107 protein-coding genes, 2 tRNA genes and 1 pseudogene (1 of these 110 cut by a window edge) are annotated in these 110,019 nt (G+C 66.3%); 45 read left to right on the plus strand and 65 right to left on the minus strand.

The features are described from left to right. Nucleotides 1-384: 384 nt before the first annotated feature. Both F3I16_RS13550 and F3I16_RS13555 read left to right on the plus strand, forming a co-directional pair. Nucleotides 385-600 (plus strand): excisionase family protein, encoded by a 216-nt coding sequence (locus tag F3I16_RS13550; protein ID WP_160494117.1) that lies wholly within the window; start codon nucleotides 385-387, stop codon nucleotides 598-600. 2 nt (nucleotides 601-602) lie between these two features. Further along, a complete protein-coding gene (locus F3I16_RS13555; RefSeq protein WP_160494118.1) occupies nucleotides 603-1,823 on the plus strand; it encodes an Arm DNA-binding domain-containing protein in 1,221 nt (406 codons plus the stop codon). A gap of 112 nt (nucleotides 1,824-1,935) precedes the next feature. Here the strand turns inward: F3I16_RS13555 and F3I16_RS13560 are convergent. The 4 genes from F3I16_RS13560 to dapA form a co-directional block, all read right to left on the minus strand. Next, nucleotides 1,936-2,025, minus strand: a tRNA-Ser gene (locus tag F3I16_RS13560). 215 nt (nucleotides 2,026-2,240) lie between these two features. Beyond that, on the minus strand, nucleotides 2,241-3,110 hold the full coding sequence (locus F3I16_RS13565) for a phosphoribosylaminoimidazolesuccinocarboxamide synthase (RefSeq protein WP_160494119.1): 870 nt from the start codon (nucleotides 3,108-3,110) through the stop codon (nucleotides 2,241-2,243). Between the two features lie 100 nt (nucleotides 3,111-3,210). Further along, on the minus strand, nucleotides 3,211-4,326 hold the full coding sequence (bamC, locus tag F3I16_RS13570; protein WP_160488456.1) for an outer membrane protein assembly factor BamC: 1,116 nt from the start codon (nucleotides 4,324-4,326) through the stop codon (nucleotides 3,211-3,213). Nucleotides 4,327-4,343: 17 nt separating this feature from the next. Then, complete coding sequence (gene dapA, locus F3I16_RS13575) at nucleotides 4,344-5,222, minus strand: 4-hydroxy-tetrahydrodipicolinate synthase (protein WP_160079004.1); 879 nt, start codon at nucleotides 5,220-5,222, stop codon at nucleotides 4,344-4,346. A 214-nt stretch (nucleotides 5,223-5,436) separates the two neighbouring features. On the opposite strand from dapA, the gene F3I16_RS13580 reads away from it, so the two are divergent. Both F3I16_RS13580 and F3I16_RS13585 read left to right on the plus strand, forming a co-directional pair. Then, on the plus strand, nucleotides 5,437-5,994 hold the full coding sequence (locus F3I16_RS13580) for a glycine cleavage system protein R (RefSeq protein ID WP_160494120.1): 558 nt from the start codon (nucleotides 5,437-5,439) through the stop codon (nucleotides 5,992-5,994). A gap of 10 nt (nucleotides 5,995-6,004) precedes the next feature. Then, a complete protein-coding gene (locus F3I16_RS13585; protein WP_160494121.1) occupies nucleotides 6,005-6,478 on the plus strand; it encodes a peroxiredoxin in 474 nt (157 codons plus the stop codon). Nucleotides 6,479-6,529: 51 nt separating this feature from the next. Here the strand turns inward: F3I16_RS13585 and F3I16_RS13590 are convergent, their stop codons facing one another. Continuing rightward, the gene (locus tag F3I16_RS13590) at nucleotides 6,530-6,769 is read right to left on the minus strand and encodes a sulfurtransferase TusA family protein (RefSeq protein ID WP_160494122.1); all 240 of its coding nucleotides are present in this window, start codon (nucleotides 6,767-6,769) and stop codon (nucleotides 6,530-6,532) included. Between the two features lie 106 nt (nucleotides 6,770-6,875). Between F3I16_RS13590 and F3I16_RS13595 the strand changes: the two genes are divergently transcribed. After that, nucleotides 6,876-8,309 carry a M48 family metalloprotease gene (locus F3I16_RS13595; protein ID WP_160494123.1) on the plus strand — a complete coding sequence of 478 codons (1,434 nt, stop codon included), beginning with the start codon at nucleotides 6,876-6,878 and terminating at the stop codon, nucleotides 8,307-8,309. 52 nt (nucleotides 8,310-8,361) lie between these two features. Here F3I16_RS13595 and nadA read toward each other — a convergent pair whose 3' ends face one another. The 16 genes from nadA to aspS form a co-directional block, all read right to left on the minus strand. Then, the gene (gene nadA, locus F3I16_RS13600; RefSeq protein ID WP_160078999.1) at nucleotides 8,362-9,420 is read right to left on the minus strand and encodes a quinolinate synthase NadA; all 1,059 of its coding nucleotides are present in this window, start codon (nucleotides 9,418-9,420) and stop codon (nucleotides 8,362-8,364) included. A gap of 173 nt (nucleotides 9,421-9,593) precedes the next feature. Beyond that, nucleotides 9,594-9,669 (minus strand) — tRNA-Lys (locus tag F3I16_RS13605). 58 nt (nucleotides 9,670-9,727) lie between these two features. Further along, the gene (gene queC / locus F3I16_RS13610; protein ID WP_160494124.1) at nucleotides 9,728-10,402 is read right to left on the minus strand and encodes a 7-cyano-7-deazaguanine synthase QueC; all 675 of its coding nucleotides are present in this window, start codon (nucleotides 10,400-10,402) and stop codon (nucleotides 9,728-9,730) included. Nucleotides 10,403-10,417: 15 nt separating this feature from the next. Further along, complete coding sequence (gene queE, locus F3I16_RS13615; protein ID WP_160494125.1) at nucleotides 10,418-11,065, minus strand: 7-carboxy-7-deazaguanine synthase QueE; 648 nt, start codon at nucleotides 11,063-11,065, stop codon at nucleotides 10,418-10,420. A 193-nt stretch (nucleotides 11,066-11,258) separates the two neighbouring features. Then, nucleotides 11,259-12,086: a tol-pal system protein YbgF gene (gene ybgF / locus F3I16_RS13620; protein ID WP_160494126.1), complete on the minus strand. Its 828-nt coding sequence runs from the start codon at nucleotides 12,084-12,086 to the stop codon at nucleotides 11,259-11,261. 6 nt (nucleotides 12,087-12,092) lie between these two features. Next, a complete protein-coding gene (gene pal, locus F3I16_RS13625) occupies nucleotides 12,093-12,590 on the minus strand; it encodes a peptidoglycan-associated lipoprotein Pal (protein ID WP_160494127.1) in 498 nt (165 codons plus the stop codon). A 55-nt stretch (nucleotides 12,591-12,645) separates the two neighbouring features. After that, nucleotides 12,646-13,947 carry a Tol-Pal system beta propeller repeat protein TolB gene (gene tolB / locus F3I16_RS13630; protein WP_160494128.1) on the minus strand — a complete coding sequence of 434 codons (1,302 nt, stop codon included), beginning with the start codon at nucleotides 13,945-13,947 and terminating at the stop codon, nucleotides 12,646-12,648. Continuing rightward, the gene (tolA, locus tag F3I16_RS13635; protein ID WP_160494330.1) at nucleotides 13,944-14,891 is read right to left on the minus strand and encodes a cell envelope integrity protein TolA; all 948 of its coding nucleotides are present in this window, start codon (nucleotides 14,889-14,891) and stop codon (nucleotides 13,944-13,946) included. Before tolA ends, tolB begins: the two co-directional genes overlap by 4 nt. Next, nucleotides 14,888-15,346, minus strand: coding sequence for a protein TolR (gene tolR, locus F3I16_RS13640; RefSeq protein ID WP_160078992.1), 459 nt, complete (start codon nucleotides 15,344-15,346; stop codon nucleotides 14,888-14,890). The genes tolA and tolR overlap by 4 nt, the downstream gene beginning before the upstream one ends. 8 nt (nucleotides 15,347-15,354) lie before the next feature. Beyond that, a complete protein-coding gene (gene tolQ / locus F3I16_RS13645; protein WP_160078991.1) occupies nucleotides 15,355-16,053 on the minus strand; it encodes a protein TolQ in 699 nt (232 codons plus the stop codon). Nucleotides 16,054-16,055: 2 nt separating this feature from the next. Next, on the minus strand, nucleotides 16,056-16,502 hold the full coding sequence (gene ybgC / locus F3I16_RS13650) for a tol-pal system-associated acyl-CoA thioesterase (RefSeq protein ID WP_160494129.1): 447 nt from the start codon (nucleotides 16,500-16,502) through the stop codon (nucleotides 16,056-16,058). Between the two features lie 52 nt (nucleotides 16,503-16,554). Then, nucleotides 16,555-17,607: a Holliday junction branch migration DNA helicase RuvB gene (ruvB, locus tag F3I16_RS13655; RefSeq protein ID WP_160494130.1), complete on the minus strand. Its 1,053-nt coding sequence runs from the start codon at nucleotides 17,605-17,607 to the stop codon at nucleotides 16,555-16,557. A 3-nt stretch (nucleotides 17,608-17,610) separates the two neighbouring features. After that, nucleotides 17,611-18,216 carry a Holliday junction branch migration protein RuvA gene (gene ruvA, locus F3I16_RS13660; protein ID WP_160494131.1) on the minus strand — a complete coding sequence of 202 codons (606 nt, stop codon included), beginning with the start codon at nucleotides 18,214-18,216 and terminating at the stop codon, nucleotides 17,611-17,613. Between the two features lie 21 nt (nucleotides 18,217-18,237). Beyond that, nucleotides 18,238-18,762 (minus strand): crossover junction endodeoxyribonuclease RuvC, encoded by a 525-nt coding sequence (gene ruvC, locus F3I16_RS13665; RefSeq protein ID WP_160078987.1) that lies wholly within the window; start codon nucleotides 18,760-18,762, stop codon nucleotides 18,238-18,240. A 158-nt stretch (nucleotides 18,763-18,920) separates the two neighbouring features. Beyond that, a complete protein-coding gene (locus F3I16_RS13670; RefSeq protein ID WP_160494132.1) occupies nucleotides 18,921-19,670 on the minus strand; it encodes a YebC/PmpR family DNA-binding transcriptional regulator in 750 nt (249 codons plus the stop codon). Between the two features lie 94 nt (nucleotides 19,671-19,764). Continuing rightward, nucleotides 19,765-21,540: an aspartate--tRNA ligase gene (gene aspS / locus F3I16_RS13675; protein WP_160494133.1), complete on the minus strand. Its 1,776-nt coding sequence runs from the start codon at nucleotides 21,538-21,540 to the stop codon at nucleotides 19,765-19,767. Nucleotides 21,541-21,845: 305 nt separating this feature from the next. On the opposite strand from aspS, the gene F3I16_RS13680 reads away from it, so the two are divergent. From F3I16_RS13680 to F3I16_RS21390, 4 genes are all read left to right on the plus strand, one after another. Beyond that, complete coding sequence (locus F3I16_RS13680; RefSeq protein ID WP_160494134.1) at nucleotides 21,846-22,964, plus strand: HD-GYP domain-containing protein; 1,119 nt, start codon at nucleotides 21,846-21,848, stop codon at nucleotides 22,962-22,964. Nucleotides 22,965-23,108: 144 nt separating this feature from the next. Continuing rightward, nucleotides 23,109-23,579 (plus strand): Dps family protein, encoded by a 471-nt coding sequence (locus F3I16_RS13685; RefSeq protein ID WP_160494135.1) that lies wholly within the window; start codon nucleotides 23,109-23,111, stop codon nucleotides 23,577-23,579. A gap of 109 nt (nucleotides 23,580-23,688) precedes the next feature. Then, nucleotides 23,689-24,756: a GGDEF domain-containing protein gene (locus tag F3I16_RS13690; protein ID WP_160494136.1), complete on the plus strand. Its 1,068-nt coding sequence runs from the start codon at nucleotides 23,689-23,691 to the stop codon at nucleotides 24,754-24,756. 170 nt (nucleotides 24,757-24,926) lie between these two features. Then, nucleotides 24,927-25,532, plus strand: coding sequence for a cold-shock protein (locus F3I16_RS21390; RefSeq protein ID WP_160494137.1), 606 nt, complete (start codon nucleotides 24,927-24,929; stop codon nucleotides 25,530-25,532). Between the two features lie 48 nt (nucleotides 25,533-25,580). Here the strand turns inward: F3I16_RS21390 and F3I16_RS13700 are convergent, their stop codons facing one another. Together F3I16_RS13700 and F3I16_RS13705 are read right to left on the minus strand one after the other, a co-directional pair. Then, on the minus strand, nucleotides 25,581-25,787 hold the full coding sequence (locus F3I16_RS13700) for a SlyX family protein (protein WP_160494138.1): 207 nt from the start codon (nucleotides 25,785-25,787) through the stop codon (nucleotides 25,581-25,583). Nucleotides 25,788-25,790: 3 nt separating this feature from the next. Further along, a complete protein-coding gene (locus F3I16_RS13705; protein WP_160494139.1) occupies nucleotides 25,791-26,216 on the minus strand; it encodes an HIT domain-containing protein in 426 nt (141 codons plus the stop codon). A gap of 838 nt (nucleotides 26,217-27,054) precedes the next feature. On the opposite strand from F3I16_RS13705, the gene F3I16_RS13710 reads away from it, so the two are divergent. After that, a complete protein-coding gene (locus F3I16_RS13710) occupies nucleotides 27,055-28,353 on the plus strand; it encodes an OprD family porin (protein WP_160494140.1) in 1,299 nt (432 codons plus the stop codon). Between the two features lie 65 nt (nucleotides 28,354-28,418). Here F3I16_RS13710 and F3I16_RS13715 read toward each other — a convergent pair whose 3' ends face one another. Next, nucleotides 28,419-28,826 carry a PaaI family thioesterase gene (locus F3I16_RS13715; protein WP_160494331.1) on the minus strand — a complete coding sequence of 136 codons (408 nt, stop codon included), beginning with the start codon at nucleotides 28,824-28,826 and terminating at the stop codon, nucleotides 28,419-28,421. Nucleotides 28,827-28,928: 102 nt separating this feature from the next. Between F3I16_RS13715 and F3I16_RS13720 the strand changes: the two genes are divergently transcribed. Next, nucleotides 28,929-30,644, plus strand: coding sequence for a proline--tRNA ligase (locus tag F3I16_RS13720; protein ID WP_160494141.1), 1,716 nt, complete (start codon nucleotides 28,929-28,931; stop codon nucleotides 30,642-30,644). A gap of 25 nt (nucleotides 30,645-30,669) precedes the next feature. Beyond that, entirely contained in the window at nucleotides 30,670-31,620 is a 951-nt protein-coding gene (locus tag F3I16_RS13725) for a hypothetical protein (RefSeq protein ID WP_160494142.1), read from the plus strand. Between the two features lie 190 nt (nucleotides 31,621-31,810). Here F3I16_RS13725 and F3I16_RS13730 read toward each other — a convergent pair whose 3' ends face one another. Continuing rightward, nucleotides 31,811-32,086: an acylphosphatase gene (locus tag F3I16_RS13730; protein WP_160494143.1), complete on the minus strand. Its 276-nt coding sequence runs from the start codon at nucleotides 32,084-32,086 to the stop codon at nucleotides 31,811-31,813. A gap of 4 nt (nucleotides 32,087-32,090) precedes the next feature. Then, complete coding sequence (locus F3I16_RS13735; RefSeq protein WP_372239634.1) at nucleotides 32,091-32,558, minus strand: TlpA disulfide reductase family protein; 468 nt, start codon at nucleotides 32,556-32,558, stop codon at nucleotides 32,091-32,093. A 30-nt stretch (nucleotides 32,559-32,588) separates the two neighbouring features. Here F3I16_RS13735 and F3I16_RS13740 point away from each other — a divergent pair, with 30 nt between their 5' ends. After that, a complete protein-coding gene (locus tag F3I16_RS13740) occupies nucleotides 32,589-33,998 on the plus strand; it encodes a PilZ domain-containing protein (RefSeq protein WP_160494144.1) in 1,410 nt (469 codons plus the stop codon). Between the two features lie 112 nt (nucleotides 33,999-34,110). Continuing rightward, nucleotides 34,111-34,503: a hypothetical protein gene (locus F3I16_RS13745; RefSeq protein WP_160078629.1), complete on the plus strand. Its 393-nt coding sequence runs from the start codon at nucleotides 34,111-34,113 to the stop codon at nucleotides 34,501-34,503. Between the two features lie 55 nt (nucleotides 34,504-34,558). On the opposite strand, the gene F3I16_RS13750 is transcribed toward F3I16_RS13745, so the two are convergent. After that, nucleotides 34,559-34,756, minus strand: a complete 198-nt coding sequence (locus F3I16_RS13750) for a hypothetical protein (RefSeq protein ID WP_160494145.1) — start codon at nucleotides 34,754-34,756, stop codon at nucleotides 34,559-34,561. Between the two features lie 428 nt (nucleotides 34,757-35,184). On the opposite strand from F3I16_RS13750, the gene F3I16_RS13755 reads away from it, so the two are divergent. Further along, the gene (locus tag F3I16_RS13755) at nucleotides 35,185-35,472 is read left to right on the plus strand and encodes a hypothetical protein (protein ID WP_160494146.1); all 288 of its coding nucleotides are present in this window, start codon (nucleotides 35,185-35,187) and stop codon (nucleotides 35,470-35,472) included. Between the two features lie 30 nt (nucleotides 35,473-35,502). On the opposite strand, the gene F3I16_RS13760 is transcribed toward F3I16_RS13755, so the two are convergent. Next, complete coding sequence (locus F3I16_RS13760) at nucleotides 35,503-36,138, minus strand: response regulator transcription factor (RefSeq protein ID WP_160494147.1); 636 nt, start codon at nucleotides 36,136-36,138, stop codon at nucleotides 35,503-35,505. 4 nt (nucleotides 36,139-36,142) lie between these two features. Beyond that, on the minus strand, nucleotides 36,143-38,419 hold the full coding sequence (locus F3I16_RS13765; RefSeq protein WP_160494148.1) for a PAS domain S-box protein: 2,277 nt from the start codon (nucleotides 38,417-38,419) through the stop codon (nucleotides 36,143-36,145). Nucleotides 38,420-38,649: 230 nt separating this feature from the next. Between F3I16_RS13765 and F3I16_RS13770 the strand changes: the two genes are divergently transcribed. The 7 genes from F3I16_RS13770 (at nucleotide 38,650) to F3I16_RS13800 (ending at nucleotide 48,857) form a co-directional block, all read left to right on the plus strand. After that, on the plus strand, nucleotides 38,650-40,272 hold the full coding sequence (locus F3I16_RS13770) for an acyl-CoA synthetase (RefSeq protein WP_160494149.1): 1,623 nt from the start codon (nucleotides 38,650-38,652) through the stop codon (nucleotides 40,270-40,272). A gap of 120 nt (nucleotides 40,273-40,392) precedes the next feature. Further along, the gene (locus F3I16_RS13775) at nucleotides 40,393-40,719 is read left to right on the plus strand and encodes a DUF485 domain-containing protein (protein ID WP_160494150.1); all 327 of its coding nucleotides are present in this window, start codon (nucleotides 40,393-40,395) and stop codon (nucleotides 40,717-40,719) included. Nucleotides 40,720-40,757: 38 nt separating this feature from the next. Next, on the plus strand, nucleotides 40,758-42,395 hold the full coding sequence (locus F3I16_RS13780; protein ID WP_160494333.1) for a cation acetate symporter: 1,638 nt from the start codon (nucleotides 40,758-40,760) through the stop codon (nucleotides 42,393-42,395). A gap of 123 nt (nucleotides 42,396-42,518) precedes the next feature. Then, a complete protein-coding gene (locus tag F3I16_RS13785; protein WP_160494151.1) occupies nucleotides 42,519-44,291 on the plus strand; it encodes an acyl-CoA dehydrogenase C-terminal domain-containing protein in 1,773 nt (590 codons plus the stop codon). Between the two features lie 328 nt (nucleotides 44,292-44,619). Continuing rightward, entirely contained in the window at nucleotides 44,620-45,486 is an 867-nt protein-coding gene (locus F3I16_RS13790; RefSeq protein ID WP_160494152.1) for an MBL fold metallo-hydrolase, read from the plus strand. Nucleotides 45,487-45,562: 76 nt separating this feature from the next. Continuing rightward, the gene (locus F3I16_RS13795; RefSeq protein ID WP_160494153.1) at nucleotides 45,563-48,136 is read left to right on the plus strand and encodes an EAL domain-containing protein; all 2,574 of its coding nucleotides are present in this window, start codon (nucleotides 45,563-45,565) and stop codon (nucleotides 48,134-48,136) included. A gap of 103 nt (nucleotides 48,137-48,239) precedes the next feature. After that, complete coding sequence (locus F3I16_RS13800; RefSeq protein WP_160494154.1) at nucleotides 48,240-48,857, plus strand: hemolysin III family protein; 618 nt, start codon at nucleotides 48,240-48,242, stop codon at nucleotides 48,855-48,857. Between the two features lie 340 nt (nucleotides 48,858-49,197). Here the strand turns inward: F3I16_RS13800 and ftsH are convergent, their stop codons facing one another. The 5 genes from ftsH to F3I16_RS13825 all read right to left on the minus strand — a co-directional run bounded on the left by ftsH (nucleotide 49,198) and on the right by F3I16_RS13825 (nucleotide 55,242). Beyond that, a complete protein-coding gene (ftsH, locus tag F3I16_RS13805) occupies nucleotides 49,198-51,015 on the minus strand; it encodes an ATP-dependent zinc metalloprotease FtsH (RefSeq protein WP_160494155.1) in 1,818 nt (605 codons plus the stop codon). A gap of 353 nt (nucleotides 51,016-51,368) precedes the next feature. Next, the gene (locus tag F3I16_RS13810) at nucleotides 51,369-52,526 is read right to left on the minus strand and encodes a phosphatidylserine/phosphatidylglycerophosphate/cardiolipin synthase family protein (protein WP_160494156.1); all 1,158 of its coding nucleotides are present in this window, start codon (nucleotides 52,524-52,526) and stop codon (nucleotides 51,369-51,371) included. Next, nucleotides 52,523-53,098 carry a YceI family protein gene (locus F3I16_RS13815; RefSeq protein WP_160494157.1) on the minus strand — a complete coding sequence of 192 codons (576 nt, stop codon included), beginning with the start codon at nucleotides 53,096-53,098 and terminating at the stop codon, nucleotides 52,523-52,525. Before F3I16_RS13815 ends, F3I16_RS13810 begins: the two co-directional genes overlap by 4 nt. Nucleotides 53,099-53,282: 184 nt before the next feature. Further along, nucleotides 53,283-54,068, minus strand: a complete 786-nt coding sequence (locus F3I16_RS13820) for an MBL fold metallo-hydrolase (protein WP_160494158.1) — start codon at nucleotides 54,066-54,068, stop codon at nucleotides 53,283-53,285. Nucleotides 54,069-54,363: 295 nt separating this feature from the next. Further along, a complete protein-coding gene (locus F3I16_RS13825; protein ID WP_160494159.1) occupies nucleotides 54,364-55,242 on the minus strand; it encodes an acyl-CoA dehydrogenase in 879 nt (292 codons plus the stop codon). Between the two features lie 172 nt (nucleotides 55,243-55,414). On the opposite strand from F3I16_RS13825, the gene olsB reads away from it, so the two are divergent. Together olsB and F3I16_RS13835 are read left to right on the plus strand one after the other, a co-directional pair. Beyond that, complete coding sequence (gene olsB / locus F3I16_RS13830; RefSeq protein WP_160083186.1) at nucleotides 55,415-56,170, plus strand: L-ornithine N(alpha)-acyltransferase; 756 nt, start codon at nucleotides 55,415-55,417, stop codon at nucleotides 56,168-56,170. A gap of 326 nt (nucleotides 56,171-56,496) precedes the next feature. After that, nucleotides 56,497-57,270, plus strand: coding sequence for a lysophospholipid acyltransferase family protein (locus tag F3I16_RS13835; protein WP_160494160.1), 774 nt, complete (start codon nucleotides 56,497-56,499; stop codon nucleotides 57,268-57,270). An 82-nt stretch (nucleotides 57,271-57,352) separates the two neighbouring features. On the opposite strand, the gene F3I16_RS13840 is transcribed toward F3I16_RS13835, so the two are convergent. Continuing rightward, nucleotides 57,353-57,949 (minus strand): ACP phosphodiesterase, encoded by a 597-nt coding sequence (locus F3I16_RS13840; protein ID WP_160494161.1) that lies wholly within the window; start codon nucleotides 57,947-57,949, stop codon nucleotides 57,353-57,355. Further along, nucleotides 57,946-58,986, minus strand: coding sequence for an AraC family transcriptional regulator (locus F3I16_RS13845; RefSeq protein ID WP_160494162.1), 1,041 nt, complete (start codon nucleotides 58,984-58,986; stop codon nucleotides 57,946-57,948). Before F3I16_RS13845 ends, F3I16_RS13840 begins: the two co-directional genes overlap by 4 nt. A gap of 124 nt (nucleotides 58,987-59,110) precedes the next feature. Between F3I16_RS13845 and F3I16_RS13850 the strand changes: the two genes are divergently transcribed. From F3I16_RS13850 to F3I16_RS13870, 5 genes are all read left to right on the plus strand, one after another. Further along, entirely contained in the window at nucleotides 59,111-60,292 is a 1,182-nt protein-coding gene (locus F3I16_RS13850; RefSeq protein WP_160494163.1) for an alkane 1-monooxygenase, read from the plus strand. After that, nucleotides 60,289-60,456, plus strand: a complete 168-nt coding sequence (locus tag F3I16_RS13855) for a rubredoxin (protein ID WP_160494164.1) — start codon at nucleotides 60,289-60,291, stop codon at nucleotides 60,454-60,456. Before F3I16_RS13850 ends, F3I16_RS13855 begins: the two co-directional genes overlap by 4 nt. A 178-nt stretch (nucleotides 60,457-60,634) precedes the next feature. Then, entirely contained in the window at nucleotides 60,635-60,940 is a 306-nt protein-coding gene (locus F3I16_RS13860) for a helix-turn-helix transcriptional regulator (protein WP_160494165.1), read from the plus strand. A 57-nt stretch (nucleotides 60,941-60,997) separates the two neighbouring features. Further along, nucleotides 60,998-62,167: an MFS transporter gene (locus tag F3I16_RS13865; RefSeq protein ID WP_160494166.1), complete on the plus strand. Its 1,170-nt coding sequence runs from the start codon at nucleotides 60,998-61,000 to the stop codon at nucleotides 62,165-62,167. A gap of 22 nt (nucleotides 62,168-62,189) precedes the next feature. Continuing rightward, nucleotides 62,190-63,239 (plus strand): alkene reductase, encoded by a 1,050-nt coding sequence (locus tag F3I16_RS13870; RefSeq protein WP_160494167.1) that lies wholly within the window; start codon nucleotides 62,190-62,192, stop codon nucleotides 63,237-63,239. 58 nt (nucleotides 63,240-63,297) lie between these two features. On the opposite strand, the gene F3I16_RS13875 is transcribed toward F3I16_RS13870, so the two are convergent. Continuing rightward, on the minus strand, nucleotides 63,298-64,122 hold the full coding sequence (locus F3I16_RS13875) for an ATPase (protein WP_160494168.1): 825 nt from the start codon (nucleotides 64,120-64,122) through the stop codon (nucleotides 63,298-63,300). A gap of 261 nt (nucleotides 64,123-64,383) precedes the next feature. Here F3I16_RS13875 and F3I16_RS13880 point away from each other — a divergent pair, with 261 nt between their 5' ends. Together F3I16_RS13880 and F3I16_RS13885 are read left to right on the plus strand one after the other, a co-directional pair. Then, entirely contained in the window at nucleotides 64,384-64,713 is a 330-nt protein-coding gene (locus F3I16_RS13880; protein ID WP_160494169.1) for a hypothetical protein, read from the plus strand. Between the two features lie 86 nt (nucleotides 64,714-64,799). Further along, nucleotides 64,800-65,603: a SirB1 family protein gene (locus F3I16_RS13885; RefSeq protein ID WP_160494170.1), complete on the plus strand. Its 804-nt coding sequence runs from the start codon at nucleotides 64,800-64,802 to the stop codon at nucleotides 65,601-65,603. A gap of 194 nt (nucleotides 65,604-65,797) precedes the next feature. On the opposite strand, the gene F3I16_RS13890 is transcribed toward F3I16_RS13885, so the two are convergent. From F3I16_RS13890 to F3I16_RS13915, 6 genes are all read right to left on the minus strand, one after another. Next, nucleotides 65,798-66,709: an SDR family oxidoreductase gene (locus F3I16_RS13890; RefSeq protein ID WP_160494171.1), complete on the minus strand. Its 912-nt coding sequence runs from the start codon at nucleotides 66,707-66,709 to the stop codon at nucleotides 65,798-65,800. A gap of 125 nt (nucleotides 66,710-66,834) precedes the next feature. Next, a complete protein-coding gene (locus F3I16_RS13895; RefSeq protein ID WP_160494172.1) occupies nucleotides 66,835-67,377 on the minus strand; it encodes a DUF1569 domain-containing protein in 543 nt (180 codons plus the stop codon). Beyond that, nucleotides 67,356-68,267, minus strand: a complete 912-nt coding sequence (locus F3I16_RS13900) for an alpha/beta fold hydrolase (protein WP_160494173.1) — start codon at nucleotides 68,265-68,267, stop codon at nucleotides 67,356-67,358. Before F3I16_RS13900 ends, F3I16_RS13895 begins: the two co-directional genes overlap by 22 nt. Next, nucleotides 68,264-69,046 carry a class II aldolase/adducin family protein gene (locus F3I16_RS13905; protein ID WP_160494174.1) on the minus strand — a complete coding sequence of 261 codons (783 nt, stop codon included), beginning with the start codon at nucleotides 69,044-69,046 and terminating at the stop codon, nucleotides 68,264-68,266. The genes F3I16_RS13900 and F3I16_RS13905 overlap by 4 nt, the downstream gene beginning before the upstream one ends. 237 nt (nucleotides 69,047-69,283) lie before the next feature. Then, entirely contained in the window at nucleotides 69,284-69,751 is a 468-nt protein-coding gene (locus tag F3I16_RS13910) for a cupin domain-containing protein (protein ID WP_160494175.1), read from the minus strand. Beyond that, nucleotides 69,751-70,200 carry a flavodoxin gene (locus F3I16_RS13915; RefSeq protein ID WP_160078972.1) on the minus strand — a complete coding sequence of 150 codons (450 nt, stop codon included), beginning with the start codon at nucleotides 70,198-70,200 and terminating at the stop codon, nucleotides 69,751-69,753. Before F3I16_RS13915 ends, F3I16_RS13910 begins: the two co-directional genes overlap by 1 nt. A gap of 104 nt (nucleotides 70,201-70,304) precedes the next feature. On the opposite strand from F3I16_RS13915, the gene F3I16_RS13920 reads away from it, so the two are divergent. From F3I16_RS13920 to F3I16_RS13940, 5 genes are all read left to right on the plus strand, one after another. Continuing rightward, nucleotides 70,305-70,757 (plus strand): PAS domain-containing protein, encoded by a 453-nt coding sequence (locus F3I16_RS13920; protein ID WP_160494176.1) that lies wholly within the window; start codon nucleotides 70,305-70,307, stop codon nucleotides 70,755-70,757. A gap of 131 nt (nucleotides 70,758-70,888) precedes the next feature. Further along, a complete protein-coding gene (locus F3I16_RS13925; protein ID WP_160494177.1) occupies nucleotides 70,889-71,500 on the plus strand; it encodes a PilZ domain-containing protein in 612 nt (203 codons plus the stop codon). A 177-nt stretch (nucleotides 71,501-71,677) separates the two neighbouring features. Next, the gene (gene ahpC / locus F3I16_RS13930; RefSeq protein ID WP_160494178.1) at nucleotides 71,678-72,241 is read left to right on the plus strand and encodes an alkyl hydroperoxide reductase subunit C; all 564 of its coding nucleotides are present in this window, start codon (nucleotides 71,678-71,680) and stop codon (nucleotides 72,239-72,241) included. A 138-nt stretch (nucleotides 72,242-72,379) separates the two neighbouring features. Then, a complete protein-coding gene (ahpF, locus tag F3I16_RS13935) occupies nucleotides 72,380-73,936 on the plus strand; it encodes an alkyl hydroperoxide reductase subunit F (protein ID WP_160494179.1) in 1,557 nt (518 codons plus the stop codon). 95 nt (nucleotides 73,937-74,031) lie between these two features. Beyond that, nucleotides 74,032-74,250: a DUF3820 family protein gene (locus F3I16_RS13940; protein WP_160078967.1), complete on the plus strand. Its 219-nt coding sequence runs from the start codon at nucleotides 74,032-74,034 to the stop codon at nucleotides 74,248-74,250. A gap of 120 nt (nucleotides 74,251-74,370) precedes the next feature. On the opposite strand, the gene F3I16_RS13945 is transcribed toward F3I16_RS13940, so the two are convergent. Both F3I16_RS13945 and F3I16_RS13950 read right to left on the minus strand, forming a co-directional pair. Beyond that, nucleotides 74,371-75,114 carry a polysaccharide lyase family 7 protein gene (locus F3I16_RS13945; protein WP_160494180.1) on the minus strand — a complete coding sequence of 248 codons (744 nt, stop codon included), beginning with the start codon at nucleotides 75,112-75,114 and terminating at the stop codon, nucleotides 74,371-74,373. Nucleotides 75,115-75,597: 483 nt separating this feature from the next. After that, nucleotides 75,598-76,128 carry a hypothetical protein gene (locus F3I16_RS13950; protein ID WP_160494181.1) on the minus strand — a complete coding sequence of 177 codons (531 nt, stop codon included), beginning with the start codon at nucleotides 76,126-76,128 and terminating at the stop codon, nucleotides 75,598-75,600. 315 nt (nucleotides 76,129-76,443) lie between these two features. Between F3I16_RS13950 and F3I16_RS13955 the strand changes: the two genes are divergently transcribed. Next, on the plus strand, nucleotides 76,444-78,930 hold the full coding sequence (locus tag F3I16_RS13955) for an EAL domain-containing protein (protein ID WP_218573253.1): 2,487 nt from the start codon (nucleotides 76,444-76,446) through the stop codon (nucleotides 78,928-78,930). A 120-nt stretch (nucleotides 78,931-79,050) separates the two neighbouring features. On the opposite strand, the gene F3I16_RS13960 is transcribed toward F3I16_RS13955, so the two are convergent. The 3 genes and pseudogenes from F3I16_RS13960 to ycaC all read right to left on the minus strand — a co-directional run bounded on the left by F3I16_RS13960 (nucleotide 79,051) and on the right by ycaC (nucleotide 81,737). Beyond that, nucleotides 79,051-80,364, minus strand: a complete 1,314-nt coding sequence (locus tag F3I16_RS13960; protein ID WP_160494182.1) for an FAD-binding oxidoreductase — start codon at nucleotides 80,362-80,364, stop codon at nucleotides 79,051-79,053. 60 nt (nucleotides 80,365-80,424) lie between these two features. Then, nucleotides 80,425-80,544: pseudogene (locus F3I16_RS21095) on the minus strand (hypothetical protein); the annotation flags it as partial. 566 nt (nucleotides 80,545-81,110) lie between these two features. Further along, nucleotides 81,111-81,737: an isochorismate family cysteine hydrolase YcaC gene (gene ycaC, locus F3I16_RS13965; protein ID WP_160494183.1), complete on the minus strand. Its 627-nt coding sequence runs from the start codon at nucleotides 81,735-81,737 to the stop codon at nucleotides 81,111-81,113. A gap of 353 nt (nucleotides 81,738-82,090) precedes the next feature. Here ycaC and katG point away from each other — a divergent pair, with 353 nt between their 5' ends. After that, nucleotides 82,091-84,301 (plus strand): catalase/peroxidase HPI, encoded by a 2,211-nt coding sequence (gene katG / locus F3I16_RS13970; RefSeq protein WP_160494184.1) that lies wholly within the window; start codon nucleotides 82,091-82,093, stop codon nucleotides 84,299-84,301. 139 nt (nucleotides 84,302-84,440) lie between these two features. On the opposite strand, the gene F3I16_RS13975 is transcribed toward katG, so the two are convergent. Beyond that, nucleotides 84,441-84,881: a hotdog fold domain-containing protein gene (locus tag F3I16_RS13975; RefSeq protein WP_160494185.1), complete on the minus strand. Its 441-nt coding sequence runs from the start codon at nucleotides 84,879-84,881 to the stop codon at nucleotides 84,441-84,443. A gap of 150 nt (nucleotides 84,882-85,031) precedes the next feature. Between F3I16_RS13975 and F3I16_RS13980 the strand changes: the two genes are divergently transcribed. Next, nucleotides 85,032-85,649 (plus strand): TetR/AcrR family transcriptional regulator, encoded by a 618-nt coding sequence (locus F3I16_RS13980; RefSeq protein WP_160494186.1) that lies wholly within the window; start codon nucleotides 85,032-85,034, stop codon nucleotides 85,647-85,649. A 36-nt stretch (nucleotides 85,650-85,685) separates the two neighbouring features. Here F3I16_RS13980 and F3I16_RS13985 read toward each other — a convergent pair whose 3' ends face one another. Together F3I16_RS13985 and F3I16_RS13990 are read right to left on the minus strand one after the other, a co-directional pair. After that, nucleotides 85,686-86,546: a CAP domain-containing protein gene (locus F3I16_RS13985; RefSeq protein ID WP_160494187.1), complete on the minus strand. Its 861-nt coding sequence runs from the start codon at nucleotides 86,544-86,546 to the stop codon at nucleotides 85,686-85,688. 175 nt (nucleotides 86,547-86,721) lie between these two features. Next, entirely contained in the window at nucleotides 86,722-87,075 is a 354-nt protein-coding gene (locus tag F3I16_RS13990; protein WP_160494188.1) for a YMGG-like glycine zipper-containing protein, read from the minus strand. A 149-nt stretch (nucleotides 87,076-87,224) separates the two neighbouring features. On the opposite strand from F3I16_RS13990, the gene norR reads away from it, so the two are divergent. After that, on the plus strand, nucleotides 87,225-88,772 hold the full coding sequence (gene norR / locus F3I16_RS13995) for a nitric oxide reductase transcriptional regulator NorR (RefSeq protein ID WP_160494189.1): 1,548 nt from the start codon (nucleotides 87,225-87,227) through the stop codon (nucleotides 88,770-88,772). 219 nt (nucleotides 88,773-88,991) lie between these two features. On the opposite strand, the gene F3I16_RS14000 is transcribed toward norR, so the two are convergent. The 3 genes from F3I16_RS14000 to F3I16_RS14010 form a co-directional block, all read right to left on the minus strand. Then, nucleotides 88,992-89,684, minus strand: a complete 693-nt coding sequence (locus F3I16_RS14000) for a B3/4 domain-containing protein (RefSeq protein WP_160494190.1) — start codon at nucleotides 89,682-89,684, stop codon at nucleotides 88,992-88,994. 342 nt (nucleotides 89,685-90,026) lie between these two features. Beyond that, nucleotides 90,027-90,440 (minus strand): HPF/RaiA family ribosome-associated protein, encoded by a 414-nt coding sequence (locus F3I16_RS14005; protein WP_160494191.1) that lies wholly within the window; start codon nucleotides 90,438-90,440, stop codon nucleotides 90,027-90,029. A gap of 304 nt (nucleotides 90,441-90,744) precedes the next feature. Further along, on the minus strand, nucleotides 90,745-91,161 hold the full coding sequence (locus tag F3I16_RS14010; RefSeq protein ID WP_160494192.1) for a MerR family transcriptional regulator: 417 nt from the start codon (nucleotides 91,159-91,161) through the stop codon (nucleotides 90,745-90,747). Nucleotides 91,162-91,238: 77 nt separating this feature from the next. Here F3I16_RS14010 and F3I16_RS14015 point away from each other — a divergent pair, with 77 nt between their 5' ends. After that, complete coding sequence (locus F3I16_RS14015) at nucleotides 91,239-92,468, plus strand: NADH:flavin oxidoreductase/NADH oxidase family protein (RefSeq protein ID WP_160494193.1); 1,230 nt, start codon at nucleotides 91,239-91,241, stop codon at nucleotides 92,466-92,468. A 140-nt stretch (nucleotides 92,469-92,608) separates the two neighbouring features. On the opposite strand, the gene F3I16_RS14020 is transcribed toward F3I16_RS14015, so the two are convergent. The 6 genes from F3I16_RS14020 to F3I16_RS14045 all read right to left on the minus strand — a co-directional run bounded on the left by F3I16_RS14020 (nucleotide 92,609) and on the right by F3I16_RS14045 (nucleotide 99,250). Further along, a complete protein-coding gene (locus tag F3I16_RS14020) occupies nucleotides 92,609-93,265 on the minus strand; it encodes a cupin domain-containing protein (protein ID WP_160494194.1) in 657 nt (218 codons plus the stop codon). Between the two features lie 216 nt (nucleotides 93,266-93,481). Further along, on the minus strand, nucleotides 93,482-94,582 hold the full coding sequence (locus F3I16_RS14025; RefSeq protein ID WP_160494195.1) for an NADH:flavin oxidoreductase/NADH oxidase: 1,101 nt from the start codon (nucleotides 94,580-94,582) through the stop codon (nucleotides 93,482-93,484). Between the two features lie 42 nt (nucleotides 94,583-94,624). Beyond that, nucleotides 94,625-94,933: a putative quinol monooxygenase gene (locus tag F3I16_RS14030; protein WP_160494196.1), complete on the minus strand. Its 309-nt coding sequence runs from the start codon at nucleotides 94,931-94,933 to the stop codon at nucleotides 94,625-94,627. Nucleotides 94,934-95,056: 123 nt separating this feature from the next. Beyond that, the gene (locus F3I16_RS14035; protein ID WP_160494197.1) at nucleotides 95,057-96,127 is read right to left on the minus strand and encodes a lipocalin-like domain-containing protein; all 1,071 of its coding nucleotides are present in this window, start codon (nucleotides 96,125-96,127) and stop codon (nucleotides 95,057-95,059) included. Further along, on the minus strand, nucleotides 96,117-98,585 hold the full coding sequence (locus F3I16_RS14040; protein WP_160494198.1) for an FtsX-like permease family protein: 2,469 nt from the start codon (nucleotides 98,583-98,585) through the stop codon (nucleotides 96,117-96,119). The genes F3I16_RS14035 and F3I16_RS14040 overlap by 11 nt, the downstream gene beginning before the upstream one ends. Further along, on the minus strand, nucleotides 98,585-99,250 hold the full coding sequence (locus F3I16_RS14045; protein WP_160494199.1) for an ABC transporter ATP-binding protein: 666 nt from the start codon (nucleotides 99,248-99,250) through the stop codon (nucleotides 98,585-98,587). The genes F3I16_RS14040 and F3I16_RS14045 overlap by 1 nt, the downstream gene beginning before the upstream one ends. Before the next feature lie 290 nt (nucleotides 99,251-99,540). Here F3I16_RS14045 and F3I16_RS14050 point away from each other — a divergent pair, with 290 nt between their 5' ends. Both F3I16_RS14050 and F3I16_RS14055 read left to right on the plus strand, forming a co-directional pair. After that, nucleotides 99,541-99,885, plus strand: a complete 345-nt coding sequence (locus F3I16_RS14050) for an I78 family peptidase inhibitor (protein ID WP_160494200.1) — start codon at nucleotides 99,541-99,543, stop codon at nucleotides 99,883-99,885. A gap of 436 nt (nucleotides 99,886-100,321) precedes the next feature. After that, nucleotides 100,322-101,068 carry a transporter substrate-binding domain-containing protein gene (locus tag F3I16_RS14055; protein WP_160494201.1) on the plus strand — a complete coding sequence of 249 codons (747 nt, stop codon included), beginning with the start codon at nucleotides 100,322-100,324 and terminating at the stop codon, nucleotides 101,066-101,068. Nucleotides 101,069-101,076: 8 nt separating this feature from the next. On the opposite strand, the gene F3I16_RS14060 is transcribed toward F3I16_RS14055, so the two are convergent. Then, nucleotides 101,077-101,967, minus strand: coding sequence for an RluA family pseudouridine synthase (locus F3I16_RS14060; RefSeq protein WP_160494202.1), 891 nt, complete (start codon nucleotides 101,965-101,967; stop codon nucleotides 101,077-101,079). A 176-nt stretch (nucleotides 101,968-102,143) separates the two neighbouring features. On the opposite strand from F3I16_RS14060, the gene F3I16_RS14065 reads away from it, so the two are divergent. Continuing rightward, complete coding sequence (locus tag F3I16_RS14065; RefSeq protein ID WP_160494203.1) at nucleotides 102,144-102,857, plus strand: aspartate/glutamate racemase family protein; 714 nt, start codon at nucleotides 102,144-102,146, stop codon at nucleotides 102,855-102,857. Here the strand turns inward: F3I16_RS14065 and F3I16_RS14070 are convergent. Both F3I16_RS14070 and chrA read right to left on the minus strand, forming a co-directional pair. After that, the gene (locus tag F3I16_RS14070) at nucleotides 102,854-104,431 is read right to left on the minus strand and encodes a sensor domain-containing diguanylate cyclase (protein ID WP_160494204.1); all 1,578 of its coding nucleotides are present in this window, start codon (nucleotides 104,429-104,431) and stop codon (nucleotides 102,854-102,856) included. The genes F3I16_RS14065 and F3I16_RS14070 overlap by 4 nt on opposite strands. A gap of 62 nt (nucleotides 104,432-104,493) precedes the next feature. Further along, nucleotides 104,494-105,858, minus strand: a complete 1,365-nt coding sequence (chrA, locus tag F3I16_RS14075; RefSeq protein WP_160494205.1) for a chromate efflux transporter — start codon at nucleotides 105,856-105,858, stop codon at nucleotides 104,494-104,496. 171 nt (nucleotides 105,859-106,029) lie between these two features. Here chrA and F3I16_RS14080 point away from each other — a divergent pair, with 171 nt between their 5' ends. Beyond that, a complete protein-coding gene (locus F3I16_RS14080; protein ID WP_160494206.1) occupies nucleotides 106,030-107,289 on the plus strand; it encodes an NAD(P)/FAD-dependent oxidoreductase in 1,260 nt (419 codons plus the stop codon). A 73-nt stretch (nucleotides 107,290-107,362) separates the two neighbouring features. On the opposite strand, the gene F3I16_RS14085 is transcribed toward F3I16_RS14080, so the two are convergent. Further along, a complete protein-coding gene (locus F3I16_RS14085) occupies nucleotides 107,363-109,879 on the minus strand; it encodes an HlyD family secretion protein (RefSeq protein ID WP_160494207.1) in 2,517 nt (838 codons plus the stop codon). After that, nucleotides 109,876-110,019: the 3' end of a hypothetical protein gene (locus F3I16_RS14090; RefSeq protein ID WP_160494208.1), read on the minus strand. 1,371 nt of this gene lie beyond the right edge of the window; the window shows 144 of its 1,515 coding nt (coding positions 1,372-1,515); its start codon lies off the right edge, out of view — the gene reads right to left on this strand; its stop codon occupies nucleotides 109,876-109,878. Before F3I16_RS14090 ends, F3I16_RS14085 begins: the two co-directional genes overlap by 4 nt.

A 110,019-nucleotide genomic window follows, 5' to 3' on the forward strand; every position in this document is an offset into this window, starting at 1 on the left:
CATGAAAGGTGCTTTCCAGGCCCGCACACCTCCGCCGAGGCTGTTGCCAGGCATGCCCAGTGCATCACCCAATCCGAAAAGAACATTCGTGCCGAGCACTCCACATCCCCGAAGGCCGTCTGGCACGAGCAACCAGGATACTGAACTCGCCGCACTGCGAATCGCCGACACCGCACAGCAACCGCAAAGCTTGCATTTCCTGAATGCCCTTCAAGCTGTGTGCGAAGCATCAGTAACCTGAAGGGTATCGATTCAATGGAAAGTATCCTCTGCAGTGATCACAGCAATTTTCCATGCCCTCAAAAGGGTACGAACTGGCCGCAATTGGAACGAAATTCCTCTCAGCATAGGAGTCTGGAAAAGCCTGAGAGGAAGCCCCACGCGATGAGTAAATTGGAAAAAAATCTGCTGTTAACCGCGCCCGGTGACTGGTTCCGGCAGGATTTACTGATGTCGGTATTTGGTATCAGTACCGAGGCAGCAAGGAAATATCGCTCTAGCGGACTTTGGCTGGAAGGGCAGCATTGGCGCTGGGATCCAGCGCGCAGAGTCGTCTACAGCCGTAAAGCAATCGAAGCATGGATGGAGGGTAGGCTGTGAGCATGAAACTGCCCAAAGGGGTTGAGATCAACGGTAAGCAGTTACGCATAGCGTTTACATTCAAGGGAAAGAGGTATCGCGAACCTCTGCCCTCCGTCGCGGCAATTAATAAAGCCAGCATCGCGTACGCCGCTAACAAACGTCGCGCGATACAGGTCGAGATAAAGGAAGGGAAATTCGATTTTGTAAGCCATTTTCCCGACTCTCCGCGCGCCGCACTATTCTTAGGTCTAAGCGGTGCGGATAACACGCGCACTGTCACTGAAGGCATTGAGCGCTGGATGATGGTTCAGCGCGCGACCAAAGCAGCAAGCACAGTGACGAATTACGCGTGCAAAGCTAGGCACGTGGAAAGCCGGCTCGGTAAACGTCGCATTATCGACACAAGCAAGAGTGACTTAGAGCTGTTCCGCGCAGCGCTTCTTCGAGAAGGACTTTCCGCGAAAACCGTAAACGATGTTTTCACTGTGATACGGGGAATCTGGGCTGACGCATTTGAAGATGGGGTTTTGAAATTCAACCCCCTCGATCGAATCCGAAACATTGAAGCTGATAATCCGCCGGAAAATGCCTTTCCCTTCACAAGGGAGGAAATTGCAAAGATCGAATCCGCCGATCAAGAGCATCCAAGCAGCGTCAGAATGATCCTTTTCAACTGCTGGACAGGCCTGTCCATATCGGAACTGATCGCCCTCGCGGTAGAGGACGTGGATATGGTGGCTGGTGGAGTTCATGTAAAAAGAGCCCACGTCTCCGGCCAGTACAAGGTTCCGAAAGAACGTTCGCGCCAGCGGTACGTTGAACTGATCTCGCCAGCAAAGCAGCTCATGCAACAAATTTTGATTGATGCGGCAGCATCGGCAAGCATTGATGTGAAGGTAATTCAGCGGGACAACATCAGCGCCAAAATCGAACGGATAACGCCCCTGTTCAGAAATCCCGCCAGAGGTACCCCGTGGGATGCCAAGTCACTGCACAAGTGGTTCACAGCACATCTAAAAAAGGCCACGGTGCAACATCGAGGGGTTAACCAGTGCCGCCATACTTTCGCCAGCCAAGCCCTAAGCTCCTTTGTCCCTGTCGAGTGGGTCGCGCGCCAACTGGGTCATACCGATACAACCATGGTCAAGAAACACTATGGTCGCTGGATGCCATCGGATACTAAGAGCATGGCGGACCTGGTATCGAAGATGATGGGGGTTGATCGGGGAGAAGCGGACTAGAGCGGTATGGAACGTCGATGGTTTGCCCTAAAAATGCCCTAAACCTTTTCCTCCCCAAACGAAAAAGCCCCTGATTCATTAATGAATTCAGGGGCTTAATCGGTATCGAGTATGGCGGGAAGATAGGGATTCGAACCCTAGGTGCACTTGCGTACACAACGGATTTCGAATCCGTCCCGTTCGGCCACTCCGGCATCTTCCCACGGCGGCGCGCATGATAGCAGCTCCAGTCGCTTTGGCGAACCCCGTTCGGCGTTTTTTTCGCGTGCTTTCAGATGCTTGCGTCATCTGCCCGGTTGCCGGGCCTTGCCGGCGGGGAAATCCGGTCGCGCGGCTGCGCTCGGTTCGCGGCGCACGGCCCGCCATAAATGCAGAAGGGGAGCCCAGGCTCCCCTTCTGCCGACAGCGCTTTACTCGTCAACGGGTCAGGCGGGTCAGCGCCTCGCGGTACTTGTCCGCGGTCTTCTGCGCCACCTCGGCCGGTACGGCCGGAGCCGGCGGCTCCTTGTTCCAGCCGGTGGATTCCAGCCAGTCGCGCACGAACTGCTTGTCGAAGCTCGGCGGGTTGCTGCCTTCGGCGTAGCTGTCGGCCGGCCAGAAACGGCTGGAGTCCGGGGTCAGCGCCTCGTCCATCAGGGTCAGGGTGCCGTCTTCGTCCAGGCCGAATTCGAACTTGGTGTCGGCGATGATGATGCCGCGGGTGGCCGCGTATTCCACTGCGGCGCTGTACAGGGCAATCGCCGTGTCGCGCACCTTGGCCGCCAGCTCGGCGCCGATGATGGCCTCGCACTGCTCGAAGCTGATGTTCTCGTCATGGTCGCCGACGGCGGCCTTGGTCGAGGGGGTGAAGATCGGCTGCGGTAGCTTGGCCGCTTCCTGCAGCCCGGCCGGCAGCTGGATGCCGCAGACGGTGCCGCTCTTCTGGTATTCCTTCCAGCCGGAGCCGACGATGTAGCCACGCACGATGGCTTCCACGGCCACCGGCTTGAGGCGCTTGGCCACCACGGCCCGGCCTTCGACCAACGGCAGCTCGGCGGCCGGTACCACGTCCTCGACCTTGTCGCCGGTGAAGTGGTTGGGCACCAAATGCTTGAGCTTGTCGAACCAGAAATTGGAGATGGCGGTGAGGATCTTGCCCTTCTCCGGGATCGGCTCGTCGAGGATCACGTCGAAGGCCGACAGGCGATCGGTGGCGACCATCAGCATGCGCTTGGCGTCGATTTCGTAGAGGTCGCGGACCTTGCCCGAATATATTTTCTTCAGGCTCAGGGAGGTGGGAGTGGTCATGTCGGAATTTCCGCCTTGATCAAACGAAACAGGCGAAACCCACCGGGTTTCGCCTATCGATTCACTGCGTGGCCGCTCCAGTGGAACGGCTGCGCCTGGTTTAGCCGAGGTTTTCCCGGATCAGCTGCAGCACGCGACGCGCCACGTCTTCCGGCGCCACGGTGTTGAGGTCCTTCTCCACGGAGACCTGCACATCGCCGCCGGCGGCGCTGGTCAGGCGAACCTGGTAACGCTCGGCGCGGGCATCGATCTCTTCCTGGCTCGGCTCGCTGCCGAACAGGCCGCTGATGAAGCCCTTCTCTTCTTCCGGCTGGCGGGCGCCTTCGGCCAGGTTGACGTAGTACACGCCCAGGCTGCGGTTGATGTCGTCGACGCGCACGTCGGCCAGTTCGAGGGCGCGGCCGACACTGGACCAGGCACGGTCGAAGTCGGTGCTGAGGTTGAGTACCGGGTTGCCGTTGCCGTCCTGGGACAGGCTCACGCGGCTCGGCGCATCGAAATCGCGGGCGGCCAGCAGCGACACCGAGCCGTGCTCGGCGGTGCTGCTCAGGTCAGCCAGCATGCCGTCGAGCAGCGAGGCTTCCAGCGGCGCATTGCCGGTACGGGCCGGGAAGGCCACGTCGGCAGTGCTGCCTTCGTCACGTTCGGCGCTGACCACGAACACTTCGCTGGTGTTGCGCACCACGCCCGGTTCGATGCGCACACGTACGCGCACTTCGTTGTCGCTGTCGTTCAGCAGGCTGCCCAGGCGACGGGCCATGGACGGCGCCAGCTCCTCGGCCGGCTGCCAGGCGCTGCTGAATTCGCCGGTCTGTGGGCGTTCTTCGGCAATGCGGAAACCGTTGTTCTCGAAATACTGGCGCGCCACCGGCCAGACTTCCGCCGGGCTGCGCTGGGCCACCAGCCAGCGCGACTCGCCGCTCTTCTGCAGGCTGAACTCGCTGGCTTCGCTGCCGAGGGCCAGCGCCTGCGGGCGCGGCACTTCGAACTTGTCCGGGGTTGCGGTGCTGTCGGCGACGTTCATCGGCACCGGCAGCAGCGGGTCGATGCGCTTGGCGTCGACGTTGGCCGGCATCTGCATCGAGGCGGTCTGCCGGGCTTCGAGGTAGTCGGTGCTGCGGTCACGGAAATAACCGTCGTCACCCCACAGCCAACCACAACCACTGGTGCTGGAGATGATCGCGGCAAGGGCGGATAGGCCGGCCAATCGCTTCATGCGTAATGCTTCCTAGGTTAAACCAGTACGCCGGACTGGCGCAGGGCCTGACGCAGCGGTTCGTGACAGCGCGCGCTGAGCCAGGTCAGGGGCAGGCGGATGCCTTCCTGCAGCATGCCCATTTCATGCAGCGCCCACTTCACCGGAATCGGGTTGGATTCGATGAACAGGTTCTTGTGCAGCGGCATGAGGCGCTCGTTGATGGCACGGGCGGTAGCGGCATCGCCGGCCATGGCGGCGGCGCACAGCTCGGCCATGGCGCGCGGGGCGACGTTGGCGGTCACGGAAATGTTGCCCTTGCCGCCCATCAGCATCAGCTCGACGGCGGTGGCGTCGTCACCGGAGTAGACCAGGAAATCCTTGCTGACCCGGTCCAGGACTTCCTGGCCGCGCTGCAGGTCGCCGGTGGCTTCCTTGATGCCGATGATGTTGGCCACCTTCGACAGGCGCTCGACGGTCTCCGGCAGCATGTCGCAGACGGTACGGCCGGGCACGTTGTAGAGGATCTGCGGGATGGCCACCGCTTCGGCGATGTGGCGGAAGTGCTGGTACAGGCCTTCCTGGGTCGGCTTGTTGTAGTACGGGGTCACCAGCAGGCAGGCATCGGCGCCGACGCTCTTGGCGTTCTGGGTCAGCTCGACCGCCTCGCGGGTGCTGTTGGCACCGGTGCCGGCGATCACCGGGATGCGCCCGTTGACCTGGTCGACCACGCGGCGGATGACCTCGACGTGCTCGTGGACATCCAGGGTGGCGGACTCACCCGTGGTGCCGACGGCGACGATGGCGTTGGTGCCCTCTTGCAGGTGGAAGTCCACCAGCTTGCTCAGGCTGTCCCAATCCAGACCACCCTGTGCGTCCATGGGCGTGACCAGTGCCACCATACTGCCCGAAATCATGCAACCGCTCCTGCCGAAAAAAGAGAGCCGTAATGGTACTGACGCCACCAGGGTTGTACAAGCAAAGGACGGCGCCAGCCGACCGTTAAACGGAATGAGGTGCCGGCCGCGCCGTACGCCGCACCGGCATTCCCCTCGGCGGTGCTTTTCGCTACCCTTCCTCCTTTGTTCGCCACGTCATGTGCCGATCACTCTTTTGCTTTAGGAATGCTGCATGTCCACCCCCCAGGTTCGCGAACAATTCCTCGTCATCAGCGCCCTCGGCGCCAACCCCATGGAGCTGACCAGCGTCCTGTGCCGCGCCAGCCAGGAGAACCGCTGCGCCATCGTCAGCACGCGCCTGACCCGCCACGGCGAGTTCAGCGCGCTGATCCTGCAGGTCAGCGGCAGCTGGGACGCCCTGGCGCGCCTGGAAGTGGCCCTGCCGGCACTGGCCAAGAAGCACAGCTTCAGCGTCAACATGACCCGCAGCGGCGCCCTGGAGAACCGCCCCCAGGCCCTGCCCTACGTGGCCTATGTCAGCTGCGTGTATCGTCCGGACATCCTCAACGAGCTGTGCCAGTTCTTCAGCGACCACCGCGTCGAGCTGGAAAACATCACCTGCGACACCTACCAGGCCCCGCAGACCGGCGGCACCCTGCTCAACGCCACCATCACCGTGACCCTGCCGGCCGGTACCCAGATCAGCTGGCTGCGCGACCAGTTCCTCGATTTCGCCGACTCGCTCAACCTCGACGCGCTGATCGAACCCTGGCGCCCGCAGAACCCGTAAGGAGCCGCACATGGCCGTTACCCTCGACCAGCCGGTCGCCGACTTCAGCGCCGCCGCCACCAGCGGCGTACAGGTCTCCCTGAGCGCCCTCAAGGGCCAGCACCTGGTGCTCTACTTCTACCCGAAGGACAGCACCCCGGGCTGCACCACCGAAGGCCAGGGTTTTCGCGACCACTACCCGGCTTTCCAGGCGGCCAATACCCTGGTGTTCGGCGTCTCCCGCGACGGCCTGAAGTCCCACGAGAACTTCAAGTGCAAGCAGGCCTTCCCCTTCGAGCTGATCTCGGACAAGGACGAGGCGCTCTGCCAGCTGTTCGACGTGATCAAGCTGAAGAAGCTCTACGGCAAGGAATACCTGGGCGTCGATCGCAGCACTTTCCTCATCGACAAGAGCGGCGTGCTGCGCCAGGAATGGCGTGGGGTGAAGGTGCCGGGGCATGTTGAGGCCGTACTGGCCGCTGCCCAGGCACTCAACCAGGACTGAAACAACACCAAATGATAAGGCCGCAAACGCGGCCTTTTTTGTGTCCGGGACTCAGGCCTTGCGCAGCCAGTAGCGGAACACCCCGCCCTGCTCTTCCTCGCGCACCAGCTCATGCCCGGCCAGGCGGGCGAAGGCGCGAAAGTCACGCTGCGAGCCGGCATCGGTGGCCGTCACCTTGAGCACCGCCCCACTGGGCAATCGGTTCAACTCCAGCTTGGCCTTGAGCAAGGGTAACGGACAGTTCAGGCCGCTGGCGTCCAGTTCGGCATCGCAGGCAACAACATCGGTCATCGGGGCTCTCCACAAGTTCGGCAAGCATACCCAAGGCCGCGCAACCCTGGCCAGTTGACCGCTCGGCCGGCTACAGTAAGGCCTTTGTTCGCCATGAGCCCTGTGCATGAAGCTTCTGCGCCCTTCCCTGCTCGCCCTCGCCTGCCTGCTCGCCTACCCGGCCACTGCCGATGACCTGCCGTCGCTGGGCGATGCCAGCTCGTCGATCGTTTCGCCGGAACAGGAACACCAGCTCGGCCGTGCCTGGCTGAGCATCCTGCGCGGCCAGGTCGACCAGCTGTCCGACCCGCAGCTCAAGGATTACGTGGAAACCGGTGTCTACCGCCTGGCCGAAACCAGCCAGCTGCAGGACCGGCGCCTGGAGTTCGTCCTGCTCAACAGCCCGCAGCTCAACGCCTTCGCCGCGCCGGGCGGGATCATCGGGGTCAACGGCGGCCTGTTCCTCTATGCGCAGACCGAGGCCGAATATGCCTCGGTGCTGGCTCACGAACTGGCGCACCTGTCGCAGCGCCACTTCGCCCGCGGCATCGAGGCCCAGCAGCGCATGCAGGTGCCGGTGATGGCCGCCATGCTCGCCGGCATCGTCGCCGCCGCCGCCGGCGCCGGTGACGCCGGCATCGCCACCATCATGGGCGCCCAGGCCGCCGCCATCCAGGAACAGCGGCGCTTCTCCCGGCAGAACGAACAGGAAGCCGACCGCATCGGCCTGCTCAACCTGGAACAGGCCGGCTACGACCCGCGCGCCATGCCGAGCATGTTTGAGCGCCTGATGCGCCAGTACCGCTACGACCGCAAGCCGCCGGAATTCCTCCTCACCCACCCGGTATCGGAATCGCGCATCGCCGACACCCGCAACCGCGCCGAGCAATACCAGGCCGGCGGCGTCGAGGACAGCCTGCGCTACCAGCTGATGCGCGCCCGCGTGCAGCTGATCTTCGAGGAAACCCCGGGCATCGCCGCCAAGCGCTTTCGCGCCATGCTCGAGGAGAATCCGCAGCTGGATGCCGCGCGCTATGGCCTGGCCATCGCCCAGACCAAGGGCGGCCAGCTCAACGAGGCGCGCAAGGCCCTGGAGCAGCTGCTGGCCAAGAGCCCCAACGACATCACCTACAACCTGGCGATGGTCGACCTGGACATCACCAACAACCGCCTGAGCGACGCCCGCCAGCGTGTCGAGCGCCTGCGCGGGCTATATCCGAACAACTATCCCCTGGATCAGGCGCGCATCGACCTGATGCTCAAGCAGAACCAGGCCAAGGAAGCCGGACAGGCGATCAACGAGCTGCTCAAGGCGCGCCCGCACGACCCGGATGTCTGGTACCAGGTCGCCGAGATACGCGGCCTGGCCGGCAACATCATCGGCCTGCACCAGGCCCGCGCCGAGTTCTTCGCCCTGGTCGGCGACTACGACCAGGCCCTGTCGCAGCTGGACCTGGCCAAGCGCCGCGCCAGCAGCAACTTCCCCCTGGCTTCGCGCATCGATGCGCGCCAGCAGGAGCTGATGGAAGAGAAGCGCGCGATCGACAAGATGCTGCGCTGATCCAGCGCACAGAAAAAAGCCCGGCAGTGCCGGGCTTTTTTACGTCTGCAATTCAGGCATTACCGGAGAGCTTCAGGCGCGCCGCCTGGGTGAAGTCGAGCATGCGCTTGAGCGGTTTGATCGCCCGAGGGATAAGCGCCGGCTCGACCAGTATCTCGTTGCTGCCCTCGCGCAGGCACTGCAGGGTGCGCTGCAGGGTGTTCATGGCCATCCACGGGCAATGCGCGCAGCTGCGGCAGGCGGCGCCATTGCCGGCGGTCGGCGCCTCGATGAAGACCTTGTCCGGGCACAGCTGCTGCATCTTGTAGAAGATGCCGCGATCGGTGGCGACGATGAAGGTCTGGTTCGGCAGGGTCTGTGCGGCCTTGATCAGCTGGCTGGTGGAGCCCACCGCATCGGCCAGTTCGATCACCGCCTCCGGCGACTCCGGGTGCACCAGCACGGCGGCATCCGGATACAGCGCCTTCATGTCGTGCAGCTGCTTGGCCTTGAACTCCTCGTGGACGATGCAGGCACCGTCCCACAGCAGCATGTCGGCGCCAGTCTCGCGCTGGATGTAGCGGCCCAGGTGCTGGTCCGGTGCCCAGAGGATGGTTTCGCCGTTATCCATCAGGCTTTCGACGATTTCCAGGGCGCAACTGGAGGTCACCACCCAGTCGGCGCGCGCCTTCACCGCCGCCGAGGTGTTGGCATAGACCACCACGGTACGCTCCGGATGCTGGTCGCAGAAGGCCGAGAACTCGTCCACCGGGCAACCCAGGTCGAGCGAGCAGGTGGCCTCCAGGGTCGGCATCAGCACGCGCTTTTCCGGATTGAGGATCTTCGCCGTCTCGCCCATGAACTTGACCCCCGCCACCACCACGGTCTGCGCCGGGTGCTGGTTGCCGAAGCGGGCCATTTCCAGGGAGTCGGAGACGCAGCCGCCGGTTTCCTCGGCCAGGGCCTGGATCACCGGATCGCAGTAGTAGTGCGCCACCAGCACGGCATTCTGCTTCTTCAGCTCGGCGGCAATCTCGCTGCGGTAGAAGGCTTCCTGCTCGGGCGTCAGCGGTACGGGCTGCTTGGCATCGAGATGCGCTTGAACCAAAAGGCGTTCGGAAATGTGCGTCATAGTGATCAAACCTGCGGGCGCTGGTACGCGAGCGGCCAGTATACCATTCACCCTGGAGGCCCTAGAACGGCAGACAGCCGGCGACGGGGGCAACTCCAGGAGCGGCGAAAGCGCCCGGAACATTTTGCCCAGGCATAAAAAAAGCCAGTCTTGCGACTGGCTCTTTTGCAGTTTGGTGGGTCGTGTAGGATTCGAACCTACGACCAATTGGTTAAAAGCCAACTGCTCTACCAACTGAGCTAACGACCCGATGCGGAGCGCATGATACTGATTTAATTCAGGAAATCAACACCTTCGCGAAAAAACTTTAGCGATAACGGGTCGGGTCGGCCACACCGGCGGCGCTGAAGCCCGCGGCGCGCAGCCGGCAGCTGTCGCATTTGCCACAGGCGCGCCCTTCGTCATCGGCCTGATAGCAGGACACCGTCAGCCCGTAATCGACGCCGAGCTGCATGCCGATCGCCACTATCTGCGCCTTGCTCAGGGCCTGCAGCGGCGCCTGGATACGGAAGCCCTCGCCCTCCACGCCTTCACGGGTCGCCAGGTTGGCCACCCGCTCGAACGCGGCGATGAACTCGGGACGGCAATCCGGGTAACCGGAATAGTCGACCGCATTGACCCCGATGAAGATGTCGTGCGCCCCTAGCACCTCGGCCCAGCCCAGGGCCAGGGCCAGGAACACGGTGTTGCGTGCCGGCACATAGGTCACCGGAATGCCTTCGGTGGGGCCTTCCGGCACCGCAATCGAGCTGTCGGTCAGGGCCGAGCCGCCGATGCCGTTGAGATTGAGGCCGACCACCTTGTGCTCGACCACGCCCAGCTGCGCCGCCACCCGCTCGGCCGCCTGCAGCTCGGCGCGGTGGCGCTGGCCATAGTCGAAACTCATGCTGTAGCAGGCAAAGCCCGCGGCCTTGGCCTGGGCCAGGATGGTGGCGGAATCGAGGCCACCGGACAGCAGCACCACGGCTTTCTTGTCGGTCATATCAGTATCCTCGAATCAGTGGCCGGGCTCGTCGTTCCACAACAGCTTGTGCAGCTGCAACTGGAAGCGTACTGGCAGGTTATCGGCGACTATCCACTGCGCCAACTCACGGGCACTGACCTGCTGGTGGCTGGGCGAGAACAGTACTTCGCCGGCACGCTGGTCGAGGCGGTATTCGATCAGCTTGGACACAGCCCAGTCGTAGTCCTCGCGCGAGCAGATGACGAACTTGACCTGATCGTTGCCGGTCAGCTGATCCAGGTTGCTGTAGAGATTGCGCGAGACTTCCGCCGAGCCCGGAGTCTTCAGGTCGACCACGCGGCTGACGCGCGGGTCGGTAGCGGAGATATCCAGGGCGCCGCTGGTCTCCAGCGACACCTGGTAGCCGGCATCGCACAGGCGCCGGAGCAGCGGGATGCAATTGGGCTGGGCCAGCGGCTCGCCACCGGTCACGCAGACGTAGCGCGGCTTGTAGCTGGCGACCTGGGCACAGATGGCGTCCAGGCTGATGATCTCGCCGCCACTGAAGGCGTAGGCAGTGTCGCAGTACTGGCAGCGCAGCGGGCAGCCGGTCAGGCGAACGAACACAGTGGGCAGGCCACTGGTGCGCGTTTCGCCCTGCAACGAGTAGAAAATCTCGGTAATGCGCAGGGTTTCTTGCATATCGGCACCGGGCGTGACGGCGAAACAGGCCATCCGCCTCCGTTGCGGGAAAGGGGGCAGCGATTCTAAACGAAAAAATTCCGGGAGACATTTTTAACGTCGCGCAGGCGACGGCCGCTGGGGGCTGCCACGGAGGGCAAGACATAAAAAACCCGCGGCAAGCGCGGGTTTTCTGATCAACACATCGCTTCGATCAGGGCAGGCGCTGCAGGTCGCGCTGGGCCAGCTGCGCAGCCGAGGAGCCGGGGAACTGCGCGATCAGCTGGCGCAGGATGCCCTTGGCTTTTTCGGTATTGCCCAGGCGCTGCTCGACATCGGCCAGCTTGAACAGCGAATCCGGTACCTTGGCATGGGTCGGATAGGTCACGCTGACCTGGGCGAAGGCCTTACCGGCGCCCTGCAGGTCGCCCTTGGCCAGGTTGACCTCGCCCAGCCAGTACTGGGCGTTGCCGGCGTACTGGCTGTTCGGGTACTTGCGCAGGAAGGCGCCGAAGGCCTGGCTGGCCTTGTCGAAATCCTTGGCCTTGATCAGGTCGAAGGCAGCGTCGTAATACAGCTTTTCCTTCGCCGGGTCGGCCGGTTCATTGCTGGCAGGTGCAGCAGGAGCCTGCTGCGCCGGAGCCGTTGGAGCAGCGCCGGCGTTGATCGCGCCTGCGGCTGGAGAATTCTGGGTAGGAGCTGCGGCGCCTGCGGCACCACCAGCCAGACGGCTGTCCAGGTCCTGATAACGCGACAAGCTTTCCTGCTTGAGGCGCTCGATCTGGTTCTGCTGCTCTTCAACCATGCCACGCAGCTGGGCAATTTCCTGCTGCATCTGTTGCAGTTGCATGAACAGCTCACCCTGCGCCGAGGCCGGGGCAGCTGCCCCGCCCCCGGCGTAGGCGCCATTCGTGCCATAACCCACCGGCGGATAACTGCTAGTACCGTAGCCGGCACTACTATCCACCACGGGAACCTCGGCCACTGCCGCGAGCGGCAGGGCGAGAGCCAGAGAGGTCACGACACGAAGGCACTTGCGCATGGCGAATTACTTACGCAGTTCGACGCGACGGTTTTGCGCCCAGGACTGCTCTTCGCTGCCAGTGGCAACCGGACGCTCTTCGCCGTAGGAAACCAGTTCCAGCTGAGCCGGGGAAACGCCCTGCAGAACCAGGTAGCGCTGAACGGCATTGGCGCGACGCTCGCCCAGAGCCATGTTGTACTCACGGGTGCCGCGCTCGTCGGTGTGGCCTTCCAGAACGACGCGAGCGCCGTTGCCTTTCAGGTCCTTGGCGTGTACGTCGAGGGCGCGCATGGCTTCCGGCTTCAGGTCGGAGCTGTCGTATTCGAAGTAGAAGGTGGTGATGGCGCGCAGAGCGGCTTCTTCGCTCAGGGAACCGTCAACGCCGTTACCGTTGGCGTTGTAGCCGGCGTTCGGGTCAACGGCGCCTTCGCCAGCGTTGTCGCCGCCTTTGGACGAGCAACCAACAGCCACGGCCAGAGCCAGGCCCAGAGCGGCAAACTTGCCAAATTTCAGCATTTCCATGGTGTAACTCCTAATGATTTCTAGGTGTGTTTAAAGCGAAAGTGTTGTGACCGCATCAGTTCAGGTAAGGAGACCAGGACGGTTCCCGGACATCACCTTGTGCGGTGGGAATCGGGAGCCTGACACGCCCGTTGGTAGACACGAGCATCAGTACTCCACGGCCCTGCTGGCGGGTGGCGTAGATTAACATGGTGCCATTGGGCGCGACAGTGGGCGAATCGTCCAGGCTGGTTTCCGAAAGGATGCGCAAGCGGCTGGTTACCAGGTCCTGGGCCGCCACCTTGAAGTTGGTGAAGCCATCCTGACGGTGGATCATCACCAGGGTCTTTTCGTCCGCCGAGAGTTTCGGGTTAGCGTTGTAGTTGCCGGTGAAGGTCACGCGCTGCGCCTCGCCGCCGGCGATGCTCTGCTTGTAGATCTGCGGCTTGCCGGCACGGTCCGAGGTGAAGAACAGGGTCTGGCCGTCCTTGCCCCAGAAGGGTTCGGTATCGATGGCGTAGTGATTGGTCACGCGCTGCAGCTGACGGCTGCCGAGGTTCATCACGTAGATTTCCGGGTTGCCGTCCTTGGACAGCACGAACGCCAGGCGATTGCCGTCCGGCGACCAGGCCGGCGCGCCGTTCAGCCCCTGGAAGTTGGTGATCTGCTCGCGGCGACCGGTGTCGATGTGCTGGATGAAGATGCGCGGACGACGCTGCTCGAACGACACGTAGGCGATGCGCCGACCATCCGGCGCATAGCGCGGCGACAGGATCGGCTCGCGCGACTGCAGCAGGGTCACGCCGCGGGCGCCGTCGTAGTCGGAACGCTGCAGGGTGTAACGGGTGTTGTTGACCGAGAAGCGCTCGGCGGTGACGTAGAGCATCTTGGTCGAATAGGCGCCCTTGATGCCGGTCAGCTTCTCGAACGACTGGTCGGCCACGTGGTGGGCCATGTCGCGCAGCTGGTCCGGGGTACCGCCAACGGTGCCGGCGACGATCTGCTGCTGGGTCGCCACGTTGAACAGGGCGAACTGCACCTGCAGGCGACCACCGGCCGGCGCGATGCTGCCGACCAGGATGTACTGGGCGCCCAGGGCCTGCCAGTCGCGGTAGATGATCTCGCCGGCCTGGGTCGGCAGGCTGATCATGTTCTGCCGCGGAATCGGCTCGTACATGCCGGAGTTGCGCAGGTCATTGCCGATGATGGTGGCCATGTCCTCGGGCAGCACGGTGCCACCGGTCCAGCCGAACGGCACCACGGCAATCGGGATGGCCCGGTCGGAGCCGGTGGTAATCCGGATGTTCTTCTCCTCGGCCACGGCCAGACCGGCCACGCAGCAGAGAACAACGAGCAAGCCTCGAAGGATAGTGATCACAGGTCCAGATCCTCTGGTGTAAAGGTCATCTTAAACGAACGATAGGGAGCGAAGTCCGCCGGACTTACACCCTGCATTTCCACGATACGACCGACGTTGCGCACGGCAGTTACCGCCGAATTGTCAAACGCCGTATCACCACTGGACTTGGCCACCGTCGCATTGGTAATGGTGCCATCGGGCAGCATGTTGATCTGTACCACTACGCTCATCCCGTTACGGGCAGTCGGTGGCCGACTCCAGTTCTGCGAAACCAGCTGGCGAATCAGATCATCGAAGTTACCCGCGACCTGATCACCGACCTCGTCGGCCAGCGCCTGCTGGCGCTCGGTGGTGTCGGACAACAGCTCGGCCAGGGCCTGCGCCTTCTTCTCGTCTGCGGACTTGCGCGCCGCTTCCTGGGCCTTTTTCTTGGCCGCTTCGGCAGCCGCCTTCTTCTTGGCCTCTTCCGCAGCTTTCTTCTTCGCCGCCTCGGCTGCCTTTTTCTTGGCTTCCTCGGCCGCTTTCTTCTTCTCTTCCTCGGATTTCTTCTTGGCGATATCGGCGAGCTTCTTCTGCTCGGCCTTCTTGGCTTCCTCAGCCTTCTTCGCCTCGGCCTTCTTCTCGGCCACTTCCGCCTGTTTGGCCGCATCGGCTTTCTTTTGTTCCGCGGCTTCCTGTTTCTTCTGTTCCTGCTTCTTCGCCTCGAGCTGCTCGACCTCGTACTGACGCGCCGCGGTCTTCTTGGCTTCGCCGGCGATCTTCTGGTTGGTCTGGGTGGTGGCCTGGCTCTGCGACTTCAGCTGATACAGGGTCGCCTGGACGATCGGCTTGGCCGGCGGCAGCTCGGGGGCAAACTGAAAACTGACGAACAGCATGGCAAACATCAGGACGTGCAGAGCCACGGCCCAGATGGTCGGCCAGAAATAGCTTTCCGAGGAGGAGCGAGCGCTCTGCTGCATCAGGGCGCCTCGGTGATCAGCCCGACGTTACCCACGCCGGCCTGCTGCAAGCCACCCATCACGGCCATCACCGAGCCGTAGTCGACCGCCTTGTCGCCACGCACGAAGACCTGCACCTTCTTACCCTGGCGGCTGTTCTCGGCCATGATCCCGGTGGTCGCGGCCACCAGCTGTTCCAGGGTGGACGCGGTCTCGCTGTCCTTGCCCTGGTCCGGATCGACCTCCGAACCCATGGTCCAGTAGTAGGTCTTGTCGGCCTTGATGGAAATGGTCAGCACGCGGGCATCGTTGTCCTGCGGCAGGGCCTCGCTGGAAACCTTGGGCAGGTCGACCTTGACCCCCTGATTGAGCATCGGCGCGGTCACCATGAAGATCACCAGCAGCACCAGCATCACGTCGATATAGGGCACGACGTTCATCTCGGAGACCGGCTTGCGTCTGTTGCGAATTCTGGCCATGGGAAGCCTCAGTCCTCGCTGGTATGCACTTTGCGGTGCAGGATCGCCTGGAACTCGTCAGCGAAGGTGTAGTAACGACTGATCAGGCGGTCGCCACCGGCGGAGAAACGGTTGTAGGCGATCACCGCCGGAATGGCGGCGAACAGGCCGATGGCGGTGGCGATCAGCGCCTCGGCGATACCCGGAGCCACGGTGGCCAGGGTGGCTTGCTGCACCTGGGCCAGGCCACGGAAGGAGTTCATGATGCCCCACACGGTACCGAACAGGCCGATGTACGGGCTGGTCGAGCCGACAGTGGCGAGGAACGGCAGGCTCTGCTCGAGCTTCTCTTCCTCGCGCGAGATGGCCACGCGCATGGCCCGCGCCACACCGTCCATCACCGCATCCGGATCGACGCCGGACTGCTGGCGCAGGCGGGAGAACTCCTTGAAACCGGCACGGAAGATCTGCTCCACACCGCAGTCCGGGTCCGGATTGCTGCCGGCCTGGCGATACAGCTTGGACAGGTCGATGCCCGACCAGAAGCGCTCCTCGAACACTTCCAGCGACTTCTTCGCGGCACGCAGCATGGTGCTGCGCTGGAAGATCATGATCCACGACGTGACCGAGGCGGCCACCAGAACGAGCATGACCAACTGCACCACGAAACTGGCGTTGCTGATCAGGCTCCACATGGACATATGGTCTACGGCGGCGTTAGCTTCCACGCTTACTCTCCTGCAGGGGATAGACCCGCGACACCGGCGAAGGCCGCACGCAGCGCTTCGGGGATGGCCCGGGGTTTCAAACTGTCGGCGCGCACACAGGCCACCACGAACTGCCCTTCACAGAGCAGCGCCTTGTCCGTGACCCGCCTGACCTGTTGACGAAAACGCAGGCTGGCACGGTTCAACTCGATTACATCGGCCGTCACAAAAAGTTCGTCGTCCAGCTTGGCCGGGGCAAAGTAACGCGCCTCGGCCGAATGCACGACGAACAGCAGGTCTTCCGCCACCAGCGTCGACTGGGCAAAACCCAGTTCACGCAGGCGCTCGGTGCGAGCCCGCTCCATGAATTTGAGGTAGTTGACGTAATAAACGATGCCGCCGGCATCGGTATCTTCGTAATACACCCGACAACGGTGGGCAAAAGGCTGGGCCTCGATTTGCGCGCGCATACTCTAGTGCTTACTCCCGGCCTTGCCAATTGGCCAAGCCCCTGTTTTTAAACTATTCGTCGCTTCCCGCGAACAGGTCGGCTACCGGCGCCTCGACCATGCGCCCCGGCACATTCAAACCGAAGTGCAGGTAGGCATGCCGCGTCACCACCCGCCCGCGCGGCGTGCGCATGATATACCCCTGCTGGATCAGATAGGGCTCCAGCACGTCCTCGATGGTGCCGCGTTCCTCGCCGATGGCCGCGGCCAGGTTGTCGAGGCCGACCGGCCCGCCGTCGAACTTGTCGATCATCGCCAGCAGTAGACGCCGGTCCTGGTGATCGAAGCCACGTTCGTCGACATCCAGCATGTTCAGTGCCTGATCGGCGACGCCACGACTGATCTGCCCCCCCGCCCGCACCTCGGCGAAATCGCGCACGCGGCGCAGCAGGCGGTTGGCAATACGCGGTGTGCCCCGGGCACGCCGGGCAATCTCGAAAGCGCCTTCGGCATCCAGGGCCAGACCGAGAATAGCGGCGGAGCGACTGACAATGGTCGCCAGGTCGGCACTGGAATAGAACTCCAGGCGCTGGACGATGCCGAACCGGTCGCGCAGCGGATTGGTCAGCATGCCGGCCCGGGTGGTGGCGCCGACCAGGGTGAACGGCGGCAGGTCCAGCTTGATCGAACGGGCGGCCGGCCCCTCACCGATCATGATGTCGAGCTGGAAGTCCTCCATCGCCGGGTACAGCACTTCCTCGACGATCGGCGACAGGCGATGGATCTCGTCGACGAACAGCACGTCGCCGGCTTCCAGATTGGTCAGCAGCGCAGCCAGATCGCCCGGACGCTCCAGCACCGGGCCGGACGTGCTCTTGATCGACACCCCCATTTCCTGGGCGATGATGTTGGCCAGGGTGGTCTTGCCCAGGCCGGGCGGGCCGAAGATCAGGGTGTGGTCCAGTGCCTCCGAACGGCCCTTGGCGGCCTGGATGAACAGCTCCATCTGCTCGCGCACGATGGGCTGGCCAATATAGTCGGCCAGCGACAACGGACGAATGGCGCGATCCAGCTGCTCGTCACGCTCGCGGCCAGTGGCGGTTATCAGGCGGTCGGCTTCAATCACGGGTTAAACCATTCCCTTCAATGAGCGGCGAATCAGATCTTCACTGGAGAGGCCATCTTCCTGCACCGCAGCCACGGCCTTGCTGGCCTCCTGCGGCTTGAAGCCCAGGGATATCAGCGCGCTCACGGCGTCGCTCTCCGCGCTTGAGACTGCCACGCCGGCACGGGGCTCCACCACCAGGGTGGCGATGGACGGCACGGTTTCCCAGGCCTTGAAGCGATCTTTCAGCTCGACCAACAGCCTCTCGGCGGTTTTCTTGCCGACACCCGGGACTTTCACCAGGGTCGAGGTATCGCCGGCCTGTACGCAGCGCACCAGCTCGTCCACTTCCAGACCGGACATCAGCGCCAGAGCCAGCTTGGGGCCGACGCCATTCAAGCGGATCAGCTCGCGGAACAATTCGCGCTCACGCTTCTCGGCGAAGCCGTAGAGCAGATGGGCATCCTCGCGCACCACCAGATGGGTGTGTAGGGTCACCGGCTCGCCCAGCGACGGCAGACGATACAGCGTGGTCATCGGCACTTCCAGCTCGTAGCCGACGCCATTCACATCGACCAGCAGGTGCGGCGGCTGCTTTTCCGCCAGGGTGCCTTTCAGGCGTCCGATCACGACTTGTCTTCCTTCTATCTATTACAGGCGCAGACGGCCACCGCGCCGCTTGGCGCCGACCAGACCATGGGGAATCAGACTTTGCCGATGGTGGGCATGGCATAGGGCGATGGCCAGGGCATCGGAGGCGTCGATCTGCGGCTTCTGCACCAGCTTGAGCAGGTGCATGACCATCATCTGCACCTGCTGTTTGTCCGCCCCACCGGTGCCGGCAATCGCCTGCTTGACCTGGGTGGCGGTGTACTCGCTGATCTCCAGCCCCGCCTCGACCCCGGCGACTATAGCCGCGCCACGGGCCTGGCCGAGCTTGAGCGCCGAATCGGCGTTCTTCGCCATGAACACCTGCTCGATGCCCATGGTCACCGGCCCGTGCAGGCGAATCACCTCGCTGACGCCGCGAAAGACGATCTGCAGGCGCTCGGGCAACGGGCCATCACCGGTGCGAATGCAGCCCGAAGCCACATACTCGCAGCCACGACCGGTATCGCGCACCACGCCGTAACCGGTGATGCGTGAACCGGGGTCGATACCCAAAATCAACGTCATGCCCGCCGCTCGCTCCGGGTGCCGGCAAACGCCGCCACACTGTCTATTTATCCAGCTCAGGAGTATACGGGCCGACCACCCACGGCGTCACCCGGCCGCACAGATAAAAAAGCCGGAAGCGCCTGGGGCGACTTCCGGCTTTTTACCAACGGGGAGGATCAGTCCAACTGCTCCATGATCTCGTCCGGAATTTCCGCGTTGTGATAGACCTCCTGCACATCATCGAGGTCTTCCAGCATGTCGATCAGCTTCATGACCCTCTTTGCGGTTTCCAGGTCGGCAACCGGCGCACTGATCGAAGGGATCATGGCGACTTCCGCCTCCTCACCCTTGAAGCCGGCCGCCGTCAGCGCCTCGTTGACCGACAGGAACTCGGCAAAACTGGTCGACACCAGCGCCGAGCCGTCCTCGCCCATCTCCACGTCATCGGCACCGGCTTCCAGCGCCGCTTCCATCAAGGCATCTTCGTTGACGCCCGGAGCAAAGCTGATCTGCCCCTTGCGCTCGAACATATAGGCCACCGAGCCATCGGTGCCGAGGTTGCCGCCACACTTGCTGAAGGCATGGCGCACTTCGGCGGCGGTGCGGTTGCGGTTGTCGGTCATGACCTCGACGATGATGGCCACGCCGCTGGGCGCATAGCCTTCGTAGCTGAACTCGACGACATTGTCGGCTTCGTTGTTGCCGGCACCGCGGGCAATCGCCCGGTCGATCACATCACGTGACATGTTGGCGGTCAGCGCCTTGTCCACCGCCAGGCGCAGGCGCGGGTTGTCCGCCGGCACCGGGCCGCCATGCTTGGCCGCAACGGTCAGCTCACGAATCAGTTTGGTGAAGATCTTGCCGCGCTTGGCGTCCTGACGCCCTTTGCGGTGCTTGATATTGGCCCACTTGGAATGACCAGCCATAACTCACTCCGTATTTCTCACTGAAGATTGCACGGGTATAAAAATTCGCACCCCATAACGAAGAAGCCTGGAAATCCAGGCTTCTCGTAGCGGCTTATTCGGCCTTGGCTTGCTCGCGCAGGCGAATGTGCAGCTCGCGCAGCGCCTTGTTATCCACCACACCCGGCGCCTGGGTCATGACGCAGGCCGCGCTCTGGGTTTTCGGGAAGGCGATCACTTCGCGGATCGAGCTGGCGCCGGTCATCAGCATGACCAGGCGATCCAGGCCGAAGGCCAGGCCTCCATGGGGCGGCGCACCGAACTTCAGCGCATCGAGGAGGAAGCCGAACTTCTCTTCCTGCTCTTCCTCGCTGATGCCCAGCACGCGGAACACGGTCTGCTGCATGTCCTTGTCGTGGATACGGATCGAACCGCCACCCAGCTCGGTACCGTTGAGCACCATGTCATAGGCACGCGACAGTGCGGCGGCCGGGTTGGCTTCCAGCTCCTCCGGGCTGCAGCTCGGCGCAGTGAACGGGTGGTGCATGGCGGTCAGGCTGCCATCGTCGTTTTCCTCGAACATCGGGAAGTCGACCACCCACAGCGGCGCCCACTCGCAGGTGAGCAGATTGAGGTCATGCCCCAGCTTGATGCGCAGCGCACCGAGGGCTTCGCTGACGATCTTGGCCTTGTCCGCGCCGAAGAACACGATGTCGCCATCCACCGCACCGACGCGATCGAGGATCACGTTGATGTTGTCCAGCGGGATGTTCTTGACGATCGGCGACTGCAGACCATCTACGCCCTGCGCACGCTCGTTGACCTTGATGTAGGCCAGGCCCTTGGCGCCGTAGATGCCGACGAACTTGGTGTAGTCGTCGATCTGCTTGCGCGGCATGCTCGCCCCGCCCGGTACGCGCAGCGCGGTGACGCGGCATTTCGGGTCGTTGGCCGGACCGGCAAACACCTTGAAGTCGACGTCCTTGAGCTGGTCTTCCACATCCACCAGCTCCAGCGGGATACGCAGGTCGGGCTTATCCGAACCGAAGCGACGCATGGCTTCGGCCAGGGTCATGTGCGGCAGCTCGCCGAACTCGACGTCCAGGACTTCCTTGAACAGGTTGCGCACCATGGTTTCGGTGATGCCCATGATGTCTTTTTCATCGAGGAAGCTGGTCTCGATGTCGATCTGGGTGAATTCCGGCTGGCGGTCGGCGCGCAGGTCTTCGTCGCGGAAGCACTTGGCGATCTGGTAGTAGCGGTCGAAGCCGGCCACCATCAGCAGCTGCTTGAACAGCTGCGGCGACTGCGGCAGGGCGAAGAAGCTGCCGGCATGGGTGCGGCTCGGCACCAGGTAGTCACGGGCACCTTCTGGAGTGGCGCGAGTGAGGATCGGCGTTTCCACATCGAGGAAGCCGTTCTCGTCCAGGTAACGGCGGATGCTCGAGGTGATGCGCGAACGCAGCTTGAGCTTCTCGGCCATTTCCGGGCGACGCAGGTCGATGAAGCGGTAGCGCAGGCGGGTTTCCTCGCCGACATCGGTGTATTCGTTGAGCGGGAACGGCGGGGTTTCCGCTTCGTTGAGTACTTCCAGCTCGTAACCCAGCACTTCGATGGCACCGGAAGCCATGTTGGCGTTGCGCGCACCCTCGGGACGCAGGCGTACCTTGCCGGTGATCTTGACCACATACTCGCTGCGTACGCGGTCGGCCTTGGCGAAGGTCTCGGCGCGATCCGGGTCGAACACCACCTGAGCCAGACCTTCACGGTCACGGATATCGAGGAAGATCACGCCACCGTGGTCACGACGACGATGGACCCAACCGCAAAGGGTGATTTCCTGGCCGTCCAGGCTCTCGTTCAACTGGCCGCAATAGTGGCTGCGCATCATGATGGTGGTTCGCTTCTCTAATCAGTCTTGAATTCGTCGGGGCGGCCAACTGGCGGCGCCGGGGCCGTTTACACAGCACTCGTAAGCCGCGCAGGGCTTGCCACAAGGGCCAGGACGAGCATTTTCTGCAATTCGGACGCGGAGCAGGCCGAACAATCGACCAGCGGTGCAGCAGGCAGGCGCATGCCCGCATCCGGGACAAGGGGCGGGATTATATATGGTTAATCGACCCGGCGCAGCCGCCCGCCAAACCGCTTTCGCCAGGGCTTTCTATACTCAGAACCCGAGCCTTGCGGAGACCTGCCATGGCCATGCCCCGCCCCGCCGACCTGTCCAGCGACCTGCTGGAGGATTTCCGCCTCGACACCGCCGAGCAACTGCCACGCTGCGAGCAGCTGCTGATCGAGCTGGAGCATCACCCCCAAGACAGCGCGCGCCTGCGCGAACTGTTCCGCGTGGTGCATACCCTCAAGGGCAACCTCGGCTACGTCGAGCTCAACCAGTTGCTGCCCCTGCCACAGGCCATGGAAGACGTGCTGGCGCGCCTGCGCGAAGGCGAACTGGCGTTCGACAGCCTGCTCGGCGACATCCTCCTGCTCAGCCTCGACCACCTGCGCAACCTGATCGACGAGGCCCTCGGCGGCCCGCGCAGCACGCTTGAACCGCACACGTTCAAGAGCCTGTGCCAGGCCCTGCAGGCACTGGCCGCCGCCCCGGCGACACGCCAGACGGAAATCCGCCGCACCCTGCTGCAACACCTGGACCCCAGCACCCGCCTGCAGTCGGCCGAGCTGCCGGGGCAACCGCAGATGCTCGCCCTGCTGGACGAGCACGCCATCCCGGCCGACGCCGACCTGCTGTTCTTCAGCGAACTGATGCGGGCTGGCGAGCGGCGCTCGCACTACTGGCATGGTCGCGGCCTGCGCCTGCTGAGCCTGGCCCTGAACATGAACGCAATCGCCGACACCCCGACCGAGCCGGCGCAGCTCGCCGCTGCCGTGTGCCTGCACGACCTGGGCATGGCATTTCTGCCGCTAGAACTGCTGCACAAGACCGAGACGCTGAACCGCGAGGAGCGCCGCCAGCTGCAAGCCCATCCGCGCCTGGGTTTCGACCTGCTCAGACGCATGCCGGCCTGGACCAGCGCCGCGGAGATCATCCTGCAGCACCAGGAGCACGCCGATGGCAACGGCTACCCGAAGGGCCTGCTGGAAACCGAGATCCACCCCGGCGCGCTGATCCTCGGCATCGCCGACACCTTCGATGCGCGCACCCACGAGCGCGCCCACCAGACCCTGAGCAAGCGCCCGCGCCTGCGCGCCATTCTGGAAATCAACAACCTGGCCGGCAAGCAGTTCAGCCCTTACTGGGTCGAGGTCTTCAACCGCACCCTGCAGCAGCGCCCGCAGCTGGCCCATTTGTGAAGGGACCCGCAGCGCCTGCTGCCATAGGCATAAGTCATCGGATTCATTGACATAAGCCAAGGTCGGCCGGGTAGCCCCCTGTGATAGGCTCCTGCCATCAAGGGGGACGCACAACCCCGGACAACCTGAGAGGAGAAACAAGGCATGGAAATCAACATCGGCATCGCCGAACAGGACCGCGCCGCCATTGCCGAAGGCCTGTCCCGCCTGCTCGCGGATACCTACACCCTGTACCTGAAAACCCACAACTTCCACTGGAACGTCACCGGTCCGATGTTCAACACCCTGCACCTGATGTTCGAGGCGCAGTACACCGAACTGGCCCTGGCCGTCGACCTGATCGCCGAACGCATCCGCGCCCTCGGCTTCCCGGCGCCCGGCACCTACGCAGCCTACGCCCGCCTGTCGTCGATCAAGGAAGAAGAAGGCGTGCCCACTGCCCAAGACATGATCACCCTGCTGGTACAAGGCCAGGAAGCCGTGGTGCGCACCGCCCGCGGGATTTTCCCGCTACTGGAGAAGGTCAGCGACGAACCCACCGCCGATTTACTGACCCAGCGCATGCAAGTGCATGAAAAAACCGCCTGGATGCTGCGCAGCCTGCTGGCCGCCTGATATTCTCCGCACACCCGCAAAGGCCCGGCCCGACCGGACCTTTTGCCAGGCGCACGGCGCCTGTCTACTCTAATCTCTGCCTACTCACCCAACAGCCACAGTGACGTGCATGAGCCAGCCGCCGAAAGCCCCCTCGATTCTCGAACTCTATCCGGAAGAGACCCGCGAGGCTGCCGCCATCCTGAAGCAGGCCGTGCCGCTCATGATGCGCCACGACATCCCGCCCAACCCCATGCACTATGCGCTGTGGTACACCTACAGCCGCGGTTCGGAGCCGGACCTGAACCGTCGCCTGGACAAGATCGTCAAGGACTTCGACAGCTTCCCGCCGGAAAGCGCGGCCAAGCTGTTTCGCGACTTCGTCATTCGCGGCGAGCTGGAAGAGGCCCGCGCCGGCCAGCAGCAGGTGCTCGAACTGGTCGACGATATCGAGATCGACGTATCGCACAGCGTCAGCGGCAGCCAGCACTACCAGACCAGCCTCAGCATCGGCCTGGCCGCCCTGCAGGAGCCGGTCGTGGAGGATCTGCCCAGCGTCCTCAGCGATCTGCAGCAGAGCACCCAGGAGATGCAGGAACAGCAGGAAAAATTCCTCTATCGCCTGCGCGCCGCGCAAACGGAGATCCAGCACCTGCGCAGCCAGCTGGAACGCGCGCATATCGCCGCGACCCTGGACAGCCTGACCAACGTGTTCAACCGCCACGCCTTCACCCGCCTGCTCGAGCAGGCACTGGCCAACGACACCCAGGGCCTGGCCCTGATCATGCTGGATATCGATCACTTCAAGCAGTTCAACGACCAGTACGGCCATCCGCTCGGCGATCGCGTCCTGCAACATGTCGGGCAACTGTTGCGCGACCTGCTGCCGGCCCGCGGCATCGCCGCCCGCTACGGTGGCGAAGAGTTCTGCGTGATCCTGCGCGACTGCTTCGACCTGCACAGCGCCCACGCCTTCGCCGAGCAGTTGCGCCTGAAGGTTCAGGCCCTGCGCATCAAGGTACGCAGTACCGACAAGATCCTCGACACCGTCACCGCCTCCTTCGGCCTGGCCCTGGCCTGCAAAGACGACACCTTCGAGAGCCTGCTGACCCGGGCCGACGACGCGCTGTACCAGGCCAAGCGCAATGGCCGCAACCAGATCCACCCCGCCACCCCAGAAGCGGCGCTAAGCGCTTGATTTGAGTAGCCCTCCGCTTTGCGGTTAAATACGCCCCGTGCTTCCGGCAGCCAGGCGCTGCCGCGGCATAGGCGAGTCCGTGCGCCGCTATGGCCCAATCCGCATCAGGGCACCCCGCATCGTCCCGCTCTTCCTTTTATTTCCAGCTGTTAACCGTGAGTTCATTGAGCATGTTAAAGATCGTCCACCTGTTCACGGGCGTTGCCGCCCTGCTGCTGTCCTTCATTCCCAGCCTGCACCCCGAAGCCCTGCCCTACCTGCAACAGGCCGATGCGCTGTACCTTGCCCTGCTCGGCCTGGGCAACCTGCTGGTTGCCCCGCTGCTGCCAAGCCGCCAGCCGGGCGCCCGCAACCCACTGCAGCCACTGGTATCGGCCCTGCTGGTGCTCGCCGTGGTGCTGCAAGCCCTGATCCTGCTGGCTCCGCTGCCACTGATCGGCGGCCAGCCGGCCATCCTGCTGAGCCTGGCCACCCTGGTACTGGCCGTGGTCGTAAACCTGGCGATCAACTGCACCCTGCGCCGCCCGCAGCAAGTCGCCAGCAGCCAGGATCTCGGCGATCGCGAAACCGGCACCGTGAAGTGGTTCAACACCTCCAAGGGCTTCGGCTTCATTTCCCGCGACACCGGTGACGATATCTTCGTGCACTTCCGGGCGATCCGCGGCGAAGGTCACCGCATCCTGGTCGAAGGGCAACGCGTAGAGTTCTCGGTCATGCAGCGCGACAAGGGCCTGCAGGCCGAAGACGTGATTGCCGCCCTACCCAGTCGCCGCTGAGTCGACACGCAGAAAAAAGCCCGCCAAGTGCGGGCTTTTTCATGTCCATCAATAATGCGGCGGCGGTGCCTCACCTTCCTCGATACTGAACTGCCCCTGCATCTCTTCCTGGCGGCGCGCCAGGGCCGCCAACTGCAATTGCAAGCGCTCGACCAGACGCTGCTGCTCGACCAGCACATCGTTGAGGGCGGCAATGGTGTCATCCTGAAAGGCCTGGCGGCTCTCCAGCTCAATGATTCGCTGTTCCAGACTCATGCCTCACTCCCCGACAAAACGGAAGTCGGCCGCCAGCACCAGACGCAGGCGCTCGCGCACCGCGGCGATCTGCTCGGCGCTGTAGGCCTTCGCGGGATGCTTGCCCCATACCGGAGCGGGCCAGGCCGCATCCTCGCGACGACGCACGATCACATGCATGTGCAGCTGGCTGACCACATTGCCCAGCGTGGCCACGTTCATCTTGTCGGCCACGAAGACATCCTTGAGGGTTTCCGCCAGACGCGTGGTCTCCAGCCAGAGCGCCTGCTGGTCGGCCATATCGAGCTGGAACAGCTCGCTGACCTCCTCGCGCCGCGGCACCAGGATGAACCAGGGATAATTGGCATCATTCATCAACAGCAGGCGGCAGAGGGGAAAATCGCCGATCGGCAGGGTGTCCTGCTGCAAACGCGAATCCAGGGTAAACATCGGGGGCCTTCCTCGAACAAGAGTCCACGCGGACCTAGACGACAAGGATAACGGGAGAATCGCGCCAGTTCACCAGGCTCGCAGGCGCAGGCCAAACGCGCCAAATCAAGGCAGAGCAACGACCCTGCACCAGTTCCCCGCAGAGGCAGGCCCGGCAGCCGCCTCAGCTGTGGTGACACTGATACCGTTCGACCCACCGCCACCCGCTCACCCGGCAAATTCGGGCAGACACCAAGCACAACAATGCCGCACCGGCGCGCGGGCGCACCAAAAATGGGCACGCGAAAGCCCTATTTGCCCCCACAGAGCGTTACCCAAACAACCCGCAAGAGCAGCCCAACCACCTTCGGTAACGCACACACGAGCCACGCCACAGCACGACAAGCAATCGCCGAGGAGCACGAAGCCCCCCGGTTACCGGCACGAACAGACCGACATAGGCACTTTTCAGGCTACTGAGCAGCCGTTCAAAGAAGTTTTTCTTGGCACTTGGCATTTTGTGCACGGATGTTGCTTTGTTACACAGACAGTCGGCGATAGCTCCACCCGGATCGGTGCGACGCCCATCGCCAAGCGCCTTGGAAGGGCCTAAGCGATTGGATTTGCAGACCTTTAAGGGGGAGTCGAAGCGTGGCTCAAGCGGCAAAAACCTACAGAATTGCGACACCGCAGATGCAGTTTTGCGACGTATCTGTAAATAAAATGTAGGTAATCGGCGGCAAGTGTCGCCAACAAAGTTGCCGTGCTATAAGTTTAGCGCCGACACAAAAAGAAAGAAGCCGCCCATACAACAATTAATTGGGCAGCACAACTCTTCTAAACCAAAGGAGCAATCACAATGCAAGTGATGAAGTGGAGCGCACTGGCCCTGGCCGTGACCGCCGGTACCACCCAACTGGCTTTTGCCAGCGCACAGTCCGAATCCAAGGGCTTCGTTGAAGACAGCAGCTTCGATATCTTCAACCGTGCTCTGTACATGAACCGCGACTTCCGCAACGGCGCTAGCAATGGTGCAAGCAACTCCGCCAACCCGGCCGGCTATCGTGAAGAAACCGGCCTGGGCATTCGCCTGCTGTACGAGTCGGGCTTCACTCAAGGTGTGGTTGGCTTCGGTGTGGATGCCCACTCCCTGTCCAGCATCAAGCTCGACAGCGGTCGCGGCCGCTACGGCACCGGCCAGTTCGGCAAGACCAGCGACGGCCGTGGCGATGACACCCAGAGCGAAGTTGGCGGCGCCGTCAAGGTCCGCATCTCCGACACCGTTCTGAAGTACGGCAACCAGATGGTCGCCAGCCCGGTATTCTCCACCGACGACAGCCGCATCCTGCCGGAAGTCGCCACCGGTACCTACATCGTCAGCAACGAAATCGAAGGCCTGGAACTGAGCGCCGGTCGCTTCACCGCGATCAACGACCAAGCCTACACCGGCCGCGACAGCACCACCCTGTCTTCCGCCGAAGGCCTGACTTCCGCCAACATCGCCGGCATCAGCTACCAGTTCACTGAGAACTTCAGCGCTGCCTTCCACGCTTCCGATGTCGAAGACTACTGGACCAAGCAGTACGTCAACCTGAACTACACTCTGCCGCTGGCTGAAGAGCAGTCGCTGAGCTTCGACTTCAACTACTACAACACCAACGATGATGGCGACGAGCTCTACGGCGAAGTCGACAACCAGATCTGGAGCCTGGCGCCTAGCTACTCCATCGGCGCGCATACCTTCACCCTGGCCTATCAGGAGTCCACTGGCGACACCGCCCACGCCTATGGCGTAGACGGTAACGGCACAGTATGGCTGGCCAACTCCGTGCAGTTCTCCGACTTCAACGGCCAAGACGAGAAGTCCTACCAGGCTCGCTACGATCTGGACATGACTTCCTACGGCGTGCCGGGCCTGAGCTTCATGACTCGCTACATCTATGGTGACGAAATCACCGTAGAAGGCTTCGAGGAAGAAGGCAAAGAGCATGAGTGGAACTTCGAATCCAAGTACGTTGTTCAGGACGGTGCTGCTAAAGACCTGTCCTTCCGCGTTCGCCACTCCATCTGGCGCGCCAACGATGCCTACAACGACTTCTACAGCGCTGACCTGAACGACACCCGCCTGATCGTCGAGTACCCGCTGGACGTGCTGTAAGTCCAAGCAGTACTAAATCAGTGCAAAAAGAACCCGGCCTCGGCCGGGTTCTTTTTTATATGTGTTTAAAGGGGCAAGGCATAGGTGCCCGTCACATGCGCCACCAGCTCCTCCTCCGCCCCGAGCGAATGCAGCAGCACCTCGCATACCGCCTGTCGGCGTGACAGGCGCAGGATGCGCGCTTGCGCCAGCAGGTCGACCGGCTTCGGCTTGGCCAAGAAGTTGATGTTCAGGTTGGACGTCACCGCCATCTCCACCCGCCCCAGTCGCCCCAGCACCACCGCATACATGGCCGCATCGGCCAGCGACATGATGGTCGGCCCGGACAAGGTTCCGCCCGGCCGCACCAGCTTGCCGTGAAATGGCACCCTGGCCAGCGCCAGATCCGCACTCAGGCGGTCGATGCGCAGATCGATATCCTCGGCCATCGGCACCCCGGCGCGAATCAGCGCCTGTACCTGCTCCGCAGTCAATTCGGCCACCTTCTACTCCTGGTCTGATCCTGTACGCCACAGGACTGGCACCGTACAATGCCGAGTGATTATCTGCCCTCGCAACCGACAGAACGGCCAAACATGCGTACCAGTCAGTACCTGCTCTCGACCCTCAAAGAAACCCCTTCCGATGCCGTGGTCATCAGCCACCAGCTGATGCTGCGCGCGGGGATGATCCGCAAGCTGGCGTCCGGGCTCTACACCTGGCTGCCCATGGGTCTGCGCGTGCTGCGCAAGGCCGAGGCCATCGTGCGCGAAGAGATGAACGCAGCCGGCGCCCTGGAAGTGCTGATGCCGGCCATCCAGCCGGCCGAGCTGTGGCAGGAATCCGGGCGCTGGGAGCAGTACGGTCCCGAGCTGCTGCGCATCAAGGATCGCCACGGCCGCGAGTTCTGCGTCGGCCCGACCCACGAGGAAGTGATCACCGATCTGGCGCGCAACGAGCTGAACAGCTACAAGCAGCTGCCGATCAACATGTACCAGATCCAGACCAAGTTCCGCGACGAGATCCGCCCACGCTTTGGCCTGATGCGTGGCCGCGAGTTCCTGATGAAGGATGCCTACTCCTTCCACCTGACCCAGGAGTCGCTGCAGGAAACCTACGACCGCATGCACCAGGCCTATTGCAACGTGTTCAGCCGCCTGGGCCTGAACTTCCGCCCGGTACAGGCCGACACCGGCTCGATCGGGGGCACCGGCTCCCACGAGTTCCATGTGCTGGCCGAGTCCGGTGAAGACGATATCGCCTTCAGCGATGTTTCCGACTACGCCGCCAACATCGAGAAGGCCGAGGCCATCCCGCGCGAGAAGACGCGCGGCGCCGCCAGCGAGGAACTGCGCCTGATCGATACCCCGGACGCCAAGACCATCGACGATCTGGTGACCCAGTTCAACCTGGCCATCGAGAAAACCGTCAAGACCCTGGTCGTGCATGCGGCCGAGGAAGGCAAGCTGATCGCCCTGATCGTGCGCGGCGACCACGAGCTGAACGAAATCAAGGCCGCCAACCACGAGCTGGTCGCCAGCCCGCTGGTGTTTGCCTCGGAAGCCGAGATCCGCGCCGCCATCGGCGCCGGCCCCGGCTCCCTGGGCCCGCTGAACCTGCCGCTGCCGTGCATCATCGACCGTTCGGTAGCCCTGATGAGCGACTTTGGCGCCGGCGCCAACATCGAAGGCAAGCATTACTTCGGTCTCAACTGGGAGCGCGACCTACCGCTGCCGGCCGTGGCCGACCTGCGTAACGTGGTCGAGGGCGACCCCAGCCCGGACGGCCAGGGCAGCCTGGTGATCAAGCGCGGCATCGAAGTCGGGCACATCTTCCAGCTCGGCACCAAATACAGCGAAGCCCTGGGCTGCAAGGTACTGGGTGAAGGCGGCAAGCCGATCACCCTGACCATGGGCTGCTACGGCATCGGCGTCTCGCGCGTGGTGGCGGCCGCCATCGAGCAGAACTGGGACGAACGCGGCATCCTCTGGACAGACGCCCTGGCGCCCTTCCAGATCGCCCTGGTACCGATGAAATACGAGAGCGAAGCCGTGCGCGAGGCCACCGACAAGCTGTATGCCGAGCTGACCGCGGCCGGTTACGAAGTGCTGCTGGACGACCGCGACAAGAAGACCAGCCCCGGGGTGAAGTTCGCCGACATGGAGCTGATCGGCATCCCGCACCGCATCGTGGTCAGCGACCGCGGCCTGGCCGAGGGTAACCTCGAGTACAAGCACCGTCGTGACAGCGAAGCCCAGGCCGTGCCTGCCGCCGAGATCCTGTCGTTCATCAACGGCCGTACGGGTCGCTAATCCAGCACGTTCATCAAGAGCCATCATGTTCAAGCGAAGCACCCTGCGCCTCGGCGCCGCCCTGAGCGGCGCCCTCTTTCTCGGCGGTTGTGCCAACCATTTGCCACAGCGCAGCGAACAGGAAGAACGCATCGAGCGCAAACTGCTCGACCACAGCCTGCAGATCGACGTCGGCGAACCGCGCCTGCTCGAACTGCCGCAACGGCGAGTGCGCGTGCATGACCAGAAGACCTTCGAAGTCACCGAGTTCGAGGTCACCCGCCGCTACGACCGCTACACCCCCTACCAGGCCTGGCGCGAACTCTACGAAGTGCCGCTGGGCGTGGTGGCGGTGGTCGCCGGCGTGGGCGCCAACGTGCTCAACGTGGTGATGCTCGGCCGCCTGCCCGACAGCGCGACCAAGGACTGGATCAGCTACGGCTTCGCCGGCATCAACCCGGCAATGAACGTCGAGTCCAACGGCCGTTCGCAACAGAACCTGGCCAGCCTGGACGAGCGCCAGCTGGACAAGCGCATGGAATATTCCAGCCTGCCGTGGATCGAGCGCCCGGTCATGGTCAAGGCCGGCGAGACCACCCACGAGCTGAGCACCGACCGCAATGGCGTGCTGCGCCTGAATCTGCTCGACGACCCGTTCGCCGCCCAGGACGTGAGCCGGGTCGGCAACCTGCTGCTGAGCGTGGAAGACCCGCTGGACAACACCCGCGCCGACGCCAGCCTGCTGGTCAGCCGGGCCCTGCGCGGCAAGCTGCAGGAAGCCCACGCGCTGATCTATGACGATCTGGAAGACGACGAGGTGGCGCAGTGGGTGCACCGGGTCAAGCGCCTGTCCGACCTGGGCCTGGAGGAAGAGGCCAGCGAACTGGAACAGAGCCTGATCGAGCTGACCCGCAACGATCCGGAGCTGCAGCAGGAGTTCCTGCAGAAGCTGACCAAGGAAGCCGGGCGCCTGGTCGCCGATCCGGGCAACGACTGAGAGCCTGTTCACTATCTCGCGAGCTAGAGCTATACAAGGCAAAAACAGGCGAGGAAGCGGAGTTTACGAGCTGCAAATGAGCATTCCGAGCCTGCTTTTAACGCAGTAGAGCCGACGCGCAGCAGATTGTGAACAGGCTCTAAAGCTCCGCCAGCAGGATGCGCCACGCCCGGGCGCATCTGCCTCCGCCTCAACGGCGCACGATGAACCCGGCGATCCCCTGCAGGGCCTGCTCCTCCAGTTCGACCGCCGTGACCTCGGCCTTGGCCGGGCCGCAGGCCAGCCACTCGACCAGCTCGCGCACCGCCGCCTCCGCACCTTCGGCCAGCACCTCGACCCGCCCATCCGGCAGGTTGCGCACCCAGCCATTGAGTTCCAGACGCTCGGCCTCGACGCTGGTGCTCTGGCGAAAATACACGCCCTGCACCTTGCCGCTGATGTAGCCATGCACACAGATGGTCGCCATCGCCCTACTCCCGCCCCTGCAGTTCGCTCAGCCGCGCCAGCAAGCCGGCGGCGGTCTGTTCCCCGACCAGGCGCTCGCGCACCTGCCCCTGGCTGTCGATGATATAGGTCACCGGCAGCACCTCGTTGCGCGGCAGCCGGTAGCGCGCCGCCGGATCCTGCGCCAGCACGCTGAAGCGGATGCCGAAACCGTCTGCCGCCTGGCGCAGCGCCTCGCCCTGCAAGGCATCGAAATTGACCCCCAGCACCCGGGTGGCACGCCCCGCCAGCTGCTCGCTGAGGCGGTTCAGCTCGGGGATCTCGGTGCGGCACGGCGCGCACCACTCGGCCCAGTAATTAATCACTAACCACTGGCCTTCCAGCTGCTCAGCCGTTACCTTTCGTCCATGCTGGTCGACGCCCATGTCCTCGGCGCAGCCGGCCAACAGCAGCCCGGCCAGTATTCCCACCATAACCTGGAGTCGCATTCCCATGCATTCGATCCTCGTGCACGCAGGGTTGACATGACGCTGGATGCCTTGCGCCTCGAGGTGCCGGACATCCTCGAGGAGAATGCCACAGCCCTGGCCGATCTCTGCACCCAGCTGCAGGCGGCCCGCGCCCTGACGCCGGAGAGCGCCCTGCAACAGGCGCTGAACTTGCTCTTCCGGCTCAATCGCAGCGCCATGACCTTACTGGAAAGGCAGCGCGCTCTGCAAAGCTTCAGCGAGGAATACCGCCATTACGCCGCGGCCTGCAGCGGCAGCACGGCGCCCTCGGCGCTCTTCGTGCACCTCTGCGAGGAACTGGCCGGCGGCTTCAAGCGCCTGCTGCTGCAGATCCTCCAGGGCCGCCAGCCCTCGCGCCCGCACCTGGCCTGGTGCCTGTACATGGCCGAGCACTTCATCGCGCAGACCCTGATGCGCCACTACCAGCTGTACCGCGAACCACCGGCCGGGCTCTGGCGCGACAGCCACCTGCTGTACTGGATCGGCGAGCACCAGGGCTGCCTCGACGAACACGTCGCCGCCGCGTTCCAGCCGACACCGGCCGGGACCCTGCGCGGCCTCTACCAGCAGACGCTGCTGCTGGCCATGAGCAACCCCTTCCACCTGGCCGAAGGCGAATGCCCGATCCTCTTCGGCGCGCTCACGCCACTGGCCGGCCTGGCCAGCCTGCTGCCCTGGGAGGCGGACGAAGACAACGAGGCGACCGTCGTCGACCTGTCGCTCGCCCAACCCTGCCTGGCGCTCGAGCAGGCGCCGCAGAGCGATCCCACCGGCTTGCGCCGCCTCGAACTGGGCGCCCTGCTGGTCGCCCTGCGCGAGCCCGCCCCGCTGCAGAGTGCGGTCGAACGCGAGTTGCTCGAGCGCGTACAGCCGCACTGGCTCGGCCGCCAGCAGCGCCGCCATCCGCGCGCCGACTTCAGCGCCGACTGCAGCCTGGTCATCGGCCTGGCCGGGATTCACGCGCAGCTGCTGGAAAAGCACCCGCCGAGCTGCACCGCGCAGATGCTCGACGCCAGCCCCGGCGGGGCCCGCCTGCTGTGCAACGCCGAGCTGGGCGCGCAAGTACCGGTCGGTCAGCTGGTTCTGGTGCTGGCCGGCAAAGGCACGCCGAGCCTGGCCCTGGTGCGCTGGCGCCACCTCAACGGCGCCGGCCTGCACCTCGGCCTGCGCTACCTGAAAGGCCTGCCGCGCCCGGCCTGGCTGCGCCGCGCGCCCAGCGCCCAGACCCACCCCGGCGTGCTGCAGAGCACCCCGGCGCCGGGCAACGGCTGGCACCATGGCCTGTGGCTGCCCTGCGGCCAGTTCGTCGAAGGGGAGAATCTCTGGCTGCAACTGGCCAACGTCAACAACCAGGCCGCGCTGCCGTTGCCGGCGGCGAACCTGACCACCCAGACAGTGGTGCGCCACCCGCTGCGCCTGGCCTGAAACTGCGACCAGGGTCACGGCCAACGCTGCCCGAGCGCACAGTTTCACGCCCTGGCGCACCCCTATAATTGCCCCACTCCTACACCTAGAACAGCACAAGTGGAGCCTGTCCATGTCCCAAGTCCCCGACAAGCTGATCGGCCCGGTCCCCTCCAGCATCGTCAATAGCGCCCGCACCGGGGTCACCCCGTACGAAGGGCGAGTGGCCGAGTTCAACGTGGCCGCCTGGCTGCACTTGCCGGGGCTGGCCAACCTGCCGGTGTCGCTGCTGGTCAGCTATCGCGATGGCAGCCAGCAACGCGAGGTGGCGGTCGAACACGGCAAGGTCAACGCGCACAACAAGGTCATGCTCTCCGGCGTGGCGCGCCTGCCGGTGAAGCAGAAGATCGAGGACATGCAGATCCGCCTGCGCTCGGCCGTACCGGCCAAGACCCTGGTGGTCGAGGAACTCTTCGTCCAGCCCGTGGAGCTGCAGAACAGCGCGGGGCGCCAGGCCACGGCCTGAGCCCACTGCGCCACGACGAACCCCGCGCCCTGCCGCGGGGTTTTGCTTTTCTGCGTTAGGCGCTTTCCACGCTGCACGCGGCCGGCTCGGCCGCTTCGCCCGCCGGCGTCTCGTCCGCCGCCTGCCGCGCCAGGGGCGCCAGCGATTGCGGCCAGCGCGCAAAGCGCAAGCCGGTGATGCGGTTGAGGCGCTCCAATGCCCCTTGCGCATCGAGCTCACGCAGATGAATCACCTTAGGTTCGGCACTGTCCATGACACCCACTTTCCCAGAGCAGCAAAGTTACTGGCAGTCTGCCAGCAAGTACTTGGGAGATAGCCAGAAGCATGCCAGCCCGGCCGCCCCGCCAATACGGCGGCTCGCCGGCCTGGGCGGCCATGCCGGGGGCAGCGCTGCGCCGCAAACTGACCTTTTTTGTCACCCTGAAGCCTGACCCAGGGCTGCCCTTCGACGAACCGGCCCAGGGCCTCTGCACCGGCATGCGCGGGCCGCGGCCGTTACGCTTTTTGTCTCGCCTGCGCCCCCGGCTTTGTGCTATTTCTCAGCACGCCATCGCACCCGGGTAACCGGGAGTGCAACGCAGTCGGCCACCACAAAGAACTGCGGCACGGATGGCACCATTGCTAACAGGGGTTGGCGGGCCAAAAGCCTGCCAGACACAGACAAGCCAACCGGGGACCGTCATGAACAGGCTTGTGCTGCTATTGGTTGTGCTGGCGCTTGCCGGCTGTGCCGCGACATCCAAGAGTTACGAAAAGAAGGGCCGCAAGGGCCTGCACATCAACTGCTCCGGGCTCACCTCGAGCTGGGAGAAATGCGAGAAGGAAGCCGCCGCCGCTTGCGGCAGCAAGGGCTACAAGGTCCTGGCCAAGGCCGGCAGCGACAGCGGCGAAGACGACCCGGCGGACTTCGTCTTCGGCCTCAACCCGGCCGGTTTCTCCAGCCGCAGCCTGATCGTGCTGTGCAAATAGCCCGCCGCCGAAGACCTCAGGCCGGCCCCGTCAGCGCAGCTTGAGCGGGTCGACCAGGCCGGCGGCGATCAGCATGCCGACCAGGTCGGGCAGGCGCTCGGCCTGCATGCGTTTCATCACCCGGGCCCGGTACAGGTCGACGGTCTTCACGCTGATCTGCAGCTGCTCGGCCACTTCGCGGTTGGTATAGCCGCGCACCAGCGGCAGCAGCACGTCGCGCTCGCGCGGCGTCAGGCTGTCCAGGCGCGCCTGCAGTTCGGCATGGCCGCTGTTGCCGGAGCGCCGCGCATCGATGCGGCTCAGCGCCTGCTGCACGCTGTCCAGCAGCAGCTGCTCGTTGTACGGCTTCTCGATGAAATCGTGGGCACCGGCCTTGAACGCGCGCACCACGATCGGCACGTCGGCGTGGCCGCTGACGAAGATCACCGGCAGGTCGAGGCCGCGCGCGCGCATCTCCTCCTGCACGTTCAGCCCGCCCATGCCGGGCATGCGCACATCCAGCAGCACGCAGGCATTGCGGCCGGCGTCGCAGGCGTCGAGAAAGTCCCGGCCATTGGTGAAGGGCACGGCCTTGAGGCCGACCGATTCGAGCAGCCACACCGTCGAATCGAGCATGCCCTGGTCGTCATCCACCACGTATACCAGCTGCTTGGCTGCAGTCGGCATTCTGTTACTCCTGATCTCGTTGTTGTTCTATGGCCGGCAGGCGACAGCGCATCAGCAGGCCGCCGCCCGCTTCGCGCACACCGTCGAGGGAACCGCCGAAGCCCTCGACTATGCTGCGACTCATCGACAGGCCCAGGCCCAGGCCGTCCGGCTTGCTGGTGTAGAAGGGGGTGAAGATGCGTTCCAGCTCGGCTTCGCCGACCCCCGGTCCCTGGTCGCGCACGTCGATTTCCAGCCGCCCCTCGGCCAGCGGCCGGGCCACCAGCAGGATGCTCGACGGCTGCCGCGGATGCGCCTCGCGGTTGGCCTCGATGGCATTGCGCAGCAGGTTGAGCAGCACCTGTTCGAGCAGCACCCGGTCGGCGTAGACCGGCGGCAGATTGTCCGGCAACTGCTCGTCGATCGCCACCTGGCAGGCGTCGGCTTCCCAGGCGCACAGGCGCACCGCCTCGCGCGCCACCTCGGCCACATCCAGCGCCTGCATGCGCCGCTGGCCCTTGCGCAGGAAGGCGCGCAGGCGCTTGATCACTGCCGAGGCGTGGTTGGCGTGCTCGGTGATGCGTTCCAGGCCCTGGGCCACCCGCTCGGCGGCCTGCGGGTTGCTGCCCAGCGCCTGCAGGTAGCGCTGGCTGGCGCTGGCGTAGTTGACCACCGCCGCCAGCGGCTGATTGATCTCATGGGCGATACCGGATGCCAGCTCGCCGAGGGTGACCAGCCGCGCGGTATGCGCCAGTTCGTCCTGATGGCGGCGCTGCTGGGCCTCGCGCAGTTCGCGCTCGGTCATGTCGCGCGCCACCAGCGAGTAGTAGCGCTCGCCCCCGGCGGCGCGGTGCGCCAGCAGCACCAGCGACACCGGCACCGAGGCGCCGCCATCGGCCGGGCGCAGACGCAGGTCGGTGCTCCACACCCCGGCCTGCTCGGCGCTGCGCCAGCCGTCGCGCTGCAGCCGCGCCAGGTCGTCGGCCGCCAGCAGCTCGGCCAGGGCCGGCATACCCTGCTCGGGTGCCAGGCGCAGGGTGCGCCGCGCCGCCGGGTTGAGGTAGGTGACGCGGCCGTCCGGGTCGATGAACAGCACCGGGTCGGTGTTGGCCTCGACCACCTCGGCCAGGCGCCGGCGGTTCTCCTCGGCCTGCACCCGCGCGGTGATGTCGCGCGACACGCTGACCACCTCGACCACCGCCCCGGTATAGGTTTCGCGGATGGCCCGGCTGGCCGTCTCGAACCACAGGTAGTGACCGTCGCGATGGCGAATGCGGTAGGTCATGGTGTGGTAGCCGTCCTGCTCCAGCGCATCGCGGGTGCGCTGCACCAGCTGGGCCAGGTCGCGGGCATGGAACAGGCCCTGGGCCAGTTGCCCGCGCAGCTCTTCCGGCCAGTAGCCGAGCAGCGTCCAGGAGGCCGGCGAGGCATCGAGGAAGCGCCCGTCCGGGGTGTGCCGGGAAATCAGGTCGGTGGTGTTCTCGGTGATCAGCCGGTACAAACGCCGCGCCTTGGCCGCCTCGCGCTCGGCCAGGACCTGCTCGGTGGCGTCCTGGCAGCGCGCCAGCACGCGCTGCTCCTGCGGGTCGGGGATAAAGGTCCAGACCAGGATGCGCGCATCGCACTGCGCCTCGACCGCCTCGATGGCGCGGCGCTGCTCCAGGCAGGCACGCACCAGCGCCGCATGGTTGACCGGCAGCAGGCGCAGCACCTGGCTCATCGGCAGGTCGGCGAGCAGCGTCAGCAGCGCCGCGTTGAGCTCCAGCGGGCGCGCCTGGGCATCCAGCAGCAGGCTCGGCTGCGGATCGTGGCCGAGCAGCGGCGAGGCGCGCAGCAGGCCGTTGAGCAGGCCGAGCAGGGTGCTCAGCAGCTCCTGCACCCAGCCCAGCCAGTCCAGGCTCACGCCCTCCGCCACCTCGACCAGCAGCAGCCCGCCCTGCCCCGCCGCCAGGCCCAGCTCGAACACCTGGCCGTGGCTGATGGCGGCGCGGCGCAGGCGCCCGGCCAGCCACACATCCAGCTTGCGCACCTGTTCCAGGCTCAGCCGCCCCTCCTGCCCCAGGCGCTCGAACAGCGCCCGGTCGCTGGCCAGCGACGGGTCGCCCTGGCCCGGCGGCAGGTGCTGGCCGCTGCCCTCGTGGGCATAGATGCCGGCAGCCTCCTGCCAGCTCAGGTAGTACGCCTGGCGCACCTCCGCGCAGCCGCGCAGCACGCGGCACAGCGCATCGGCGCGGGCACTCAGCGGCACGTCTTCGCGCTGCAGGCGCAACCAGGTGTGGAGTCGAAGCGGAATCCGGGACATCGGCCGTCCTGTAGGGGTTTGTCGGGCTAGCATATATGCAGCCTTATGCAGTGGCTGTAGGCATTCAGTCTTATGCCGAGCACTTATAGTACAAATACTATAATACTCAGGTAGTACTTCCATATAAGACCGACATTCCTATATAAAACACCCCGAATCATCTACTGCCCTTGCCGACCGAATGAGTCAGGGCAGCATCAGAGCTAACAATCAGCCACCGGGTGCCTAGCATGTCGATCTTTGAACAGGGTCTTGCCCCTGCCGCCGTGAACCACATCGCCCTCAGCCCGCTCAGCTTCATCGAGCGCACGGCCAGCGTTTACCCGCACTACCCGGCCGTGGTGCACGGCTCGATCCGCCGCACCTGGGCGCAGACCTATGCGCGCTGCCGGCGCCTGGCCTCGGCCCTGGCCGGCCGCGGCATCGGCAAGGGCGACACGGTGGCGGTGATGCTGCCGAACATCCCGCAGATGCTCGAAGCGCATTTCGGCGTGCCGATGATCGGTGCCGTGCTCAACACCCTCAACGTGCGCCTGGATGCCGAGGCGATCGCCTTCATGCTGCAGCATGGCGAAGCCAAGGTGCTGATCACCGACCGCGAGTTCTATGACGTGATCCATGCCGCCGTCGGCATGCTCGACCACCCGCCGCTGGTGATCGACGTGGATGACCCAGAATACGGCGAAGGCCAGGCGGTCAGCAGCCTCGACTACGAAGCCTTCCTCGCCGAAGGTGACCCCGAGTTCGCCTGGCAGTGGCCGGACGACGAGTGGCAGGCGATCAGCCTCAACTACACCTCCGGCACCACCGGCAACCCCAAGGGCGTGGTCTACCACCACCGCGGCGCCTACCTGAACGCGCTGGGCAACCAGATGACCTGGGCCATGGGCAACCACCCCGTGTACCTGTGGACCCTGCCGATGTTCCACTGCAACGGCTGGTGCTACCCCTGGACCATCACCGCCCTGGCCGGCGTGCACGTGTTCCTGCGCCGGGTCGACCCGGCGAAGATCCTTACCCTGATCCGCGACGAGCAGGTCAGCCACATGTGCGGCGCGCCGATCGTGCTCAACGCCCTGGTCAACATGCCGGCCGAAGCCAAGGCGGCCATCGATCACCCGGTCAAGGCCATGGTCGCCGGCGCCGCGCCGCCCGCCAAGGTGATCGGCGCGGTCGAGGAAATGGGCATCCACGTCACCCACGTCTACGGCCTCACCGAAGTCTACGGCCCGGTCACCCTGTGCGCCTGGCATGCCGAGTGGGATGAACTGCCGCTGGACGAGCGCGCCGTGATCAAGGCGCGCCAGGGCGTGCGCTACCCGACCCTGGAAGGGGTGATGGTGGCCGACCCGAAGACCCTGGAACCGACCCCGCGCGACGGCGAGACCATCGGCGAGATCTTCATGCGCGGCAACACCGTGATGAAGGGCTACCTGAAGAACCCCAGCGCCACCGCCGAGGCCTTCGAGGGCGGCTGGTTCCACACCGGCGACCTGGCCGTGTGCCACCCGGACGGCTACGTGGAGATCCGCGACCGCCTCAAGGACATCATCATCTCCGGCGGCGAGAACATCTCCACCATCGAGGTCGAGGGCGTGCTGTATCGCCACCCCGGCGTCCTGGAAGCCGCCGTGGTGGCCCGCCCGGACGAGAAGTGGGGCGAGACGCCGTGCGCCTTCATCACCCTCAAGGCCGACCACCAGGCCGTGCGCGAGGCGGACATCATCGCCTTCTGCCGCGAGCACCTGGCCGGCTTCAAGGTGCCGCGCACCGTGGTCTTCACCCAGCTGCCGAAGACCAGCACCGGCAAGATCCAGAAGTTCGTCCTGCGCGACATGGCCAAGGCCCTGTAAGCACCCACTTTCTCCCGAGCACCACCCCGGTGACAGGCCCGCGCCTGTCGCCAGGGCGCCCTGCGGCCGGCAAACGCCGCGCGGGGCCATCCGGCCACAACAAAAACAAGGAGCCCTTCCATGTCCCCTGCTGACTTGAGTCATGCACAGAGTTGCGAGCGCATCCGCGCCAACCCGAAATTCCAGCAGCTGGTGCGCAGCCGTTCGCGCCTGGCCTGGGGCCTGAGCGCCAGCGTGCTCGGCGCCTACTACCTGTTCATGCTGGTCGTCGCCTTCGCCCCGCAGTGGCTGCACGCCCCGCTCGGCGAAGGGCGCCAGCTGACCCTCGGCATCCCGGTGGCGGCGGCGATCATCGTGCTGTCCTGGCTGCTCACCGGCTGGTACGTACGCAGCGCCAACAGCAAATTCGACGCCCTCGGCGCACAACTGCTGGAGGAACTGAAATGAACCTGCGCAACCTGCACTGGAGCCTGGCCTGGGCGGCCATGGCGATCGCCCTGGCGCCCTTCGACGCGTTCGCCGCGCCGACCATAGTCGCGGAAAAACAGCCGATGAACCTGCACGCCATCGGCATGTTCTTCGTCTTCGTCCTCGGCACCCTGATGATCACCTGGTGGGCCGCGCGGCAGACCAAGTCGACCTCCGACTTCTACACCGCCGGCGGCGGCATCAGCGGCTTCCAGAACGGCCTGGCGATCGCCGGCGACTACATGTCCGCCGCCACCCTGCTCGGCCTCTCCAGCCTGGTGTTCGCCAAGGGCTATGACGGCTTCGTCTACACCGTGGCGTTCTTCGTCGGCTGGCCGCTGATCACCTTCCTGATGGCCGAGCGCCTGCGCAACCTGGGCAAGTACACCTTCGCCGACATCGTCTCCTACCGCCTCGACCAGACGCAGATCCGCACCTTCGCCGCCTTCGGCTCGCTGACCGTGGTGTGCTGCTACCTGGTGGTGCAGATGGTCGGCGCCGGCCAGCTGATCAAGCTGCTGTTCGGCCTCGACTACTCCACCGCGGTGATGGTGGTCGGCGCGCTGATGCTGGTCTACGTGATCTTCGGCGGCATGATCGCCACCACCTGGGTGCAGATCATCAAGGCCGTGCTGCTGCTTGCCGGCGGCACCACCCTGGCCGGCCTGGCCCTGGCCGAGTTCGGCTTCAGCCTGGACACCCTGGCCAGCCAGGCGGTCGACGCGCATGCCATCGGCATCGCCATCATGGGTCCGGGCAGCATGCTCGCCGACCCGATCAACGCCGCCTCGATGTCGCTCGGCCTGGTGTTCGGCATCGCCGGCCTGCCGCACATCCTGATGCGCTTCTTCACCGTGCCCAACGCCAAGGAAGCGCGCAAGTCGGTGTTCTACGCCACCGGCTTCATCGGCTTCTTCTTCCTGGTGGTGATGGTGCTGGGCTTCGCCGCCATCGTCATCGTCGGCAAGGACCCGCAGTTCTTCGTCGGCGGCGACACCCAGGGCGCGCTGATCGGCGGCGGCAACATGGTCGCCATGCACCTGGCCAAGGCCGTGGGCGGCAACCTGTTCCTCGGCTTCCTCTCCGCCGTGGCCTTCGCCACCATCCTCGCGGTGGTCTCCGGCCTGGCCCTGGCCGGCGCCTCGGCGATCTCCCACGACCTGTACGCCACCGTGCTGAAGAAGGGCACGGCCAGCGAGAAGGACGAGATGCGCGTGACCCGCATCGCCACCGTCGGCTTGGGCATCGTCGCCATCCTGCTGGGCATCCTGTTCGAGAAGATGAACGTGGCCTTCCTGGTCGGCCTGACCTTCGGCGTGGCCGCCTCGACCAACTTCCCGGTGTTGATCATGGCCATGTACTGGAAGGGCCTGACCACCCGTGGCGCCCTGCTCGGCGGCTTCGTCGGCCTGATCAGCGCGCTGCTGCTGGTGATCCTGTCGCCGGCCGTGTGGGTCACCGTGCTCGGCCATGCCCAGGCGGTCTTCCCCTACGACCACCCGGCGCTGTTCTCCATGCCGCTGGCCTTCCTGGTCATAGTCGTGGTCTCCAAGCTGGACCGCAGCGCCCGCGCCGAACGTGAACGCGCCGCCTTCGACGACCAGTTCGTCCGCGCGCAGACCGGCCTGGGCGCCGCCGCGGCCTCCAGCCATTGAAACGAGTGACGCTGTCAGGCGGTGACTCGGTGTCCGCCTGACCCTACGGGCCGTTGCCTGCAACGGCCCTTTTTTCTTCCACGACTCGCCGGGGCTCGCCCCGGCGCCCGATTGAGGTGCCCGATGCCCGAATTCAACGCCCCCCTGCGTGACCTGCGCTTCGTCCTCCACGAAGTGTTCGACGCCCCCGCCCTGTGGGCCCGCCTGCCGGCCCTGGCCGAGACGGTGGACGCGCAGACCGCCGACGCCATCCTCGAGGAAGCAGCCAAGGTCACAGGCGGCCTGATCGCCCCGCTCAACCGCAGCGGCGACGAGGAAGGCGCGCAGTGGCGCCAGGGCGCGGTCACCACCCCGGCGGGGTTCAAGGAGGCCTACGCCACCTACATCCAAGGCGGCTGGGTCGGCCTGTCCGGCAACCCGGCCTACGGCGGCATGGGCATGCCCAAGATGCTCGCCGTGCAGTTCGAGGAAATGCTCTATGCCGCCGGCTCCAGCTTCGCCCTGTACTCGGCGCTCTCCTCCGGCGCCTGCCTGGCCATCGACGCCCACGCCAGCGAAGCGCTGAAGCACACCTACCTGCCGCCGATGTACGAAGGCCGCTGGGCCGGCTCCATGTGCCTCACCGAAGCCCATGCCGGCACCGACCTGGGGCTGATCCGCACCCGCGCCGAACCCCAGGCCGACGGCAGCTACCGGATCAGCGGCAGCAAGATCTTCATCACCGGCGGCGAGCAGGACCTGACCGAAAACATCATCCACCTGGTGCTGGCCAAGCTGCCGGACGCCCCGGCCGGGCCCAAGGGCATCTCGCTGTTCCTGGTGCCCAAGCTGATGGTGGGTGCCGACGGTGCGCTGGGTGCGCGCAACGCCGTGTCCTGCGGCTCGATCGAGCACAAGATGGGCATCAAGGCCTCGGCCACCTGCGTGATGAACTTCGACGGCGCCACCGGCTACCTGATCGGCGAGGCCAACAAGGGCCTGGCGGCGATGTTCACCATGATGAACTACGAGCGCCTGTCCATCGGCATCCAGGGCATCGGCTGCGCCGAGGCGTCCTACCAGAATGCCGTGAGTTACGCCCGCGAGCGCCTGCAGAGCCGCTCGGCGAGCGGCCCGCAGGCCCAGGACAAGGCCGCCGACCCGATCATCGTGCATGCCGACGTGCGCCGCATGCTGCTGACCATGAAGGCCATGACCGAAGGCGGCCGCGCCTTCGCCAGCTATGTCGGCCAGCAGCTCGACCTGGCCAAGTTCGCCGTCGATGCCGACGAGCAGCGCAGCGCCGAGAGCCTGGTCGCCCTGCTCACCCCGGTGGCCAAGGCGTTCTTCACCGACAGCGGGCTGGACAGCTGCGTGCACGGCCAGCAGGTGTTCGGCGGCCACGGCTACATCCGCGAATGGGGCCAGGAGCAGCTGGTGCGCGACGTGCGCATCGCGCAGATCTACGAAGGCACCAACGGCATCCAGGCCCTCGACCTGCTCGGGCGCAAGGTGGTGGCCAATGGCGGCGCCGCCCTGCGCCAGTTCACCAGCGAGATCCGCGACTATGCCGCGGCGCCCGACACGCCCTACCGCAGCCAGCTGCTGGCCGCGGTCGAGCGCCTGGAAGGCGTCAGCGCCTGGCTGCTGGAGCAGGCCCCCGGCAACCCGCACGCGGTCGGCGGCGCCGCGGTGGAGTACCTGCAGCTGTTCGGCTACACCGCCTACGCCTGGCTGTGGTCGCGCATGGCCCGGGTCGCCGCGCAGCAGCGCAGCGCCGACGAGGCCTTCTACGCCGGCAAGCTGGCCACCGCGGACTTCTACTTCAGCCACCTGCTGCCGCGCACCCTGGGCCTGGAAGCCAGCATCCGCGCCGGCAGCGCCGCGCTGTTCGGCCTCGGCGCCGAGCAGTTCTGACCGGCCCCCCGGCCCCTGCGGGAGTGGCGGCAAGCGCTCCTGCAGGCGGCCAGTACGATTGAGCGTGTTTGCGCGGCGTCCCCCACCGAGGCGTCGCGCTTTTTTATTAGCTATGTACCTGTTACGCGTTGCTACGCCTCGCTGTTGTTTGGCTCAAACGCTCGTGGTGGCTGCTCTGGCTGTTCGTGGGAGCGAATTCATTCGCGATCAGCGCCTACGCCGAGCTGCCGGTTTATCGCGGATAAATCCGCTCCCACTCAAGCTCGATGGCCTGTGCAACACGCTATTGGGACATAGCCTTTTTACTGCGCCACGGAGGCCACTGCCCATGCGAACCCTCACCACCCTGCGCGGCAACAGCCAGAAACTCGATGGCGGCGCCATGTTCGGCAATGCGCCCAAGGCCCTCTGGCAGCGCTGGATGCCGGCCGACGAACAGAACCGCATCGACCTCGGCTGCCGCGCCCTGCTGGTCCAGGAACCGGGCCGCAACATCCTCATCGAGACCGGCATCGGCGCCTTCTTCAGCCCCGAGCTGAAGCAGCGCTTCGGCGTGCAGGAAGAGCGCCACGTGCTGCTCGACAGCCTGGCCGAGGTCGGCCTGAGCGATGCCGATATCGACATCGTGCTGCTCACCCACCTGCACTTCGACCACGCCGGCGGCCTGCTCGCCGCCTGGCAGGACGGCCAGCCGGCGCGCCTGCTGTTCCCCAACGCGCAGTACCTCACCGGGCGGCGCCAGTGGCAGCGCGCGCGCAACCCGCACCCGCGCGACCGCGCCTCGTTCATCCCCGAACTGCTCGACCTGCTGGAAGCCAGCGGACGCCTGCAGCTGCTCGACCAGCAGGGCCAGTCGCCGCTGCTGGGCGCCGACTGGCACCTGCACTGGAGCGACGGCCATACCCCCGGCCAGCTGCTGCCGGAAGTGGCCATGGCCGACGGCCCGGTGGTGTTCGCCGGCGACCTGGTACCCGGCGCACCCTGGGTGCACCTGCCGCTGACCATGGGCTACGACCGCTTCCCCGAAGGCCTGATCGAGGAAAAGGAACGCCTGCTCGACAGCCTGCTGGCCCGCGGCGGGCGCCTGCTGTTCACCCACGACCCGCGGATCGCCATGGGCCGCGTGGTACGCGACGACAGCCAGCGCTACGGCCTGTGCGAGACCCACCCGGCACTGCGCCAACTGGCCAGATAGCTCAGAAGCGCAAGCCAAACGCAGGGTTTTCACCTAAGGTTGCAACTATCTGCAACGGATCGAAGACCACCTGCCTATGCCACTGCGCCTCTGGCCCGCCCTGCTGTTGTGTGCCGCCGCGTTGGCTCCGCCCAGTCTGGCGGAGCACCAGCCTCTGCGCGTAGGCGTCTACGCCAACGAACCGAAACTGCTGCTGGACAACGACAACCAGCTGTCCGGCATCTTCGGCGAACTGCTGCGCGAAATCGCCCAGCGCGAAGGCTGGGAGCTGCAGGCGGTGCCCTGCGAATGGCAGCAATGCCTGGAACTGACCCGCGACGGGCGCATCGACCTGTTGCCGGATACGGCCTGGAACGAAGAGCGTGCCGGTTACCTGGACTTCCACCAGTTGCCGGCGCTGTTCAGCTGGTCGCAGATCTACAGCCAGCAGGAGCTGCGCCTGAACTCGCTGCTCGACCTCAACGACCGGCGCATTGCCGTGCTGGCCGGTTCGGTGCAGGAAGAGCACCTCAAGGCACTGCTGCTCAGCTTCGGCCTGCAGGCCCAGCTGCTGCCCGTGCAGAGCCTGGCCCAGGGCTTCAAGCTGGTCAGCAGCGGTGCAGCCGACGCGGCCGTGGCCAACCAGCGCTTCGGCGATTACCACGCCGACCAGTACGGCCTGAGCAGTACCCCGATCATGTTCCAGCCGGCCCGACTGTTCTACGCCACCGGCAAGGACCGCCACGCCCCGCTGCTGGCAGCCATCGACCGCCACCTCAAGCAGTGGCAGGAGCAGCCCGACTCCCTCTACTACCAGATCATCCAGCGCTGGGGCGGCAAGCCCCCGCAACTGCGCGTCCCCACCAGTTTATGGTGGGGCCTGGCCACGCTCAGTGCGTTGTTCCTCCTCGCCCTGGGCGGCGCGCTGCTGCTGCGCCGCCGGGTGGCGGAGCAGACCCGCCACCTGAGTGCCAGCGAGCTGCGCCTGAACACCATCCTCGACAGTGTCGAGGCCTTCATCTACATCAAGGACCCCCAGCTGCGTTACCAGTACGCCAACCGCAAGGTCTGCGAACTGTTCGGCCGCTCGCGCGAAGAAGTGCTGGGCCATAGCGACAGCGCCTTCTTCGACGCCAACACCGTGGACAACCTGCGCCGCAATGACCTGCGCGTGTTGCAGCAGGGCGAGCGGGTGCAGATCGAAGAGGTCAACCGCAACCTCGCCGACAACAGCGAGCATGCCTACCTGACGGTCAAGCTGCCGCTGCGGCGCCCGGATGGCACCATCTATGCCCTGTGCGGCATTTCCACCGATATCACCGAGCACAAGAAGAACCTCGAACAGATCCACCAGCTGGCCTTCTTCGACCCGCTGACCGGCCTGCCCAATCGCCGCCTGCTGCAGGACCGCCTGCAGCACGCCCTCGCCCACCACGCCCGCAGCGGTGAGGAAGGCGCCCTGCTGTTCATCGACCTGGACAACTTCAAGACCCTCAACGACACCCTCGGCCATGCCATGGGCGACCAGCTCCTGCAGCAGGTGGCCCTGCGCCTGCGCGGCCTGCTGCGCGAGGAAGACAGCCTGGCGCGCCTGGGCGGCGACGAGTTCGTGCTGATGCTCGAACGCCTGTCCAGCACCCCGGCCAAGGCCCTGGTCGAGATCGAAACCGTCGCCAACAAGCTGCTCGGCAGCCTGGCCGAGCCCTACGACCTCAACGGCCATGAGCACAGCAGCACCGCCAGCATCGGTGTGGCACTGTTTTCCGATGCCCACAGCACGGTCGAGGAACTGCTCAAGCGCGCCGACCTGGCCATGTACGAGGCCAAGGCGTCCGGGCGCAATATCGTGCGCTTCTTCAACCCGCAGATGCAGACTGCCGCCCTGGCCCGCATCCGCCTGGAAACCGACCTGCGCCACAGCATCGGCGAGCGGCACTTCCTGCTGCACTACCAGCCCCAGGTCGATCACCTGGGCCGGCTGATCGGCGCCGAAGCCCTGGTGCGCTGGCAGCATCCGCAGCATGGGCTGATCCCGCCCGGCGAATTCATCCCGCTGGCCGAGAGCACCGACCTGATCCTGCCGCTGGGTCGCTGGATCCTCCAGGCGGCCTGCGAACAGCTGGTGGCCTGGAGCCATGACGCCGAGCTGGCCGAGCTGCCCCTGGCGGTCAACGTCAGCGCCCGGCAGCTGCACCATGCGGACTTCGTCAGCGATGTGCTGGCGATACTCAAGCAGACCGGGGCCAACCCGGCGCGCCTGGAGCTGGAGCTGACCGAAAGCCACCTGGCCAGCGACATCGAGGAAATGATCCAGCGCATGCTGCAACTGCAGGCCCATGGCGTGCGCTTTTCGCTGGACGACTTCGGCACCGGCTACTCCTCGCTCAGCTACCTCAAACGCCTGCCGCTGACGCGCCTGAAGATCGACCGCTGCTTCGTCCGCGACCTGCTCAGCGACCCCAACGACGCCGCCATCGTGCGCGCCATCGTGGCCCTGGCGCAGAGCCTGGACCTGCAGGTACTCGCCGAGGGCGTGGAAACCGCCGAACAGCGCGACGCCCTGCTGCAGATCGGCTGCTCGCTGTACCAGGGCTACCTGTTCGCCAAGCCCGGCCCGGCCGAGCAACTGCACGACTGGCCCCGCCCGAGCCGCCTGGAGCTGACCGAGTAACCAGCCCGCATTCCAGAGTACACCTGTACACTGCAAACCCTTATAGTGACGCCCGGCTGCCCCCGCAGCCGCTTCACCGTCACGCTACTCAGAGGTTCGCACCATGTACCACGGGGAACGTTTCAACGCCTGGACGCACCTGATCGGCGCCCTGCTGGCCTGCATCGGCGCCATCTGGCTGCTGGTCGTGGCCAGCCTCGACGGCGATCCGTGGAAGATCGTCAGCGTGGCCATCTACGGCATCGCCCTGGTACTGCTGTACAGCATCTCCACCCTGTACCACAGCCTGCGCGGCCGGGCCAAAGTGGTGTTGCGCAAGCTCGACCACCTGTCCATCTACCTGCTGATCGCCGGCAGCTACACGCCGTTCTGCCTGGTCACCCTGCATGGCACCTGGGGCTGGAGCCTGTTCGGCATCGTCTGGGGCCTGGGCCTGCTCGGCATGCTGCAGGAGATCAAGCCGCGTTCCGAGGCCCGCGTGCTGTCGCTGGTGATCTACGCGGTGATGGGCTGGATCGTGCTGGTGGCCATCGAGCCACTGCTGGCCGCCCTCGGCCGCGACGGCTTCATCTGGCTGGCCAGCGGCGGCGTGCTGTACACGGTGGGCATCATCTTCTTCGCCTTCGACAGCCGCTTCCGCCACTGGCACGGCATCTGGCACCTGTTCGTCATGGCCGGCAGCCTGCTGCACTACGTGGCGATCCTGCGCTACGTGCTCTGACGCCGAAGCAGCCGTTCACGCCCCTGTCAGCCGCCACGAGCGCAGGCCCGTGCACGTGGCGCCCCCTGCGAGAGCCGGAGAACAGGCCCTAGCAGGCTGCTGGTTGCGTGGGAGCGAATTCACTCGCGATCGGAGCCCGCGCCGAGCGGCCTGTTGATCGCGGATGAATCCGCTCCCAGCCAAGCGCGATGACGGATGCAACAGGTAACGGGGACAGAGCCTTTGCATGGTCAAGGGCAGGAGTGCTGGGTAGGTTGGCGTTGAGCGTAGCGAAGCCCAACGGGCCGGCTAGTTGGGCTTCGTCGCGTTGCGCCTCAACCCAACCTACAGCCCCCTTGCCTCAGTGCAGCGCCGGCACCTCGCACAGGGCCTGCAGGGCCTTGGCATCCAGGGTTTCCTCGGCCAGCAGGCGCTGGGCGCAGCGTTCGAGCAGCGCGCGGCGCTCCTGCAGCAGGGCCAGGCTGCGGGCAAAGGCGGCGGCGATCAGCGCCTGGACTTCCTCGTCGATCGCCGTGGCGGTGCTCTCGGCATAGTCGTGCTGGGGCTTCCAGCCCGGCAGGCCCTCGCCGAGGAAGGTGTGCGGGTCGCGCTCCAGGGTCATGTGGCCGAGGCGCTCGCTCATGCCGTAGCGGGTGACCATGGCGCGGGCGATGTCGGTGACCTTGGCCAGGTCGTCCGCCGCGCCGGTGGAGAGCTGGGCGAACACCAGCCACTCGGCGGCGCGCCCGCCGAGCAGCATGACCATCTTGTTTTCCAGCTCCGGGCGGCTCATCAGGAAGCGGTCCTCGATCGGCCGCTGGATGGTGTAGCCCAGCGCGCCCATGCCGCGCGGGATGATCGACACCTTGTGCACCGGGTCCGAGCCGGGCAGCGCCATGGCCACCAGGGCGTGGCCCATCTCGTGGTAGGCCACCACCTCGCGCTCGCGCGGGTTGAGCAGGCGGTTGCGCTTCTCCAGGCCGGCGACGATGCGCTCGATGGCGGCGGTGAAGTCCTGCATGTCCACCGCGTCGGCATTGCGCCGGGTGGCCAGCAAGGTCGCCTCGTTGACCAGGTTGGCCAGGTCGGCACCGGTGAAGCCCGGGGTCAGCGCGGCGACTTCCTGCGGGTCGACATCGCGCCCCAGGTGCGCCTTCTTCAGGTGCACGCCGAGGATCTGCACGCGGCCGAGCTTGTCCGGGCGGTCGACCAGCACCTGGCGGTCGAAGCGCCCGGCGCGCAGCAGCGCCGGGTCGAGGATCTCCGGGCGGTTGGTGGCCGCCAGCAGGACCAGGCCGCTGGAGGTGTCGAAGCCGTCCAGTTCGGCCAGCAGCTGGTTGAGGGTCTGCTCCTTCTCGTCGTGTCCGCCGCCCAGCGGGCCGATGCCGCGGGCGCGGCCGAGGGCGTCCAGCTCGTCGATGAAGATGATCGCCGGCGCCTTGCTGCGCGCCTGTTCGAACAGGTCGCGCACGCGCGCCGCGCCGACGCCGACGAACAGCTCGACGAACTCCGAGCCGGAAATGGAGAAGAACGGCACCTGCGCCTCGCCCGCCACCGCCTTGGCCAGCAGGGTCTTGCCGGTGCCGGGCGGGCCGACCAGGAGGATCCCGCGCGGCATGCGCCCGCCGAGGCGGCCGTAGGCCTGCGGGTCCTTGAGGAAGTCGACGATTTCCTTGAGTTCGGCCTTGGCCTCGTCGACCCCGGCGACATCGGCGAAGGTCACCTTCATCTCGGTCTCGACGTAGACCCGCGCGCGACTCTTGCCGATCTGCAGCATGCCGCCGCCGATGCCGCCGCCCATGCGCTTGAGCAGGAACAGCCAGATGGCGAAGAACATCAGCGCCGGCAGGATCCACGACAGCAGGTCGCGCAGCAGGGTGCTCTCGATCTTGCCGGCATAGCGCACCGGGTACTGCTGCAGGTGCTCGGCCAGGGCCGGGTCGATGCGGTTGGCGACGAAGCGCTGGCTGCCATCGGTGCGCGGTTCCTTGAGCAGGCCCTCGATGCGCCGCTCGGAAATCGCCAGCTCGGCGATGCGCTCCTCGCGCAGGTACTGCTCGAACTCGCTGTAGCTGATCTGCGCCACCGGCTGCTGCAGGGCCAGCAGGTACTGGATGGCCATGAACACCAGCACGGCGATGACCCAGTAGCTGATGTGGAACGGTGCCTGCTCCCGCATGGAATGTCCTCGCGCGCCCAAACCGACGGTCAGGGCCGCAACGCCGGCCCCCTCCCTTCACCATAGCCAACGCGGCGCATTGCGCAGGCTGCGCGGCTTAGAACCTGTTTAGGATCTCGCGAGCTAGAGCCAGACAAGGCGCAACGACCAGCGGGAGTAACAGCCGCAGGCTGGCCCGAAGGGTGAGCGCCAGCGAATCAATCGGGCGAGGACGCGGAGTTTACAAAGTGTAAATGAGCAGTACTCGTTTCACTCGCCCTTCGGGTCGCGCTGAAGCGCGTTAGCCGCAAGCGGCTTTCCGAGGCTGTTTTTAACGCCGGATGGCCGACGCGCAGCAGATCGTAAACAGGTTCTTAGCGGCGGCGGTCCAGCAGGTTGACCACCAGGCGATCCAGCCAGCCCCACAGGCGCTGGCGCAGACGGCTGCCCCAGGGCTGGCTCTGCCAGTCGTCGAGGCTGATCTCGCGGCTGACGGCGAAGTCGGCGACGAAGCAGTCGGCCACCTCGGCGCTGAACTGCGGGTCGAGGGCCTCGAGGTTGGCGTCGAGGTTGAAGCGCAGGTTCCAGTGGTCGAAGTTGCAGGAACCGACGCTGACCCAGTCGTCGATGCGCACCATCTTCAGGTGCAGGAAACGCGGCTGGTATTCGTAGATGCGTACGCCGGCCTTGAGCAGCTTGGGGTAGTAGCGCTGGCCGGCGTAGCGGATCGGCGGGTGGTCGGTGTTGCGCCCGGTGAGCAGCAGGCGCACCTCCACGCCGCGCTGCGCCGCCTTGATCAGGGTGCGCCGCACCCTCCAGCTGGGCAGGAAATACGGGGTGGCCAGCCACACCTGGCGCTTGGCCCGGTTCACGTTGCGCAGCAGCGAGTGGACGATGTCCAGGTGCTGGCGGGCGTTGGCGTAGGCCACCCGGCCCATGCCCTGGCCCACCGCCGGGCTGGGCGGCAGGTGGCTGAGCCCGGCGCTGGGCACCGGCCGCCAGGGCAGCTGGCCGGCGCAGGCCTGCCACTGGTAGTCGAACAGGAACAGCCAGTGCGCCACCAGCGGCCCCTCGATGCGCACCATCACCTCGTGCCAGGCACTCTCGGCGGCCTGCGGGTTCCAGAAGGCATCGGTGGAGCCGGTGCCGCCGACGAAGGCGCAGGCCTCGTCCACCACCAGGATCTTGCGGTGGTCGCGGTACAGGTTGCGCACCCCGCGGCGCCAGCGCAGCGGGTTGTACAGGCGCAGCTGCACGCCGGCCGCGCCCAGGCGCTGGCGCAGCGCGGCGCCCAGGCCCAGGCAGCCGAAGTCGTCGAACAGGCAGTGCACCGCCACGCCGCGCTGCGCCGCCGCCGCCAGCGCGGCAACCAGGGCCTCGCTGCAGCGCCCGTCCTCGGCCAGGTACAGCTCCAGCACCACGCGCTGGCGGGCGCCGGCGATGGCGGCGAGCATGGCGGGAAAGAAGGCCGGTCCATCGACCAGCAGGTTAAAGCGGTTGCCGGCTTTCCAGGGAAAGATGGTGCCCGTCATCGCGCGGTGAAGATCATCACGGCGCCGACCGGCACCGACAGGCTGATGGTCGAGAGCCGGGCCGCCTGGCGCAGGGCCTCGACGCCGTCGCCCAGGCCGAACTCGTCGGCATGCAGGACCAGCGGCGCCAGGGTCACCACCTGGAAGCGCCGGTCGTCCAGGCGGGTGGCCAGCAGCTCGGCCATGTAGCCGTGCTTGCGCCCGCGGATCTCCACCTGGATCGGCAGGCGCAGTTCGAGCTGGGCGCCCGGCGCCAGGTCGGTGATCAGGCCCAGGTCGAGCTGGGCCATGACCTTGGCCTCGGGGAATGTGCCGACGTCGAACAGCAGGTTGCGCAGGCGCTCGTCACGCAGCGGGATGCCGGTACTCACCGAGTCCAGCTCGATGCGCAGGCGCGCCGCACCCTGGCCGTCGACCTTGCCGTGCAGGGTGAGGAAGCGGTGCACTTCGGAGAGATTGCCGGCCTTGGTGGAGATGAACGACAGGCGCGAGGACTCGTTGTCCAGGTACCAGTCGGCATGCGCCGGTAGGGCCAGGCAGGTGGCGAGCAGAACAGCGTAGAACTTGGGCATGGGCTGACTTGGCGTGGCGATTTGAGCGCAACGATAGCCGGCCGCACCGCCCTTGCAAACCCGTGTGCGGCTTTGCGCCCGCACCGAGCGGCACCGCCCGGCTCGGGCGGCGCCGATCACGGGCACTCTGCCGAGACCACAGAGCCGCTCTTGGCACAGGGAAATGCCAGGGAACGCCGCGACCTCAGTCCGGCAGGCGGTAGTCTTCCTGGGTCATCAGGTCCAGGCCGCAGTCCAGGCGCTCGATCCAGTCGAGGAAGGCATTGATCATCGCCTCGCCGACGAAGGGCCGGCCGTGCTGCGGCACGATCATCGCCACGTTCATCTCGCGCACCATCTGCGCCCAGAAGCGGCAGGCCTTGTTGCTGGCCATGTAGCGGCGGTGGAAGCCGGCCATGCTGGGGATATGGTTGACGAAGTCGCTCACCGGGCTGGCGTCGTCGACCATCGAGGCGCCCATGTCGCCGGAGAAGAGGATGCGACTGACCGGGTCGTACAGCTGGAAATTGCCCACCGAGTGCAGGAAGTGCGCCGGCACGGCCTTCAGCTGGCACTTGCCAAGGGGGAACGACTGGCCGCGATCCGGCAGGGCGATGATGCGGTCGTAGGTGTTGATGCCATGGCTCAGGGCCAGGTAGTTGGCGGTCAGGTGCGGCAAAAAGCGCGCCCACAGCTTGGAGCAGATCACCCGCGCCTTGGTGTGCAGCAGCCACTTGTCCAGCGAGGCGATGATGTCCGGGTCCTGGTGGGAGGCGAAGATGTAGGTCAGCGACTGCACCGGGATGTGCTTGGACAGCTCCAGCGACAGCGGCGTGTAGGTCAGGTCGCCGCCCGGATCGAGCAGCAGGTACTGCTCGTTGTCGGTGATCAGGAACTGGTTGGACTGCACACCCTCGCCGCTGACCAGGTCATCGAACATCAGGCATTGGTGGCTGCCGTTATCAAACAGCACGATGGGCTCGCGGCGCATGGAAACCTCACAGAAAAATGCGTGGTGACCATAGCCGAAGCCCGCCACAGCCTCACTGACCTGGATCAAAGCGGGGTTTCACGCAGGCGGGATTGGGACCCGCCCGGTAGCCCGCCAAGAACATGGTCACGATCATTTTCGGCCGAGAGAACCCGTTGACTCCTGGGCTGGCGCCGCTTGCGTAGGGTGCGCCGTTACCCATGTCCCCTGCCTGAACACCGTGCGCACCAGAGACCGGTATATGTCTGCCGGTGCGCACGGCGCACCCTACGCGAGAACGGCTCCGTGCCTCGCCTCAGGCCAGCGCCTGCAGCGCCTTCTCCAGGCGCTTTTCGCGCGCCGTGCGGGCGATTTCCAGCAGGTTGCGATCACGCTGCCACAGCGCCGCCCACTCGGCCGGGCCGCCGGCCATGGCGGCATCGACCTCGCCGCGCAGCGCCGCGAACTGGGCGAACAGCCCGGCCAGCAGCACATGGCTGGCCGGCGCGCTGGGGCACTGCCGCGCCACCTCGGCGCAACCCGCGAGCAGGCCCAGCAGGCGCAGCTGCAGGGCCTGCGGCCAGGCGCCGTCCTGGCCGACGCCATACAGCCAGGCACTCACGGCGGTCAGTACGTGCACGTCCTCGATGCTGCGAAAGGGCTTCACGTAAGCATCCCAGCCATCGCCGGGCAGCAGCTCGCACAGGGCGTTGTCCAGGTGCAGGCGGGCGTGGCCGATATCCGGCATCAGCGGCAATGCCGGCAGCGGCTCGATGCGCACGCCGGGGGCACCGTTGCGCGCCACCCCCAGAGCCAGGCGCGGCGGGCTGCCGGCCTCCTCGCAACGCGCCGCCACCAGCAGCCAGTCGGCAGCCTCGGCGGCGGTGACGAAATCCTTGCGCCCGCTCAGGTGCAGGCCCTGCAGGCGGGTACTCATGTCCGCCGGGCGGGTGCTCTTGTTCTCGGTCACGCACAGCGCGCCCAGCGACCAGGGCGCCGCCGGCCACAGGGCGCGCAACGCCGCCTGGTAACCGGCCAGGAAGGCCAGCCCCGGCGTCGCCGCCAGACGCCCGCCGAGCGAAGCCAGATCGAACGGCGTGGCCTCGCCGACCCGCTCCAGCAGAGCGGCGTACCAGCTTTCCAGGTCGCTCGCCGGCAGGCGGTCGCGGGTTTGCAGCAGGGACTGCCAGGGCATGGGGGACTCCTTGTTATCGAATCGACTCTGAGCGGCAGGCACGACGAAATCGGCTGTCACGCAAGCATCACCGAACATTCACGGAGGTGACACCGGCTCTACCTAGCCTGAGCTTGCCCAACAAAGTCGACTGGCCGCAACTCTTTGAAGGCCGGCTTACGGAGGCTACATGATGACCGAGAGCGCACGCACCCGCGACACCACTGCCGAACGCCGCCTGCACGCCGAACGCCTGCTCGGGGCCGCCGCCCTGCGCGAGGCCCAGGCCCTGCGCTACAGCGTATTCAGCAGCGAATTCGACGCCAAACTGAATGGCGCCGAACTCGGCCTGGACATGGATGACTACGACCCGCACTGCCAGCACATCGGCGTGCGCGACCTCAACAGCGGCCGCCTGGTCGCCACCACCCGCCTGCTCGACCACCGCGCCGCGGCCAGCCTGGGCCGCTTCTACAGCGAGGAGGAGTTCTGCCTGCACGGCCTGGCCCATCTCGAAGGGCCGGTGCTGGAACTGGGGCGTACCTGCGTCGACCCGGCCTACCGCAACGGCGGCACCATCGCCGTGTTGTGGAGCGAGCTGGCCGAGGTGCTCAACGAAGGTGGCTACCGCTACCTGATGGGCTGCGCCAGCATCCCCATGCAGGACGGCGGCATCCAGGCCCAGGCGATCATGCAGCGCCTGCGCGAGCGCTACCTGTGCAACGAGCACCTGCGCGCCGAACCGAAGAAGCCGCTGCCGAGCCTGGATGTGCCGGGCAACGTCATCGCCGAAATGCCGCCGCTGCTCAAGGCCTACATGCGCCTGGGCGCGAAGATCTGCGGCGAACCGTGCTGGGACGAGGATTTCCAGGTGGCCGACGTGTTCATCCTGCTCAAGCGCGACGAGCTGTGCCCGCGCTATGCACGGCACTTCAAGGCCGCGGTCTAAACCGCCCCTCGCCCACTGGTGGGAGACGACTGCATGGATGCAGGAGGTAGAGAGAGAGGGCCCAACCATTCATTAGGTTATGTAGCCGTAACGTGTTGCTGCGCAGCACTGTTGTTTGGGGCAAGTGCTTACGCCGGCTGCTCTGGCTGCTCGTGGGAGCGAATTCATTCGCGATCGGGGCCGCCTCTGAGCGGCCTGTTTATCGCGGATAAATCCGCTCCCACAAAAGCTCGAAGACGGGTGCAACCCGAAACGGGTACATAGCCATTCATTACCCATAGCGCCCGCGAGCAGCCACTTGCGGGCGCCCCAAACCAGGCTCACCGATGAATCGACTTCGCCTTTACCTGCGCCTGGCTCGCCTGGGCACCGTACTGCTACTCGGCCTGCTGCTGGCCAGCGCTGTCGCCCTGGCCGAACGCCTGCGCCGCCACGACCTGCTCGGCCTGCGCCAGCGCCTGACCTGCTGGTTCCTGCGCCGGCTGAGCAATGCCCTGCCCTTCGATGTCGAGGTGCAGGGCGAGTTGCCCGGCGAGCCGATGCTGTGGCTCAGCAACCATGTGTCGTGGACCGACATCCCGCTGCTCGGCCAGCTGCTGCCGCTGTCCTTCCTGTCCAAGGCCGAGGTGCGCACCTGGCCGCTGGCCGGCTGGCTGGCACACAAGGCCGGCACCCTGTTTATCCGCAGAGGCTCCGGTGATGGCGCCCTGCTCGCCCGCCAGCTGCAACGCTACCTGCAGGGCGGCCATGCACTGCTGATCTTCCCCGAGGGCACCACCACCGACGGCCAGCAGGTACGCACCTTCCACGGCCGCCTGCTGACCGGCGCCATCGAGGCCGGCATGCCCGTGCAACCGGTGGCGATCCGCTACCTGCGCGCGGGTCAGCCCGATCCAATTGCGCCCTTCATCGGCGACGACGATTTGCCCTCGCACCTGCTGCGTCTGTTCGCCGGCGAGCGCAGCAGGGTGCAGATCCAGCTGCTCGAACCGATCGCCAGCCACGGCCTGGAGCGCAACGCCCTGGCCCGCCAGGCGCAGCGCGCGGTGCACGTGGCACTGTTCGGCGAGCTCAGTGAGCCAGCTCAGCAAGCAGCCTGAAATCACCGCACACCTGTAGGCGCCAGCTTGCTGGCGATCTGTTGGTAGCCCGTGCGGTAAAGCATCGCCAGCAAGCTGGCTCCTACAACGGCAGGGCTGGGTCGCGGTTTATTGCCTGGCCGGCAAAGCGCCGCAGCTCGGGATAGAAGGCGCGGAAATCCTCCTGCAACGGCTCATACAGGCGCTCCAGCTCGGCCATCGCGCCGTCCAGCAGTTGCGGGCGTGACAGGCGCCGGCTCATGCCCCCCAGCACCTGTTCCAGCACGGCGAAGTCGCGGTAGCTGCCCAGCCAGTCCTGCTGCGCCATGCGCGGGGCGATATGCGCCAGACGCGCGGGCAACTCAGGCTGTTCGGCCAACACGGCATAGACCCGCGCGGTGAACTGCGGCAGCGGCTCGGCGGCATAGTCCTGCCAGTGCCGGGCCAGGCAGTGGTCGAAGAACAGGTCGATCAGAATCCCCGAGGTACGCCGGCGCTCGGCCGGGAAGCGCGCACGGGCTTGCGCGGTCAGCGGGTGGCTGTCGGTAAAGACATCGATGCGCCGGTGCAGGCGGATGGCGGCCTCGATCTGCGGCGGGAAGCGCCCCTCCAGCCGACCTTTGACGAAGTCGCCATACAGGCTGCCCAGCAGTTGTTCGGGCTGGTCGCCGCCCAGATGCAGATGGGCCAGGTAGTTCATGGCGTGGGCACGGCGAGCTGGCCGTTGCGCCAGGCATTGGGCGTCATCCCCAGCCAGCGGCGGAAGGTGCGGCTGAAGTTGCTGGTGTCCTGATAGCCCAGGCGCTCAGCTACCGCCTCGACGCTCAGCGGGGTGTTCAACAGCAGCCAGCAGGCCAGCTCCTGGCGCACCTCGTCGAGCAGTTGCTGGTAGTTGCCACCCTCATCGCGCAGGCGGCGAATCAGCGTGCGTTCGGACAGGTGATATTCGTCGGCCAGCTGGCCCAGGGTCGGGTAGCGTCCCTCGCAGGCCAGCAGGCGCAGCTGCACGCGGGTGGTCCAGTCGCCGCCTTCGCGCACGCCGAGCAACTGGTGTTCGCAGTCGCGCAGGGCGATGCGCGCAGCCTGCGGGTCGGCACTCAGGCTCGGTCGATCCAGCCACGCCAGCGGCAGGCTGACGCTGTAGCAGTCGGCAGAAAACTCCACGCCCGGGCCGAGCAGCTCGCGGTAGCGCGCGCCCCAGGCCGGCTCGGCGAAGGGAAAGGTGAAACGCAACTCGCCCACCGGCAAGGCGCCGCAGACCGCCTCCAGCAGACGCAGAAAGGTGCCGGCGATGGTCGCCAGGATGTGTTCGCGCACATCGCCCAGATCGAACTCCTCGTCGGCGCGCACGCAATAGCGCTCGCCTTCCAGGTAACCGGTCAGGCGCAGGCTGCTCAGGCGCAACACGCTGAAGCGTTCGAGCACCTGCAGCACGCCACGCAGATCGGCGCAGGCCAGGGCCGCGTAGCCGACCGGGCCGTGGGCGGAAACCTGGGTCGCGCAGCCGACCTGCAGGCCAAGCCAGGGGCAGTCGGTGAGCTGCACGGCACGCCGCACCAGGCGCTGCACCTGAGCGAAGTTGAGGGAGCGGTTGTCGCTGTGCAGCTGCGCCCAGTCCAGCCCGGTGCCAAACAGGATCTGCGCCTCGTCGAAGCCGCGCTGGCGCAACGCGGCACACAGCAGCCGCGCGTAGATCGGGTGCAGGCAGGGTTGCAGCGGGGAGACGGTCGAGCTCATGGCATGCTCCGCCAGCCAGTCGAGCTGTCACCATATGACGATTAATTGCCCGGCACAACGGTAGGTCATCTTCCCAGACAGGCGCAGTCTGGCTACAGGTCAAAGAACCTCTGGAGATAACAAGATGACGACCCTCGCGCCCACCCCGACCCTGGCTCAGCCCTACCGCGACCGCAAGCGCTACCTGTGGCTGATGTCGCTGTTCGTGCCCAGCCTCGGCCTGCTCGGCCCGGCGTTGTACCTGCTGGTTTCGGCCAACGCGTTCTGGCTGTGGCTGTCGCCGCTGTTCTTCTATTTCGGCATCCCGCTGCTCGATGCGCTGATCGGCGAGGACCAGAGCAACCCGCCGGAAGCGGCGGTGCCGGGCCTGGAGGCCGACGCCTACTACCGCTGGATCACCTACCTTCTGGTGCCGCTACTGTGGCTGGGCTTTATCCTCAACGCGATGTTCGTCGCCACCCAGGGGCTGCCCTGGTATGGCGTGCTGGCGATGATCATCTCCACCGGTGGCGGCCTCGGTTTCGCCATCAACCTGGGCCACGAGATGGGCCACAAGAAGAGCGAACTGGAGCGCTGGCTGGGCAAGATGGCGCTGGCGCTGTGCTGCTACGGACACTTCTTCGTCGAGCACAACCGCGGCCATCACCGCGACGTGGCCACCCCGGTCGACCCGGCGTCCTCACGCATGGGCGAACACATCTACCGCTTCCTCCTGCGTGAGATGCCCGGTGGCTACCGCCGTGCCTGGCAACTGGAAAAGGAGCGCCTGGCGCGCTGCAATAAATCGGTGTGGAGCCTGGACAATGAAGTGCTGCAACCGGCGCTGATCAGCCTGGTGCTGTATGGAGGCCTGCTCGCCGTGTTCGGCCTGGTGCTGCTGCCCTACCTGCTGCTCACGGCCTTCTGGGGCGGCTTCCAGCTGACCTCGGCCAACTACCTGGAACACTACGGCCTGCTGCGCCGCAAGCTGGACAACGGCCGCTACGAGATCTGCCAGCCGCAGCATTCGTGGAACAGCAACCATCTGTTCTCCAACTGGGCGCTGTTCCACCTGCAACGGCATTCCGACCACCACGCCCACCCTACCCGGCGCTACCAGTCGCTGCGCAACTTTCCCGACCTGCCGCGCCTGCCCAGCGGTTACTTCGGCATGTACCTGCTGGCCTACTGCCCGCCGCTGTGGTTCCGCGTGATGAACCCGCGCCTGCTGGCGGCGGTGCACGGCGATGCCTCGCGGATCAACTTCCAGCCCGGCCTGCGTGAGCAGCTGATGCAGCGCTATGGCCTGCAGGAGCACGCGGCATGAGCCAGTACCAGTGCCCGGAATGCGGCTACCGCTACGACGAGCGCCACGGCGAACCCCATGAGGGCTACGCGCCTGGAACCACCTGGGAGGAACTGCCAGACACCTTCACCTGCCCGGACTGCGCGGTGCGGGTGAAGGTGGACTTTTCCAAGCTGGAGGACTAGCAGCCGTTCTCCCCTCTTGTGCGGCAGCGAATGGATTCGCTGCCGCCATGCGCCTGCCCGCACTACCCACGCCGAACGCATCAGCCCTGTCGATAATCAGTATCGGCGCAAACGATCTCCATATCGGACTGAGCCGATATAGAGTTCGTCCCATCTCGATATGCCGGTAGCACGCGTCATGGATACCCCGCTCGACCTCGACGAAATCATCAAGGCCCTGGCCCATCCCGTACGCCGGGAGATCCTGCAGTGGCTGAAGGAGCCGCAGAAGCATTTCGCCGACCAGGAACACCCGCTGGAATTCGGCGTATGCGCCGGCAAGTTCGAACGCTGTGGCCTGTCGCAGTCGAGCGTGTCGGCCCACCTCGCCACCCTGCAGCGGGCCAACCTGGTGACCTGTCGCAAGGTCGGCCAGTGGAGTTTCTTCAAGCGCAACGAGGAGGTCATTCAGGCCTTTCTGAAAGACTTCAGCAACCAACTCTAAGCACCCAGCCTGCCCCTCGGCAGGCCAATCCGTTGACCCCGTTTCAGGAGCCGGCCCATGCCGCTTTCGCTTCTCGTCCTCGCTTTGTCCGCGTTTGCCATCGGCACCACGGAATTCGTCATCATGGGCCTGCTGCCTGAGGTGGCCGCCGACCTCGGCGTGAGCATTCCCGGCGCCGGCTGGCTGGTCACCGGCTACGCCCTCGGCGTGGCCATCGGCGCGCCGTTCATGGCCATGGTCACCTCGAACTGGCCGCGCAAGGCCGCCCTGCTGGCGCTGATGGGCATCTTCATCCTCGGCAACCTGCTGTGTGCCACGGCCGGCGACTATGAATTGCTGATGATCGCCCGGGTGGTCACCGCCCTCTGCCACGGCGCCTTCTTCGGCATCGGCTCGGTGGTCGCCGCCAGCCTGGTGCCGGAAAACCGCAAGGCTTCGGCGGTGGCGCTGATGTTCACCGGCCTGACCCTGGCTAACGTGCTCGGCGTGCCGCTGGGCACCGCACTCGGCCAATACGCCGGCTGGCGCTCGACCTTCTGGGCGGTGACGGTCATCGGCGTGCTGGCCCTGATCGGCCTGTGGCGGGTGCTGCCGGCCAAGCGCGACGAACAGCCGGCCGACCTGCGCAGCGAGCTGGCCGCCCTGCGTGGCCTCGGCTTCTGGCTGGCGCTGTCGACCACCGTACTGTTCTCCGCCGCGGTATTCGCCCTGTTCACCTACATCGCCCCGTTGCTCGGCGAGGTCACCGGCGTGTCGCCCAGCGGCGTGACCTGGAGCCTGTTGCTGATCGGCCTCGGCCTGACCCTCGGCAACCTGCTCGGCGGCAAGCTGGCCGACTGGCGCCTGGCGACCACCCTGTGCGGCGTGTTCATCGCCCTGGCGCTGCTCTCCAGCCTGTTCAGCTGGACCAGCCAGGCGCTGATCCCGGCCGAGATCACCCTGTTCCTCTGGGCCACCGCCGCCTTCGCCGCCGTGCCGGCGCTGCAGATCAACGTGATGACCTTCGGCCAGGCCGCGCCCAACCTGGTCTCAACCCTGAATATCGGCGCCTTCAACCTGGGTAACGCCCTCGGCGCCTGGGTCGGCGGCCTGGTCATCAGCCAGGGCCTGGGCCTGACCAGCGTGCCGCTGGCCGCCGCGGTGCTGGCCGGCCTGGCCCTGCTCGCCACCCTGCTGACCTTCTCTGTCGGCAACGCCTCTGGCGCTGCCATCGCCGTCCCCAACTGACCCACCCGCGGAGATCCATCCCATGCCCACACTCTTCGACCCCATCAAGATCGGCGACCTCGAACTGCCGAACCGCATCATCATGGCCCCGCTGACCCGTTGCCGCGCCGACGCCGGCCGCGTGCCCAACGCGCTGATGGCCGAGTACTACGTGCAGCGCGCCTCGGCCGGGCTGATCATCAGCGAGGCCACCTCGGTCACGCCGATGGGCGTCGGCTACCCGGACACCCCCGGCATCTGGTCGGACGACCAGGTGCGTGGCTGGCACAACGTGACCAGCGCCGTGCATGCCCACGGCGGGCGCATCGTCCTGCAGCTGTGGCACGTCGGGCGCATCTCCGATCCGCTGTACCTGGACGGCGAACTGCCGGTGGCGCCGAGCGCGATCCAGCCGGCCGGGCATGTCAGCCTGGTGCGTCCGATCAAGGAGTTCGTCACCCCGCGCGCCCTGGAAACCGAGGAAATCGCCGAGATCGTCGAGGCCTACCGCAGCGGCGCGGAGAACGCCAAGGCCGCCGGCTTCGACGGCGTGGAAATCCACGCGGCCAACGGCTACCTGCTCGACCAGTTCCTCCAGGACAGCACCAACCAGCGTAGCGACCAGTACGGTGGCAGCCTGGAAAACCGCGCGCGCCTGCTGCTGGAAGTCACCGATGCGGTGCTCAGCGTGTGGGAGCCCGGCCGCGTCGGCGTGCACCTGTCACCGCGTGCGGACCTGCACGACATGGGCGACAGCAACCGTGCCGAGACCTTCGGCTATGTGGCGCGCGAACTGGGCAAGCGCCAGATCGCCTTTATCTGCGCCCGCGAGCGGATCGACGATGACAGCCTGACCCCGCAGCTCAAGGAAGCCTTCGGCGGCGTGTTCATCGCCAACGAGCGCTTCACCAAGGCTCAGGCCAACACCTGGCTGGCCGAGGGCAAGGCCGATGCGGTGGCGTTTGGCGTGCCCTATATCGCCAACCCGGACCTGGTCGAGCGCCTGGCCAGCGACGCAGCGCTGAACGAGGCCCGTCCGGAACTGTTCTATGCCCAGGGCCCGGCAGGCTATATCGACTACCCGCGGCTGTGACGCTGCGCTGAAACGAAAAAGCCCCGCAGATGCGGGGCTTTTTTCATGCGGTGGGCACTCAGCGGGCGTTGATCTGCTGCTGCAGGTTCTGCACCTGCGCCTGCAGGGTGCTGATGTTGCGGGTCATCTGCGCGCGGAAGGCGTCGAACTCGGCGGTGTTCTGCGTCGGCGCCGGGCGGTTGTCCAGTTCGCTGCGCAGCACCAGCAGGTCCTGCTCCAGGCGACCGATGGCCTGGTTCGGATTGCCCTGCTTCTTCAGTGCCTCGACATCGCCGCTCAGGCTCTTGAGCTGACCTTCCAGCTGACCGACTCCGGCCAGGCCGGCCTTCTGCTCGCTGGCCAGCTTGTCCAGCCGGCTATCGAACTGGCCGGTGGCAGTCTTCTGGCTCTTCAGCTCAGTGGCCAGCTGCTCGATGCGCTTGCCCTGGCCGCTCTGCTGGCCGGCCACGTTCTGCTGCGACTTGCCCAGCTCGGCCAGCTTGTTCTCCAGCTGCTTGACCCGCAGCTTGAGCTGCTCGCTGTCGGTGGTGACGTTGGACTCGGTGGCCACCACCTTGCCGGAGATGTCCTGGATACGCCCGGCGGCATCCTCGCTGATCTTGACGAAGCTTTCCTGGGTCGCCACCAGCTGCTGTTCCATCAGCGCGATCTGCTGCAGGCTCCACCAGCTGAGCGCGCCCAGGGCGATGGCCAGGGCGCCGACCAGCGCCCACAGCGCGCCGGTACTGCCGGAAGACTTAGCCGGCGCCGCCTGGGCACGCCCGTGGTGTGGCTGGACATGATCGGCGGGGGCCGCATGCACCGGCGCGAAATCGTCCTGGTTGCGGCCGCCGGCGGTCAGGCTGGGGATATGGTCGAGTTCGTCGCGGGCATCGTTGCGCATGGGTAAACCTTCAGGGAAAGCACGGCGGCAAAAAACAGAGCCGGCAGTATACCGGTTAGTCGGCTGCGCTTCAGCGTCGCGCCAGGGCAGTGCAACACGCACCAGTGGCGGGCAGCCGCGCAGCCATAGACCTGTGAAAGGCCGCACAGTTCGCGGCTCGGGCTTTTTGGTACGGCGCTTGCAAAAGTCCAGGCGTGGCAACGCGCAGAGGCCGGTCGGCAGCTGCCGGCGGGCACGCTTGAACTGCTAGGGGGATCGGGCATGGAACTGAACAAGGCCGTACTGGATTGCATGCAGGCGCTGCGCCGGCGCTTGCGCGACGAACTCGCCGTGGATATCCACCTCAACCAGGCGGACGCCGTGGAAGCCATGCTGATGGCCTGCCTGCGCTCCGCCGACCAGGACACCCGCAACCTCGGCATTCGCCTGGCCGAGCTCAGCGACTTCCAGAGCGCGGCCGAGCCCAGCGCCCCGGCCCGGCAATACCGCGGCCAGGCGCTGGCCGACGAGCCGGCCGCGGCGGCCGCCGCGAGCGACGAAACGCCGCGCGGCACCGTGCGCATGTATCGCGGCCAGCGCGTCTACGCCTGAAGCCGCGGGGTCTGCCTGCCGACTGGACGAGTCTGACGCCGCGCGCTACAAGCTAGGCATACGGTTCGCCGCTTCAGGAGACCACGATGACCTCACGTCCGGCCTGGCTCGACTGCCTGCACGCGCAGCCGCCCGCGCTGTTCGAGGCGGCGCTGCAGATCGCCGCCGAGCATGATCCCGAGCTGCAGCCGGCTCAGGTCCTGCGCGATTTCGCCAACCTGCGCCAACTGGTGGCCGCCGGCTTGCCACACCTGCCCGCCGCCGAACTGGCCCAGCCGCTGCTGCGCCGCCTGGGCGAGCTGGACTTCCATGAAGACGACGACCTGCCCACCCGGCCCCAGGCCGCGCTGTTGCACCGGGTGTTGCAACGCCGCCGTGGCCAGCCCCTGTCGCTGGCGCTGATCGCCCTGGAGCTGGCCCGCCAGCTGGACATCCCGCTGCAGGCGGTGAACTTTCCCGGCCATCTGCTGCTGCGCGTGCCCGGCGCCGATCACCTGCTCGACCCGTGCAACGGCCGCCGCCTGTACACCCGCGACTGCCGCGAACTGCTGCTGCGCGTCGCCGGGCCGGCGGCCGAACTGAACGCCGGCCATCTGCTGACCTGCGACGCCCACGCCCTGCTGCTGCGCCTGTCGCGCAACCTGTGCCATCTGCATGGCGCCGCCGGCGAGCATCTGGCCGCGCTGAAGGACGCCGAGCGCATCCTCCTGCTGGCGCCACCGAATGTCGCCGACCACCTGCTGCGCGCAGCCATCTACCGCGAGCTGGACTGCCCGCAGGCCGAGCGCTTCGACCTGGAGCGCGCCCTGCTGCTGTGCGACGACGAACCCGAGCGGCTGCGCCTGGGCCAGCGCCTGCGCGAGCTGGGGCGCACGCCGGCGCTGCACTGAGGTGTAAGTTGGGTTGAGGAGCAACGCGATGAAGCCCAACGATCCTGCCCGACTGTTGGGCTTCGCTACGCTCAACGCCAACCTACCCAGCACTCCTGCCCGATATCACCTGCGAGCGATGGCCGCAACTGACCATGCAAAAGGCCGGCATCACTGCCGGCCTTCTGGTCCATCCATCCCGCCTTGCGCCCGCCTCAGCCGGCGTACTTCTGCAGGTTGGCCATCATCTCGCGCAGGGCGGTGACGTTGTCGTCCGGGTGCACGGCGCCTTCGAAGTCGCCGATCTGCTTCCAGCTGGCCGCCACGTCCTCCGGGCTGAAGCCGGCCTTGGGGTCGAAGCCGGCTCCCAGGCTGCGCTCCCAGCGCACCTTGCCGATCCAGCCGCCGCCCACTTCGTACAGGCCGGAGGTGTCCTGGCACTGCTCGCTGCCCAGGTACACCACCAGCGGGCTGACCAGCTCCGGCTTGAGCTGCTCGAATACCTGCGGCGGGATCAGGCCTTCGGTCATGCGCGTGCCGCCGGTGGGGGCGATGGCGTTGACCAGGATGTTGTTCTTGCGCCCTTCGATGGCCAGGGTGCGGGTCAGGCCGTACAGGCCGAGCTTGGCCATGCCGTAGTTGCTCTGGCCGAAGTTGCCGTAGATGCCCGAGGTGGAGGCGGTGAAGATCACCCGCCCGTAGTTCTGCTCGCGCAGGTGCGCCCAGGCGGCGCGAGTGACCTTGTAGGCGCCTTCGACATGGACCTTGTAGACCAGGTCCCAGTCGGCGTCTTCCATCTTGTGGAAGGACTTGTCGCGCAGGATGCCGGCGTTGTTCACCAGCACGTCGACGCGGCCGAAGCAGTCCAGGGCGTTCTGCACGATCTTGTCGCCGTCGGTCACCGAGTCGTGGTTGGCGATCGCGGTGCCGCCGGCAGCGCGGATCTCCGCCACCACCTTGTCCGCCGCCGAGGCGTTGGCACCCTCGCCGTGGGTGCTGCCGCCCAGGTCGTTGACCACCACCCGCGCGCCATGTTTGGCGAACAGCAGAGCATGGGCCCGGCCGAGACCACCACCGGCGCCAGTGACGATCACGACCTTGTCTTCGAAACGGATGGCTTCGCTCATGAAACAGCTACCTCGGCAGGTGGAAAAGGCCCCGAGTGTCCAGCAGGGGCCGGCACTCGGCAATCATCTGCCGCACGACTGAATGGTGGGCAATAAGGCAGCGGGATAATCCCAGCCCCCTAAGATCAGGCAGCTTTATCCGCCACCCGGATCAGGCTCAGGTGGTTGTACAGATGCAGCACATGGGCCTGGGTGTACTCCGCATGACTGAGGGCGCCATAGGCGAAATGCGGCTGCAGCTCGTCAGCATGGGCGGCGAAGCGCACCAGCGCCGCCTGCAGGCGGGCGATGGCGGCCACGCTGCTGGCCGGCTCGACCAGGGGCGCGGCACCGGGAATCACTTCATCGAGCGGGTGGCGCATGGCGCCGCGGGCATTGAACACGCTAAAGGCCAGCGGCCCGACGCTGTGGCGGAACCAGGCCGATTTGAGCTGCGGGTAGCCGTCCATGGAGTACTCGACGCTCTGCGCGCAGTGGTTGAATACCTCGCTCGGACTCCAGCCCTTGAGGCTGCTCAGTTCGCGGCTGGCCAGCTCGACCAGCGCCTGCTGCGCGCCCTCCAGCGTCAGTGCGGCCGGCGCCACGCCCGTGGGCAACGCCCAGAATCCCGCCCCCAGCACCACTGCACCGCCAACGGCGGCCCCCTTCAAGACAGTACGTCGCTGCATGTTTTGGCCTCCAGCCGGTCACGGAACTGCAGATAGTGAGCGAGCACCTCTGCGGGTGCCTCGGTCTGCGGATAGTGGCCGATCTGCTCCAGCAACAGGGTGTCGGCGTTCGCAATCAGCTCGCGGTAGCGCGCCACCATGTGCGCCCCGGAAATCGGGTCGCGCGCGCCATCGATCACCCGCAGCGGCACCCCGCCCTTCTGCATGGCCGCCACCCAGCGTTCGCGCTGCTGGCGGCGCTCGGGCATGTAGCGAATCAGCCGGTGCATCACCGCCGGGCCGTCGTTGTGCGCGATCAGGCTCCAGAAGGCGTCCAGCTCCGCCTCGCTGGGCGGGGTGTGCGGGCCGAACACCTTGGACAGGTTGCTCTTCAGCTTGCCGCGCGAGAACAGCTGGCCGAGCAGCGGCCCCAGGGGGCTGAGCAGCAACTTCTGCATCAGCACCGGGCGATGGGTTTCCGGAAACAGCCCGCCATTGAGGAACACGCAGCTGACCAGCTGGATGCGCCCCTCGTGGTGCCGTGCCAGCAGCTCCTGGGCCACGCTGTCGCCGTAATCGTGGGCCAGCACATGCACGGGGCCGGCGATGCCCAGCTGGGCCAGCAGTGCCTGCTGCAGGTCGGCCTGTTCCAAGAGGCTATAGGCATGCCCGCGTGGCTTGGCGGAATAGCCGAAGCCGAGCATATCGCAAGCCACGACGCGGTATTTCTGCGCCAGTGCCTGCCACAGACGGTGCCAGTCCCAGCTGGCGGTGGGGAAGCCATGGATCAGCAGCAGCGGCTCGGCATCCAGCGCCCCCGCCACCCAGTAGCGGATGGCGTGGCCCTTGAAGGTGAAGCCCTGCCCCTGCGCCCGCCATTCATCCAGGGCGATGCCCGGCAGCGCCGTCACGCGGCGTAGCCCGGCATCTGCGCATCGAGCTTGCGCAGCAGGGCCGGCCAGGGCAGCGCTCCGCCCATGCCCTGCGGGCTCTTCATCACCCCGGCGATCATCGCCTTGGCACCGTCCAGGATCTGCTGCGGGATGTGGATCAGCTCAGCGCCGCCGCTCTGCGCCATCACCTGGATCTCGCAGGCGCGCTGCAGGATGAACATCATCAGGAAGGTGTCGGCGATGCTGCCGCCGGCGGTGAGCAGGCCATGGTTGGGCAGGATCATGAAGTTCTTGTCGCCCAGGTCGGCCTGCAGGCGGGCCTTCTCGTCATGGTTCAGGGCCACGCCCTCATAGCCGTGGTAGGCCAGGCTGGAGAGGACGAACAGCGACTGCTGCGACAACGGCAGCAGGCCCTGCTTCTGTGCGGACACGGCGATGCCTGCCGGGGTGTGGATATGCAGCACGCAGGTGGCGTCGTGACGCACCTCATGCACCGCACTGTGGATGGTATAGCCGGCCGGGTTGATGTCGAACGGGCTGTCCATCAGCTTGTTGCCGGCCAGGTCGACCTTGACCAGGCTGGAAGCGGTGATTTCGTGGAACATCAGGCCGTAGGGGTTGATCAGGAAGTCTTCGGTGCCGGGCACCTTGGCCGAGATATGGGTGAAGATCAGGTCATCCCAGCCATACAGAGCGATCAGCCGGTAGCAGGCGGCCAGGTCGACGCGGGTCTGCCACTCGGCGGCGGAAACCTGGTCGCGCACGTTCAGTTGAGGCAGGGCTTGGGCAGCGGTCATCGGACAATCCTCGGCTTGTGGTTGTGCCGAGGAGTCTAGCGCTCACCGAGTGGCCGGCTAGTCGCCTTGCAGGCCAGCTTAGTGGCCCTGAGAACCTGTTTACGATTTTCTGGATTAGAGCCAGACAAGGCAAAAGTGGCCGAAAAAGCGCAGTTTACGACATGTAAATGAGCATTTTGAGGCCACTTTTAACGCGGTATGGCCGCGAGCCAGGAGATCGTAAACAGGTTCTAAAGGTCAGAGCAGTTCGGGGTAGTCGCGCACCAGCAGCGGCCAGTCCTGCCGGGCCTGCGCATCATCGGCGAGCAGGCGGAAACCCTCGAAACGGAACTCCGGCGCCACCGTGCAGCCGACCAGGCTGAAGGCGCCTAGGCTGCGCGCCGCCTGCCAGGCATGCGCCGGCACCGCGCGCTGCGGCAACTGCCCCGCCGCCACCGGGCCCAGGCGCTCGACCTGCACCTGCTGCGGGCTTACGGCGCTCAACAGCTGCAGCGGCTCGCCCTCATGGAAGTGCCACAGCTCGTCGGCATCCACCCGGTGCCAACGGCTGACCGCGCCGGCCGGCAGCAGGAAGAGGATCGCACTGGACGCCGCGCGGCCATCGGCCAACAGCTGCGTCGAGGTGAACAGGCGGCGGTAATAGCCACCTTCCGGATGGGCGACCAGCTGCAACTCGCGGATCAGCTCGGCGGCGCGCGGGTGCATCAGGCGCGCAGGGCCGCGACCAGCTCGCCCAGCCAGGGCTGGGCGTCGTCTTCCGGGGTCACGCTTTCGCTGGCGTCCAGGCGCAGCATCGGCAGCGCCTCGCGCATGCCCAGTTCGGCGAACAGCTCGCGCATCAGCTCGCCACCGCCGCAGAAGGTGTCGTAGCTGGAATCACCGAGGGCCAACACGGCAAAGGGCTTGCCACTCCAGGCGGGGAACAGGTCGCGGGTCTCGTAGTAGAAGCCCTGCAGGTTGCCCGGCAGCTCGCCCATGCCGGTGGTCGAGGTCACGGCCAGCAGCGCCTCGGGGGCGAAGGCCTGCACCTCGGCCAGGCTGGCTCCGGCCTTGTGCCAGGCTTCGAAACCGGCGGCATTGAGCAACTCGACGGCGCGACGGGCAACTTCTTCGGCGGCGCCGTAGACCGAGCCGGACAGAATGGCGACTTTCATGCAGAACTCCGAAACATGCTGATAAACGCCGGCCATTATGCCGCAAGTGGACAGCCACCCGGGATGCCATAGAATGCTGCAGATACGGATGGGGAACTTGCGCGATGATCAATGCGAAACTGTTGCAACTGGTGGTGAATGCATCCAACGACGGCATCGTGGTCGCCGAGCAGGAAGGCGACGACAATATCCTGATCTACGCCAACGCCGCCTTCGAGCGCCTGACCGGCTACAGCAGCGACGACATCCTCTACCAGGACTGCCGCTTCCTGCAGGGCAGCGACCGCCAGCAGGCCGGCCTGACCGCCATCCGCGAGGCCGTGCGCAGCCAGAAGCCGTGCCGGCAGATCATCCGCAACTACCGCAAGGATGGCAGCGCCTTCTGGAACGAACTGTCGATCACCCCGGTGTTCAACGAAGGCGACCAGCTGACCTATTTCATCGGCATCCAGAAGGATGTCAGCGAAGAAGTGCAAGCCAAGCAGCGGGTTCGGGAACTTGAGGCCGAGGTCAGCCGTCTCAAGGATGAGCTCGCAGCACTCAAGACTTCCGGCTGAGCCCAGCCAGGCCGCCTTGGCGTCTGTCGACGCGCCGTAACCGGGCCGGATAGCGATCCGCCCGGAGCAGGTGGGCGGCAGGGTGTGATTCTTGCTTGCGACAAAGTAGTCCATGCCCCACGGAGGGCAGCATGTCCGAGCACAATGTCCTATCCAGCGAAGAGCTGGACTTCATCCGCCAGATCTTCAGCAGCCAGCTGAGCGGCAAGCCCCTGCACGCCTCCGCCGTCAAGGTCGAGGGCGGCGCTCTGGCCGACACCCTGCTCGGCCGCCTGGGCCAGCATGCCCGGCTCAATCTGGAGGCGCATCTGGACAACTACCACATGTCCTTCCCGCTGCACCTGGTGGAGGACGAGCTGCACAGCCTGCAACTGGAACTCGGCGCGCCGGACATCTACGAAGACGGGGCGACCCGCCGCCCCTGGCGCCTGAGCCTGAAGAAGCCGCTGATCCTGCTGGATCACACGGGTGCGGCTACCGACCTGCGGGTGCATGAACTCGCCCCCGACAGCCTGCTGGTCGGACGGCGTGGCAAGGCCGCGCTGCCGGATGACTTCGTTCTCTGGCTACCCCTGCCGAAGCAGGAACCGCTGCAGGTCAGCGCCCGGCGCATCCGCCAGGCCAGTGGCCAGCGGGTGGCCTACAGCCTGCAGTTCGAGGACGGCGAGCATGGCGAGCGCATCCGCCAGTTCATTTTCGAGCAGTACCGCCAGCAGAACCCGCAATTGCAGGCCAGCAGCTGACCCTGCGCCCCCGCCGCGCCATGAACTGCCACAGTTTTCTGCCACACTTGGGCCGCGCCCCGGACTAAGATATAGGCCAAAGCAATCACCACCATGCCCTCAATCAATTAAGAGAATCGGGCCAATCCCGTTAGGATGGCCCCCATCAAGTTACCAACCCCCTGAAGGAGTTCACTGATGAACCTCATCAACACCCAAGTTCAGCCTTTCAAAGCCAACGCCTTCCACAATGGCGAATTCATCGAAGTCACCGAGCAGTCCCTGAAGGGCAAGTGGTCGGTACTGATCTTCATGCCGGCAGCCTTCACCTTCAACTGCCCGACCGAGATCGAAGACGCCGCCAACAACTACGCCGAGTTCCAGAAGGCCGGTACCGAGGTGTACATCGTCACCACCGATACCCACTTCTCGCACAAGGTCTGGCACGAGACTTCCCCGGCTGTCGGCAAGGCCCAGTTCCCGCTGATCGGTGACCCGACCCACGCCCTGACCCGCGCCTTCGGCGTGCACATCGAAGAAGAAGGCCTGGCCCTGCGCGGCACCTTCGTGATCAACCCGGAAGGCGTGATCAAGACCGTGGAGATCCACTCCAACGAAATCGCCCGTGACGTGTCGGAAACCCTGCGCAAGCTGAAGGCTGCCCAGTACACCGCCGCCAACCCGGGTCAGGTTTGCCCGGCCAAGTGGAAAGAAGGCGAGAAGACCCTGGCTCCGTCCCTGGACCTGGTCGGCAAGATCTAAGTATCTGCCTGGGGCCGTCCCGGCCCCAATCGCCTTGCGCTTTGCGGGTTGAGATCCAACCCTCCAAGTGCCCGAACGCCCGGGCGCGATCCGCCCGGGCGTTTGTTTGTCCGCAATTTGTATAAAAGGAACTTCGTCATGTTGGACGCCACGCTTAAAACCCAGTTGCAGGCCTACCTCGAGAAGGTCACCCAGCCGTTCGAGATCGTCGCTTCCCTCGATGACGGCGAAAAGTCCCAGGAATTGCTCGGACTGCTGCAAGACATCGTCGGCCTGACCGACAAGATCACCCTCAAGACCGACGGCAACGATACCCGCCGTCCGTCCTTCGCCCTGGTTCGCCCGGGCGCCGATATCGGCGTCAGCTTCGCCGGTATCCCCATGGGCCATGAGTTCACCTCGCTGGTACTGGCCCTGCTGCAGGTCGGTGGCCACCCGTCCAAGCTGGACGCCGAGACCATCGCCCAGATCAAGAGCATCGAAGGCAAGTTCGAGTTCGAGACCTACTTCTCGCTGTCCTGCCAGAACTGCCCGGACGTGGTCCAGGCGCTGAACCTGATGGCCGTGCTCAACCCCAACATCCGCAACGTGTCGATTGACGGCGCGCTGTTCCAGGACGAAGTCGAGCGCCGCCAGGTCATGGCCGTGCCGAGCATCTACCTGAACGGCGAAGTGTTCGCCTCCGGGCGCATGGAAGTGAAGGAAATCCTCGCCAAGATCGACACCGGCGCAGCCAACCGCGATGCCGAGAAGATGAGTGCCAAGGACGCCTTCGACGTGCTGGTCATCGGCGGCGGCCCGGCCGGCGCTGCGGCGGCCATCTATGCCGCGCGCAAGGGCATCCGCACCGGCGTGGCGGCCGAGCGCTTCGGCGGCCAGGTGCTGGACACCATGGCCATCGAGAACTTCATCTCGGTCAAGGAAACCGAAGGCCCGAAACTGGTCCGCGCCCTGGAAGAGCATGTGCGCGAATACGAGGTCGACATCATGAACCTGCAGCGCGCCAGCGCCCTGGTTCCGGCCAGCAGCGCCGGCGGCCTGCATGAGGTACGGTTCGACAACGGTGCCAGCCTCAAGGCCAAGACCCTGATCCTCTCCACCGGCGCGCGCTGGCGCGAGATGGGCGTTCCCGGCGAGCAGGAATACAAGGCCAAGGGCGTGTGCTTCTGCCCGCACTGCGACGGCCCGCTGTTCAAGGGCAAGCGCGTGGCGGTGATCGGCGGCGGCAACTCCGGCGTCGAGGCGGCCATCGACCTGGCCGGCATCGTAAGCCACGTCACCCTGATCGAGTTCGACAGCCAGCTGCGGGCCGATGCCGTGCTGCAGAAGAAGCTGCACAGCCTGGCGAACGTCAAGGTGATCACCAGTGCCCTGACCACCGAAGTCAAAGGCGACGGGCAGAAGGTCAACAGCCTGGTGTACAAGGATCGCAACAGCGACGAGCTGCACAGCGTCGAGCTGGAAGGCATCTTCGTGCAGATTGGCCTGCTGCCCAACAGCGACTGGCTGAAAGGCGTGGTGGAGCTGACCCCGCGTGGCGAGATCATCGTCGACGCCAAGGGCGCCACCAACATCCCCGGCGTGTTCGCCGCCGGCGACGTGACCACCGTGCCCTACAAGCAGATCGTCATCGCCGTGGGCGAGGGGGCCAAGGCCTCGCTGAGCGCCTTCGACCACCTGATCCGCCAGAGCTGATCGACTGCACCGCACAGACAGAGGGCCCTTCGGGGCCCTTTTTCATGAGCGCCGCAACGGGCACACTGTCGCCCTCCCCCGCATCCGGTCCGCCCATGAACCCCGAAGACCTCCTCCTGCTGGTCACCCGCACCATGCCTTTCGGCAAGTACAAGGATCGCCTGCTCGCCGACCTGCCCGGCCACTACCTCAACTGGTTCGCCCGCGAAGGCTTCCCCAAGGGCGAGATCGGCCGCCTGCTGGCGCTGATGCAGGAGATCGACCACAACGGCCTCAAGCCGCTGCTCGACCCGCTGCGCCAGGGCCGGCGCTGATGCCCATCGACAGCGGTTTCAGCCTCTGAGGCCAATCCCGTCACAGGTGTGGCAGGCGGGCCCCTGTAGGAGCGGCTTCAGCCGCGAAGCCTGGCGAGCACTGCCGCACAGTCTTTACCGCTACGGCTGGTGCTGGACCGCCAGCTCGGTGAAATGCACCTCGCCCTGCTCCCCGGCGCCGCCCTCTTCGTCCTGCACGTAGGCGCCGGCCTTGAAGTAGAAGCGCACCTCGCGCCAGGCCGGGTCGCTGGCGTAGAAGTCGTGCTGGAAGCGTTCGCCGTTGGCCTCGACGCTGAGCACGCCATCGCGCACGTCGATGCTGTAGGAGAACAGGTCGTGGTTCACCGCGGTACTGAACAGATGGCTGAGGTCGCTGTCATCGCCCTCGGGGTGGCGCTTGACCAGTGCCTTGAGCCGGCCCTTCTGCCACTGCAGCTTGATCAGCGGGCGGGCATCGTAGCCGTGGATCTGGCCGACGATGATCTTCTGCGTGCTGGGCGCCTGGATCACCCGGCAGCTGGCCTTGAGCCGGTGCAGACCAGTGCCGGACCAGTTGCGCCTGTCGTCCGCCGGATCGAGCAGCTCGCGCAGCTCGGCGCGCGGGTACTTGGCGTTTTCCGTGGTGCCGCCGGTCACCGGGGCGACGAAGACCATGGCGCCGCTCTCGCTCAGGAGGAAGTAGGGCGAGGCATAGCCGGCCTGCAGCTCGTCGGGACGGATCTCGCTGGCATCGGCATCCGGCAGGGTCAGCTTCCAGTGCGTCAGGTCGTAGTTGCGCCCCGGCGCGGCATAGTCGCGTTGCGGGTCCGTGCTGCAGCTGGCGACCAACAGGAGGCCGGCCAGGCCAATCCATGTGTGACGCATGCGCATGCTCTCCTTCCGGGCCATGGCGAACAGGGCGGCGCAGCATCAGGCGAGCGGCGCTGCCAGTCAGTTCTTATGCAGCGCGACGAGCGCCAGGGCAAGCACAAGCGCCGACGGCGAAGACCAACGGTAGGCCGCGACGTGATTACCTGGGCTGCTCGACACGATTCGTGGTCCGCGCCTGTGCGGCTGAAACCGCGCCCACTGGCGTTGACGTCGTGGGTGCCTCAGAGCCTTTTTACGATCTTTTGAGCTAGAGCCAGGCAAGGCGCAACGACCAACGGGAGTAACAGCCGTAGGCTGGCCCGCAGGGTAAGCGCCAGCGAATCAATTGGGCGAGGACGCGGAGTTTACGAGGTGTAAATGAGCAGTACTCGCTTCACTCGCCCTCCGGGTCGCGCTAAAGCGCGTTAGCGGCAAGCCGCTTTCCGAGCCCAATTTCAACGCAGCATGGCCGACGATCAAGAGATCGTAGACAGGTTCTCAGCCCTGCTGCGCCGCCTTCAGCGTCTCGTATGCCGGCGCGGCGTAGATGCCCAGCGCGACAGCCAGCTGCATGACCCGCGGCAGGTCGCTGGTGTACACCAGCACCGCCTGCAGTTCATCGTCCAGCGGCTCGCTGAAGTCGAGCAGCACGTAACCGCCCTTCTCCTTGAACATGCTGGAGAGCTGCACCTGGATGCGGTTGAGCGCCTTCAGCGGCTCGACCTTGGCCAGTTGCTTGGGCTTGATGTTGAACGGCACATCCGGGCCGAAGGATTCGATGATCTGCTGCAGCAGCTCCTCGTAGCTGTCGCCCTGGAACAGCACGGTTTCCGGCAGGCTGCCGACCACCACCCACTCGCCCAGCGGGATGGGGAAGCTGTCGTCGTAATTGATGTCCGGGTTGGCGGCGAGGAAGGCGGCCGGATCGGCGTAGGCCTGCGCGGCCTCGTCGGCGATGCGGGCGATCTCCTCGTCGGTCATGCAGCCGGAGCTGATCAGGGTGATGAATTCGAGGAGTTGCTGTTTCATGGGGGCATCCTGGGACGGGCACGGCCGCACAGGATAGCGCGAAACCCGAGGGGTTTCAGGGCCGTCCCCGGCGCCGGCAAACAGCCCGGGTTCGGCGGGGAAATGCCGCGCGGCAATCCGCCTGCCCCGCGCCGGTAAAATATATCGCCGTGGTTAGACCCTTGTTTGATTGACAGCAATACTGGCAATCAATCAAATGGCCACAATCACATTTCTATTCGCACACCGGCGAAGGCGTCGGTCGCTTGCGTCACCACAAGGAAATGCTGCGTGATCCTAGAGTTGAGCGCAATTCACACGCAACATCGCAGTTCGATGCGCCTGGCCTTGGTGGTGTTGGGCTGCATGCTCGCCGGGCTGCTGCTGATCGAAGTGGCCGTCCCCCTGGTACCCAACAGCCGCCACTACCTGAGCTGGCACCAGCTGCTGGAAACCCTTTCCATCGTGATCTCCGCACTGATCTTCGCGGTCGGCTGGACGACCTTCCGCATGCACCGCCAGCGCAACATCCTGGTGGTGGCCTGCGCCTTCCTCGGGGTGGCCCTGACCGACTTCACCCACATGCTGTCCTACCGCGGCATGCCCGACTTCATCACCCCCAACGGGGTCGAGAAAGCCATCCACTTCTGGCTGCTGGCGCGCTACCTGGCGGCCCTGGCCCTGCTGCTGGTGGCCTGGCTGCCCTGGCGCCCGGCCGACGGCGAACCCCAGGCCGGCGACGGCAGCTGGCGCCTGCTGCCGATGCTCGGCATGTTGCTGCTGGTGGTGCCCGCGTACATCCTGTTCCTCTGGTACCCGCAGTGGCTGCCACGCACCTTCATCGAGGGCCAGGGCCTGACCCCGTTCAAGCTGGCCGCCGAGTACGGGGTGATCGGCATCAACCTGCTCACCGTCGCCCTGCTCGCCCGCAACCTGTGGCGGCGCACCAGCTTCGACGTGGCGCTGCTGATCTGCGCCCTGCTGATCATGACCATGAGCGAGCTGCTGTTCACCCGCTACGCCTCGGCCACCGACCTCTACAACCTGGGCGGCCACCTGTACAAGGTGCTGGCCTACCTGATGCTGTACCGGGTGATGTTCGTCGAGACCATCTCCGCGCCCTACCGCGCCCTGAGCGAAACGCGCAAGCACTCGCAGGCGGTGATCGAGGCGATTCCCGACCAGCTCTTCGAACTCGACGCCAGCGGGCGCTGCCTGCAGGTACACACGCCGCAGCAACGCCCGCTGTTCGGCCTGCAGCGCTCGCCGCTGGGCCACAACCTGCTGCAGCTGCTGCCGCCGGACGCCGCCGACAGCTGCCGGCGGGCCCTTGAAGAAGCGCGCAGCCAGGGCTTAAGCACCGGCCAGCAACTGCAACTGGGCGATGCCAACGACGGCATGCGCTGCTACGAGCTCTCGGTGTCGACCCTCGGCCACGATGCCCAGGCGCACTTCGTGGTGCTGGCCCGCGACATCAGCCAGCGCCTGCACGACCAGCAGCACATCGAGCACCTGGCGCACTTCGACAGCCTCACCGGCCTGCCCAACCGCACCCTGTTCGCCTCCCGCGTCGAGCAGGCGCTGGGCCTCTGCGAGCGCAACCAGCAGCCCCTGGCCGTGCTGTTCATGGACCTCGACCACTTCAAGAACGTCAACGACATGCTCGGCCACCACGTCGGCGATGCCCTGCTGATCGAGGTGGCGCAACGCATCAAGAGCCTGCTGCGCGACGAGGACACCCTTTCGCGCCAGGGCGGCGACGAGTTCATCCTGGTCATGCCCTATGCCAACGCCCAGGATGCCGCGCACCTCGCCGAAGGCGTGCAGCAACAGCTCGACGCCACCTGCCAGGTCCTCGGCAACAACCTCAAGGTCAACGTCTCGGTGGGCATCGCCATGTTCCCCACCGACGGCAACAGTTTCGAGGCCCTCGCCCGCCACGCCGAAATCGCCATGTACCGGGCCAAGCAGGACGGCCGCAACCAGCTGGCCTTCTTCACCGAGGAGATGCAGGCGCAGTCCGCGCGCATCCTGCTGCTGGAAAACGCCCTGCGCGACGCCCTGGCCCAGGACCAGCTGCAGGTGTACTACCAGCCACAGGTGTCAATCGACGGCAGCCGCTTGGTCGGCGCCGAGGCCCTGCTGCGCTGGCAGCATCCGCAACTGGGCTTCATCAGCCCGGCCGAGTTCATCCCGATCGCCGAGAACAGCGGGCAGATCCTGCGCATCGGCGAGTGGGTTCTGCGCACGGCCGCCGCGCAGATGCAGCAATGGCTGGAACAGGGCTACTCGACGGAGATGACCGTCGCGGTCAACCTGTCCATGGCCCAGTTCCGCGCCCCCGGGCTGTTCGAACTGATCGGCGAGGTGCTGCGCCAGAGCGGCCTGCCGGCCCATTGCCTGGAGCTGGAACTGACCGAGAGCGTGGCCATGCACAAGCCGGCCAGCGTGGTGCAGATGGTGCAGCGCCTGCGCAACCTCGGCGTGCGCTTGGCGATCGACGACTTCGGCACCGGCTACTCCTCGCTCAGTTACCTCAAGCAGCTGGAAGTGCACAAGCTGAAGATCGACCAGTCCTTCGTCCACGACATCGACCGCGACGGCCACGACCAGCGCATCGTCCAGGCCATTCTCGGCATGGCCCACAGCCTGGGCATGCTGACCATCGCCGAAGGCGTGGAAACCGCCGAACAGCGCCAGCAACTGCACAAGATGGGTTGCCACGAGGCCCAGGGCTACCTGTTCAGCCGCCCCCTGCCGGCCGCCGAATTCGATGCCCTGGTGCGCAGCAAGGGCCTGCTGCCGGCGACCGCGCAGTGCTGAGCCGCAGCCCCAGCGCTGCGTAGGGTGCGCCGCGCGCACCAGAGGCTGGCACGGGGGTGCTGGTGCGCACGGCGCCCCCTACTCGGCCGGACTCGCTGCCGAGCGGAGTGCCCGATTGGCTTAGCGCAGCTTTTCCAGCAGCCCGTAGTACCACATGCCCACGGCCAGCATCGGGTTGCCGAACACGTCACCCAGCGGCACCTTGATGTGCTTGCAGCTGGCGAAGGTGTCGAACTGACCGAGGCTGCCGGTCAGGGCGTTGGCCATGATCTCGCCCATGATGTGGGTGGTGGCGATGCCGTGGCCGGAGTAGCCCTGGCAGTACCAGACGTTGTCCGACAGCTTGCCCAACTGCGGGATGCGGTTCATCACGATGCCCATGGCGCAGCTCCACTGGAACTCGATGTCGACGCCCTTGAGCTGCGGGAAGGTGCGCTCGATGCACGGGCGCAGTTCGCCGGCAATATCGCGCGAGTCGCGCCCGGAATAGTTGGCGCCACCACCGAACAGCAGGCGGCCGTCGGCCGTCATGCGGTAGTAGTCGAGGACGAAGCGGCAGTCGTAGACGGCCAGGTTGTGCGGGTTGAGCTCCTGGGCCAGCTCGCCCAGCGGCTTGGTGGTGACGATGCCGCCCATGGCCGGGAAGATCTTGCCCTTGAGCTGCTTGGGTTCCAGCTTGTGGTACACGTCGCCAGCCAGCAGCACCTGCTTGGCGTCGATGCGACCCTGGGCAGTGATCACCGCCGGGTTGGCGCCGTGGACGATTTCCAGCACCTCGGAATGTTCGAAGATCAGCGCACCCAGGCTGGCGGCGGCCTTGGCCTCGCCGATGCACAGATTCAAGGGGTGCAGGTGCATGTTGCGGGTGTTCTTCAGCGCGCCCAGGTACAGGTCACTGCCCAGGTGGGCGCGCACGCCCTCGGCGTCGAGCAGGCTCACCTCATCGCCCATGCCGCGGCGCTGGGCCTCGGCGTAGGAGCCTTCCAGCTCGGCCATGTGCACCGGCTTCATGGCCGCATGCAGATGGCCGTGGCGCAGGTCGCACTGGATGCCGTACTTCTCGACGCGGCTCTTGATGATCTGGTGACCGCGCCAGCGCAGGTGCCAGATGAAATCGTCCACCTCGGCGCCCAGCTTGTTGCGCATCTGCGTACGCATGGCCTCGTCACCCGACAGGCTGCCGGTGACCTGGCCGCCATTGCGCCCGGTGGCGCCCCAGCCGATCTTGTGGCTCTCGACTATGGCCACCTTGAGGCCGCGCTCGGCCAGCTCCACCGCACTGGCCACGCCGGTGAAGCCGCCGCCGATGATCACCACGTCGACGCTGACCTGGCCCTGCAGGGTCGGGTAGTCGGTCTCCTCGTTGAGGGTGGCGGTGTAGTAGGACTGGCAGCGCTCGGCGGCGGGTATCACGGGTTTGATCGCGGCGTTCATGACGGTGTTCCTTGTTGTATGGGGGTGCGTCGAGCGCACCGGGTGAGCGGAGAATAGGGGTCAGGCTTGGGTGAGGTACCAGCGCCAGTCCTGCTCGCCGACCTCGCCCATGAACTGGCGGTACTCGGCGCGCTTGATCGCCAGGTACACGCCGATGAATGCCTCACCCAGCGCGGCGCGGCACGCCGTTGGCGTCGAGGATGAACGGCTCGCTATCGGAGTTGGCGGCCAGGAACTCCTGGGCCTCTTGCACGGGGGCGAAATCCATCGGTTGCTCGCTAGCGCCACACTGGCGCGCACTGGCCACGCAGTCCTGCCGATCACTAACTGAGCAGGCGCCGTGGCGGGCAATAGGGTCGGTCGCGGGGCTGCGGGCATGGCGCAGCCGCCTGGGTTCAGAACGGGGCTGAAGCGGCGTCCGGTGGGCGCGCGTGGCGGCAGTGCCAGAGCGCCCAGAAGGCGAGGATTTCGGCAAGCAGGGGCTTGCTCCGCTCGGCACCGAGCCGGGCCCGGGCCGGGAACTGGCACGGACTGGACAAAAGCTGCGGATGCGGGATTGGGGAACTCATGGCGAGCAGACTCGCACGCCAGCGAGCGTTGGTTAAATCGGATTTTTTACACGCTCAGTTGCGCACTGACTAAACAATGCAACGCCCTGCCCCGCCGGCCTGATGCCGGTGCCGCCTGGCCGCCCCCGTGCGGGACAACCCGCGCAACCCAGCCAGGCCGGGTTGCGCCGGGCCGGCTCACTGGCTGGCAGTCAGGGTGCTGTAGCTGGTGATCAGGTTGCGGTAATCGGAAATGTGGTTGGAGAACAGCGCGCCCAGCCCCTCGATATCGTTGCGCCAGTCGCGGTGCAGTTCGCAGGCCACGCCGAACCAGGTCATCAGCTGCGCCCCGGCGGCGGACATGCGCTCCCAGGCGCTCTGGCGGGTGAGCTCGTTGAAGGTGCCGGAGGCATCGGTGACGACGAACACCTCGAAGCCTTCGGCGATGGCCGACAGGGCCGGGAAGGCGACGCAGACCTCGGTGACCACCCCGGCGATGATCAGCTGGCGCTTGCCGGTGGCCTTGACCGCCGTGACGAAGTCCTCGTTGTCCCAGGCGTTGATCTGCCCGGGGCGGGCGATATAGGGCGCGCCGGGGAACTGCGCCTTGAGCTCGGGCACCAGCGGGCCGTTGGGGCCGCTCTCGAAGCTGGTGGTGAGGATGGTCGGCAGGTTGAAGTACTTGGCCAGGTCGCCGAGCGCCAGCACGTTGTTCTTGAACTTGTCCGGGTCGATATCGCGCACCAGCGACAGCAGGCCGGCCTGGTGGTCGACCAGCAGAACGGCGGCGTCATTCTTGTCGAGGCGCTTGTAGGGGGTGCTCATGATGGTTCTCCTTGCTGCGGGTGGGCGTCACGGCCGCTCGGCACGGGGCGCAAACGCGGCGATGCCGGACCTTCCAGACTAGGCCGGGCCCGGGCCGCCGGATGACCGTCGGTCGGCCACGCCCGGCCTTTCCCGCAGGCCCAGGCGGCCAGTGGCAGCCAGGAAAACCTTCACCGCCACGGCACACTCGCCGGCTCCCGGCAGCGGCTCGCCGTCGAATGTCGACTAACCGGTCATGCAGTGCGGATTCCCTGACTACTATGAATCCGATGCCTAAAACCTATTGGCTCGGTCGCTACCCAGAATCCAAGCTGAACTGACTCGTTAGGTGAAGACAACAACAGGAGAGAATCATGTCCAACGATGCGAAATGCCCATTTTCCGGCGGTGCAGGCGCACACACGGTCGCCGGCGGCCAGTCCAACGCGGACTGGTGGCCCAATCAACTCAACCTGAAGATCCTGCACCAGCATTCGTCCCTGTCCGACCCGATGGGCGAGGACTTCAACTACGCCGAGGAATTCAAGACCCTCGACCTGGACGCCGTGGTCAAGGACCTCACCGCCCTGATGACCGACTCCCAGGACTGGTGGCCAGCCGACTGGGGCCATTACGGCGGCCTGATGATCCGCATGGCCTGGCACGCCGCCGGCACCTACCGCATCGCCGACGGCCGCGGCGGCGCCGGCACCGGCAACCAGCGCTTCGCCCCGCTCAACAGCTGGCCGGACAACGGCAACCTGGACAAGGCCCGCCGCCTGCTGTGGCCGATCAAGCAGAAATACGGACGCAAGCTGTCCTGGGCCGACCTGTTCATCCTCGCCGGCAATGCCGCCCTGGAGTCCATGGGCTTCAAGACCTTCGGCTTCGGCGGCGGGCGCCAAGACATCTGGGCGCCGGAAGAAGACATCTACTGGGGCGCGGAAACCCAGTGGCTGGCCACCAGTGACCAGCCCAACAGCCGCTACTCCGGTGATCGCCAGCTGGACAACCCGCTGGCCGCCGTGCAGATGGGCCTGATCTACGTGAACCCGCAGGGCCCGGACGGCAACCCCGACCCGCTGGCCTCGGGCCGCGACGTGCGCGAGACCTTCGCCCGCATGGCGATGAACGACGAGGAAACCGTGGCCCTGACCGCCGGCGGCCACACCTTCGGCAAGGCCCACGGCGCCGGTGATGCGGCCCTGGTCGGGCCAGAGCCGGAAGCCGCGCCGATCGAGGAACAGGGTCTCGGCTGGATCAACAAGTTCGGCAGCGGCAAGGGCGCAGACACCATCACCAGCGGCATCGAGGGCGCCTGGAAACCCAACCCGACGAAATGGGACATGGGCTACTTCGACATGCTGTTCGGCTACGAGTGGGAGCTGACCAAGAGCCCGGCCGGCGCCCACCAGTGGGTGGCCAAGGACGTCAAACCGGAGCACATGATTCCCGACGCCCACGACCCGTCGAAGAAGCACCCGCCGATGATGACCACCGCCGACCTGTCGCTGCGCATGGACCCGGCCTACGAGAAGATCGCGCGGCGCTACCACCAGAACCCGCAGGAGTTCGCCGACGCCTTCGCCCGCGCCTGGTTCAAGCTGACCCACCGCGACATGGGCCCGCGTGCCCGCTACCTGGGCAAGCTGGTGCCCAAGGAAGAGCTGATCTGGCAGGATCCGGTGCCCGCCGTGGATCACCCGCTGGTCGATGCCCAGGACATCGCCGCCCTGAAAGCCAAGCTCCTCGCCAGCGGCCTGTCCATCGCCCAGCTGGTCAACACCGCCTGGGCCTCGGCGGCCACCTTCCGCGGCAGCGACAAGCGCGGCGGGGCCAACGGCGCGCGCATTCGCCTGGCGCCGCAGAAGGACTGGGAAGTCAACCAGCCGGCCGAACTGGCCAAGGTACTCGCGGCGCTGGAGGCGGTGCAGAAGGACTTCAATGCCTCGGCAGCCGGCGGCAAGCAAGTCTCGCTGGCCGACCTGATCGTCCTGGGCGGCTGCGCGGCGGTCGAAGCGGCGGCGAAGAAGGCCGGCGTCAGCGTCACGGTGCCCTTCACCCCGGGGCGCACGGACGCCTCCCAGGCACAGACCGACGTCGACTCGTTCGCCGTGCTGGAACCGCAGGCCGATGGCTTCCGCAACTACGCCCGCAAGGGGCTGGAAGGCATGGTGGCCGAGCTGCTGATCGACAAGGCCCAGTTGCTGACCCTGACGGCGCCGGAAATGACCGTGCTGATCGGCGGCCTGCGCGCCCTCAACGCCAACGTCGGGCAGTCCAAACACGGCGTGTTCACCCAGCGCCCGGAGACGCTGAGCAACGACTTCTTCGTCAACCTGCTCGACATGGGCACCCGGTGGCAGAAGTCGGCCAGCGCCGAAGGCGTGCTGGAAGGGCGTGACCGCAAGAGCGGCGACCTGAAGTGGACCGGCACGGTGGTCGATCTGGTGTTCGGCTCCAACTCGCAGTTGCGTGCCCTCGCCGAGGTCTACGCCACCAGCGACGCCCCGGCGAAGTTCGTCAACGACTTCGTCGCGGCCTGGGACAAGGTGATGAACCTGGATCGTTTCGATCTGGGCTGATTGCCCGAGCCAGCTGTCCGCTGGCCAGCCGCCAATGCGCCGCCGCCATCCAGTCGGATTTCCCGACCGGGTGGCGGCGGCGCACTTTTTCAGCCGCAGGCGGCCAGTAGCAACAGCGGCCCCGCCCGCCCATCCGGGCTCAGGACAGTTTCACGTTCATGGTGATCTGCGCGGCAAACACCTGCTTGCCATCGGCGTCGGTGATGACCACCGGCACGACCTTGTCTCCCTCGCTGGCCCAGTCCAGCGCCGCGCCATCGGCGACCGCGGTCACGCTGCTCTTGGCCTTGGCCTGGTACTCGACCGTCATGCCCTTGGGAATCCAGCGCGCGCCGCTGGGGATGGACACGTTGGTCATCATGCCGGCGGCCAGTTCGGCGGCATTGCACATGGCGATCGCATGCACGGTGCCCAGGTGGTTGGTGATCTCGCGGCTGAAGGGCACCTGGACCGTGGCATGGCCTTCACGCAGCTCGGAAACCAGCGGGTTGATGCTGCTGAAATAGGGTGCCATCTGGCAGGCCATCTTGCTGAACGCTTCCGGGCCTGCGCTGGTGAACATGCTGAGCACTTGATTCATGGTTATGCCTCGCGGGAATGCTGGAAATTAAAACAGAACAATGCTCTGTTGCGGAACAATATTCTGCATTTGGAAGCCACGTCAAGCCGAGTCCGGCTTACCCCCGGGCGGCCGTCTGCCTTACCATGGGATTTTTGCCTCGTGTCGAGCATGGAAACGTCAGACCTACTAGAGCGTTGCTACCCCGGAAGAAGGGCCGAGCTCAAACGCAGCATCCTCGGAAAGGCGCTTGCCTGCTTCAACGAGCAGGGCATCGAAGCCACCACCATCGAGATGATCCGCGCCGCCTGCGAAACCAGCGTGGGCGCCATCTACCACCACTTCGGCAACAAGGAAGGCCTGGTGGCAGCGCTGTTCCTCACCGCCCTGGATGACCAGGCCCAGCTGCGCGAGCGCTACCTGAACCAGGCCGCAAGCACCCGGGAAGGCGTGCACGCCCTGGTGCACAGCTATGTGGACTGGGTCGACAGCCAGCCGGACTGGGCGCGCTTCCAGTTCCACGCGCGCTTTGCCGTGACCAAGGGGCCGTTCAAGGACGAGCTGGCCGCGCGCAACAAGACGCGCAACCGGCAGTTGCTGGAGTGGCTGGCCGCGCCGGGGCGCAGCGACGAGCTGCAACACCTGCCCGCCGAGCTGATCCCCTCGCTGATCATCGGCCCGGCCGAAAGCTATTGCCGGGCCTGGCTCTCCGGCCGGGTGCGCAACCGGCCAACGGCCTACCGCGAGGCGCTGGCCGAAGCCGCCTGGCGCTCGCTCGCCACGGATTGACCGGGCGAGGCTCACCCGTACACGGAAGGGCCGCCCTCAGGGCGCGCCGAACAGCATCGTCCAGTAGATGCCCGCGGCGCTGCGCGGTTGCGCCGCATAGGCCGCCCCCACCTGGGTAAAGCGCGGGTTCATCAGGTTGGCGCAATGCCCGGGGCTGGCCAGCCAGCCCGCCAGCGCCTGGCGCGGCGAGCCCTGCCCGGCGGCGATGTTCTCGCCGATCTGCCGGCCACGGTAGCCGGAGGCCCGCGCCCGATCCGCCGGCGAATCGCCGTCGGGGCCCTGGTGGGCGAAGTAGCTGGCATCGGCCATCGCCCGGCTGTGTTCCTGCGCCGCCGCGCCCAGGGCGGCATTCCAGGCCAGCGGCCGGGTGGCGGCGAAGCGCCGCCGACCACACTGGCGCGGCTGCGCCCGGGCCGCGTTGACCTGGCTGAGCAGAGCCTTGCCCGCCGCCCGCCAGTCGCCCAGCTGCTCGCCGAGCAAAGGTTTCGCCAGCACCACTCGCCATTCATGCCCGCGCCGGCTGACGCCGATATCGGCGAACTGCGGGTCGAGCAGGGCCGCGCAGTAAGCGCTGCGCAGCCTGAGAAAGGCGGCCTGGGCATCCGCCGCCCCGCCCAGGCGGATGGTGCGCGCCGCCAGCGCCGGATAGCCGGCCGCCTTCAAGGTCTCCCGCAAGCGGCCGGCATAGCCGAGCGGCAAGGCCAGGCTCGCCTTCAGCTGCAGCGGTGCCAGCGCCCGGACCTGGCGGTTCTCGCAGCGCCGGGGCTGGCCCCGGTAGTCATTGATGGCCGCCAGCAGCTGCCGCTCCCCGCCGGCCTGGGCGGGAGCGGCGAACAGCGGCAACAGGGGCAGCAGGCAAAACGCAACGAAACGGGAGGTGCGGACGGTTTTGGGCATGAACGGCGGACGACTCGGCAGGGCTGACGACGGCAGAGGCGCCTGCTGGCGGCCTCCGGATGCCGGGGTGAGACTGCCGGGCGCATGCAAGGTTCAGCCAGCGAGAGAGCCATTCGGCGCCCAGCCGGGGCGGCGCTGCCGGGCGCCGCCAGCGCAGGCGGGCGCCCGGCCCCGCTCAGTCGGCAACAGGCTGGATGCGGATGCCTTGCCGCTCGACGCGCTGCCCCAGGGCGAAGCGGGCGTTGGGCGAGCGGATCACCTCGCGCTCGCCCGCCGAGTTTTCGACCTCGTACGCCGGCTCGCTGAGCCCCGTCTCCTGCTGCACCGCGCGGCCGGCAAGGAAGCCGGCCCCGGCGCCGACCAGGGCGCCGACCGGCCCTCCGGCGGCACCACCCAGCATCAGGCCGCTGAGCGAGCCGACCGCCGCACCGGCGGTGTTATCGGTGGTCTCGCGGACCACCTGGTCGGCGAAGGAGAACGAAGTGCAGGCAAGGCTCAGGCACAGAACAATCAGGTTGGACGACTTCATGGTGACTCCAGGGAAAGTGGATTTAACTCATCCAGAACAAACCACTAATCGTGCCATCAGCAAAATTGATAAAAATCAATTACTTGAATCGAACATGAGTCACTATGACCATGGAACGACCGTGTTGATCTGACCTAATCGGAGTCAATATGACCCATACCCCGCTGCTGCAGGCCATGCTCCCGCTGCTCGACGACCTGACCCGCGAGCTGTCGGACAGCGAACGCTACCAGCGCCTGCTCGCCGCCCTGCTCGAACTGGTGCCGTGCGACGCCATCGCCCTGCTGCGCCTGGAGCAGGACCATCTGGTGCCGCTGGCCGTCAGCGGGCTCAGCGCCGACGCCCTGGGCCGCCGCTTCAAGGTCGACGAACACCCGCGCCTGGCCGCCCTGCTCGAACAGCGCGGCGCGACCCGCTTTGCCGCCGACTGCGACCTGCCCGACCCTTACGACGGCCTGGTCGAATGCCGCCACGGCCGGCTCGAGGTGCACGACTGCCTGGGCTGCCCGCTGTTCATCAACGAACGGCCCTGGGGCCTGCTGACCCTGGACTCGCTGGACCCGTCGCGCTTCGGCCAGATCGCCCTGGACAACCTGGAGACCGTGGCGCGCCTGGCCGCCGCCACGGTACAGGCCGGCGAACGGATGAACAGCCTGTCGCGCCGCCTGGAAAACGAGGCCCACCTGACCGAAAGCTATCGCCTCGCCGCCGGGCAGCGACAGCCGGCGCAGATCATCGGCCAGAGCGCGGTGACCCAGCGCCTGCTCGGCGAAATCGCCCTGGTCGCCGGCAGCGAACTGACCGTCCTGATCGGCGGCGAGACCGGGGTCGGCAAGGAGCTGGTGGCCCAGGCGCTGCACCGCCAGTCGCCGCGGGCCGAGCGCCCGCTGATCAGCCTGAACTGCGCCGCCCTGCCCGAGACCCTGGTCGAGAGCGAGCTGTTCGGCCACGTCCGCGGCGCCTTCTCCGGCGCGGTCAGCGAGCGCGCGGGCAAGTTCGAGATAGCCAACGGCAGCACCCTGTTTCTCGACGAAGTGGGCGAACTGCCGCTGCCGGTGCAGGCCAAGCTGCTGCGCGTGCTGCAGAGCGGGCACCTGCAGCGGGTCGGCTCCGACCGGGAACACCAGGTCGATGTGCGCATCCTCGCGGCCAGCAACCGCGACCTCGCCGAGGAAGTACGCGCCGGGCGTTTCCGCGCCGACCTCTACCACCGCCTCAGCGTGTTCCCGCTGTACGTGCCGCCCCTGCGCGAACGCGGCCGCGACATCCTGCTGCTGGCCGGCAACTTCCTGGAGCAGAACCGCCCCCGCCTGCGCCTGCGCGGCCTGCGCCTGAGCCGGGAGGCCCAGGCGGCGCTGCTCGACTACGACTGGCCGGGCAACGTGCGCGAACTCGAACACCTGATCGGCCGCGCCGCGCTCAAGGCCCTGGCCCGCCAACCGGAACGCCCGCGGATACTGTCGATCGCCGTGGAAGACCTGGACCTGCCGGCCAGTTCAAGCGCGGCGCAGGCGGACCTGCCCGTCGAGCGCAACGCGAAGCTGCCGGGACTGCGCCAGGCCTGCGAGCACTTCCAGCGCCAGCTGATCGGCGCCGCCCTCGAGCGCCACCAGGGCAACTGGACCGCCGCCGCGCGCGAACTGGAGCTGGACCGGGCCAACCTCAGCCGCCTGGCGGCCCGCCTCGGCCTGAAGTGAAACCCACAAGGGTTGGCCTGAAACGGATAACGAAGCAGAGGGTCCGGCGCGGCTGGGGTAACGCCGCTTTCGACCCGGCGTTGCCTGTCGAAAAAGCGGGTGGACAAGTAACCCTTTGCACCCTAGGGATATCGGGCTACTTGCTCACCAGCGCTACCGATCGACCAGAAGCCGCCATACATCCGCCGTCTCCTGCGAGTGTTAGGAAACTCTCGGTGGCTAGTGATCGACTTCGACCAGCTGCTGATCAATCTTGGCGCCTGGCATCATTTGTTGAAGCCCACTGATCAGCGCGCTGCCGGCAGCCTGCAATGCCTCAAGTGGCATTTCAGGCAGACTTTCCAGGATGAACCACATCTGCTCGGCAGTCGCATCAAGCCTGGTTCTCACCCCTTGGCGCCAATTCCATCGGCGGCAGGTCACACCAAGATCATCTCGCCAGATCACCTCGCCTTTTTCGGGTGACTCGTTTGCAGGAGCGCCTTCCTTGATCGTGTCAAAAAGCTCTGTGCCATCGGCAATTGTTAGGCGCGGGGCACCGACATAGGCTGCATAGTTTTCCCCACCAACCGGAATCGCAAATTTGATACTGATAGCGTTGTAGAGATCCACGACCGGATCGATGCTGGGCAGGTTGCCATCGCGAGCCACGCGCTTTCGCAGCGCGTCAACAGAACAGGGGGGGCGCTGCGGTTTCGCTCCGAACCGCCTGAAGGTTTCAGCCCACGCAACCAGATGGGGTTCGCCCCATTGCGGCGACCCGGCACAGACAGACTTGCAGGCGTTGCGAAGCTCATCGGCAGCCACCTCTGGATTGGTAATCGGGGCTGCCGCCACCGAGATGCTCAGGGCGCGAAAACCAGGGGCAATTTCAGCAATCCTTGGATCAATAACAGGCAGAACAGGTGACATAAGCGGCTCCCGGGGATTAACGATGGCCAAGATTTCTCATGCTGTAGTTTCCCCAGGCCTCGCCGAGCACTGCGAGCTTCAGGGCCAGATTTTTGCGCTTGGTTTTCAAGTGGGTCGCCTCCGCGGGCAAGAGTTCTGAACGGGGTTCAATCGCTCACAATCTTACTGGCAGGAGGCATAAGGCTTGATGATTTGAGCATATGCATCATTAGCACTTCTAATGATGCAGTACTCTTTCCGCTGTCCATTTCTGGACCAATCTATCCGCTTCCCCCCATCAGCCGAACATAAAAAAACCGCCCGTAAGGGCGGTTTTCCATGTTGGCTTGGCGGGCCGGGTATTCAGCCGCGTTCCAGTTCTTCCTGTTTGGCCAGGAATTCCTCTTGCAGCAGGGCATCGGTGAGCAGCGGCTCGCCCGGGGCTTCGATGCGGCCGGTGGAGACCACCTTGTTTTCCAGGCGACCGGCCAGGTGTTCCAGGGCGTGGCGCATCTTCTCCACGGCGCCGTCTACGGCGATGCCCATTTCCTCGGATTTGTGGGTGACGGATATCGGCTGGTGGCCTTTCGGGCGGGCCTCGATGTGGCAGCGCTTGTCGTCGGCGCCGGCCTTGTGTGCGTTTTCGTCGCTGATATGGACGACCACTCGGGTCAGGAACTCGTCGAAGTGATCGAGTTTGTCCAATACGGCGGAGCTGACCCACTCCTGAAGCCGAGCACTGCCTTCGATCTGGTTAGTGTGCACTTGAACTTGCATAGGGCTTCCTCGTTTTACTGGGTGTTGTTTCGAGGTGGTGCGGCCGCTGAGGTTCAGGCTGGTGCAACGTCTCCCATGGTGATGCCTGCTGCTGCGGGGAAATGCAGCGTAATGATCCGAGCACTTCGCGTGCGCTATCGACTTCGTATCCCCCGGCAGTGCCACACAACATCGAATCAGCTCTGGCTCTTTGGCCAAGGCTGGTTGAATTCAGTCCTTGGCTAAGTCTTACTACAGTCGCGCCGGCCAGGCAAACACTGCGTGCTAATACCCTGGTCGCGACTGTGTCGGCAGATTGCCGCCCCTACTCGCCCGGCCCCGCGTCCCGCAGGTTGGCCAGCACCCGCTCGGCGTTTTCCGTGCACGGCATGCCTTCCGGTTTGCTCTCGATGCCGGCGATGATGCCCAGCAGTTGCGCCTTGTTCTGCGCCAGGCGCTGCTGCATGGCCTCGATCTCGCCGACCTTGCGCTGCAGGCTGGCCAGCAGCTCGTCGTGAGCCCAGTCCTGCTGCTCGCTGCCCGGCAACAGGCGGCGGATCTCCTCCAGGCTGAAACCGGACTGCTGGGCGCAGGCGATGAGGCCGAGGGTCTGCACCGTCTGCTCCGGGTACTCGCGGTAGCCGTTGGCCTGGCGCTGGGCGGCGATCAGCCCGCTGGCCTCGTAGAAGCGGATGCGCGACGGCGCCAGGCCGCTGCGGCTGGCCAGTTCACCGATCTTCATTTTGTCTACTCCGGACTATTGACCTTAAAGTTGACTTTAACCTTAGGCTTGCTCCACCTGCCACCCCGGAGTCCGCCATGACCGCCTTCCAAGCCCTGCAACTGCCCAACGGCACCGTCATCCCCAACCGCATCGCCAAGGCGGCGATGGAAGAGAACCTGGCCGACGCCAGCCAGGGCCCGTCCGCCGAGCTGCTGCGCCTGTACCTGGCCTGGGCCGAAGGAGGTGCCGGGCTGCTGCTGACCGGCAACGTTATGGTCGACCGCCGCGCCATGACCGGCCCCGGCGGCGTGGTGCTGGAAGACGATCGCCAGCTGGACAAGTTCCGCGAGTGGGCACGCATCGGTCGCGCCCAGGGCGCGCAGTTCTGGATGCAGATCAACCACCCCGGCCGGCAGATGCAGGCCAACCTCGGCCAGCAGACCGTGGCGCCGTCGGCCGTGGCCCTGGAGCTGGGCGGCCTGTCGAAGCTGTTTCCAGTGCCCAAGGCGCTCGGCGACGAGGAAATCGGCGCGCTGATCCAGCGTTTCGCCCGCACCGCGCAACTGGCCGAACAGGCCGGCTTCAGCGGCGTGCAGATCCACGCCGCGCACGGCTACCTGCTCAGCCAGTTCCTCTCGCCCATCAGCAACCAGCGCACGGACAGCTGGGGCGGCCCGCTGGAGAACCGCGCGCGCCTGCTGCTGGAAGTGGTCAAGGCGGTGCGCGCCGTGGTGGCGCCTGGCTTCTGCGTGGCGGTCAAGCTCAACTCGGCGGATTTCCAGCGCGGCGGCTTCGACGGCGCCGATGCCAAGCGCGTGGTGCAGATGCTTGGCGAACTGCGGGTAGATCTGGTCGAGCTGTCCGGCGGCAGCTACGAGGCGCCGGCCATGCAGGGCGATGCCCGCGACGGCCGCACCCTGGCGCGCGAAGCCTACTTCCTCGAATTCGCCGGGGAGATCGCCGCGGTGGCCAGGATGCCGCTGATGGTCACCGGCGGCATCCGCCGCCTGCCGGTGGTCGAGCAGGTGCTGGCCAGCGGCGTGGCCATGGCCGGTATCGCCACCGCCCTGGCCATCGAGCCGAACCTGCCGCGCCGCTGGCAGGCCGGCGAGCGGCAGATCAGCGCCGAGCTGGCGCCGATCCGCTGGAAGCACAAGGCCCTGGCCTCGCTGGCCTACATGGCCATGGTGAAGTTCCAGATGCACCGCCTCAGTCGCGGCGGCCGGCCCAAGCCGAACGTGTCGCCGCTGCGCGCACTGCTCGCGGAGCAGCTTAAAACCGCACGGCGCACCCGCCTGTACAAGCGTTTGATGGCTGCCGGCTAACAGGCCGTTGAAAAATGTTGGCGAGGCAGCCGAGACAAGGCGAAAACGGCCGAAAAAGCGCAGTTTACGTGTTGTAAATGAGCATTTTGAGGTCGTTTTCAACGCAGTATCGGCAACGCAGGTAGTTTTTCAACGGCCTGCTAAGCCGGCAGATGCCCGGTCTTGACCCAGATCAGGCAGCCTGCATCGCTGAACGGCGTGTGTTCGGACAGGTGCGGGCTGCGCAGCCAACTGCCGGCCGGGTAGTCGCCGAATTCGTCCTGGAAGGTGCCTTCGAGCACCAGGATTTCCTCGCCACCCCAGTGCCGATGACGGTTGAAGCGCGTGCCCCGCGCCCAGCGCACCAGCGCCACGTGCTCGGTGCCATGCTGATGCAGCGGCAGTACCTGTAGCCCTTGCACCAGCCCCGGTAGCCAGGCGGCCGAGTGGCTGTCGATCACCACCGGCTGCCGATCATCGGCGGCGAACTGCATGAGCTTGACGAAGATAGTGCAGCCTTCCCGGCTGAACGGTGCGTGATGGCTGCCGATCGGGTTGCGCACATAGGTCCCGGCCGGGTAGTCGCCACGCTCGTCGGAGAACACCCCGTCCAGCACCAGAAACTCCTCTCCACCCGGATGCGAGTGTTCGCTGAAGTGCGACCCGGCGGCATAGCGCACGATGGAGGTGGCCCGCGCCAGTTCCTCACCGATGCGGTCGAGCATGATTCGCTCCACCCCAGCCATCGGCGATGGCACCCAGGGGCTGTCGCCGGGGCGGATGAGGGCGCGTTGGCTGAAGTCGGCGTTGATCTGCATGGCCGTTGGATATCTATGGAGGATCTAGAGAGTTGATGCCATTCGAAGCGGTTTGTCACGTCACCAAGGGTGCGTCGAAGCCTTTGTGGGAGCGGATTTATCCGCGATGCCGTTTGCCTCGAAAGCATCGCGGATAAATCCGCTCCCACGAAAAACTTAGGCCTCGTGCTGGCGCTGGCTAAACGCAAAGGGCCCGGCATGCCGGGCCCTTTGGGCTTATTGCGCGACCTGGTAGCGCTGCAGCCAGTGCGCATAAGGCGCCGGCAGGACCCAGGTGGGCCGCTCGACCCCGAGCTGCTGCGCTGCCTGCAACGGCCAGTGCGGGTTGGCCAGGTGGGCACGACCGACCATCACCAGATCCATTTGCCCCTCGACCACCACGCGCTCGGCGTTGGCCGGCGCATCGATGCCCCAGGACGAGGCCACCGGCAGTTCCGCCTCACGGCGGACCCGCTCAGCGATCGGCGCCAGGAAGGCTGGCCCCCATGGAATGCTGGTTTCAGGGATGGTGAAACCGACGCTGACGCTGAGCAGATCCAGGCCACCGCGGCGCATGGCCTTGGCCAGTTCGATGGACTCGGCCAGGGTTTCCTCGTCGCGCCCGTCGTACTCGATCACGCCGAAACGCGCCGTCAGCGGCAAGTTGGCCGGCCACACTTCGCGCACCGCCGCCAGGGTTTCCAGGAGGAAGCGGCTGCGTCCGGCGAAGTCGCCACCGTAGGCATCGTCGCGCCGGTTGGAGTGCGCGCTGAAGAAGCTCTGTGCCAGGTAGCCGTGGGCGAAGTGCAGCTCCAGCCATTCGAAACCGGCATCGCGGGCACGGCGGGCGGCGGCGACGAAGTCGGCCTTGACCCGGGCGATGTCATCCAGGCTCATGGCCTGGGGCACCTTGGGCAGGTGCGCGCCGAAGGCCACGGCCGATGGGGCGATGGTCTGCCAACCGCGCGCATCGCCCTCGGCGATATGGTCGTCGCCTTCCCAGGGACGGTTGGCGCTGGCCTTGCGCCCGGCGTGAGCGATCTGGATGCCGGGCACCGCGCCACCGGCCTTGATCGCCTGGGCGATACGCGCCATGCCCTCGGCCTGCTGGTCATTCCACAGGCCGGTGCAGCCGGGGCTGATGCGCCCTTCCGGGGATACCGCCGTGGCCTCGACTATCACTAGGCCGGCGCCGCCACGGGCCAGGCCGGCGTAATGGTGCAGGTGCCAGTCAGTGGTAACGCCCTCAATGGCGCTGTACTGGCACATGGGCGGTACCGCGATGCGGTTGCGCAGGGTGACATCCTTGAGCTGGAACGGAGAAAACAGAGCAGACATCGTCAATCCTCACGAAAGTGAATCAGAGCGGCGCGAAGCGCCTCAGGAATTGAAAGGAGCCAGGTCGAGGGCAGCGGCGCTGCGCACCTCCACCGGCGCGGCCAGCCAGTCGCCGATCAGCGCGCGGAAGGCCTGGTAGTGGGCGCTGCCACGGTGAGCAGCCACCGCCGCTTCGTCGGCATACAGCTCGAACAGGTCAAAGGTCGCCGCGTCATCGCCACGCACGAACAGGTCGTAGCGCAGGTTGCCGGGCTCACGGCGGCTGGCCTCGACCATCTGGCGCAACGCCTGTTCGAGGGCGGCACGCTGTTCGGGCTGGGCAGTCAGGCTGGCAAACAAGGCAATCGGCATAGCGGGTTCCCCACGGCTGGAATCTGTGGGGCATCTTAGTGACCGAGCCGTGCGGCGATAATTCGAACGTCTTGATGACCAGTATCGATGAATTGAATAGTCCGCACCGGCGGGCAGCGCAGTTCAGTAACCGGTCATCTCCAGATAGCCGCGCCCGCCGACGCTGCCGCGCAGGCGCACCGGGCCTTCCCAGTAAGGGAAGGTGGTGTCCATCCAGGCCTGCGGCTGCAGGGCCTCGACCTCGACATCCACGCCCTGGCCCGCCACCTGCACGCGCCAGCGGGTCGGCAGCCGGCGGCCGTTGTCCAGCTCGGTACTGGCCAGCGGGCTGAGCTGGATCTGCTCGCCGCGCAGCGCGTTGGCGCGGCCGTCTGCGCCGATCCAGGTGCCGGCGCGATAGGGCTGACCCTTACTCTGGCGTACCTGGAACAGCATCAGCTTGGCGCCGCCGTCCAGGTGCAGGGAGAACCAGTCCCAACCCTGCTGCTCGGCGGCCAGCGGCTGGCTGCTCCATTCGCGGTCGAGCCAGGCCTGACCGCTGACCCGGTGGCGCTGGCCGCCCTGCTCGATCATGCCGCTGACCCGGTAGAACGGCTGGCTGTAGTAGTAGGAGGCCTGGCCCTGGCCGGATTTCTCGCTGTAGCCCTGCGCGCCGTGCAGCACCAGCGGGCCGTCGGCGCGCAGTTGCAGGTCGTAGCGAAAGTCCGCGCCGGCGGCCTGCATCTGCAGCTGCTGCAAGCCCTCGCCGCTCGTGCTGTGCAGCGACCAGTCGTCGATCCAGGCATGGAACGGCTGCGCCGCCACCCCGGCCTGGCCGATACCGCCACGGCCCAGGCGCTCGGCGAACTGGTGACCGAACGGCCCGCTCAGGCCGGCATGGCCCAGCCACAGATTGGGGCTGTCCCAGCCGGCCTGCTCGGCGCCCGGGCGCAGCGCCGAGCGGAACAGCGTCCACTGCACGCCCCAGTCGCGACCCTGCTCGTCGGTCAGGTTGGCGGTGACGTACCACCATTCGATGCGATAGCCGTGGTGGGCGCCGTGGTCGGCCGGGAACTGCAGCGCCCGGCCCGGCTCGACCGCGCTGAAGCCGGCGACATCCTGGCCCAGGCCGGCGAAACCGGCGCTCGGCGCTGGCGCCTGGTCGCAACCGCCAAGCAGCACTGCAGCCAGCAGCAATAGCGTTCTAGCGTTCATCGGCGAATTGCCTCAACAAATCGGCCGGCTGGTGGCGCGCCAGTTGCCACAACGGCCCGGCAGCGGCCAGCAGGCTGGTGAGCAGGCCGAGCAGGCCCAGCTGCAGCAACTGGGCAGGAAAGACATGCAGCGGCAGGCGCCAGCCGAAGGCCTGCACGTTGACCACCGCCACCAGGCACCAGGCCAGCAGCAGGCCCAGGGGCATGGCCAGCAGCACGGTGAGGCTGGCCAGCAGCAGCGTCTGCCCCAGGCTCAGCCAGGCCAAGCGCGCCCGCCCCAGGCCCAGGGCCCAGAGCGGCGCCAGCTGGCCCAGGCGACTCTGGCCGAGGGTCAGCAGGCTGATGAACAGCGCCACGCCGGCCACGCCGAGGGTCAGGCTGTTGAGCGCGGCGGTGGCGGCAAAGGTGCGCTCGAACACCCGAGTCGACCAGCGCTTGAGCGAGGCCTGGTCGATCAGCCGGCTGCCATCCAACTCGTAGCGCTGCTCCAGCTCGGACTTGAGCGGCGCGACCCGCGCGGCCGGCAGGCGCAGGCTGAGGTTGTTCAGGCTGGCGTCCGGCCAGTGTCGGCGCAGCCAGCCGGCGTTCACCAGCAGATGGCCCTTGGGGTTGCCGTAGTCGGCATACAGGCCGAGCACCGGCAGGCGCTGTTCGCCGTCCGCCGCCGGCAGCGTCAGCGTATCGCCCAGGCGCAGCTTGAGCCGGCGCGCCAGTTGCTCGCTGAGCAGCACGCCCTGCCCCGCCGCCAGCTGCGTCCAGGCGCCGTCCTGCTGTTCCAGCAGCGGCCAGTGCTGGCGGTAGCTGGGGTGATCGACGATGCCCTGCAGCTGCGTCGGCCAGCCCTGCAGGCGCAGGTCAACGCGCCAGTTCGGCAGGATCGTGATGCCTGGCTGTACCTCGAGCCAGGTACTGATCTGCTCAGCCTGCTCGGTGTCGCGCGGCGCCAGGTACAGCTCGGCGGACAGGCGCTGGTCGAGCCAGCCGGTAAAGGTCTGGCGAAAACCCTCGGTCATGCTGCCCACCCCGACGCTGGCCGCCAGGGCCAGCAGCAGGGCCATCAGCGCCAGGGCCAGGGCCGGCAGCTGCTGGCGACTGTCGGCGACGAACCATTCACTCAACGGTCCGCGACAACGCCGGGCGAGCAGCGCCAGGGCACCATCCAGCAAGGCCGGCAACAGCAGCGCCGCGGCCAGGAGCAAGGCGGCGAGCAGGGCGAAGGCCGTCAGCAGGCTGTCGCCGAAACGCCAGCAGGCCAGCGCCAACAGCAGCAGCCCGGCCGCCAGCCAGGCCTGACGCCGCAGCCACAGACCCTGGGCCAGGCGCCAGGCCTGCGGCTGGGCCAGCGCCAGCAACGGCAGGTTGGCCGCACGCAGCAGGCTGCTGGCGCCGGCGAGCAAGGCACCCAGCAAACTGATGGCCAGCCCGACCAGCCACCACTGCGGCGCCAGGCTCAGCTGGCCGGCCACTTCGGCGCCATACAGGCCGCGCAGGCTGGCGGCGACATCGGCCAGCAACAGGCTGGCCAACGCATAACCGCTGGCCACCCCGGCCAGGCCGCTGAGCAGGGCGAACAGGCCCAGCTCGATGGCCAGCGCGCCGAGCAGCCCGCCCAGGCTAACGCCGCAGGCGCGCAGGGTGCGCAGCAGGCCGCGGCGCTGCTCCAGGGCCAGACCGATGGCGGCATGCACGATAAACAGGCCGACGATAAAGGCCAGCAGACCGAGGGCCGTGAGGTTGAGGTGGAAGCTCTGGGTGAGGCGCTGCAGGTCATCGCCATCGGCGGCCGGTTGCAGCTTCAGCACGGCCTGCAGCTCGCCCGGTAGCGCGCGGGTGGCGAAATCCGCCGGCAGCAGCAGGCGCGACAGCTGCTCCGGCGCCTGCAACAGGCGCTGGGCCTGGCCGATATCGACCACGATCACCCCGGGTGCCAGTTGTTCCTGCACCTGCAGCGGCGGCAGGCGCTGACCATCGACCGTGAGCGCCTGCTCGCCAGCCTGCAGGCCGAGGCGTTGCAGGGTGTCGGCGGCAATCCAGGCCTGCCCCGGACTGCCGAGGAAGCCGGCGATATCCAGGTCATCGGCGGGACGCCCGGCCACCTCGCTGCCGTGCGGCAGGCTCAGCGGCTCGATGCCGAGCAGTTGCACGCTCAGCGGCTCCTCGCCGGCGAAACGCAGGCGCCCTTCCAGCAGCGGCGACACCGGCCAGCCGCTGCGGCGCAGCTGCACATAGGCGGCCTGGGCGAAACGCGGACCCTGGCGCGCCACCAGTTGCGCCTGTGCCGGGCCGGCCAGCACGGCGCTGGCGCGAGCATAGTCGGCACGCGCCTGGCTGTTCAGCGCCTGCACCCCGGTCCACAGCGCGGTGGCCAGCCACAGACCGGTGAGGATGCTGAAGAACTGCAGCGGATGGCGCCGCCAGTGGCTGAGCAGCGCCTGCAGGCTGATGCGCAGCAGGCCCATCAGGCCTGCACCGCCGCGACCCGCCCCAGGTGCAGGTACAGGCTGTGTTCCAGGCGGGCGGCCAGACGGGCGCTGTGGGTGACCATCAGCAGGCTGCTGCCGGCCTCGCCGACCAGTTGCAGGAGCAGGTCGAGCACCGCCTCGCTGCTCGCCTCGTCCAGGCTGCCGGTGGGTTCGTCGGCCAGCACCAGCGACGGGCGGGAGGCCAGGGCCCGGCCGATGGCCACCCGTTGCTGTTGGCCACCGGAGAGCTGTTCCGGATAGCGCTGCAGCAAGGGACTCAGGCCCAGGCGCTCGGCCAGGTAGGCGACCCAGGCCGGATCATGACGGCCGGCCAGGCGCGCCTGGAACGCCAGGTTGGCCGCCACGCCGAGGCTGCTGATCAGGTTGTACTGCTGGAACACCAGGCCGACGCCTTCGCGGCGCCAGCGTGCCAGCTCGGCCTCGCGGCGGCCGTCCAGCGGCACACCGTCGATCAGGATGCGCCCGCTGTCGGGCCGTTCCAGGCCGGCCACCAGGTGCAGCAACGTACTCTTGCCGCTGCCGGACTCGCCCATCAGCGCCAAGCTGCTGCCACCGGGCAACTGCAGATCGACCCCACGCAGCACCGCCAGGTTGCCCTGGGCGGTGGCGAACGACTTGTGCAGGTTCTCGACGATCAGCATCGGCAGCAATGCCTCCTAGCGATATAGCCTCAATCCCCTACACAGCGTAGGAGCGGCTTGAGCCGCGAACCAGGCGTGCAGGCACCGGAGAGCCCGTGCCGGGCCGACGACCTGGCGTCCGCCCAGACCGACCCATGATCGGACTTTGCGCCGCCATAGACCAGCAGCATGCCGGCTGCCGTGCGAGGATCGACCAAGGCCACGCGGCAATTGGTTATGATGGCGACCTTGTCAGGGCGGACCAGCGCCGCCCGTTTCACTCTGCACCTGCCCCTCACAAGGACGACATCATGACCGGCACATTTGCCCGTACCGCCCTCCTCGGCCTCGGCCTGGCCCTGCTCGCCGCCTGCGCCGGCAACCCGGACAAGCCCCGCGAACCCGCTGTCGCCAAGGTGACCGCGAACAGCGAACCGAGCGCCGACTTCGACAGCCGCTGCGATGCCGACCCGATCCACGACCTGATCGGCAAGACCCTCGACAACCAGCTGGCCACCGAAGCCCGCGACCAGGCCGACGCCCGCTTCCTGCGCATCACCCGGCCGAACCAGCCGGTGACCATGGACTACAACCCGCAGCGCCTGAACATCGACATCGACAATGCCGGCGTGATCCTCCAGGTCAGCTGCGGCTAAGCCGCCACCTGCGCCACGTGTGCGCCGGGTTGAAGATCGCCTCGGTCATCTTCGACACTCCTGGCAGGCCCGACCACGCGCGGTCGGAGCGGCTGATCGGTAGCGGCGCGCAGTAGGGCGCGGCGCCAGGCTGAAGCCAACGCCCCAAGGCATCCCGGGCGTTACTCGATACGGCGGGCTTCCTGCCTGATCCGACTCGGTCGACGCCATGGCGCAGCGGCCTGGCCAGCCCGCCCGCCGCGCCTCGGGCGCCGCCGGGGCGGGCAATTTCTTCACCGCGGGGCGCTTCCAAGCCGCGCATATGCCGTTATGATCCTCGGCGAGACTGACCAATGATTTGCCCAGAAAGGGCCGCTGGTGAACGGCGCGTATAGCCGCGCCCGACCGCGACCCGCCACAACAACAAGACGCAGAGCACAGGGCAAGAGGGACACGAGTGAAGGAGTTGCTGATAGCGGCGCTATTGCTGTTGCACGCCGGCTTCGCCACGGCCCGCGACTGGCAGGTCTACACCCACAGCCTGGGCGAACAGGCCTACTTCGCCGACGGCAACCTGCACGGCAAGGAACATGCGGGCAAGCGCGCCTTCTACCTGGAACTGGTGCACCGCCTGCTGGCCGAACTGGGCCAGCCTGCGCCGATCAGCGAGGTGCCCCTGGCCCGCGGCCTGGTGCTGATGGAAAAGCAGCCGTACGTGGTGCTGTTCAACCTCAGCCGCACGCCGGAGCGCATCGACCTGGCGCACTGGATCGGGCCGACCCTGCAGGAAACCGACTACCTCTACGAAAGCCGCCGCGCGCCCACCGGCATCCACAGCCTGGCCGAGGCCCGCGACCTGCCGGTGTGCATCCTCAACGGCAGCGCCCACGATGAACTGCTGACCAGGCAGGGCTTCCGCCAGCTCAAGCGCCACACCTCCTACGCCGGCTGTTTCCGCATGCTGGCCGCCGGCCGGGTGAAGCTGGTGGCCTCGGCCGACGCCGGCCTGGCGCAGAAACTGCAAGAGGCCGCGGTCGCCCGCGAGGAGATCCAGGCCAGCGCGGTCAGCCTCGGCCACGACCAGGGCTATATCGCCCTGTCGAAAAGCACTCCGGCGAGCGAGGTGACGCGCTGGCAAGCGGCCCTCGACAAGGTCCGCGGCAACGGCCAGTACCAGGCCCTGTACCGGCGCTACGCGCAATAGTCAGCCGATCATGGCCAGTCCAGCTTTAGCCGGCTGTCGAAGGCGCGCTCGACGCCGCTGAGCGGGTCGACGAAGCCCAGGGCCTGGGCCAGCAGCTTGAGCGGGCGGCTGTAGTCGTCCGGCGCATCCCGCGCATCGAGCAGTTCGGGATAGAAGCTGTCGTTGCAGATGCCCGCCCCCAGCGCGGCCATATGCACGCGCAGCTGGTGCTTCTTGCCGGTCACCGGGAACAGGCGGTAGCGCCACAGCTCGCCATTGCGCTCGATGACTTCGATGCGGGTCTCGGTGTTGGCTTCGCCCGCGCCTTCCTGCATGCGGAAGAACGGCTCGCTGGCGACCAGGCGGGTGGCCCGTTGCAGGGGGAACTGCAGGCCTGGCAAGGCTGGGGCGATGGCCTCGTAGCGCTTGTCGATGCGCCGCTCGCGGAACAGCGCCTGGTAGGCGCCGCGGCTCTGCGGGTTGGCGGAGAACAGCACCAGCCCGGCGGTGTGCCGGTCGATGCGGTGCAGCGGCACCAGGTGCGGATTGCCCAGGCGCCGGGTCAGGCGCGCCTGCAGGGTTTCCTCGACGTATTCGCCGGCCGGCATCACCGAGAGAAAATGCGGCTTGTCCGCCACCACCAGGTGTTCGTCGACATGCAGCACGGCTTCCTCGAAGGGGATCCGCGTTTCCGCCAGCACTTCGCGGTAGTACTGCACGCGCAGGCCTTCGCGATAGGGATGCTCGGGGCCGATCGGCTGGTTGTCGGCATCCAGCACGCGGCCACGGGCCATGCGGTCGAGCCAGGTGGCGCGGCTGATCGCCGGAAAATGTCCGCACAGGCAGTCGAGCACGGTCGGCCAGTGGCCGGCCGGCAGGTGCAGGATGCTCGGACGAATGCTGGGGGCAGTGGCGGGCATGGACGGCTCGGCTGACAACTCGACGGCCGCGCATTATTCCCCAGGCGCGCGGAAAATGCCCGGCCGCCCGTCATCCGTTACAGTCAGGGCGGCAAACGCCACGCGACTGTGACTACAGCCGCCGCGCCACTTGGCGCAGCATGGCCTGACCTGCACACACCGGGAGCCCTGCACGGATGAAAACCATCGGCCTGATCGGCGGCATGAGCTGGGAGTCGACCATTCCCTACTACCGCCACCTCAATGAGGCGGTGAAGGCGCGCTTGGGCGGCTTGCATTCGGCCAAGCTGGTGCTACTGAGCGTCGACTTCCACGAGATCGAGCGCCTGCAGCAGAGTGGCGACTGGGACCAGGCCGGGCGCCTACTGGCGGATGCGGCGCAGGCCCTGGAGCGCGCCGGTGCCGAGCTGCTGGTGCTGTGTACCAACACCATGCACAAGGTGGCACCGGCCATTGAGCAGGCGGTGGGCATTCCCCTGCTGCATATCGCCGACCCGACCGCGGCGGCGATCAAGGCCGCCGGGCTGAGCAGGGTCGGCCTGCTCGGCACCCGCTTCACCATGGAGCAGGCCTTCTACCGCGAGCGCCTGGAACAGCGCCACGGCATCCACGTGCTGATTCCGGACGAGGCGCAACGCCAGGACGTGCACCGGATCATCTACGAGGAACTGTGCCTGGGCCAGGTGCGCGAAGAGTCGCGGCAGATCTACCGCCGCATCATCGCCGGCCTGGTGGCGCAGGGCGCGCAGGCGGTGATCCTCGGCTGCACCGAGACCGGCCTGCTGGTCGGCGCCAAGGACGCCAGCGTGCCCCTGTTCGACACCACCGCCCTGCATGCCCGGCAGGCGGCCGAATGGGCGCTGGCCGGGCACCCGGCAGGCGCGGACTAGCCGATCGGCTGGGCCACGCTTTCGTCGTACAGCAGGACCCGGTCACGCCCGGCGGCCTTGGCCGCATAGAGCGCCTGGTCGGCAGGCTGCACCAGCTGCTGCGGACGATCCCCCGGCTGCGGCAACAGCACATGCACCCCGGCGCTCAGGCTCACCCGCAACCAGGGGCAGCCGGCATGCACTATGGCTTGCGCCTCGACCGTCGCGCGCACCTGCTCGGCCACCTGCAAGGCGCCCTGGGCGTCGGTTTCCGGCAGCAGCAGGCAGAACTCCTCGCCGCCGTAGCGCGCCGCCAGATCGGCCGGGCGCTTCTGCCCGCCGCGGATGGCCTTGGCCACCGCGCGCAGGCACTCGTCGCCGGCCGAGTGGCCGTAGATATCGTTGTACTGCTTGAAGTAGTCGACATCGAACAGCACCAGCGCCAGCGGCCGCTGGTAGCGGGCGGCGCGGGCGATCTCGTCCTCCAGGGCACGCATCAGGCGCCGGCGGTTGGCCAGGTGGGTCAGTTCATCCTCCAGCGCCTGCTTCTCCAGGCGCAGGTTGAAGGAGCGCAGGGCATCGCGGGTGGCACGCAGCTCGACCTCGGCCGTCTGCCCGCGCTTGATCAGGCGGATCAGGTAGAAGCCGAGCAGCCAGATCAGGCTGACCAGCACGCCGAGCACCATGAGCTGGCGAGCGGTATCGGCATGCCAGTCGGCCAGGATGTCCTCCTTGGCCAGGCCGGCGATGACCACCAGCGGGTAGCCCTGGATCTGCCGGTAGCTGAACAGGCGCTCGACCCCGTCGAGTATCGAGGCATGCATCGCGCTGCCCACCGGGCGTTGCGGCAACAGGCTCTTGAAGATCCGCCCGTTGCTGATGTTCGAACCTATGGTCGACTCGAGGAAGGGGTTGCGCACCAGCACGGTACCGTCGTTCAGCGCCAGGCTGATGGTGCCGTGGTCGCGGATATCGAAGGTGCCGTAGAACTGCTGGAAATAGCCGATGGACAGGGTCGCCAGGGCCACCCCGGCAAAGTTGCCCTGAGCATCCTCCAGGCGGCGCGACAGCGGAATGACCCACTCGTTGGTGGTGCGGCTGCGGATCGGCGGGCCGACATGGGGGTCGTGGTCGTCCGGATGCTCGCGGTGGAAGATGAAGTATTCGCGATCGGCATTGTTGGCGCCGGGCGGAATCGCGCCGAAGGAAGTCACCAGCCAGTTGCCGTCGCGGTCATAGGCGAACAGGCCATGCAGCTCGGCCTGCTCGTAGACATGCTGGCGCATCAGGCCATTGAGGCGCTGCAGCTGGGGTTCGGCGGTACCGTCGACCTGCAGGCGCTCGACCAGGTCGAGCAGCACGGTATCGGCCTTCTTCAGGGTATCGGCGGCCTGCCGCGCCAGCGCCGAGGCCAGGTTGGAGGTCTCCACCTGCGCCTCGCGCAACTGCACGCCCCGGGCCTTCCAGATCAGCCAGGCATCAGTGGCCAGCAGCGCCAGGCAGACCAGCACCACAAAGACCCGCGCCAACGGCAGCACGGCCGGTTCGAGCAGCCAGCGACGCCATACTGGCACCGCCTTGCGCTTGACTGTCATCGCTGGCTACCCGCTCCTGAGCAAAAACCCTACTGCCTGAATAGAAGAAAGGTGCCCCCCGGTCAATAAGACTGACGGACCAGGTGCACCAGCAGGCCGAGCGCGGCACTGGCCAGCAGCACCTCGATCACCCCGCGCTTGAACCCCAGCAGCGCCACCCCCGCCGCCACGGCGAGCAGCGCCGAGGGCCAGTCGAAGGCACCGGCGAAACCCGCAGGCCAGAGCACGTGGTAGGCAAAGAACAGCGCCAGGTTGAGGATCACCCCGACCACCGCCGCGGTGATGGCGGTCAGCGGCGCGGTGAAACGCAGCTCGTTGTGGGTCGCCTCGACCAGCGGCCCGCCGATCAGGATGAACAGGAAGGACGGCAGGAAGGTGAACCAGGTCACCAGGCTGGCCGCCACGGCGCCGCTGAGGAAGGCCGAGTCGCCGCCGAACACCGGCTGCAGGTAGGCGCCGACGAAACCGACGAAGGCCACCACCATGATCAGCGGCCCCGGCGTGGTCTCGCCCAGGGCCAGGCCATCGATCATCTGCGTCGGGGTCAGCCAGCCGTAGTGGCCGACCGCACCCTGGTAGACGTAGGGCAACACCGCATAGGCGCCGCCGAAAGTCAGCAGCGCCGCCTTGGTGAAGAACCAGGCCATCTGCGTCAGGGTACCGTCCCAGCCGTACAGGGCCGTCAGCAGGCCCATCGGCAGCAGCCACAGGGCCGCACCGAGCAACAGCAAGGCGAGCAGGCGCGACCAGCGAAAGCGCACATGGGCGGGCACTGGCGTGTCGTCATCGATCAGCGCCGGGCCGAACGACGAGGCCGCGGCGGCATGCCCGCCGCCGACGGTAAAGTGCTGCGGCGCCAGGCGCCCGCCGAGGAAGCCGAGCGCGGCGGCGCCCAGCACGATCAGCGGGAACGGCAGGTTGAGGGCGAAGATGGCGACGAAGGACGCCGCGGCGATGCCCCACAGCCAGTTATTTTTCAGCGCCCGCGAACCGATGCGATGGGCCGCCTGCACCACGATGGCGGTCACCGCCGGCTTGATGCCATAGAAGATCCCGGCCACCAGCGGCACGTCGCCGAAGGCGATATACAGCCAGGACAGGGCGATCAGGATGAACAGCGAGGGCAGCACGAACAGCGCCCCGGCGATCACTCCGCCCCAGCTGCGGTGCAGCAGCCAGCCGATATAGGTGGCCAGTTGCTGGGCTTCCGGGCCGGGCAGCAACATGCAGTAGTTGAGGGCATGCAGGAAACGCCGCTCGGAAATCCAGCGGCGGCGCTCGACCAGCTCCTGGTGCATGATCGAAATCTGCCCGGCCGGCCCACCGAAGCTGATGAAGCCGAGCTTGAGCCAGAACCACAGGGCCTGCAGCAGGCTCACACTGGCCGGCTTGTCCGTTGTCTCGGTCACTGTTCGCGCCTCCCCCATCACCTTTGCCCCCATCCGCCCCAGTTGCCATGCATGGTGGCGAATGGTCGCACAAAGCCGTGACAGCCGCTCGACGCGGCAGGCGCAGACGGCAAAATGGCATGTTCGGCAGGGACGCCGACGCCGCGGCTGCATACACTATGGGTCTGCTTTTTCTGCCCGAGGTTCCCCATGACAGACGCTGCATCCTCCACCGCCATCATCATCGGTGCCGGCCACGCCGGCGGCGAACTGGCCGTCAGCCTGCGCAACGAAGGCTGGAGCGGACGCATCCTGCTGATCGGCGAGGAAGCCCACCTGCCCTACCACCGCCCGCCGCTGTCCAAGGCCTACCTGGCCGGCAGTGTCGAGAAAAACAGCCTGTCCATCCGCCCGCAGGCCGCCTACGACAGGGCCAATGTGGAAATCCTCAGCGGCGTGCGGGTCGAGGCCATCGACCGGGCCAGCAAGTGCGTGCAACTGGCCGACGGCCGCCGCCTGGCCTACACCAAGCTGGCCATCGCCACCGGCGGCCGCCCGCGCCCACTGGCCGTGCCCCAGGCCAAGGCCGCCGAGGCCTGCGGCAACTTCCACTACCTGCGCACCCTCGACGATGTCGAGCGGATCCGCAGCCAGTTCGCCGCGGGCAAGCGCCTGGTGATAGTCGGCGGCGGCTACATCGGCCTGGAAGTGGCCGCCAGCGCCGTGCAGCAGGGCCTGCAGGTACAGGTGCTGGAAGCCATGCCGCGCGTGCTGCAGCGGGTCACAGCCGCCGAGCTGTCGGCCTACTACGAGCGCAAGCACCGCGAGGCCGGGGTGGACATCCGCACCAACGTACAGGTCAGCGACCTGGAGCTGGATGCCAGCGGCCTGGCCGTCAGCGCCGTGCTGTGCAGCGACGGCACGCGTATCGCCGCCGACCTGGTGCTGGTCGGCATCGGCCAGATCGCCAACACCGAACTGGCCGAAGCCGCGGGCCTTGCAGTGGACAACGGCATCCTGGTCGACCAGTACGCACAGACCTCGGACCCGGACATCTACGCCGCCGGCGACTGCACCAACCACCCCAACGCCCTGCTCGGCCGCCGCCTGCGCCTGGAGTCGGTGCCCAACGCCCTGGAGCAGTCGCGCTGCGCCGCCGCGGCCATCAACGGCACGCTCAAGGCCTATGCCTCGGTGCCCTGGTTCTGGTCCGACCAGTTCGAGCTGAAACTGAAGATGGTCGGCCTGTCCCAGGATTATCAGCAACTGGTGCTGCGCGGCACGCCGGACAGCGACAGCTTCTCGGCCTTCTACCTGAAAGACGGCAAGGTCATCGCCGCCGACACGGTCAACCGCCCGCAGGACTTCATCGCCGCCAAGCGCCTGATCGCCGAAGGCATCGTCCTCGGCGCCGAGCAACTGGCCGATGACAGCAGGCCGCTGAAGGAGCTGCTGCCACCGGTGGCTTGAGCCGGCCATGAAAAAACCGGCTGATTGGCCGGTTTTTTCTTGCTAGCTGTGATCTCTCAGTAGGCGACTCCCATCAGGGAATCCACGACCACAGCTCCACGTCGATGAAGCGGAAGATCGCCCGGGTGAAGGCCTTCCACACCGGCAGTTCCTCGCTGCCGACCTTGGCGTAGCCGGTCATGCCGGACTTCAGTTCGCCCTCGGCGTTCTCGATCACGGTGAGCACCTTGACGTACTTGCCGCTGGAGTTCTCGATCACGTTGGCGTCGATCTGCGTCACCCGGCCATCGAAGTAGCGATCGGAATAGGCCAGTGGCTTGACCTTGAGCACCGCCCCTTCCTGCACGTAGCCGATCTCGGTTTCCGGCACCTCGATCTCGGCGAACACCTGGTTGGCCTTCTCGATCACCGCGAAGGTTTCGCCCGGGCCCAGGTACTTGCCGGTCTTCTGCTTGAGCAGCAGGGTGATCAGCTTGCCGGACATCGGCGCACGCAGTTGCGAGCGTTCGATCTTCGCCAGATACATGTCGCGCTCGCTGCGCCAGCGCTGCACCTGGGCCTCGGCGGCGGCGATGCTATCCGCGGTGGCGCCGGTCTTGACCAGGGCCAGGTTGGCCTCGGACACCCGAATCGCCATCAGGTCCACCTCGTACTGGCGCTGCGCCTGCTCGGCCTGCTGCGCGGACACCCCGCCCCTGGCCAGCAGGGTGGCATGCCGCTGGTAGTTGGAGCGGCTGAACTGCGCCTGGGTCTGCGCCATCTGCAGGCTCTGCTCGGCCACCGCCACTTCCTCGGCGCGCGGGCGCGCCTTCAGCTCGGCAACCATCGCCTGTTCCTCGGCGATCCGTGCCTCGGCGATGCGCACCTGGCTCTCGTAGTCGCCGGTGGCCAGGCGAGCCAGCAATTGCCCGGCCTGTACTTCTTCGCCGCCGTTGAACAGCACCTCGCTGACGATGCCGTCGACATCGGTGGCCACCTGTTGCTGCTCCACCGGCAGGATCACGAAGGAGCCGCCCGGTTCGTAGGGATAGGGCAGGAACAGGCAGATCAGCAGCGACAGCAGCAGCGCCCGACGGGTGTAGCGCGCTAGCTTGTTGGCCGGTTTGAGGTTGATCTTGCTTTCCACGTCCTCCGGCAAACGGCGACGTTTCCAGCGCTCGTACTGCAGGGCGCGCTCGTACATCTCATTGGCCGAACTGAACTTGCGGTAGGTCAGCACGCTCAGGTAGCCGACCAGCAGCACGCAGACCAGCACCCCGGTGCCGCTGAAATTCAGCTTCAGCCAGCTGCCGATCATCAGCAGGGCGACGACGAACAGCAGCACCGAATAGAGGATCGAGGCCAGGCCGTAAGCCATCAGCGCGGTGTCGTTGGCTTCGCGGTAGGCATTGCCCTTGATCCGCCCGAACAACGCCTTGAACGCCTTGCCGCGCAGCTGCGGCTCGTCCAGCAGCACGGCGATCAGGTGGTAGCCGCTGCTTTTCGACAGCGGGTTGAGGGTCAGCAGCAACGCCATCGCGCTGACCACCGTCAGCGCCAGGCCGATCACCGGCAGAGAACCGCTGGAGGCGCGGCTCAGGTACCAGATGAAGGCGCCGAGGCTGAACAGCGCCACGCGCATCAGCACCGGGCCGGCATGCAGCCACAGGCGCTCGCGGCGGGTCAGGCCGATCAGGTTGCTGATCCGCGGCATGAAGCGCGGCAGGAAGCCGAGCATGAAGGCCACGGACAGGCTGTTGACCGTGCCCCGGTACTTCTGCGCGGTCAGCGCCAGGGTCAGGGTGCACAGCAGGTTGACGCTGAACAGGCTGAACAGGATCTGGCCGATCGGCCCCAGCCCGCTGAGCCGGGTCACCACATCGTTCTGCAACAGGTCGAAGTTGCTGATGACGATGCCCAGGGCCATCACCAACAGCAGCGGCAAGACGAAGACCAGGTACTTCAGCGGCTCGACCCAGTCCAGCATCGACTTGAGCAGCGCGCGCGGGTTGAACAGGTGCAGCACCGGGATCTGCAGGGTGTCGTCCATGCCGGCGAAGCCGCGTACGCCGGCCTGCAGCTTGTCGCCATCGCCGCTCGCCTTGGCCGTATCGTTGGAGGCGCCCGCACGCGGGGCCGCCGCGGCCGCGACCGGCGCCTTGGCCGGCTGCGCGCCCCCCGGCGCTTCGGCCTTGCCGCGGAACTTGGCGACCTTCTCCTCGAGCAGGCGCTGCAGGTCCTGTTGCAACCGCTCGCGATAGGGTGCGACCAGCGGATGGGAGGCTGCGGCCAAGCCGAGCAGGCGCTGGTCGATCAGGTTGACCAGCAGCCTCTCCAGGTCGGCGCGGCTGAGCACCTCGGAAAATCGCCGTTCGTAGCTGGCCGCCAGGGCGACGAATTCCTCGTCGACCTGGAGCATCTCCAGGATGAAGAACTGGCGGGTCTCGAACTCCCAGTGCAGCTCGCTGGACGGGTCGCGCACCACATACAGCGGCTCGTGCTTGCCGTTGCGCAGAAACACCGCAAGGCCCTTGCGCAGCAGCAGGGGCGTGGCGATCTTGCGCGCGTCGCCGAGGTCGGAGTGTTGCTTGGCCGAAATAGTGCCATTCATAGCGCAGGGCTTCCTTTTGACCGATCACGGATCCCGGCGCTGGGCGCGGCGGAGGTCATGGCTTTGCGCGGGGCGAAGAACACTTCGCAGCCGCCGCGCGGGTTGTCGATATAGCGGTCGCCACCCAGTGGCCAGACTTT

The sequence above is a fragment of the Pseudomonas sp. L-22-4S-12 genome (assembly GCF_009799935.1).
Classification (GTDB): Bacteria; Pseudomonadota; Gammaproteobacteria; order Pseudomonadales; family Pseudomonadaceae; genus Aquipseudomonas.

What these genes read in the sequence shown, in the direction of transcription:
- F3I16_RS14040 (WP_160494198.1), bottom strand. Translation starts at nt 98,585, where the DNA reads ATGGGCCTGCTGCGCATCAGCCTGCAGGCGCTGCTCAGCCACTGGCGG.
- F3I16_RS13950 (WP_160494181.1), bottom strand. Translation starts at nt 76,128, where the DNA reads ATGAAACAGCAACTCCTCGAATTCATCACCCTGATCAGCTCCGGCTGC.
- F3I16_RS13710 (WP_160494140.1), top strand. Translation starts at nt 27,055, where the DNA reads ATGCAAGTGATGAAGTGGAGCGCACTGGCCCTGGCCGTGACCGCCGGT.
- F3I16_RS14000 (WP_160494190.1), bottom strand. Translation starts at nt 89,684, where the DNA reads ATGTCACCTGTTCTGCCTGTTATTGATCCAAGGATTGCTGAAATTGCC.
- F3I16_RS13905 (WP_160494174.1), bottom strand. Translation starts at nt 69,046, where the DNA reads ATGACCGCTGCCCAAGCCCTGCCTCAACTGAACGTGCGCGACCAGGTT.
- F3I16_RS13910 (WP_160494175.1), bottom strand. Translation starts at nt 69,751, where the DNA reads ATGCACCCGCGCGCCGCCGAGCTGATCCGCGAGTTGCAGCTGGTCGCC.
- F3I16_RS13885 (WP_160494170.1), top strand. Translation starts at nt 64,800, where the DNA reads ATGACCTCACGTCCGGCCTGGCTCGACTGCCTGCACGCGCAGCCGCCC.
- F3I16_RS14065 (WP_160494203.1), top strand. Translation starts at nt 102,144, where the DNA reads ATGAAAACCATCGGCCTGATCGGCGGCATGAGCTGGGAGTCGACCATT.
- F3I16_RS13865 (WP_160494166.1), top strand. Translation starts at nt 60,998, where the DNA reads ATGCCGCTTTCGCTTCTCGTCCTCGCTTTGTCCGCGTTTGCCATCGGC.
- F3I16_RS14025 (WP_160494195.1), bottom strand. Translation starts at nt 94,582, where the DNA reads ATGTCTGCTCTGTTTTCTCCGTTCCAGCTCAAGGATGTCACCCTGCGC.
- katG (WP_160494184.1), top strand. Translation starts at nt 82,091, where the DNA reads ATGTCCAACGATGCGAAATGCCCATTTTCCGGCGGTGCAGGCGCACAC.
- F3I16_RS13835 (WP_160494160.1), top strand. Translation starts at nt 56,497, where the DNA reads ATGAATCGACTTCGCCTTTACCTGCGCCTGGCTCGCCTGGGCACCGTA.
- F3I16_RS13890 (WP_160494171.1), bottom strand. Translation starts at nt 66,709, where the DNA reads ATGAGCGAAGCCATCCGTTTCGAAGACAAGGTCGTGATCGTCACTGGC.
- F3I16_RS13810 (WP_160494156.1), bottom strand. Translation starts at nt 52,526, where the DNA reads ATGACGGGCACCATCTTTCCCTGGAAAGCCGGCAACCGCTTTAACCTG.
- F3I16_RS14080 (WP_160494206.1), top strand. Translation starts at nt 106,030, where the DNA reads ATGACAGACGCTGCATCCTCCACCGCCATCATCATCGGTGCCGGCCAC.
- F3I16_RS13800 (WP_160494154.1), top strand. Translation starts at nt 48,240, where the DNA reads ATGTACCACGGGGAACGTTTCAACGCCTGGACGCACCTGATCGGCGCC.
- F3I16_RS13790 (WP_160494152.1), top strand. Translation starts at nt 44,620, where the DNA reads ATGCGAACCCTCACCACCCTGCGCGGCAACAGCCAGAAACTCGATGGC.
- aspS (WP_160494133.1), bottom strand. Translation starts at nt 21,540, where the DNA reads ATGATGCGCAGCCACTATTGCGGCCAGTTGAACGAGAGCCTGGACGGC.
- F3I16_RS13880 (WP_160494169.1), top strand. Translation starts at nt 64,384, where the DNA reads ATGGAACTGAACAAGGCCGTACTGGATTGCATGCAGGCGCTGCGCCGG.
- F3I16_RS14035 (WP_160494197.1), bottom strand. Translation starts at nt 96,127, where the DNA reads ATGAACGCTAGAACGCTATTGCTGCTGGCTGCAGTGCTGCTTGGCGGT.
- F3I16_RS13820 (WP_160494158.1), bottom strand. Translation starts at nt 54,068, where the DNA reads ATGCGCCGCGAGCCCATCGTGCTGTTTGATAACGGCAGCCACCAATGC.
- F3I16_RS13550 (WP_160494117.1), top strand. Translation starts at nt 385, where the DNA reads ATGAGTAAATTGGAAAAAAATCTGCTGTTAACCGCGCCCGGTGACTGG.
- F3I16_RS14010 (WP_160494192.1), bottom strand. Translation starts at nt 91,161, where the DNA reads ATGAAGATCGGTGAACTGGCCAGCCGCAGCGGCCTGGCGCCGTCGCGC.
- F3I16_RS13765 (WP_160494148.1), bottom strand. Translation starts at nt 38,419, where the DNA reads ATGTCCCGGATTCCGCTTCGACTCCACACCTGGTTGCGCCTGCAGCGC.
- F3I16_RS13775 (WP_160494150.1), top strand. Translation starts at nt 40,393, where the DNA reads ATGTCCCCTGCTGACTTGAGTCATGCACAGAGTTGCGAGCGCATCCGC.
- F3I16_RS13555 (WP_160494118.1), top strand. Translation starts at nt 603, where the DNA reads ATGAAACTGCCCAAAGGGGTTGAGATCAACGGTAAGCAGTTACGCATA.
- F3I16_RS14005 (WP_160494191.1), bottom strand. Translation starts at nt 90,440, where the DNA reads ATGCAAGTTCAAGTGCACACTAACCAGATCGAAGGCAGTGCTCGGCTT.
- F3I16_RS13690 (WP_160494136.1), top strand. Translation starts at nt 23,689, where the DNA reads ATGAGCCAGCCGCCGAAAGCCCCCTCGATTCTCGAACTCTATCCGGAA.
- F3I16_RS14050 (WP_160494200.1), top strand. Translation starts at nt 99,541, where the DNA reads ATGACCGGCACATTTGCCCGTACCGCCCTCCTCGGCCTCGGCCTGGCC.
- F3I16_RS13735 (WP_372239634.1), bottom strand. Translation starts at nt 32,558, where the DNA reads ATGGGAATGCGACTCCAGGTTATGGTGGGAATACTGGCCGGGCTGCTG.
- queC (WP_160494124.1), bottom strand. Translation starts at nt 10,402, where the DNA reads ATGACCGACAAGAAAGCCGTGGTGCTGCTGTCCGGTGGCCTCGATTCC.
- F3I16_RS13825 (WP_160494159.1), bottom strand. Translation starts at nt 55,242, where the DNA reads ATGCCCTGGCAGTCCCTGCTGCAAACCCGCGACCGCCTGCCGGCGAGC.
- F3I16_RS13755 (WP_160494146.1), top strand. Translation starts at nt 35,185, where the DNA reads ATGAACAGGCTTGTGCTGCTATTGGTTGTGCTGGCGCTTGCCGGCTGT.
- pal (WP_160494127.1), bottom strand. Translation starts at nt 12,590, where the DNA reads ATGGAAATGCTGAAATTTGGCAAGTTTGCCGCTCTGGGCCTGGCTCTG.
- F3I16_RS13855 (WP_160494164.1), top strand. Translation starts at nt 60,289, where the DNA reads ATGAGCCAGTACCAGTGCCCGGAATGCGGCTACCGCTACGACGAGCGC.
- F3I16_RS13895 (WP_160494172.1), bottom strand. Translation starts at nt 67,377, where the DNA reads ATGCAGCGACGTACTGTCTTGAAGGGGGCCGCCGTTGGCGGTGCAGTG.
- nadA (WP_160078999.1), bottom strand. Translation starts at nt 9,420, where the DNA reads ATGACGCACATTTCCGAACGCCTTTTGGTTCAAGCGCATCTCGATGCC.
- F3I16_RS13945 (WP_160494180.1), bottom strand. Translation starts at nt 75,114, where the DNA reads ATGCGTCACACATGGATTGGCCTGGCCGGCCTCCTGTTGGTCGCCAGC.
- F3I16_RS13960 (WP_160494182.1), bottom strand. Translation starts at nt 80,364, where the DNA reads ATGAACGCCGCGATCAAACCCGTGATACCCGCCGCCGAGCGCTGCCAG.
- F3I16_RS13720 (WP_160494141.1), top strand. Translation starts at nt 28,929, where the DNA reads ATGCGTACCAGTCAGTACCTGCTCTCGACCCTCAAAGAAACCCCTTCC.
- ycaC (WP_160494183.1), bottom strand. Translation starts at nt 81,737, where the DNA reads ATGAGCACCCCCTACAAGCGCCTCGACAAGAATGACGCCGCCGTTCTG.
- F3I16_RS14085 (WP_160494207.1), bottom strand. Translation starts at nt 109,879, where the DNA reads ATGAATGGCACTATTTCGGCCAAGCAACACTCCGACCTCGGCGACGCG.
- F3I16_RS13725 (WP_160494142.1), top strand. Translation starts at nt 30,670, where the DNA reads ATGTTCAAGCGAAGCACCCTGCGCCTCGGCGCCGCCCTGAGCGGCGCC.
- F3I16_RS13850 (WP_160494163.1), top strand. Translation starts at nt 59,111, where the DNA reads ATGACGACCCTCGCGCCCACCCCGACCCTGGCTCAGCCCTACCGCGAC.
- F3I16_RS14060 (WP_160494202.1), bottom strand. Translation starts at nt 101,967, where the DNA reads ATGCCCGCCACTGCCCCCAGCATTCGTCCGAGCATCCTGCACCTGCCG.
- F3I16_RS13740 (WP_160494144.1), top strand. Translation starts at nt 32,589, where the DNA reads ATGACGCTGGATGCCTTGCGCCTCGAGGTGCCGGACATCCTCGAGGAG.
- F3I16_RS13990 (WP_160494188.1), bottom strand. Translation starts at nt 87,075, where the DNA reads ATGAAGTCGTCCAACCTGATTGTTCTGTGCCTGAGCCTTGCCTGCACT.
- F3I16_RS13955 (WP_218573253.1), top strand. Translation starts at nt 76,444, where the DNA reads ATGCGCCTGGCCTTGGTGGTGTTGGGCTGCATGCTCGCCGGGCTGCTG.
- olsB (WP_160083186.1), top strand. Translation starts at nt 55,415, where the DNA reads ATGACCGAGAGCGCACGCACCCGCGACACCACTGCCGAACGCCGCCTG.
- F3I16_RS13920 (WP_160494176.1), top strand. Translation starts at nt 70,305, where the DNA reads ATGATCAATGCGAAACTGTTGCAACTGGTGGTGAATGCATCCAACGAC.
- F3I16_RS13980 (WP_160494186.1), top strand. Translation starts at nt 85,032, where the DNA reads ATGGAAACGTCAGACCTACTAGAGCGTTGCTACCCCGGAAGAAGGGCC.
- F3I16_RS13705 (WP_160494139.1), bottom strand. Translation starts at nt 26,216, where the DNA reads ATGTTTACCCTGGATTCGCGTTTGCAGCAGGACACCCTGCCGATCGGC.
- F3I16_RS13745 (WP_160078629.1), top strand. Translation starts at nt 34,111, where the DNA reads ATGTCCCAAGTCCCCGACAAGCTGATCGGCCCGGTCCCCTCCAGCATC.
- F3I16_RS13730 (WP_160494143.1), bottom strand. Translation starts at nt 32,086, where the DNA reads ATGGCGACCATCTGTGTGCATGGCTACATCAGCGGCAAGGTGCAGGGC.
- F3I16_RS13915 (WP_160078972.1), bottom strand. Translation starts at nt 70,200, where the DNA reads ATGAAAGTCGCCATTCTGTCCGGCTCGGTCTACGGCGCCGCCGAAGAA.
- ahpF (WP_160494179.1), top strand. Translation starts at nt 72,380, where the DNA reads ATGTTGGACGCCACGCTTAAAACCCAGTTGCAGGCCTACCTCGAGAAG.
- F3I16_RS13780 (WP_160494333.1), top strand. Translation starts at nt 40,758, where the DNA reads ATGGCGATCGCCCTGGCGCCCTTCGACGCGTTCGCCGCGCCGACCATA.
- F3I16_RS13845 (WP_160494162.1), bottom strand. Translation starts at nt 58,986, where the DNA reads ATGAGCTCGACCGTCTCCCCGCTGCAACCCTGCCTGCACCCGATCTAC.
- F3I16_RS13700 (WP_160494138.1), bottom strand. Translation starts at nt 25,787, where the DNA reads ATGAGTCTGGAACAGCGAATCATTGAGCTGGAGAGCCGCCAGGCCTTT.
- F3I16_RS14020 (WP_160494194.1), bottom strand. Translation starts at nt 93,265, where the DNA reads ATGCAGATCAACGCCGACTTCAGCCAACGCGCCCTCATCCGCCCCGGC.
- ftsH (WP_160494155.1), bottom strand. Translation starts at nt 51,015, where the DNA reads ATGCGGGAGCAGGCACCGTTCCACATCAGCTACTGGGTCATCGCCGTG.
- F3I16_RS14015 (WP_160494193.1), top strand. Translation starts at nt 91,239, where the DNA reads ATGACCGCCTTCCAAGCCCTGCAACTGCCCAACGGCACCGTCATCCCC.
- F3I16_RS13795 (WP_160494153.1), top strand. Translation starts at nt 45,563, where the DNA reads ATGCCACTGCGCCTCTGGCCCGCCCTGCTGTTGTGTGCCGCCGCGTTG.
- F3I16_RS13760 (WP_160494147.1), bottom strand. Translation starts at nt 36,138, where the DNA reads ATGCCGACTGCAGCCAAGCAGCTGGTATACGTGGTGGATGACGACCAG.
- dapA (WP_160079004.1), bottom strand. Translation starts at nt 5,222, where the DNA reads ATGATTTCGGGCAGTATGGTGGCACTGGTCACGCCCATGGACGCACAG.
- ybgF (WP_160494126.1), bottom strand. Translation starts at nt 12,086, where the DNA reads ATGCGCAAGTGCCTTCGTGTCGTGACCTCTCTGGCTCTCGCCCTGCCG.
- chrA (WP_160494205.1), bottom strand. Translation starts at nt 105,858, where the DNA reads ATGGGGGAGGCGCGAACAGTGACCGAGACAACGGACAAGCCGGCCAGT.
- F3I16_RS13670 (WP_160494132.1), bottom strand. Translation starts at nt 19,670, where the DNA reads ATGGCTGGTCATTCCAAGTGGGCCAATATCAAGCACCGCAAAGGGCGT.
- bamC (WP_160488456.1), bottom strand. Translation starts at nt 4,326, where the DNA reads ATGAAGCGATTGGCCGGCCTATCCGCCCTTGCCGCGATCATCTCCAGC.
- F3I16_RS13595 (WP_160494123.1), top strand. Translation starts at nt 6,876, where the DNA reads ATGAAGCTTCTGCGCCCTTCCCTGCTCGCCCTCGCCTGCCTGCTCGCC.
- F3I16_RS14030 (WP_160494196.1), bottom strand. Translation starts at nt 94,933, where the DNA reads ATGCCGATTGCCTTGTTTGCCAGCCTGACTGCCCAGCCCGAACAGCGT.
- F3I16_RS13585 (WP_160494121.1), top strand. Translation starts at nt 6,005, where the DNA reads ATGGCCGTTACCCTCGACCAGCCGGTCGCCGACTTCAGCGCCGCCGCC.
- F3I16_RS14045 (WP_160494199.1), bottom strand. Translation starts at nt 99,250, where the DNA reads ATGCTGATCGTCGAGAACCTGCACAAGTCGTTCGCCACCGCCCAGGGC.
- ruvC (WP_160078987.1), bottom strand. Translation starts at nt 18,762, where the DNA reads ATGACGTTGATTTTGGGTATCGACCCCGGTTCACGCATCACCGGTTAC.
- F3I16_RS13925 (WP_160494177.1), top strand. Translation starts at nt 70,889, where the DNA reads ATGTCCGAGCACAATGTCCTATCCAGCGAAGAGCTGGACTTCATCCGC.
- F3I16_RS13840 (WP_160494161.1), bottom strand. Translation starts at nt 57,949, where the DNA reads ATGAACTACCTGGCCCATCTGCATCTGGGCGGCGACCAGCCCGAACAA.
- F3I16_RS14070 (WP_160494204.1), bottom strand. Translation starts at nt 104,431, where the DNA reads ATGACAGTCAAGCGCAAGGCGGTGCCAGTATGGCGTCGCTGGCTGCTC.
- F3I16_RS13685 (WP_160494135.1), top strand. Translation starts at nt 23,109, where the DNA reads ATGGAAATCAACATCGGCATCGCCGAACAGGACCGCGCCGCCATTGCC.
- F3I16_RS13975 (WP_160494185.1), bottom strand. Translation starts at nt 84,881, where the DNA reads ATGAATCAAGTGCTCAGCATGTTCACCAGCGCAGGCCCGGAAGCGTTC.
- F3I16_RS13875 (WP_160494168.1), bottom strand. Translation starts at nt 64,122, where the DNA reads ATGCGCAACGATGCCCGCGACGAACTCGACCATATCCCCAGCCTGACC.
- F3I16_RS21390 (WP_160494137.1), top strand. Translation starts at nt 24,927, where the DNA reads ATGTTAAAGATCGTCCACCTGTTCACGGGCGTTGCCGCCCTGCTGCTG.
- F3I16_RS13770 (WP_160494149.1), top strand. Translation starts at nt 38,650, where the DNA reads ATGTCGATCTTTGAACAGGGTCTTGCCCCTGCCGCCGTGAACCACATC.
- F3I16_RS13870 (WP_160494167.1), top strand. Translation starts at nt 62,190, where the DNA reads ATGCCCACACTCTTCGACCCCATCAAGATCGGCGACCTCGAACTGCCG.
- queE (WP_160494125.1), bottom strand. Translation starts at nt 11,065, where the DNA reads ATGCAAGAAACCCTGCGCATTACCGAGATTTTCTACTCGTTGCAGGGC.
- tolR (WP_160078992.1), bottom strand. Translation starts at nt 15,346, where the DNA reads ATGGCCAGAATTCGCAACAGACGCAAGCCGGTCTCCGAGATGAACGTC.
- F3I16_RS13785 (WP_160494151.1), top strand. Translation starts at nt 42,519, where the DNA reads ATGCCCGAATTCAACGCCCCCCTGCGTGACCTGCGCTTCGTCCTCCAC.
- F3I16_RS13815 (WP_160494157.1), bottom strand. Translation starts at nt 53,098, where the DNA reads ATGCCCAAGTTCTACGCTGTTCTGCTCGCCACCTGCCTGGCCCTACCG.
- F3I16_RS13750 (WP_160494145.1), bottom strand. Translation starts at nt 34,756, where the DNA reads ATGGACAGTGCCGAACCTAAGGTGATTCATCTGCGTGAGCTCGATGCG.
- ybgC (WP_160494129.1), bottom strand. Translation starts at nt 16,502, where the DNA reads ATGCGCGCGCAAATCGAGGCCCAGCCTTTTGCCCACCGTTGTCGGGTG.
- F3I16_RS13940 (WP_160078967.1), top strand. Translation starts at nt 74,032, where the DNA reads ATGAACCCCGAAGACCTCCTCCTGCTGGTCACCCGCACCATGCCTTTC.
- F3I16_RS13565 (WP_160494119.1), bottom strand. Translation starts at nt 3,110, where the DNA reads ATGACCACTCCCACCTCCCTGAGCCTGAAGAAAATATATTCGGGCAAG.
- ahpC (WP_160494178.1), top strand. Translation starts at nt 71,678, where the DNA reads ATGAACCTCATCAACACCCAAGTTCAGCCTTTCAAAGCCAACGCCTTC.
- F3I16_RS13580 (WP_160494120.1), top strand. Translation starts at nt 5,437, where the DNA reads ATGTCCACCCCCCAGGTTCGCGAACAATTCCTCGTCATCAGCGCCCTC.
- F3I16_RS13590 (WP_160494122.1), bottom strand. Translation starts at nt 6,769, where the DNA reads ATGACCGATGTTGTTGCCTGCGATGCCGAACTGGACGCCAGCGGCCTG.
- F3I16_RS13985 (WP_160494187.1), bottom strand. Translation starts at nt 86,546, where the DNA reads ATGCCCAAAACCGTCCGCACCTCCCGTTTCGTTGCGTTTTGCCTGCTG.
- F3I16_RS13680 (WP_160494134.1), top strand. Translation starts at nt 21,846, where the DNA reads ATGGCCATGCCCCGCCCCGCCGACCTGTCCAGCGACCTGCTGGAGGAT.
- norR (WP_160494189.1), top strand. Translation starts at nt 87,225, where the DNA reads ATGACCCATACCCCGCTGCTGCAGGCCATGCTCCCGCTGCTCGACGAC.
- F3I16_RS13860 (WP_160494165.1), top strand. Translation starts at nt 60,635, where the DNA reads ATGGATACCCCGCTCGACCTCGACGAAATCATCAAGGCCCTGGCCCAT.